Annotated in this window: 77 protein-coding genes, 6 pseudogenes, 1 riboswitch and 2 other annotated features (1 of these 86 cut by a window edge); of the genes and pseudogenes, 19 read left to right on the top strand and 64 right to left on the bottom strand. The window is 33.5% G+C overall.

Going from position 1 to position 82,806, the window contains the following annotated elements; genetic code table 11:
- The 4 genes from BN55_RS05115 to BN55_RS05100 all read right to left on the bottom strand — a co-directional run.
- Positions 1–311 (bottom strand): YitT family protein (locus tag BN55_RS05115; RefSeq protein WP_040469304.1); only part of this gene is annotated, 311 nt, incomplete at its 3' end.
- 73 nt (positions 312–384) lie between these two features.
- Positions 385–1,722, bottom strand: coding sequence for a DUF2325 domain-containing protein (locus tag BN55_RS05110; protein ID WP_008470844.1), 1,338 nt, complete (start codon positions 1,720–1,722; stop codon positions 385–387).
- 277 nt (positions 1,723–1,999) lie between these two features.
- The gene (locus BN55_RS05105) at positions 2,000–2,452 is read right to left on the bottom strand and encodes a hypothetical protein (RefSeq protein WP_008470841.1); all 453 of its coding nucleotides are present in this window, start codon (positions 2,450–2,452) and stop codon (positions 2,000–2,002) included.
- The gene (locus BN55_RS05100; RefSeq protein WP_003547962.1) at positions 2,452–2,631 is read right to left on the bottom strand and encodes a 2-hydroxymuconate tautomerase; all 180 of its coding nucleotides are present in this window, start codon (positions 2,629–2,631) and stop codon (positions 2,452–2,454) included. The genes BN55_RS05105 and BN55_RS05100 overlap by 1 nt, the downstream gene beginning before the upstream one ends.
- A gap of 212 nt (positions 2,632–2,843) precedes the next feature.
- Here BN55_RS05100 and BN55_RS05095 point away from each other — a divergent pair, with 212 nt between their 5' ends.
- Positions 2,844–3,386: a TetR/AcrR family transcriptional regulator gene (locus BN55_RS05095; protein ID WP_008470835.1), complete on the top strand. Its 543-nt coding sequence runs from the start codon at positions 2,844–2,846 to the stop codon at positions 3,384–3,386.
- Here the strand turns inward: BN55_RS05095 and BN55_RS05090 are convergent.
- Entirely contained in the window at positions 3,383–3,925 is a 543-nt protein-coding gene (locus BN55_RS05090) for a metal-dependent hydrolase (RefSeq protein WP_008470834.1), read from the bottom strand. The two genes, BN55_RS05095 and BN55_RS05090, sit on opposite strands and share 4 nt — an antisense overlap.
- Before the next feature lie 517 nt (positions 3,926–4,442).
- Between BN55_RS05090 and BN55_RS05085 the strand changes: the two genes are divergently transcribed.
- Positions 4,443–6,188, top strand: a complete 1,746-nt coding sequence (locus BN55_RS05085) for an oligopeptide ABC transporter substrate-binding protein (RefSeq protein ID WP_008470832.1) — start codon at positions 4,443–4,445, stop codon at positions 6,186–6,188.
- 82 nt (positions 6,189–6,270) lie between these two features.
- Here the strand turns inward: BN55_RS05085 and BN55_RS05080 are convergent, their stop codons facing one another.
- The 12 genes and pseudogenes from BN55_RS05080 to BN55_RS10260 form a co-directional block, all read right to left on the bottom strand.
- Positions 6,271–7,182: an amidohydrolase family protein gene (locus tag BN55_RS05080; RefSeq protein ID WP_008470831.1), complete on the bottom strand. Its 912-nt coding sequence runs from the start codon at positions 7,180–7,182 to the stop codon at positions 6,271–6,273.
- Positions 7,172–8,452: a replication-associated recombination protein A gene (locus tag BN55_RS05075; RefSeq protein WP_008470830.1), complete on the bottom strand. Its 1,281-nt coding sequence runs from the start codon at positions 8,450–8,452 to the stop codon at positions 7,172–7,174. The genes BN55_RS05080 and BN55_RS05075 overlap by 11 nt, the downstream gene beginning before the upstream one ends.
- A 79-nt stretch (positions 8,453–8,531) precedes the next feature.
- Positions 8,532–9,188, bottom strand: a complete 657-nt coding sequence (locus BN55_RS05070; RefSeq protein WP_008470829.1) for a glucose-6-phosphate 1-dehydrogenase family protein — start codon at positions 9,186–9,188, stop codon at positions 8,532–8,534.
- A gap of 1 nt (position 9,189) precedes the next feature.
- Complete coding sequence (locus BN55_RS05065) at positions 9,190–9,681, bottom strand: GNAT family N-acetyltransferase (RefSeq protein ID WP_008470828.1); 492 nt, start codon at positions 9,679–9,681, stop codon at positions 9,190–9,192.
- A 91-nt stretch (positions 9,682–9,772) separates the two neighbouring features.
- A complete protein-coding gene (locus tag BN55_RS05060; RefSeq protein WP_008470827.1) occupies positions 9,773–10,855 on the bottom strand; it encodes an LLM class flavin-dependent oxidoreductase in 1,083 nt (360 codons plus the stop codon).
- 153 nt (positions 10,856–11,008) lie between these two features.
- A pseudogene (locus BN55_RS05055) lies at positions 11,009–11,522 on the bottom strand (methylated-DNA--[protein]-cysteine S-methyltransferase).
- 188 nt (positions 11,523–11,710) lie between these two features.
- A complete protein-coding gene (locus tag BN55_RS05050; protein ID WP_008470823.1) occupies positions 11,711–12,472 on the bottom strand; it encodes an ABC transporter permease in 762 nt (253 codons plus the stop codon).
- On the bottom strand, positions 12,453–13,106 hold the full coding sequence (locus BN55_RS05045) for an ABC transporter ATP-binding protein (RefSeq protein WP_008470821.1): 654 nt from the start codon (positions 13,104–13,106) through the stop codon (positions 12,453–12,455). The genes BN55_RS05050 and BN55_RS05045 overlap by 20 nt, the downstream gene beginning before the upstream one ends.
- Before the next feature lie 109 nt (positions 13,107–13,215).
- Positions 13,216–13,602 (bottom strand): hypothetical protein, encoded by a 387-nt coding sequence (locus BN55_RS05040; RefSeq protein ID WP_003648806.1) that lies wholly within the window; start codon positions 13,600–13,602, stop codon positions 13,216–13,218.
- A 73-nt stretch (positions 13,603–13,675) separates the two neighbouring features.
- Positions 13,676–13,975, bottom strand: coding sequence for a WYL domain-containing protein (locus BN55_RS10265; RefSeq protein WP_008470820.1), 300 nt, complete (start codon positions 13,973–13,975; stop codon positions 13,676–13,678).
- A gap of 6 nt (positions 13,976–13,981) precedes the next feature.
- A complete protein-coding gene (locus BN55_RS05035; RefSeq protein WP_008470819.1) occupies positions 13,982–14,608 on the bottom strand; it encodes a helix-turn-helix transcriptional regulator in 627 nt (208 codons plus the stop codon).
- A gap of 383 nt (positions 14,609–14,991) precedes the next feature.
- Positions 14,992–15,108 (bottom strand): annotated as a pseudogene (locus BN55_RS10260) (ABC transporter permease); the annotation flags it as partial.
- A gap of 56 nt (positions 15,109–15,164) precedes the next feature.
- Positions 15,165–15,278: riboswitch (FMN riboswitch) on the top strand.
- A 111-nt stretch (positions 15,279–15,389) separates the two neighbouring features.
- On the opposite strand from BN55_RS10260, the gene ribD reads away from it, so the two are divergent.
- The 4 genes from ribD to ribH are packed head-to-tail and all read left to right on the top strand — an operon-like array spanning position 15,390 to position 18,687.
- Complete coding sequence (gene ribD, locus BN55_RS05030; protein ID WP_008470817.1) at positions 15,390–16,448, top strand: bifunctional diaminohydroxyphosphoribosylaminopyrimidine deaminase/5-amino-6-(5-phosphoribosylamino)uracil reductase RibD; 1,059 nt, start codon at positions 15,390–15,392, stop codon at positions 16,446–16,448.
- Entirely contained in the window at positions 16,441–17,037 is a 597-nt protein-coding gene (locus tag BN55_RS05025; protein ID WP_008470815.1) for a riboflavin synthase, read from the top strand. The genes ribD and BN55_RS05025 overlap by 8 nt, the downstream gene beginning before the upstream one ends.
- Before the next feature lies 1 nt (position 17,038).
- Complete coding sequence (locus BN55_RS05020) at positions 17,039–18,226, top strand: bifunctional 3,4-dihydroxy-2-butanone-4-phosphate synthase/GTP cyclohydrolase II (protein ID WP_008470814.1); 1,188 nt, start codon at positions 17,039–17,041, stop codon at positions 18,224–18,226.
- On the top strand, positions 18,226–18,687 hold the full coding sequence (ribH, locus tag BN55_RS05015; protein WP_008470812.1) for a 6,7-dimethyl-8-ribityllumazine synthase: 462 nt from the start codon (positions 18,226–18,228) through the stop codon (positions 18,685–18,687). Before BN55_RS05020 ends, ribH begins: the two co-directional genes overlap by 1 nt.
- A 106-nt stretch (positions 18,688–18,793) precedes the next feature.
- Here the strand turns inward: ribH and BN55_RS05010 are convergent, their stop codons facing one another.
- Positions 18,794–20,158: an FAD-dependent oxidoreductase gene (locus BN55_RS05010; protein ID WP_008470810.1), complete on the bottom strand. Its 1,365-nt coding sequence runs from the start codon at positions 20,156–20,158 to the stop codon at positions 18,794–18,796.
- 177 nt (positions 20,159–20,335) lie between these two features.
- On the opposite strand from BN55_RS05010, the gene BN55_RS05005 reads away from it, so the two are divergent.
- The gene (locus tag BN55_RS05005) at positions 20,336–20,713 is read left to right on the top strand and encodes an MFS transporter (RefSeq protein WP_008470809.1); all 378 of its coding nucleotides are present in this window, start codon (positions 20,336–20,338) and stop codon (positions 20,711–20,713) included.
- 118 nt (positions 20,714–20,831) lie between these two features.
- Here the strand turns inward: BN55_RS05005 and BN55_RS05000 are convergent, their stop codons facing one another.
- From BN55_RS05000 to BN55_RS04985, 4 genes are all read right to left on the bottom strand, one after another.
- A complete protein-coding gene (locus BN55_RS05000; protein WP_008470808.1) occupies positions 20,832–21,176 on the bottom strand; it encodes a TSUP family transporter in 345 nt (114 codons plus the stop codon).
- Positions 21,177–21,500: 324 nt separating this feature from the next.
- Positions 21,501–22,733, bottom strand: coding sequence for an MFS transporter (locus tag BN55_RS04995; protein WP_008470807.1), 1,233 nt, complete (start codon positions 22,731–22,733; stop codon positions 21,501–21,503).
- A gap of 227 nt (positions 22,734–22,960) precedes the next feature.
- Positions 22,961–23,608, bottom strand: coding sequence for an NAD(P)-dependent oxidoreductase (locus tag BN55_RS04990; RefSeq protein ID WP_008470806.1), 648 nt, complete (start codon positions 23,606–23,608; stop codon positions 22,961–22,963).
- A 20-nt stretch (positions 23,609–23,628) separates the two neighbouring features.
- Positions 23,629–24,795, bottom strand: coding sequence for an alpha/beta hydrolase family protein (locus BN55_RS04985; protein WP_008470805.1), 1,167 nt, complete (start codon positions 24,793–24,795; stop codon positions 23,629–23,631).
- An 89-nt stretch (positions 24,796–24,884) separates the two neighbouring features.
- Between BN55_RS04985 and BN55_RS04980 the strand changes: the two genes are divergently transcribed.
- Positions 24,885–25,457: a TetR/AcrR family transcriptional regulator gene (locus tag BN55_RS04980; protein ID WP_008470804.1), complete on the top strand. Its 573-nt coding sequence runs from the start codon at positions 24,885–24,887 to the stop codon at positions 25,455–25,457.
- On the opposite strand, the gene BN55_RS04975 is transcribed toward BN55_RS04980, so the two are convergent.
- The 4 genes from BN55_RS04975 to BN55_RS04960 all read right to left on the bottom strand — a co-directional run bounded on the left by BN55_RS04975 (position 25,454) and on the right by BN55_RS04960 (position 31,197).
- Positions 25,454–25,657 (bottom strand): aldo/keto reductase, encoded by a 204-nt coding sequence (locus tag BN55_RS04975; RefSeq protein ID WP_008470803.1) that lies wholly within the window; start codon positions 25,655–25,657, stop codon positions 25,454–25,456. The two genes, BN55_RS04980 and BN55_RS04975, sit on opposite strands and share 4 nt — an antisense overlap.
- Positions 25,658–26,262: 605 nt before the next feature.
- Positions 26,263–28,029 (bottom strand): ABC transporter ATP-binding protein, encoded by a 1,767-nt coding sequence (locus tag BN55_RS04970; protein WP_008470799.1) that lies wholly within the window; start codon positions 28,027–28,029, stop codon positions 26,263–26,265.
- A gap of 94 nt (positions 28,030–28,123) precedes the next feature.
- Positions 28,124–28,558: a MarR family winged helix-turn-helix transcriptional regulator gene (locus tag BN55_RS04965; protein ID WP_040469299.1), complete on the bottom strand. Its 435-nt coding sequence runs from the start codon at positions 28,556–28,558 to the stop codon at positions 28,124–28,126.
- A gap of 137 nt (positions 28,559–28,695) precedes the next feature.
- A complete protein-coding gene (locus BN55_RS04960; protein ID WP_008470797.1) occupies positions 28,696–31,197 on the bottom strand; it encodes an AAA family ATPase in 2,502 nt (833 codons plus the stop codon).
- 341 nt (positions 31,198–31,538) lie between these two features.
- Here BN55_RS04960 and uidA point away from each other — a divergent pair, with 341 nt between their 5' ends.
- Positions 31,539–33,335 (top strand): beta-glucuronidase, encoded by a 1,797-nt coding sequence (gene uidA / locus BN55_RS04955; RefSeq protein ID WP_008470796.1) that lies wholly within the window; start codon positions 31,539–31,541, stop codon positions 33,333–33,335.
- Positions 33,336–33,430: 95 nt separating this feature from the next.
- On the opposite strand, the gene BN55_RS04950 is transcribed toward uidA, so the two are convergent.
- The 7 genes from BN55_RS04950 to BN55_RS10380 all read right to left on the bottom strand — a co-directional run bounded on the left by BN55_RS04950 (position 33,431) and on the right by BN55_RS10380 (position 39,911).
- Positions 33,431–34,483, bottom strand: coding sequence for a Fic family protein (locus BN55_RS04950; protein ID WP_008470795.1), 1,053 nt, complete (start codon positions 34,481–34,483; stop codon positions 33,431–33,433).
- Between the two features lie 88 nt (positions 34,484–34,571).
- Positions 34,572–35,438, bottom strand: coding sequence for an NmrA family NAD(P)-binding protein (locus tag BN55_RS09740; protein WP_008470793.1), 867 nt, complete (start codon positions 35,436–35,438; stop codon positions 34,572–34,574).
- 1 nt (position 35,439) lies between these two features.
- Positions 35,440–35,916 carry a zinc-binding dehydrogenase gene (locus tag BN55_RS04940; protein ID WP_008470792.1) on the bottom strand — a complete coding sequence of 159 codons (477 nt, stop codon included), beginning with the start codon at positions 35,914–35,916 and terminating at the stop codon, positions 35,440–35,442.
- A 147-nt stretch (positions 35,917–36,063) separates the two neighbouring features.
- Entirely contained in the window at positions 36,064–37,041 is a 978-nt protein-coding gene (gene bsh / locus BN55_RS04935) for a choloylglycine hydrolase (RefSeq protein ID WP_008470790.1), read from the bottom strand.
- Between the two features lie 184 nt (positions 37,042–37,225).
- Positions 37,226–38,593 (bottom strand): branched-chain amino acid transport system II carrier protein, encoded by a 1,368-nt coding sequence (brnQ, locus tag BN55_RS04930; protein ID WP_008470789.1) that lies wholly within the window; start codon positions 38,591–38,593, stop codon positions 37,226–37,228.
- A 69-nt stretch (positions 38,594–38,662) separates the two neighbouring features.
- Positions 38,663–38,906 (bottom strand) — a binding site (T-box leader).
- A 324-nt stretch (positions 38,907–39,230) separates the two neighbouring features.
- A complete protein-coding gene (locus tag BN55_RS04925; protein WP_008470788.1) occupies positions 39,231–39,644 on the bottom strand; it encodes a cupin domain-containing protein in 414 nt (137 codons plus the stop codon).
- A gap of 108 nt (positions 39,645–39,752) precedes the next feature.
- Positions 39,753–39,911, bottom strand: coding sequence for a DUF3021 family protein (locus BN55_RS10380; protein ID WP_008470787.1), 159 nt, complete (start codon positions 39,909–39,911; stop codon positions 39,753–39,755).
- Between the two features lie 157 nt (positions 39,912–40,068).
- Here BN55_RS10380 and tpx point away from each other — a divergent pair, with 157 nt between their 5' ends.
- Positions 40,069–40,563 (top strand): thiol peroxidase, encoded by a 495-nt coding sequence (gene tpx / locus BN55_RS04920; RefSeq protein ID WP_008470786.1) that lies wholly within the window; start codon positions 40,069–40,071, stop codon positions 40,561–40,563.
- 25 nt (positions 40,564–40,588) lie between these two features.
- Here tpx and BN55_RS04915 read toward each other — a convergent pair whose 3' ends face one another.
- The 16 genes and pseudogenes from BN55_RS04915 to BN55_RS04855 form a co-directional block, all read right to left on the bottom strand.
- Positions 40,589–41,956, bottom strand: coding sequence for an MFS transporter (locus tag BN55_RS04915; RefSeq protein ID WP_008470785.1), 1,368 nt, complete (start codon positions 41,954–41,956; stop codon positions 40,589–40,591).
- Positions 41,957–42,085: 129 nt separating this feature from the next.
- Positions 42,086–42,297: pseudogene (locus BN55_RS04910) on the bottom strand (ATP-binding cassette domain-containing protein); the annotation flags it as partial.
- Positions 42,298–42,398: 101 nt separating this feature from the next.
- Positions 42,399–42,665 (bottom strand): MBL fold metallo-hydrolase, encoded by a 267-nt coding sequence (locus tag BN55_RS10255; RefSeq protein WP_236699151.1) that lies wholly within the window; start codon positions 42,663–42,665, stop codon positions 42,399–42,401.
- A gap of 78 nt (positions 42,666–42,743) precedes the next feature.
- On the bottom strand, positions 42,744–42,911 hold the full coding sequence (locus BN55_RS10250) for an MBL fold metallo-hydrolase (protein WP_008470779.1): 168 nt from the start codon (positions 42,909–42,911) through the stop codon (positions 42,744–42,746).
- 56 nt (positions 42,912–42,967) lie between these two features.
- A complete protein-coding gene (locus BN55_RS04900) occupies positions 42,968–43,264 on the bottom strand; it encodes a TetR/AcrR family transcriptional regulator (RefSeq protein WP_040469317.1) in 297 nt (98 codons plus the stop codon).
- 144 nt (positions 43,265–43,408) lie between these two features.
- Positions 43,409–44,782 (bottom strand): branched-chain amino acid transport system II carrier protein, encoded by a 1,374-nt coding sequence (gene brnQ / locus BN55_RS04895; protein WP_008470777.1) that lies wholly within the window; start codon positions 44,780–44,782, stop codon positions 43,409–43,411.
- A 57-nt stretch (positions 44,783–44,839) separates the two neighbouring features.
- Positions 44,840–45,087 (bottom strand) — a binding site (T-box leader).
- Positions 45,088–45,145: 58 nt separating this feature from the next.
- Positions 45,146–45,511, bottom strand: a complete 366-nt coding sequence (locus tag BN55_RS04890; RefSeq protein WP_008470776.1) for a Fic family protein — start codon at positions 45,509–45,511, stop codon at positions 45,146–45,148.
- Between the two features lie 130 nt (positions 45,512–45,641).
- Positions 45,642–46,388: a DUF4097 family beta strand repeat-containing protein gene (locus BN55_RS04885; protein WP_008470775.1), complete on the bottom strand. Its 747-nt coding sequence runs from the start codon at positions 46,386–46,388 to the stop codon at positions 45,642–45,644.
- A 161-nt stretch (positions 46,389–46,549) separates the two neighbouring features.
- Positions 46,550–46,684 (bottom strand): annotated as a pseudogene (locus BN55_RS10245) (Zn-dependent alcohol dehydrogenase); the annotation flags it as partial.
- Positions 46,669–47,319 (bottom strand): PepSY domain-containing protein, encoded by a 651-nt coding sequence (locus BN55_RS04880; RefSeq protein ID WP_008470774.1) that lies wholly within the window; start codon positions 47,317–47,319, stop codon positions 46,669–46,671. The gene BN55_RS04880 and the pseudogene BN55_RS10245, both read right to left, overlap by 16 nt.
- 129 nt (positions 47,320–47,448) lie before the next feature.
- On the bottom strand, positions 47,449–48,798 hold the full coding sequence (locus BN55_RS04875; RefSeq protein WP_008470773.1) for a sensor histidine kinase: 1,350 nt from the start codon (positions 48,796–48,798) through the stop codon (positions 47,449–47,451).
- Positions 48,791–49,486 carry a response regulator transcription factor gene (locus tag BN55_RS04870; protein WP_008470772.1) on the bottom strand — a complete coding sequence of 232 codons (696 nt, stop codon included), beginning with the start codon at positions 49,484–49,486 and terminating at the stop codon, positions 48,791–48,793. The genes BN55_RS04875 and BN55_RS04870 overlap by 8 nt, the downstream gene beginning before the upstream one ends.
- Before the next feature lie 13 nt (positions 49,487–49,499).
- Positions 49,500–50,249 (bottom strand): LysR family transcriptional regulator, encoded by a 750-nt coding sequence (locus tag BN55_RS04865; protein WP_008470770.1) that lies wholly within the window; start codon positions 50,247–50,249, stop codon positions 49,500–49,502.
- Positions 50,250–50,257: 8 nt separating this feature from the next.
- Complete coding sequence (locus BN55_RS10240) at positions 50,258–50,398, bottom strand: helix-turn-helix domain-containing protein (RefSeq protein ID WP_008470769.1); 141 nt, start codon at positions 50,396–50,398, stop codon at positions 50,258–50,260.
- Positions 50,399–50,465: 67 nt separating this feature from the next.
- Positions 50,466–51,089 (bottom strand): NUDIX hydrolase N-terminal domain-containing protein, encoded by a 624-nt coding sequence (locus BN55_RS04860; protein ID WP_008470768.1) that lies wholly within the window; start codon positions 51,087–51,089, stop codon positions 50,466–50,468.
- 30 nt (positions 51,090–51,119) lie between these two features.
- Positions 51,120–51,719: an HAD family hydrolase gene (locus BN55_RS04855; RefSeq protein WP_008470767.1), complete on the bottom strand. Its 600-nt coding sequence runs from the start codon at positions 51,717–51,719 to the stop codon at positions 51,120–51,122.
- 217 nt (positions 51,720–51,936) lie between these two features.
- On the opposite strand from BN55_RS04855, the gene BN55_RS04850 reads away from it, so the two are divergent.
- A complete protein-coding gene (locus tag BN55_RS04850; protein ID WP_008470766.1) occupies positions 51,937–52,620 on the top strand; it encodes a TMEM175 family protein in 684 nt (227 codons plus the stop codon).
- A 266-nt stretch (positions 52,621–52,886) separates the two neighbouring features.
- Here the strand turns inward: BN55_RS04850 and BN55_RS04845 are convergent, their stop codons facing one another.
- Together BN55_RS04845 and BN55_RS04840 are read right to left on the bottom strand one after the other, a co-directional pair.
- Positions 52,887–53,282: a WYL domain-containing protein gene (locus BN55_RS04845; protein WP_050999534.1), complete on the bottom strand. Its 396-nt coding sequence runs from the start codon at positions 53,280–53,282 to the stop codon at positions 52,887–52,889.
- A gap of 119 nt (positions 53,283–53,401) precedes the next feature.
- A complete protein-coding gene (locus tag BN55_RS04840) occupies positions 53,402–54,142 on the bottom strand; it encodes a class I SAM-dependent DNA methyltransferase (RefSeq protein WP_008470764.1) in 741 nt (246 codons plus the stop codon).
- 147 nt (positions 54,143–54,289) lie between these two features.
- On the opposite strand from BN55_RS04840, the gene ppc reads away from it, so the two are divergent.
- Positions 54,290–57,028 carry a phosphoenolpyruvate carboxylase gene (ppc, locus tag BN55_RS04835; protein WP_008470762.1) on the top strand — a complete coding sequence of 913 codons (2,739 nt, stop codon included), beginning with the start codon at positions 54,290–54,292 and terminating at the stop codon, positions 57,026–57,028.
- Positions 57,029–57,070: 42 nt separating this feature from the next.
- On the opposite strand, the gene BN55_RS04830 is transcribed toward ppc, so the two are convergent.
- Entirely contained in the window at positions 57,071–63,358 is a 6,288-nt protein-coding gene (locus BN55_RS04830) for a S8 family serine peptidase (RefSeq protein WP_008470760.1), read from the bottom strand.
- 309 nt (positions 63,359–63,667) lie between these two features.
- Between BN55_RS04830 and BN55_RS04825 the strand changes: the two genes are divergently transcribed.
- A complete protein-coding gene (locus BN55_RS04825) occupies positions 63,668–64,582 on the top strand; it encodes a peptidylprolyl isomerase (RefSeq protein ID WP_008470759.1) in 915 nt (304 codons plus the stop codon).
- Between the two features lie 79 nt (positions 64,583–64,661).
- On the opposite strand, the gene BN55_RS04820 is transcribed toward BN55_RS04825, so the two are convergent.
- Both BN55_RS04820 and BN55_RS04815 read right to left on the bottom strand, forming a co-directional pair.
- Positions 64,662–66,077: a DASS family sodium-coupled anion symporter gene (locus BN55_RS04820; RefSeq protein WP_008470758.1), complete on the bottom strand. Its 1,416-nt coding sequence runs from the start codon at positions 66,075–66,077 to the stop codon at positions 64,662–64,664.
- A 25-nt stretch (positions 66,078–66,102) separates the two neighbouring features.
- Positions 66,103–67,914, bottom strand: coding sequence for an FAD-binding protein (locus BN55_RS04815; protein WP_008470757.1), 1,812 nt, complete (start codon positions 67,912–67,914; stop codon positions 66,103–66,105).
- A 313-nt stretch (positions 67,915–68,227) separates the two neighbouring features.
- Between BN55_RS04815 and BN55_RS04810 the strand changes: the two genes are divergently transcribed.
- On the top strand, positions 68,228–69,103 hold the full coding sequence (locus BN55_RS04810; protein ID WP_008470756.1) for a LysR family transcriptional regulator: 876 nt from the start codon (positions 68,228–68,230) through the stop codon (positions 69,101–69,103).
- On the opposite strand, the gene BN55_RS04805 is transcribed toward BN55_RS04810, so the two are convergent.
- Positions 69,104–70,882, bottom strand: a complete 1,779-nt coding sequence (locus BN55_RS04805; protein ID WP_008470755.1) for an FAD-binding protein — start codon at positions 70,880–70,882, stop codon at positions 69,104–69,106.
- A gap of 203 nt (positions 70,883–71,085) precedes the next feature.
- Here BN55_RS04805 and BN55_RS04800 point away from each other — a divergent pair, with 203 nt between their 5' ends.
- Entirely contained in the window at positions 71,086–71,970 is an 885-nt protein-coding gene (locus tag BN55_RS04800) for a LysR family transcriptional regulator (RefSeq protein WP_008470754.1), read from the top strand.
- A gap of 85 nt (positions 71,971–72,055) precedes the next feature.
- Here the strand turns inward: BN55_RS04800 and BN55_RS04795 are convergent, their stop codons facing one another.
- The 4 genes from BN55_RS04795 to BN55_RS04780 all read right to left on the bottom strand — a co-directional run bounded on the left by BN55_RS04795 (position 72,056) and on the right by BN55_RS04780 (position 75,459).
- Positions 72,056–73,384 carry a C1 family peptidase gene (locus BN55_RS04795; protein ID WP_008470753.1) on the bottom strand — a complete coding sequence of 443 codons (1,329 nt, stop codon included), beginning with the start codon at positions 73,382–73,384 and terminating at the stop codon, positions 72,056–72,058.
- 178 nt (positions 73,385–73,562) lie between these two features.
- Entirely contained in the window at positions 73,563–73,787 is a 225-nt protein-coding gene (locus BN55_RS10235; protein WP_008470749.1) for a DUF2255 family protein, read from the bottom strand.
- Positions 73,788–73,868: 81 nt separating this feature from the next.
- Complete coding sequence (locus tag BN55_RS04785) at positions 73,869–74,909, bottom strand: alcohol dehydrogenase catalytic domain-containing protein (protein ID WP_008470748.1); 1,041 nt, start codon at positions 74,907–74,909, stop codon at positions 73,869–73,871.
- 13 nt (positions 74,910–74,922) lie between these two features.
- Complete coding sequence (locus BN55_RS04780; RefSeq protein WP_008470747.1) at positions 74,923–75,459, bottom strand: flavodoxin family protein; 537 nt, start codon at positions 75,457–75,459, stop codon at positions 74,923–74,925.
- Between the two features lie 127 nt (positions 75,460–75,586).
- On the opposite strand from BN55_RS04780, the gene BN55_RS04775 reads away from it, so the two are divergent.
- The 3 genes from BN55_RS04775 to BN55_RS04765 all read left to right on the top strand — a co-directional run bounded on the left by BN55_RS04775 (position 75,587) and on the right by BN55_RS04765 (position 77,460).
- The gene (locus BN55_RS04775) at positions 75,587–76,456 is read left to right on the top strand and encodes a LysR family transcriptional regulator (protein ID WP_008470746.1); all 870 of its coding nucleotides are present in this window, start codon (positions 75,587–75,589) and stop codon (positions 76,454–76,456) included.
- A 151-nt stretch (positions 76,457–76,607) separates the two neighbouring features.
- Positions 76,608–77,045, top strand: a complete 438-nt coding sequence (locus BN55_RS04770; RefSeq protein ID WP_008470745.1) for a LytTR family DNA-binding domain-containing protein — start codon at positions 76,608–76,610, stop codon at positions 77,043–77,045.
- Between the two features lies 1 nt (position 77,046).
- A complete protein-coding gene (locus BN55_RS04765; protein WP_008470744.1) occupies positions 77,047–77,460 on the top strand; it encodes a DUF3021 domain-containing protein in 414 nt (137 codons plus the stop codon).
- Between the two features lie 63 nt (positions 77,461–77,523).
- Here the strand turns inward: BN55_RS04765 and BN55_RS04760 are convergent.
- The 4 genes and pseudogenes from BN55_RS04760 to BN55_RS04745 all read right to left on the bottom strand — a co-directional run.
- Positions 77,524–78,105: pseudogene (locus tag BN55_RS04760) on the bottom strand (SDR family NAD(P)-dependent oxidoreductase); the annotation flags it as partial.
- Positions 78,106–78,242: 137 nt separating this feature from the next.
- Positions 78,243–79,052 (bottom strand): annotated as a pseudogene (locus tag BN55_RS04755) (Cof-type HAD-IIB family hydrolase).
- Positions 79,053–79,191: 139 nt separating this feature from the next.
- Positions 79,192–79,824 carry a phosphatase PAP2 family protein gene (locus tag BN55_RS04750; RefSeq protein ID WP_008470739.1) on the bottom strand — a complete coding sequence of 211 codons (633 nt, stop codon included), beginning with the start codon at positions 79,822–79,824 and terminating at the stop codon, positions 79,192–79,194.
- 68 nt (positions 79,825–79,892) lie between these two features.
- Positions 79,893–80,507 (bottom strand): sugar O-acetyltransferase, encoded by a 615-nt coding sequence (locus tag BN55_RS04745; RefSeq protein ID WP_008470738.1) that lies wholly within the window; start codon positions 80,505–80,507, stop codon positions 79,893–79,895.
- Between the two features lie 175 nt (positions 80,508–80,682).
- Here BN55_RS04745 and BN55_RS04740 point away from each other — a divergent pair, with 175 nt between their 5' ends.
- A complete protein-coding gene (locus BN55_RS04740) occupies positions 80,683–81,078 on the top strand; it encodes a GTP pyrophosphokinase (protein WP_008470737.1) in 396 nt (131 codons plus the stop codon).
- Positions 81,079–81,252: 174 nt separating this feature from the next.
- Here BN55_RS04740 and BN55_RS04735 read toward each other — a convergent pair whose 3' ends face one another.
- A protein-coding gene (locus BN55_RS04735) for an ABC transporter permease (protein ID WP_040469295.1) crosses the window boundary here: on the bottom strand, positions 81,253–82,806 show its 3' portion. It continues 975 nt past the right edge of the window; the window shows 1,554 of its 2,529 coding nt (coding positions 976–2,529); the start codon falls outside the window, past its right edge; the stop codon is at positions 81,253–81,255.

Here is an 82,806-nt window from a genome sequence, read left to right as displayed (position 1 = left end):
TTAGTAGCCTGAAAACTAGGAGTAATCTGCATTAAAACCGGCAAAACTAAACTTCCTAGTGCAATATTTTGTGTGGTTTTTCTTCCTAAAAAGATAGCAGCGAGAATTAACATTAAGACATTGACTACAAAAACAGTGATCGAGCGGTTAATTCCCCACACTGCATCAACTAGAATCGAGATTCCAGTTGAACCACCAGCTGCGATATTAATAGGTCCATAAAATAAGTTGATTGAAAGAGCAATAATTTCTAATCCTAATAAGAAAAAGACCCATTTCATCCAAGAACGTTTTTTTATTGTATTCGTCATTTCAGCGTCCTTTCTAAAAATAAGTGATACTTTTATTTTACATAACTTTGCATACTATACTCAATATAGATGCTTAATTCTTAGAACTAACTTTATAATCTATCGTTTGATTACCTTCGTAAGCTGGCAAGCCTTGGTCTGCGCGATAAAGAGCACGTTCAAAAGATTGATAGCCCTTACTTGAACTTACTGCAAATTTAACATCGTACTTGCTGGCAAACTCACGAATATTCCAAGTACTATCGTGAGCCGCAAAGGCAGTTACTAAGATCACAATATCTAAGTCCTTGATTTGATTTTCAATGACTTTCTTTTTACCTTCAAAAGCATCGACGGGAATTGGAATACCGTTGTAGCGATTGACGATTCCTTCTAAAATTGCCTCATTTTGGTTATCGCCAATAGCAATACCGACTCTTTGATAGTGCAAATCCATATCAAGTTTTGCTAAAGTTTCAACTTCATTAGTTGGTCTTTTATCACTTTTGCGCTTTTTACCAACGCGTGATGGCTGGTCTGTTTCATAAATCCAGCGGACTTGAACAGCTTGTGAAGGATCGCGTTTCAATCTAACATCCCCGCTATACCAAGCTAAGTCAACAATTGAGCCATCTTCTAGATGAACGTCGCCATTTTGATAATAAATTGAATCAACTGGTACGATCACATTCTTATGGTTGATTTTTAAGCGCTGACCAGAAATATTGCGCGAAACAGACAAGTTGCCACTTGATCCTTGAACCACACCATATTTGAAATCTTCAATCTCGTCGTAGTATCTTTTTCTAAGTTTTTTAAATCCGACTACACGCAAAACTTCTGCTTTATCTAAACTATCAGCTGAAGGCAAAGCTTCAACAATATCGCCAGTTTTTAATCCCAAGGGATGAACCTGGCTTTCGGGCACACTAAAAACGTGCTCGCCTTGATCATTAATTAACTGACAGCCAATTAAATCGCGAATCACTGTGTAGCGTCTGCCCTTACGATAGTCTTTCTTAGCTTGCTTTTTAGGTTTTAAAGCCTCTTCAAAAATTTTGCGATTTACTGCATTGCTCGTTTTCTCAGAATTACGAACTGCTTCATCTAATTTACCTAATTGTTTTCCAAAGTTAGTTGCAATTTCTTTATCAAAAGTCAACTTATGAATTATGCTAGATGCAGTTTGTTTTGCTTTAGGATCTCCTGGTTTTTCAATTAAATTCGTTAATCCCGCCAGTAAAGTCTGAATCTGACTAACTGTTTTATCATCTAATGAAGTATTTTGCGATTTTGCACTTTCGCTAGCTGATAAATCTTGACCAGTCATCTGCAAAACTAGCATAATTGCATTCAAACTATTGCGTAGACTTTTATCGTCGCCTTCAGTTTGATTCAAGATTCTCTTTAAATTATTACGATAGTCGAACATTTTTTCACCACTTTTAACTTCAATATTCATTATTATATGACTTACTTTTTAGAAATGAAATTACATTTAGACTTGTCAGCCAAATTTAATGTGCTATATTAAAAGTAAATTATTAAAGTGAGGCAAACAAAATGACTAAATATACTGTTGAATTAACTGAAGAAGACTTACAAATGCTTAAGGATTGTCATACTAAGAATCCTTCAATTATGAAAGCTTTACAAGAAGCTAAAAAAGAAGATTAATAAGTCAAATTAAAAGAACTAGCCGTGTTGAGCTAGTTCTTTTTTAATGATTTATTTTTTTGCGGTTTGGAGCTAAATAAATAAAAACCAATAATTGTACCAACTATTAAGTCAAGCAAGCTCGCAAACGAAAAAATATTTTGTATTATTGTCAAACTTGAATTATTTCCAAAACCTAAGCCAAAAACATCTATTATTGTCCAGACAATTCCTAATAAAAAACCTTGTCCTAAACTTTTAATACTTGGATGCCAAATAGGACGAGTTACCACAAGCCCTGCAAAAATAAAACCTAAAATTGCACTCATAATTACTTCAGTAACAAACAATAAAATTGCCATATACAGCGGCATCTGTTGCAAAGCGTGAATACTATAGCCGTTTTGACTCCAACTTTGAACAAAAATATAAACAATCATAATTAAGGTAAAAATAATCCCTAATTTGACTAATCGCTTTACATCCCAATCGCGTTTTTTATTCATTAAGCACGCCACTCTCCGCCTTGACCGTAAGAATGTTTACCTAATTCATTGATAATGACATGAATATGTTCTTTAGGAGCACCAGTATTTTTATGAACTGCTTCAGTAACGTCCTTCATTAAATTAGTAATTTGTTCGTCGCTTCTACCTTTAATTAATTCAATATGTACAAATGGCATAGTTTGCCCTCCTATTTCTAAAAAATAAATATGCTTTATAGTTTTGATTTTACTCTTTCTGCGCGAAAAAATATATTAGTTTTCTTTTTGATAACAAAGTTATCTTCTATCTATGATAATTTTAGTTTGAAAAATTCCTAAAAACATCAAAAATAGCCTAAACTATGGTATCCTTTTATATTGATAACACTGTTATAACGAGGAAAAACAAAATGGCTAAAAATAATACGACTGAACAAAATCTAATCGAAAAAACTGTGAATGTAATTGATCAAAATGGATATCAAGACTTATCACTGCGTAAATTAACTAAAATGATCGGTTTAACTACTGGAGCTTTTTACAAGCATTTTGAAAGCAAAGATGACTTATTTAAGAAAGTATCCATCGAACTTTCTGACCAATTTATGCAGCATCTTAACTTAAAAGATGATCAATCAGCCTTTGATCAAATCTTAATTATCGCCAATTATTTCGTTCACCAAACTCAAAGTCATCCACAAATCATGGACTTTTTATTTTTCAATAGTAATACTTCTTTGATTAATAAAAACATCAACCTAACTGAAGTTCCAATATTGAAAAAAATAGCAATTCTTTCTCGTCAGGCAAATAATTCTAATCTGTCTGATCAAGATTTCTTCTTACAAACCTGGGCATTTATTCAAGGCTATGCTCAACTAGTTAAAAATGAAATCACCAGCTATGACGCCCATTTAGTTAGAGAAACTTTAACCCGATTAGCAAATAATTAGCCAATTACATGCCAAAACCAATATAAAGACATTAATATGATGCCAAGATATGCTGTAAAACTAATTATTTGTTCAAATATTCCGCCAACTTTATAATGCAGAAATTTACGTTTCTTCTTAGATTTATAAAAAGGCATTAGCCAATCTACTCCCTGGTGGCTAAAGCTATCTTCTATTAAATGCAGAAAATAACCAATAACCAAGCCTAGCCACAGACTGGCCCAATAATTAAGCAGCGCAAAATTGTCTAATTTTATTGGCATTAACTTGTTCATCAAATAATATAAGCTACATGCAAAAACTAGAAAGCCAATCAAAGAATGTGTTATTCCGCGATGGCGCAAGATTAAGCTAAAATTGATTAAAGATTTTCGACTGGCAGAACTATTGTATTCGTCAATATCTGGTAAAGAAGCGCCAACTGCGGTTGCGAATAACAACATGAAGTTAGCAATTGGATTTGTAATAAAATTGTGGCTGACTATTAGACCAAATTCAACTACAGCAACACTTGTTAGTCTATGAGAGCGTGTTAGCACTGTTTTCTCCTTTCAACCAAACATATATTCTGAATCATTGTACCATACAAAAAGAGCTATTTTTTATTAAATAGCTCTTTTTTGCTTGCTTTTTCCCACTTATAACAGTGTTACCCAATTTGCTTTAAAAAATTCATTTTTTATTTTTACCATTTTACTTATTGTTTACTAAACTTTGTGGAGTATGATTATGATCACAAACTAATTAACAAACAGCTTTGACAAGGAAAGTTAGCAAATCATCTTCATACAGAGAAGCTTCAAAAGCTGAGAGAAGCAAGATAGATATTTACTAAAAATCACCTTTGAGCTAGAAATTGTGATTAAAAGCAATTTCAGGGACAGCCCTTTATAGCGACAGCGTATCGTTTATTAATAAACCGCACGCTTTTAAGATACTAATTTTTAGTAAATATAGGTGGTACCGCGCAAAAAGCGCCCTATTTGGACTTAGGTCTAAATGGGCGTTTTTTCTTAGTCAACTGTTACTGGATTTAATGACGAAAGGAGAATTTTTATGAATATGTCAAAATCCAAGTTATTTGCCCTCATGCTAGTCGGAGTTAGCTCGCTTAGTTTGACCGCTTGTGGTAACAAGTCAGCAGATTTAAAAAAAGCAGACTATAATTTTTCAACTGCAACTCCTAAAAAGCCTATTAAAAAAGGTGGCACTTTGACTTATGCCTTAGAAAACGATGCACCTTTTACTGGTATCTTTTTAGCTGAACTAGCTGATAAAGAAAATGATATTGAAGCAGCTGCACCTGGACAAGAAGGTCTTTTTGCTAGCGATGATCACTTCAAAATCACTGATAAAGGAGCTGCCACACTGAAGCTCAATCGCCATGACAATACTGCCCTAATTACCTTGAAAAAGAATGTTCGCTGGTCTGATGGCAAGCCAGTCACGGCTAAAGATTTAGAATTTGCCTACGAGATACTAGCTAACCCTAAGGTTCAGACAACTCAATATACTTCTTCTTTGGAAAATATCATTGGCATGGCAGACTATCATGAAGGAAAAGCTAAGAAAATTACTGGTTTAGATATGCCTGATGGTCCTAACGGAAAAAAGCTCTTGATTCATTTCAAAGAATTAAAACCATCTATGCTAAATGTACAAAATGGCTTTTTCTGGGACCATGCAGCTCCTTACCATTATCTAAAAGATGTACCTTTTGACAAATTAATGTCTGATAAAAAAGTTCGCAATAAACCATTATTTTTCGGGCCTTATAAATTAGATAACACTGTTCACGGCGAGTCTACTGCTTGGTCACGCAATCCATATTACTGGCGTGGCGAGCCTAATTTTGCTCACGTACGCATGTCCAATATCAGTACTGAAAACGTAGCTCAAGCAATTAAAAGTCATAAATTTGATGTAGCAGGCGTTCCTAATACTTCATATCCACAACTTAAAGATACAAAAGGCGTCAATTTTATTGGCAAAAAAACTAGCTTTTACAGCTACATTGCTTTTAAAGTCGGTAAATGGGATGAAAAACTCGGTAAAAACGTCCAAAATCCCCATGCAAAAATGGGTAATCCTGCCTTGAGAAAGGCCATGCTATATGCAATGAATACTGACCAAATCAACGATCGCTACTACCATCATTTGAAATATCGCGTTCGCTCAGTAATTCCAACTCAATTTGGCAAGTACTCTGACAAACAATTGCCTTATTATTCTTATAATTTGAAAAAAGCAAACGAGTTGCTGGATAAAGCTGGCTACAAAAAGAAAGGCACCTATCGTGTTCAACCTAATGGTAAGAAACTTGTTATCAATTTAGCTGTCCAAGCTTCTGGTAAAAATCAAGATGCTATCTGGACTAACTATATTCAACAATTTAAAAAAGTAGGCCTAAACGTTAAATTTTTAGGCGGTCGACCTATGGAATTTAACCATTGGGTTGATGCAGTAAAATCTAGCGATCCAAAAATTGATGTCTTAGAAGGTGCTTGGGAACCAAGCGATCCATCACCAGCTGGCTTCTTTGGAGAAAAAATGCCATATAACTTTGCACGTTTTGTTTCGCCTAAAAACAATAAATTGCTGGAGCAAATCGATTCACAAAAATCTTTTAACACTGATTACCGCGTTAAAAAATTGCATGAATGGCAAAGATGGATGTATGACAATGCCTATCTTGTTCCATTAAGTGGCACTTATAGCATTACCGCATTAAATTCTAAAATCACTGGCTACAGCGATAAACCATCTTCTGATTTTTGGTACGAAGCTGGCTTTAGCAAATAATCTATATATTTTCTTATTCCTCCTAACTAAAAAATAATATCAACTTGTCCAAAAAACTGCCCAAAAGGCAGTTTTTTCTTATTTATTTTTTATCTAAAAAATGATAATAATTTGTTTCAAAGATCTTCTTATCATATAAATCGGAAATATCAAGATTTTCAATTGCATCAGATACTATCTTATCAGCTCCTGCTGGCATAACTGCAAATGGTGCATCAGTTCCAAACAAAACATGATTAATACCAAAATAATCAAGTGCTAATTGTAAAGCAGGAGTATTACCTAAGATAGCTGTATCTACATAGAAATTCTTAAACATATCTGCATGCTCTTGATCTAAAATATGATCAATTCTACCACTAAAGAACGGCACCATTGCACCAGCGTGATGAACGAGAATTTTTAAGTCGGGTGCTTTTTTGAAAATATCACTTTGAACTAGTTGCAACATTGCTTGCGATAATTCATATTCCCAAGAAAAGACTAAATTATTGTCAGGCTTACGATTATCAAATACAGGATGAAGCCATAATGGAAGATTTAGTTTTGCTGCTTTTAATAAAATAGGTTCAAATTCCGAATCAGCAATGCTTTTTCCTAAATGACGTGTGAAAATTTGTGCTCCCACTAAATAAGGACTTTTCTCAATATTCTCTAGAATCTTAAGCGAGGCAGGGATGTTATTCATAGCTAGCATCCCTACTCCGGCTTCAAAATACTTTGGATGATTTGCAACAATACCAGCTAGTTCTTGATTAGCATATTGGGCAATCTTACTTGCCTCGTCTCCGTCAACAAAGTCTTCTGGATTAATATTTGCAAAAGACACAACTTGCTTAGTATTTTTATCAGGCCACTTGGCTATTCTTTCATCTAAATTAGCTAAAGTTTCTATCTTAATAAAGGGATACTTTTGCGGAATTGTCGCATCAATATCAAGCATTGCTTGATAAAATTCCGGCGTTAAAATATGTGCAAACGCATCAATTTTCATAGTTATTACCTTCTTTATCATAATCCTTACCATAAATATATTGATGCAGCTTCAAATACTGCTGTTCAAACTTCTTCTCACTTGCGTTGTCTTTGGCAAAATAATATCTTTTTCCTTCAAGCCCTTTAGGCATGTAATTTTGTTTTGCGATCTGAAAGGGCTGCGCAAATGGATTATCAATTAGTCCGCCACCAGTTATTTCTTCAGAATGTTTATAGTGCATATCACGAAGTCCTCGCGGCATTGGATGATTACTTGGATGATCAGTATCTTCGTCTAATTTTTGCCAAATTTCATCGAAAACACCTGACTTTGGCGATAAACACATCAGCATTGTGGCAAACATCAAAGGATATTTTGCCTTAGGCATCCCAATTTTCTCTGCTTGATTAGCTGCAATCACAATCTGTGTAGCTTGCTCAGGATTAGCTAAGCCAATGTAAGTATATGGAATCTCACGCAGACGCCTGACTACTGAAGGTAAATCACCATTTTTTAATAAAACTGCTAAATAATACAAAGCTGCGTCAGTATCAGAACCGGCCATCGAATCGGAATAGGCAGCTAAGTAATCATAGTGCTTAGTTGCTTTTCGGTCATAGGCAAAATGTTGTCCTTTTACAAATTGCGTTACTTCTTCAACTGAAAGATCTTCATTAACTGCATAAATAGTTTCTAAAAGATTTAATGCTACTCGTAAATCCCCATCGGCAGAAATGGCAATAATCTTAACTGCCTCTCGGTCAATATTTTCATCTTTAAAATGAAAGACTTCTTTTAAAGCATGGACTAAAACTTGTTCAATATCTTCATCACTTAACGTTTTGAATTCAAAAATCTGACACCGTGACCGCACTGCTGGCACAATCGACATAATAGGATTTTCCGTAGTTGCCCCAATTAAAAGAATACGTCCATTTTCTAAGTAAGGAAGAAGAAAATCTTGCAGCGTAGTGGTCATCCGGTGAATCTCATCAATTAACAAAACAAAGGATTGATAAGGATATGTATTAATGATCTGGGTTAACTTAGCCTTATTATCAATTGAAGCGTTAAAAGTTGCCAATGGATAGTCAAATTCACGAGCAATAATTTGAGCTAAACTAGTCTTTCCTGTTCCTGGTGGTCCCCAAAGGAGTAGTGAAATTGGTACATGTTTTTTAATAATTTGATAAAGAGGATGCCCTTCTTCAATTAAATCTTTTTGACCTACAAACTGTGATAAATCTTTAGGCCTAATTAAATCTGCTAATGGCTTTCTTATTGGCATAGAATTCACTCGCTTACTTATAGTAAATTAAATCTCACCCCTAATTATTAGCACAGTTGGTGGTTTTAGACAAATTTATCTAACGTTCTATTTTTTCATATAACGGCAATAACTGCTTAATCCCATCCAAAATAAATTCTTCCATATCTTCGACTTGATCTTGATTTCTAAAAGCAAACTTGCCCAGTAAGAAACTTGTTTTAATGGCTTCTTCATTAAACGTAGTTTGCTTTTGTGTGTCTTTTAAATAATCATTCAAGGACAAATGATCTACAAATTCCATCTCATTTTTGTCCCATAAGTACCAGTTACTAATTTTGCGGTTCTTGGCCCAAGTTGGAATATCAGCTAATAATTTATTATATTGTTCAGGACTGTCACCACGTTTTTCACTCTTATAATGTTGAAACATTAAATAAACTTGCAATTGCTTTTTATCAAGCATTACACCAATGCAAGGGCTTTTATCAGCCAAAGTATTTAAACGATAAGCTGCCCAATAGTGATCGCGTAAGTTCCAACCATTTGTCCAACTTTCGATATGAACTTTAGCAAATTTATCTTGTGGCAATTTTTGATAAACATTTAAGTTTACCTCTTTCCAGGTCTGCCAAACTTCTTTAAAACTTGCTTTTATTTGCGCTAGCTCCACTTCAGAATGTTTCTCTTTCAGCTTTTTAAAAGAAAATTCGTCACGATCAAAAATTGCATACATTTCTTCAGTTAATTTAGTCATTTTATAAAGTCCTCACCATATTCACACTAGTAACACCAGTTGGATCTGGAATATCAGCACTAGTTTTTCCTTCATTATGGAAACCACGTTTTTCATAAAATTTAATCAATTTTGGTAAGCATGTTAAAGAAATGGCTTGGCGCTTTTGCTTTTTAGCAACTTGCACCAATGCTTCAATTAATTTTGTTGCGATTCCCTGCTTACGATATGCAGGCAAAACAGCCAAGCTTAATATCATTTGATACCGATCATCTTTTTGATTGGGATGATTGTTGAAGTATAGTTCATCTTCAATATAGCGTTTATTAAAAGCAGGACCAAAAATATGACCAATTACTTTACCATCTTCTTGTGCTACTAAAAAAGTATCAGGATAATTTTCAAATCTTCCAATCATATCGTTTCTGGTTTGCTCTTTAGTCATCTTAAATGCAGCAGATTCTAGTTCTACTATGTCGTTTAAATCATTCATTGTTACGGTGCGAATAATCATAATAGATCATTCCTCCTTATGTTTATCTCTAAAAGTAAAAAAGGCTTCAAAAGTCATTTAGACTCTTGAGACCTATATTATTACTCTCTATTTAATTCTTCCACTTTAATTTAAAACGATCTTGCTCAGTCTTTTTCCGAAAATACGCCTTCACCTTCGGCACAACTTCTTCTCCATAAATTCTAATTGCATTCATGACATCTTCATGTGGCATTGAGGCAATTGGCAAGTGGAGGTAGAAACGTGTCAAACCAAGTTCTTCTCTAACTTTAATGATTTTATTAGCAACAGTTTCACTATCACCAACAAAAATTGCACCATTTTCTCCGACCGATTCAAGATATTGTTCATACGTCATTCCGTTCCATTGCGGTCTTTCAGTACTAATTTGATCAACTAACAATTTAGTAGGATAGAAATAATCTTTAATGGCTTTTTCTTTATCTTGATTCAGCCAGCCCCAAGAATGAGCAGCAATCGGCATCTTCGTTAAATCATTGCCAACTTTTTCTGCAACTCTTCTGTACAACTTAATTAGTGGTTTAAAGTGCAAAGGATCACCGCCAATTATCGCATAAACGATTGGCAAACCTAACTCTGCAGTGCGAATAGTCGATTCTATGCTTCCACCTGTTGCAACAGAAATAGGAATTGGCTTTTTAGTGCGCGGATAAATTCCTTTATGATCAACTTCAGGCGTGAACTTGCCTTTTGGCCAATCAAGAATTTCTTCTTTGTTCATTTTAAGCAGCATTTCAAGTTTTTCAATAAAAAGTTCATCGTAATTTTCTAAATCATAGCCAAATAAATCAAAGGCTTCAGTGAATGATCCGCGTCCAGCCATAATCTCAACTCTTCCTGGTGCGATTGCATCTATTGTTGCATATTGCTCGTAAACTCTAATTGGACTGATTGTTGGTAAATTAGTAGTCGCACTCGACAAATGAATTTGTTTAGTTTTTGAAGCTGCAGCGGCTAAAACAATTTCTGGTGCTGAGACAGCAAAGTCTTTGCGATGGTGTTCACCGATTGCAAAAGCATCAATATTCAATTTATCTGCCAAAATGATTTCTTCTAATAAGTCTCTGATTCTTTGATCATGACTAATTGCTTTTCCTGTTGTTTCTAATGGTGTAGTTTCACCAAATGATGAGATACCTAATTCAATATTCATTTTTATCAACTCCTAAATTATTAACTTACTTTTTGTAAGCGAATAATAGCAGATAATTTTTTGAAATGCAAGAGATGAAAAAACGTCTATATTTACAAGGTTTTATAAGTAGAAAAATCTTAAACTAGCGCAACTACCGCTTAAACAAAGTCGTCATTTATAGTTAGCCGGTAGTGAAAATTTACTAATATCAATTCCTTCCAACTGCAAAAGTTGGATTTTTTTGTCAATTCCACCACTATAACCAGTAAGATCGCCGTGACTGCTAATTACCCGGTGACAAGGCACAATTAACGCAATATGATTTCTACCTACTGCACCACCAACTGCTCGAATTGGTAAATGATCTGCTTGCCCAGCTACTTCTTCTGCAATTTTTTTATAAGTAGTAACCTCGCCATAGGGAATTTTTAGTAAAGCTTGCCAGACTTGTTTTTGGAAAGTTGTTCCAATTAAATGTAATTTAGGTAAAAAATTAGGCTTCTTCCCTTCAAAATAGAGATCAAGCCATCTGATAGCATCATCTAAATATTTATTTTTACCAAGTTGATGATCTTTAGCTAAATTATCAGTATAAAAGCGATCACTACAAAGCCACAAAGCTTTGTTCATCACTAGCTAGTAGAATTTGACCAACGGGAGAATTATAATAGGCAATTTTTTGCATTTTATCACCTCTTTCCATTAATAGTGATACGTGATTTAGATAATTAAAATATCATTAAAATATCATTTTAATATCAAAAATTATCATAAAAAAGAAAAATGAGCTTTACACCAAAAAGTGAAGCTCATTTTCCTACTTTTCTTCTAAATTTTTAATAGCTCTTACCAACAATTGATCAACTATATTAACTAATTTCTTAATTGCATCTGCTCATTAAAGTATTGTTTATATGCTAGGTAGCCACTAATCACTGCTCCTAACCCAGTCGCTGATAGCAACATAAAGGTAATAATAATCTGATATTTAATAGCATAAATCGGATTCACTCCCGCGAAGATTAAACCAGACATCATACCCGGCAAATTGACTAAACCAACGGTTTTCGCCGAATCAATTGTCGGCTGCATCGCAGTTTTAATACTTCTACGTAAAATTGGCATTGAAGCCATTTTGATATCGCTCCCTAAAGCTAGCTTTTCTAAAACTTGTTGATGTAAATCATGAAAACTTCCGTTAAGAGATTTATAGCAAAGGCCAATTGCCACCATTTCATTACCAGCAATCATCCCAGTAATGGGAATTACTTGCATGGGAATTGGCTTAATTACACCGGAAACGATTAACAAACTTAGGGTCACATAAGTCCCAACAGCTTCCGCAATAATTGAACTCCACAGTTTTTTATGCGAATTAGGATTCCGCTCATTGGCATTCCAAGAAGCGTTAAAAATAATGATTAAGGTCGAAACAGCCGTTAACCAAAGGGTATCTATATGAAAAATAAATTTTAAAACAAAACCGATAATCACTAATTGCACGATTGCCCGAATTACGCTAATTAAAATATCTTTGGTTAATCCCAGCTTTTCTTTTGCGGAAATTGCAATTGATACTAATACTAGCGCAAAAGCTAAAACTAAGGATAAGTTGCTAACCGTTACATTTTTCATTTACTAAGCCCCTACTTTTAATTTCTAAAACATTTTTAGCTACTTGAATTTCACTCTGATCATGAGTCACTTGTACAATAGTTGTCCCTTGTCGATGGACAGATTCAATCAAACGATGAACTATTTCTTTACTTTTTCCATCTAATCCCGTTGTAACTTCATCAAGTAATAGCACTTTGGGTAAGAAGACAATACTTCGAATTAAAGCAACTCTTTGTTTTTCACCGCCTGACAAAGAATTTATTTCTTTATTTAAAAATTCAGCTGGTAAATCTACAATCTTTAATAATGAATCTAGCCTGGCTAAATCTACTTCTTTATTTCTGATTTGATAGGGAAAAGATAAATTATCTTTAACAGTTTTGCCAAAAAGAACCGGCTGCTGAAAGCAGTACATTACTTGTCGACGATACTTAATTGGGTCTAATTTTTGAATATCGCTACCATGATAAAAAATAGTGCCCGAACTCGGACTGATTAAGTTCGCAATTAATTTTAGAATTGTACTTTTTCCCGCTCCCGATGGACCAATTAAAGTTAAAAAGTCACCATTTTTTATCCCAAAAGATAGATTATTTAAAATAGTTCGTTTTCCCACTTGATAATTAACGTTTTTCAATTCAATTATTGTCATTGATTATTCCTTTAAATCTTTTCTTTCAATTATAGTACTTTTGCATAATCAAGATTTAAGTGAAAAAGCGTAAAAAATAAAAGTTTGGAGCTAATCTCCAAACTTTTTACTATATTTTCTGTTCAACATCATGAATTTTAACCACTAATACTGCTCGAATCCAATCAAATTGTGCTTTCATTTGATCAAAATATGCGCCTTCATTAATAAATTGACCACTACCGTGAATATGATACCCGCGACCCATACCAGCGGTTCCTTGATAATTATAAGAACCAATCGTAATCGTTAATTCATGCTTAGGATCTTTCTTGAAATCCTGTTCAATTGAATGCATCCCAGCAGCCGGAATCAAAATAGTATCATCCGCAACTACATTAATATATTGTGACCAAGTATTAACCACACTAGCTGGATTGCCATTGATGGAAATAATCGTTGCTGGTCCTTTATCTTCTAAAACGTCTAAAAAATCTTCGTTCATTATCTTTGTCATAAATTCTACCTCCTAAAACCTTTCAGTTTTATTTTATTCCTTAATCCTGACAACCTATGTCAGAATTAGCAAATTAATATTGCTGAATTATTTCATTTAACTTTTCCAAATAGCTATCCTTTAATTCTTTTGGCTTTAATACTTTTACTTCAGAACCCAGAGATATCAAATAGTCGACTAAATAATGTAGTTCTTCCTTGCTATATTTACCATTCAGATATATTTTTCCATGCTTATGGTCAATTTGCATGATTGGATATGAATTATACTCAACTTTTTGTTCACCGATTTTGGTTAACTGACATTGATAAGGGATGCAATAATGCTCCCGTTCATATTGCCGGAAGCTATCAAGTAATTGTTCTTTATTCATCACCGATTATTTAATATTTAGTAGCTTTACTGTTTCAAATTTATCAAGCCGCAAGACAAACCAACATTTTAAATCCAAATTATAAGCATGACAAAACCAATTCCCTGCTTGATAGAATATACCAAGCAACTGCAATTTTTGTTCTTCTTTAATAAACTGAAAATTTCGCGCTAAAATTACGCTATTATTCAGACAAGCTTTAAGTAGCAAAGTAAAAAAAGGTACTTCATTCAAGCTTGGCTGACTAATATAGTGAACAAATTTTTTTTGAAGACTAATTTGGTTTTGTACTTTTTGAGGTAGATCCTTTAGTAATTTAGTCTGAATCTTTTGATATTCATTACTGTATGGCGTTTCACTAAGATTTTTTATTGCCTGTAAAGCGAAAAAGATAGCGTTTATCTCTTGCGTATTAAAACGGATGGGCAATAGTAACTTACTATTAGTAATGTGATAACCACCACTACGCCCAGTTTCACTATAAAAAGCTAAGCCTAGCTGCTCTAGATCGGTAATATCTCGCAAAGCTGTTCGCTCAGAAATTGCAAATTTTTCTTCTAGTTCTTTTAAATGAAAGATCTTTTTATCGGTTAAGTATAGTAGTTCTTGATTAAGTCGTTCAGATTTTTTCATAGTTGTGCAAGCTTTTCTGTCAAAAATGTCAATCTTCTATTTTATAATAATGCTGATAGGCGTTCAGGACAAGGAAGATCATACTAAAGGTCATACTATGGTAGATATTTTAACTAAACAAACCAGCAATCAAAAATTCTCATTTAAATGAAATTTACGTTGACGATGTTGAGGCAGCAAAAAAAGATTTAGGTGTTTTAGAAATCACGCCTAAAATCGCTGGTTACCTAGACCACCAAACTCACCCAATCTTTATGAGAAAGTTTGAGTTTTAGCAGTTAAATTGATAAGAATAATCAAAATCAATAATTAATTTCAAATTTTATACATAAAGAAACATCACAGACTCCAGTATCAATCCACTGAAATTTGTGATGTTTCGTTTATTCTTTTACCAAATGGATTTCACGATCAAATAATATATGCATCCCTTCATTGAAGTTATGTGCAATAAAAACAATCGTTGCTTTACTTTTCAGTAAATTCTTTAAAAGAGCCATATAAATATCATTTGACAAAAAAGAAAAACAGCTTTATGCTGAATGAGAATTAAATAAATGTTCTTCGAGGCAGGGTGAAATTCCCGACCGGCGGTAAAGTCCGCAACCCGCGCAAACGGTTGAACCCTTAATGGTACCGATAGTTATAGTCTAGATGGAAGAAGGATAATTTTAATCTACGCTTATTTGCGTACTTGAATTATTTTTTAACTTGCATACTATTTCTGAACCTCGAAGTTTAGCTTCGAGGTTCTTTTTTGTTCTGTTAGGAAGTGATTTAAATGGAAAAAGACCAATATTATATGAATTTAGCTTTACAAGAAGCTAAAAAAGGACGCTTCCAAACTTGGAAGAATCCTTTGGTTGGTGCTGTGATTGTCAAAAACGATCAAGTACTAGCTACTGGTCATCATATTCACTATGGTAAAAGCCATGCTGAACGTGATGCCATTTCTAAATTAACCCCAGAACAATTATTTAATTCAACTCTTTATGTCACACTTGAACCTTGCAATCATTATGGCAAACAACCTCCCTGTTCTGACTTGATTGTGCAGAGTAAGATCAATCGCGTTGTTATTGCCCAGGTTGACCCACACAAATTGGTAACTGGTAAAGGAATTGCTAAATTAAAAGCAAACGGAATTGCAGTTACAACTGGTGTTTTAGCTCATGCAGCTGAAGAACTTAATAGGTTTTATACTTATTTTTATCAAAAGAACCAACCTTGGATTACCGTTAAGCAGGCAGTCAGTCTTGATTATCGAGTTAACGATCAGGTAAATACTCGCACAGCAATCACTAATCAATCTGTTTACGATCGGGTGCACCGAGAACGAGCAAATTATCAAGCAATTTTAGTTGGTTCTAATACAGCCATAGTTGATAATCCTAGCTTGTTAACGACTATTTCAACTGATTATCCGCCAATTAGGATAGTTATTGATCGTCGTGGACGGCTACTGCAACACAGAAATCTAAAGCTGTTAACTGATGGACAAGCTCCAACTTGGATATTTACCCGAAATGCTGAACTCCAAAACAGCTTAACCAATGAGCAAGTCAAAGTTTGGTTAATGAAAACAGATCAACTTTCTGAGATTATTCAAACCTTAACTGAAGAAGGTATTCAATCTGTCTATGTTGAAGGTGGTCCGACATTAGCTAATGCTTTTATGAATGGTGAGTTAGCTAATGAACTAATTGAGTACTTAAGTCCTCATTTTTTAGGTAAAGCTGGAACTGCTGGTATTCTGCCAAGCTATAAAATAATGCTCAAAAATGTAAAATTTGAACAGCTATCAGGTAATTTAAGAATTGCAGGTGAAATTGATGTTTAGTGGTTTAGTACGTGGGGATGCAAAAATTGCCCAAATTGATAAAGATAAAGAAACTATTACGTTAATTGTTAGATGTGCTCCCGATTTTATCAAGGATTTAAAAATTGGCGATTCTATTGCAATTAATGGTACTTGCCTAACCGCTGAAAGCTTCACTTCTAATACTTTCACAGTCACCATGATGCCGCAAACTTATCAAAAAACAGCATTTAAAGATTTGAATGTTGGAGCGCAGTTAAATGTTGAAAGATCATTACAAGTTGGTCAGCGATTAGAAGGACATATTGTAACTGGCCATGTTGACGACGTTGCCACGGTAAAAGAAATTAGACAAAACGAAAATGCAATCGAAATTTGGTTTAGCTTCCCTGATCGCTTAGAAAAGCAAATTGTGCCACAAGGTAGCATTGCTATTAACGGCGTATCCTTAACTGTGATGGATACTAAAGACAATACCTTTTCCGTAGGCTTAATTCCCCATACACAGGATGAAACCAATTTAGCTCAATTAAAAGTTGGTTCAGAAATTAATATTGAAACAGATATTTTAGGTAAATATGTTGCCAAGAACTTAGAAAAGAGAAATTAAAATGGATGTCAAAAAAATTCAAAACGCAATCAAATGGATGAAAAACGGTGGTTTAGTAATCGTGGCTGACGATGAAGACCGTGAATCTGAAGGAGACATGATTGGATTAGGCTCAAAAGTTACTCCAGAAAATGTCAACTTTATGACCAAACATGCCCGTGGTTTGCTCTGTACACCTGTAAGTAAGGAAATTGCTCAACGATTAAATTTGCACCAAATGGAACAAGATAATACCGATCCATATGGTACGGCTTTTACCATCAGTGTTGATTATAAGACGACCACTACAGGTATTTCTGCCTATGATCGAGCTGCAACAATTAAAGCAATCGCCGATCCTAACAGTAAACCAGAAGATTTCTTTAGACCTGGTCACTGTTTCCCACTTGTTGCCAAGGATGATCAAATTAAGCATAGAAATGGTCACACTGAAGCCTCAATTGCACTAGCCCACTTAGCTGGTGAACCAGAAGTAGCTTATATTTGTGAAGTAATGAAGAGTGATGGACACATGGCACGCCGTCCTCAATTAAGAGAAATTGCTAAGGAATATCACCTTCCATTCTTAACAATTGCGGAACTACAAGAATACATTAATAGTCAAGCGAGTAGTCGCTCAGACTTTGTAAATCTCCCAACTAAATATGGTCACTTTAAGATTAAAAGTTATGGTCACGGCAATGTAGCTTTGATTAAAGGAAAAATCGATTCTTCCAAACCGGTATTAACGCGTGTACATTCTAAATGTTTAACTGGTGATACCTTTGGTTCTAAACGTTGTGATTGTGGTGCGCAACTTCATACTGCTATGAAAGAAATCGAAAAGAATGGCTCTGGCCTGATCATCTATCTCAATCAGGAAGGTCGTGGCATCGGTTTAACTAACAAGTTGCGTGCTTACGCCTTACAAGACCAAGGCCATGACACCTACGAGGCAAATCAGATGTTAGGCTTTGCACCTGATGAGCGTAATTATGATGTTGCCGCTACAATTTTCAAAGAATTGAAGATCAAAGAAATCAATTTGCTAACTAATAATCCTGATAAAATTGACCAATTAAACGATTACGGTATTAAGATTAATAAACGTATTCCATTAGAAATTGCACCTAATGATGTTGATCGTTTTTACCTACAAACTAAGAAAAAGAGATTTCATCATTTATTAGAACTCAAGGAGGCTGAATAATGACTGAATATACTGGAAACTTCACTAATACTCATGGAAAAATCGCGATTGTCGTAGCTAAATTTAATGAAATTGTTACTAAAAATTTGGTTCGCGGTGCTAAAGAAACACTTCATCAATTCGGAATCCAAGACGATGAAATTGATGTCATCTGGGTACCAGGGGCATTTGAAATAGGCTTCACTGCTCAAAAACTAATTAAATCTGATAAATATGCTGGAATTATGACTCTCGGTGCAGTAATCAAGGGAGAAACTGATCATTATGCCATGATTATTCAAAACGTAACTAATGCGATTATGCAGATGAATTTACAAGCTAAAATTCCAGTCACTTTTGGTATTTTAACTACAGAAAATATTGAACAAGCTTTGCAAAGGGCGGGCTTAAAAGCAGGTAACGAAGGCTCTTCTACTGCCCAAAGTTTACTTGAAATGATCTCCCTCAATGAGCAATTGTAATTACTAACTATTTTATCCAAACACAACTAAATCCAACAAAAAAACTAGCCATGTTGTAAAAACATGACTAGTTTTTCTTGATAACTTATCTTTATTAATGACTAAATTAGAATCTTGCCATACCTAAGGCATGTTGTGCAGCTAAGTTAAGCAAACTCCATTGACGATCAAATCCTGGTTGGAAGAAGAAGTCTTGTTCAGCCAAGTCTTCCAAACGCATCTTATGACTAATTGCTAAAGCTAAAACATTGCCTTGAGCAGTAATATCATACTTGGAAAGTACTGCACCACCTAAGATTTGGTGAGTGTATGGATTAAAGGTTAAGCTGACATATACCTTAGGATTATCTGCTTCTGGAACATAAGCTGGACGCATGTTATCTTCATAGAAACTAGTTTGATAATCAATCTTATTTCTAGCAGCTGAGAATTGGTTTAATCCAGCTGTAGCAAAATGATAGTCAAATACACTTAGTGCTGAGGCACCGATAACACCTTTGAAGGCACGGTCTGGCTTATCCTCGAAGATATGATCAACCACATATTGAGCTTCTCTTCTAGTAGTAGTGGCTAAGGCAATTGGCATTGGCTTACCAGCTGGAATCGAAAGCGGCAGAATTGCATCCCCAATGGCGTAAACATCTTTTACATTAGTTCTCAAATATGGATCAGTCTTAATCCATCCTCTTTGATCTAAATCAACTACGCCCTTTAGCCAGTCAGTGTTAGGCATTACACCTGCTGAAACAACAACTAGATCAGCTGGGACATCACCTTGATCAGTTTTAACACTTTCAACTTTTCCATTACCATTAAAGCCTTCAATTTTGACACCCATCTTCAAGTCCATACTTTTCTTAAAGGTAGGTTCCAAAACATCGAGTAATTCAGAATTAAGATAGGTTCCTAATGGGCGATCAATCATATCCATTAAAGTAACATGCTTGCCAGCTTTAGCAAATACTTCGCTAGCTTCGGTACCGATATAACCAGCACCAACAATAGCAACATTTTTAATTGCTGGATCGTTAACAGCACTCATCAACTTAGAAGCCCAGTCACGTCCACGCATCAAATAGATATTCTTGAGATCATTACCTGGCACAGGTAAAACTTTAGGAGTTACGCCTGAAGAAAGAATCAACCTATCATATTGGACTTCTTCTTCAGAATTATTAGTTAAGTCCTTAACTGTAACAGTCTTATTTTCAGGATGAATAGCAGTTACTTCATGGTTGGCATAAACATGACCGCCCTTCTTTTCAACATCTTCTGGGGCAAAGTTTCTAACGTCATCTTCTGCTGTAACTTTATTTTCTAAGTACAACTGCATCCCACAGGACATAAATGAAATAAAGTCGCCAGCTTCGTAAACAGTTACATCTACATCATTATATTTATCTAACAGCTCAATTGCTGATTCATGACCACCATGTGAAGCACCAACAATTACAATTTTACGTTTATCCATAAAATCCTCCTAACACAATAGTTTCTTCTTTACAGTTTTAATGGTAACACTTATTATTTAATATCCATCATATTTTGCTCAAAACTAATGGACAAAAATCAAATTAATATTGACATCTGTAAACGTAAATATTACCATTCATCTGTAACTTGTAAAAAGTAGGAAAGAGATAATTTCATGAAAAACAAACGAATTGCTGCTTTAATTGCAATTGCGATTTTTACCTTTATGACTTCCTTTAACTTAAATTCACCACTTTGGCTCTTCGTAGTTACTTCCTTATTTTACGGAGTCAGAATGGGACTCTTCCAATCGCCAAACAATTCAGTTATTATGTCTTCCGTTGACCAGCAATTCTTAGGGATTGCTGGTAGTGTTAATTCCTTAGCTCGTAATTTCGGGAAAGTCTATCAACCATTATCCTTTTATAGCTCAATGAGCTTTAAAGCCGGTAAAAATATCACCACTTATCCAGTAGGACAAAATCAATTATTTATGTCCGGTTTACATATTGCCTTCATCTTTGCTCTGATATTCGCTGCAACAGCTGAATAATTACTGTTACGCGTTTTGTAAAGAGCCACAAAAATAGATAGTTAATTGAAGCAGGTTTATTACCTGCTTTTTTATATAAAATGAATTACATTAAATCCAGTAATTGCTGTAATAGCAATCATGAAAACTGTATAAAGACTTTCCAATTTTGCTGATGAAATTTTCTAGTTCCAAACTGTACCAATATAACCGCCAATAATTGAAGAATGATCAACATAGGAATCATTTTCATATCAAACATCTGATATTGTGCACTAGCAACAATCGAAATGATTTTGGTAATTTGTGAGAAAAAGATCGTTGCAATTGAATAAACCGACGATTGCTTCATTGTGAAGTGAAAAATTATTACGAATAGAGATACATTAAGTGGTCCACCACCAATAGCCAGAAAGATTGAAATGGCTCCTAAAAATAAACCTACAAAGAAAGCTAAAACAATATTTTCCTTTATATTATTCATGGTTCATTTGCAGTTAACCGTGCCCATCATTTTGTTAAAGATCAGAAATGGTCTCATGATGTAAAATTATTAAATAAATTTACCGAAGCCGGATATCAAAATTTCAAGAAATAGCTATACCTAAAAGTATCTAAAAAAGTTTCTAGTTTATAAAAGCGAGCAATGATTTTCAATTTTAAAATGCATTGCTCGCTTTTTCTAATTTGATTATTTGGTTACTCCTAATCTCTGAATAAAAGTAAAAAGACAATGAATGTAAGTAAGTTTCCATATCTAGAAGAGAAATAAATTATGTAGTTAGTTAAATTCATATATTCAACTAGCTTAAATACTTCTAAGCTTCCTATCAAATAAAGCAACTAAAAGCATCAAAATAAGTAGTATTCCTGATCCAATAAAAATCTCAGCAGTAGACATAAATTTACTTATCACACTACTTAAACTTAGACCCGCAGGTCCGGCCAATCCGATCATCATTAAATAAAAACTAATTACCTTTCCTAAGTTTTTATGTTCAATCTTATCTTGAAGCAATGTTTGAACATGTGCATCAATCCAAGGAATACATAACCCAGCAATAAAATTAATAATAATAAAGATTATAAAACCATAATGATTGCCGGGAAGTATACCAGAAATAAACAAACTTAATCCGATTCCTAGCACTCCAATACCTGCAGGTGTAAGTCGATGTGATAAATTATTTAAATTTCCCATACACAGACCACTTAATGCCATACCTAATGCAATTGAAACTTCCACTAACGGCGCATCAAATTTTAAAGATCCATGAAAATGTTCACTAGTCATAAGTGGATATAAAGCAGTTGATGGCACAATAATAGCTACGGAAAAAGCCTTGTAAATAATCACCCTATTCAGGCCAGTAACTTGAATAATACTATGAAGACCTTGTTTTAATTCGAACAGAAGGTGAAAGCCTCGTTGATTTGCATTATTAACTTCATTCCTCGGAAAGCATGTAATTATTACGGCACAAATACCTATTACGTTTGCAAGCCCTGATAGTAAAAGAATATAGTCTACTGACAGCAATCCATATAATATTCCACCTAAAATCGGCGGAAAGAATTGATTAAGTGCTTGAAGCGAACTATATTGCCCATTTATTTTTAAAAGCTTATCATCAGGTACAAGTTCAGGTACAGCAGATTGAATAGTCGGATTCTGAATACTAATAGTAGTTGATCTAAGTAAATTTGAAATCAGAATTAGATCAATCGTTAGATTATTGTGGCTATTGATTGCCTGCAAAAATAGTAAAAGAGTAACAATAAGGCTGATTGTATCAGAAAAAATAAGTTTCTTTTTCTTACTAACTCTATCTGCCATTACGCCAGCGAAGGGAGCAAATAATGCGATTGGTAATAAAGAAATTATTTCAGAAATAGATAAAATAGTGGCTGATTTCGAAATTGAGGTAAGATAAAAAAGTAAACTATAATTGACAGTTTCTGAAATAATAGTGGCTAAACCTTGGCCAATAAACAATCGATAAAAATTATTAACCCATGAATAATATGTATTTTTGTGCATAAAAAAACTCCTTACAGTTAAATTTGAGAACATAACTGCTTGGAGTTTTCCAAGGTATACGCGTAGTAAACTTAATCACTATTTTTTTCGCTATGTTATTAAGTATAGTATCATAAAACAAAAAAATATGCGATAAGTTTTTAGCGCAAAGCCTTATTTTCATTTAATCAAAAGTGGATTTTTCGCCCTCTAAAATAAAAAAACATACTAATAGGTATTAAAGAGGGCTATTTATCTTGCTTTGAACACATGATTAACTGTTTACCAAAGGTTTTACGATCCTTGATAATTCTTAACATCACCTGCGCTACATCACTACGATAAGTTCGAGGTGCACCTGGCATCTTATATCCCGAATCAGCATCCCTAACTAAAGGATCTCTAGTCTTTTTTCCGTTAAATAATGGACCAGGATGAATGGTAGTCCAGTTTAAATCAGAATCTTTAAGTTGACTTTCACCTGCTTCATGATCAGTAAAATTACCTTTCAAAAATCCTTTAGCTCCCATGCGGTAAGGATAACTGGTATTGGCTAAAGTTGTACCAACACCTAATGCAGAAAGACTAATTAATCGTTTGATTTTTGCTTGATCCATTGCCTTAATAATATCAGGTATTGCAAAACTAAATAATTTACCACTACTGTTAGAAATTGGATTACCTAATGTTACTAATACAGCGTCACATCCCTTCATTTCAGAAGCCATTTTTGCAACATCATCAAGTTGTCCTTTAATTACTGTTAGCTTAGGATCATTTATATTTAACTTTGACGGATTTCGAACGTAAGCAACAAATTCATCATTACGTGTTAAAGCTTGTTTAACTATTTCAGATCCTGTTCTACCTGTTGCACCAATTAAGAAAAGTTTCATTAGCTTCTCCTTTCCATTAACTAAAAATTATCTTCAATCCAATTCATAATATATTCCGTTCCAGTTGCATAGCCGCCCATTTGCGTATGTTGCTGAGCAGTTGAATTTTCATCAAACAGTAAATAATCCTTAGGACATGTTAAAGCATCATAAAACTTTTTCGCTGCTCCATAGGTAACCTCTGCGGAACCATCTAAAACTAAGGTTTTAGTTTTAATATTTGGTACAATTTTTGTATTATCAAATTTTTGTAATTCATTAATTATAGTCTTATCAGTTGCTCCATGCTTCCATTCATAGTCCTTTAAAACAAAGTCAATCATATTAGGTCGAATCATTGCTGGCATCTTAAGTGCTTTTTCTAAGCGTCCAGCAATCATACCACCCCAATTCATATTACCAGGATCAGAAATTATAAACTTTAACCGATCATCAAAAGCTGCACCACGAGCTACTAAAAAGCCACCAAAGCTCATGCCCATCGCACCAATTTGTTTTGAATCAACTTCTTCTTGTTTTTGGGCAAAATCAATAACTGGTCCTAAAACATTCTCAAAGTCAGGTCTAAACTTTAAGTCTTGCAGTCTTAAGGCCATCCCCTGTCCAGGACCATCAAAAGTTAAGGCATGAATCCCGCGCTTAATTGCAGCATCAGTAACCCAAATCGTATCATCGGCCCAGGTATCACGTCCTGGAATTACGATTAATAATGGTGTCTTTTTATTTTTAGCATATGGTGAGCGATAAAAATGCCCTGGTAAATAAGTATTTTCATAAGGAATTCTTATTGCTTCACCAGGATAACCATTTAACTCTAACGCACGGTCATAACAGTCTTTACTTCTTTGAGAAAATTCTTGCATTCTAGGGTCCTGCCAATCACCAAAATACATTAGGGATACACGCCAATAAGTAGAAGCCCGCAGATAACTACTACCAGCACTAATTAGTTTGCCGGCTTTTTCAAACTTATGCGCACGGTTCTGTAAGTTTGCTGCCATATTACTCCAGGCATTAATCCAGCTTTGTTCATCACTTTCTTTAATATTCATAATGATTTCTAAGACTTCACCTTCATCGCTCATGCGATATGGCATTAAATCCATCACATGCTTGATTAATGCATCTTGTAACATGTTTTTACTATATTTATATTCTGACCAATGTTTTTTAAAGATTTCTGTCATGGGTTATTACCTCTCTTCTTAATTGTTGATTTAATCTTAGAGAAAAAAGGACTATAATTTAACTACAAAATGAGATGGAGTGTTGCATTTTGAATAAATATCATAAGAAAAGCAAAAAAACTGATCAAATAATAGAATCTGCGCTATTAAAATTAATGGATTCACGTGATTTAAATAAAATTACGATGAATGAATTAGCTGACATGGCAAATATTAATCGTGTTACTATTTATCGCCATTTCAACGATAAATGGGCAATTATTGAGCAGATTGAAGCTAGACTTTTTACGGCACTAAAAAAACCACATCAGAAAATGCTCGATCAACTAGCATTAAAATCTGATAATGGTATTGAATATCTAACTAATTTTTTACAGGTCTTCAAAGACAACTTAGCAACAATTCGTATTCTGATTTCCAGTCATGGTGACCTAAGTTTCTCAACCAAGTTAATGGACCATTTATTAGAAATGGAAGGATTGTCACATTCATTGATGCATTTACAAGCAAATAATGATTTACAAGAACTATTTTCTTATTACAGCATTTCTGCATTAATTGGAATTATTCGTTTTTGGACTATCCACCCCAACTATTCAGCCAAAGAAATGGCTACTTTTTTCTTTAAAATGCGAAACGGAGAATTAACAAAATTAAGTTAACTAAAAAAAGGAAAATTACAACTATTCAAATTTTTAGGACTGATGATTACCTTTTGATAATATTGCGCCGTGTCAATTAAGCGATACCCGTCTTCAAAAGCTGATAATACTGCTTGCTTTGTTTGATCTGGACTAATTTCATAAGTTCCAAAGCCAAAAATTGGAATCTTAACGCCATTATTTAATGTTAATTGCTTCATAGTTACCTCGATTTGTTTTTTCAGTTTATTTCTATAATCAATCATATACTAAAAATGATTATTTATTTCTATTAAACATTCGAATATCAAAAGTTTAACTGTAAGTTAAATTATGCCCCATTTATCTCGAAAGTTTAACTATAGTTAAACTTTTACCCAATTTCATCCATTTTTTAACTTATACACAAAAAAGAGCTGCTTTTTCAAGCAACTCCTTAAATTTATTTTTCATTATCACTTGGATCCCATTGAAACAATAAAATTAACGATTGGAAATCCTAGATATAAAATCATTGATAAATATGGACTTACAAAAGATAAAGCAATCAAAATCAAATTGAACACGATCGCAACGCCAGTTCTAAGAATAGTGATCCTGATAGTCGTTTTTGAATCGATTTCAAAAGTATCTCTAAAACCGAGAACTTGTAAAATTGCTAGTAATAGATTTTCTCTAACGTCTTTTTTGCTTATCCATATTTTTATTTCCTTTTTGCAACCACTTTTTCTTTTGGTTTACCAATCAATGAAAGCATTAAAATTGTTAATAAAGCTATAATTCCAATGATTTGATTCATCATAAGATCAGCTTCTTTCTATACATATTATTTTTTAAATTGATTATGAACGTATTCTGCGTAAAGTGGTGTTGACTTAACTAATTCTTCGTGTGTACCAGAACCAGAAACTGTACCATGATCAATGAAGTAAATTCTATCTGCATCAACAATTGTACTTAAACGGTGTGCAATTACTAAAGTCTTTCTATTCTTCATTAAGCTAGTTAAAGCTTTTTGAACCATTGCTTCAGATTCAGAGTCAAGACTAGCAGTTGCTTCATCAAGCATCAAAATCTTAGGATCACGTAAGAACGCGCGAGCAATAGCAATTCTTTGTCTTTGACCACCAGAAAGTTTTACTCCTCGTTCACCGATTTGTGTATCTAAACCGTCTTCTGATTCTTTGACAAACTTATCAGCATAGGCCATCTTTAATACGCGCCATAATTCATCGTCAGTCACTTCATGTTCTAAGCCATAAACTAAGTTTTCACGAATCGTTCCTGGCATTACTGCTGAATTTTGACCGACAAGACCGATTTGTTTACGCCAATTAGTTAAATCGATATCATCAATATTTTCATCACCAATTACTATTTTTCCTGAAGTAGGTTGATAGAAACGCTCGATCAATGAGAAAATTGTTGATTTACCACCGCCTGATGGGCCTGCAAAGGCAATAACTTTATTCGGTTGTGCTTCAATATTCACATCATGCAAAATTGGCTTGTCTTTTTCATAAGAGAAACTTACATGTTCAAGTCTTAATGGCTTATTAGCAACATCGACTTCTCTTTTATCTGCAACGAATTCTTCTTTTTTATCAAGAATCTCTTGAATACGTTCAGTTGAACCACTTGTCTTAGATAATTGATTAAAGAATTGACTGATAATCATTACTGGACTCATAATTTGGAATACGTACATTAAGAATGAAATTAAAGCACCCATTGTTAAAGAACCACTCATTACGCGGATAGCACCGTAACCCAAAATTCCTAGAAACATTAATGTCATTAACATGTTGGTAACTGGTGAAGTTAACGCATTAATTAAAGCTTCTTTTGTGCCCACATTGTAAAGACTATCAATTTGCTTTTTACCATTATTTAATTCAGCGACTTCTCCATTAGACGACTTAACCAAACGAATTTCACTTAAAACGCTAGTTGCGTCACTTGAGAAGTTCGCCAATTCATCTTGTCTTTTTCTACCAATCTTTCTAGATTGCTGCATTATAGGGAGCAATGCCAAAACGATGACTGGAATGGCAATAAACATGATCAAAGTCATTTGCCAGTCCATTGATAGCATAATAAACAAAGCACCAACAAATTGTAAAATTGAAGTCATCGAGTTTGGTAAAGTAGTTGCTAATAATTCCTTAACTTGGGAAGTATCATTAACTAAGCGTGAACTAACTTCTCCTGTTTTTGTATTATCGAAATATGAAACAGGCATATGTAATAATTTCTGCCATAAATTTTTTCGTAATTTAGCAACTACATCTTCTCCAAAGATTCCTAAAATTAATCCTGATAGTGAACTGATGAGTAAGCCACCGATAAATACTACAATTGTTACAACAATTATGGTAGGACTTAGATTCTTAAAGTTGTTAATCAAACGCTGAGCCAACTGTGGAACTATCAGATTAGCGATTGTTCCAATTAACCCTAATAATACACCCAGAATTAATTGCCAATATCTTGGATGTACTCGATTAATCAATTTAAAAAAATCTTTAAAACTAAATTTATTTTGTCCTTTTTCAATACGTGGACCACCAAGTCCTGGTCTTCCTCCACCCATAATGTATACCCCCCCTTAATAGTTAGATACCTAACTCTTAATAACGAATTATATTAAAACATGTAGACATCTAACTGTCAAGTGGCTAATTAAATTATTTCCTAACTTCTTTGTTAAGTTCTTTAAGTAGTGGGAGGAGTTGGTCTATCAGGCCCTCATCCACTCGCTCCGACAGTTTTTTAAGAATTGCGTCAAACTTTTTTTCTATCTCAACTACTTGTTGCTTACCTAAATCTGTAATATAAATTCTTTTAATTCGAGCAGATTTTTCATCCTGTTTACGCTCAATATAACCATCGCGCTCCAGATTTTTTAACATATTAGTTACACTGGCGTTACGCAAATGAAAATTATCTGCCAGTTCACGCTGAATTATTCCCGGATTTGCTTGAATGTACATTAATGTTCGTCCTTGTTGTGGGGTTACATTGCTTAATTTGATTTCATCCCCATAAAATCTCTTAGAAAAAGCAATGTACGAACGAAATTGATCCATTACCTCACTAAATTTTTCTACTTTATCTGCCATCATCTAGCCTCTTTTCAGTTAATTAGGTTTTATACTGTTAGATATCTAATTATAAAATATACCTCAATAAAAGAAAAGACGCATGCCCGAAAACACGCTTCTTCTGAAAAAATATTTCTTGTTAATTAAACTAATTGTTATTCTGATTTCAAATAATCAGCTAAATACTCTACAGTTAAACTCTGCGGATCTTTAATTAATTCTAGTGGTCGTCCTTGCGCTACAATACGACCACCGTTTTCACCACCACGAGGTCCTAAATCTAGCATGTAATCTGCATTGACTATTAAGTTCAAATCGTGCGTAATTGTGATAATTGTAGCACCTTGATTAAGCAATTTTTGCATAACTTCAACCAATACTTTTACATCCAAGGGATGCAGACCAATTGTTGGTTCATCAAAGACAAATAAAGTATCGTCTTGCTTATGACTTAAGTGAGTCACTAATTTTAAACGCTGTGCTTCTCCACCAGATAAAGTTGGCGTACTTTCACCTAAGTGCAGGTAATCTAAACCTACTTCTTTAAGCAACTGTAAATCACGTTCAATTTTTGGCACATGCTTAAACACAGGAATCGCTTCGTTAATATCAAGATTTAAAACATCCACAATTGACATATCATGCCACTTTATTTTTTGAATTTCAGGATTATAGCGGTCGCCATGACAAGTTGGACAAGTCTGCTGCATATCAGGCAAGAATTGAATATCTAAAGTGACAATTCCTGTTCCGCCACAAGTTGGACAAGCGCCCTCTTTATTATTGTAAGAAAAGTAACTTGGCGTATAATGCTTTTCTTTAGCTAAATCTTGGCGAGCAAAAAGTTTACGCAAATTATCCATAATTGAACTATAAGTTGCAACTGTTGAACGGGTACTTTTACCAATTGGAGAAGCATCCACGCTAACCACATTATTGATTGGACAATCAAAATTTTTGATTTGTTTTGGCAACGCTTCTTTTTTACTCTTAGCTTTAATTGCAGGCACTAATGAATCAAGAATTAAACTAGTCTTTCCGGCTCCAGAAAAACCTGTCACACTAGTTAATTGATTTAATGGAATACCCGCTTTGACATCCCTTAGATTGAAGTAATTTTTCACTTCAAAGTTGATTTGCTCTGAGTTAATTTGTTCGCTTACTTTTCGAGCCATTAACTGTGCTTTCCCATTTAAATATGGTGCAATTAATGACTGCTTATCTTTCTTAATTTCTTCAGGACTGCCTTGATCTAAAATTTGACCACCTTGTTCACCTGAACCTGGACCAATTTCGATAATTTCATCAGCTGCCTTAATAATATCAACATTGTGATCAACAACTACTAAAGAATTACCTTGATCAACCAATTTACGTAAAACCTTGATTAAGCCATCAACGTTAGCTGGGTGCAAGCCAATCGATGGTTCATCTAAGACATATAAAACGCCAGTTGTTTCTGTACGTAGTGTTCTAGCTAATTGGATTCTTTGCAATTCACCAGTTGATAAAGTATTACCAGCTCGCTCCATAGTTAAATAATCTAGTCCTAAATCAAGTAACGGTTGTAAATTATTCAAAAATTCATTGATCAAAGAATTAGCCATTTTATGCATATTCTTAGGCAATCTATCAAAAACCTCTTTACTCCACTTAGGTAGGTCACCTAATTGCATTTGCTGAACTTGATAAATATTTTTACCATTAACTAATTGCTTCAAAAGTTCTGGACGAAGACGCGTACCATGACAAACCGGACAAGTTGAATAAGTGAAAAATTCTGCAATTCTCTTTTGTGCCCGTTCACTTTTACTGCTTTTAGCTGAGCGCAAAACTGCCTGGTGGGCATTTTCATACAAGGCATTAAAATCGTGAAATACCCGACCTGTTCCAGACAAAAAGTCCATCTTGTATTTTTTCTCAGGACCATTTAAAACAAAGTCCTTTTCTTTGTCTGTTAAATCCTTATAAGGAATATCAATTCTGACACCCGCATGTTGAGCTATGCTTGGCATAAAGTTTCTGCCCGGCAAGCTCCATGAAGCAACTGCTCCATCTTCAATTGATAAATTAGGATCAGCAATTAGTTTACTATCATCAAGCTGTCGAACTTTACCAGTTCCGCCACATTCTTGACAAGCTCCATCAGAATTAAAAGCAAAATCTTCAGCACTTGGTACATAAAACTTAACACCACATGTTGGACAAGTAATTCGTCCCATTGCTTCTCCTGACTTAGACATTGCTTCTGCAATATCTAAACTTGGAGCTACGCGGTGACCGTTAGGACAAACTGGCGAACCTAATCTTGAAAAAATCAAACGCAAAACATTAAATGTCTCAGTTGTTGTCCCAACAGTTGCTCGTTCATTTGGAATACTTGGCCGCTGGCGCAAAGCCAAAGCAGACGGAATATGCTTTACAGATGTCACGTCAACTTGCGAGCCTTGCTTAATTCTCCGACGCATATATGTAGAAAGTGCATCTAAATATCTTCTTGAGCCCTCTTCATAAAGAATTCCCATTGCTAAAGAAGACTTACCTGATCCAGACAAGCCTGAAATAGCAACAAATTTATGAAGTGGAATATTTACATCAATATTTTTTAAATTATGGACTCTTGCACCTTTAATTTCTATTTGAGTTGGTAATTCCAAATTAAACTCCTCTCTAAAGCTTCAATTTCTTCTTTATTTTAAAATTTTATATGCTAAAATACCATTTTTTGTTAAACTAAGTTTTTCAATATTTAAGCCAATATTGAACTGCCACAAGTCATTGCCAATTTTAAAATTATTTTCTTTGGCATATTTTCTAATTGCTGTTAAACCTTTTTCAATTCCTTCATTCTCTTAATTATTCTTTATAAATAAAATAAACTGTAACGCAAGGTTACAGTCAAGGGATTTACTTTATTAAACCATTTTCAAATCTATTTACTCTCCCTAAGCGTAAAATATAGATGAAAGAAAAAATTTACTAGAAAGGAAAATCATCTATGGAATCTGCACTATATCCAATTCAAAATAAATATCGGTTTAACACTTTAATGAATGGCACTTGGCAATTTGAAACTGATCCTAACTCTGTTGGTCTTGACGAGGGATGGAATAAAGAGTTACCTAATTCTGAAGAAATGCCTGTACCTGGCACATTTGCGGAATTGACTACTAAGCGAGACCGTAAATACTATACTGGAGATTTTTGGTATCAAAAAGACTTCTTTATTCCTTCATTTCTAAAGAAGAAAGAACTTTATATCCGCTTTGGTTCAGTTACTCACCGCGCGAAAGTATTTATTAATGGAAATGAAGTCGGTCAACATGAAGGTGGTTTTTTACCATTTCAAGTAAAAATTTCAAATTATATTAATTACGATCAAACTAATCGTGTAACCGTTTTAGTCAATAACGAATTATCTGAAAAAGCTATTCCTTGCGGCACCGAAGAAATCTTAGATAACGGTCAAAAACTTGCTCAACCTTATTTTGACTTCTTCAATTATTCCGGCATTATGCGCAATGTCTGGCTCTTGGCACTCCCTCAAAGTCAAATCACTAATTTCAAACTAAATTATCAATTAATAAATAATGAGGCAACAATTATCTACAACATTGAAGCAAATAATGATGCCGAGTTTAAAGTAACACTTTTCAATAATCAAAAAGAAGTAGCACGTGTTACTTCTAAAAATACTGGTAATTTAACAATTAAAAATCCGCACCTTTGGAGTCTAGACGATCCTTATTTATATAAAATAAAGATTGAAATGATTCAAGATGATAAAGTCGTTGATGAATATGCTGATAGAATCGGCATCCGTACTATTAAAATTGTCAATGACAAAATCTTGCTAAATAATCAGCCAATTTATTTAAAAGGTTTTGGCAAGCACGAAGACTTTACTGTTTTAGGCAAAGCAGTTAACGAAAGTATTATCAAACGCGACTATGAATGCATGAAATGGATTGGAGCTAATTGTTTTAGAAGCAGTCATTATCCTTACGCCGAAGAATGGTATCAATATGCTGATAAATATGGCTTTTTGATTATTGATGAGGTTCCTGCCGTTGGTCTTAATCGCTCAGTAACTAACTTTCTTAATGTTACTAATTCTAATCAATCGCACTTTTTTGCTTCAAAAACTGTACCTGAATTAAAAAAGGTCCATGAACAAGAAATAAAGGAAATGATTGATCGTGATCAACGTCACCCTTCAGTGATTGCTTGGAGCTTATTCAATGAACCAGAATCAACTACTCAGGAATCCTATGACTATTTCAAAGATATTTTTGCCTTTGCGAGAAAATTAGATCCACAAAATCGTCCTTATACTGGAACTTTAGTTATGGGTAGCGGTCCAAAAGTCGATAAACTTCATCCACTTTGTGATTTTGTCTGCTTAAACCGTTACTATGGTTGGTACGTTGCTGGTGGGCCAGAAATCGTTAATGCTAAAAAGATGCTAGAAGATGAACTAGACGGCTGGCAAAACTTAAAGCTGAATAAACCATTTGTCTTTACTGAGTTTGGCGCTGATACATTATCTTCTTCTCATCGCCTTCCAGATGAAATGTGGAGCCAAGAATATCAAAATGAATATTATCAGATGTATTTTGATATATTTAAGAAATATCCATTTATTTGTGGCGAATTAGTTTGGAACTTTGCTGACTTTAAGACGAGTGAAGGAATCATGCGCGTTGGTGGTAACGATAAAGGAATTTTTACTCGCGATCGTGAACCTAAAGATATTGATTTTACCTTGAAAAAGAGATGGCAACAACTAAATTAATATTTTAGTTTTTACAAATAATCGTGCTCAATTAAAAATAATCGATATCATTTTAGCGAATTTGATATCGATTATTTTAATTATGAGCGCGACTTTTAATAATTCAGAGTATATTTACTAGCCGGTCCTCTCCCAATTAATTTAATCTTTTCTTGCTCTCTTAATTCACTTAATGCTCTTCTAATAGATATATCACTATATTGAGGAATAAGGGCTACTAACTCAGTTCTTGATAAAGGCTTAATCTTTTCTTGCATTACTCGTAAAATTAACTCTGAGGCAGATAGTTTTTGATGAGCAACTATACCTAATCGATCATTCAAAGAATTATATGCTTTAATTACAACTTCCAAGAAATAATTTAAAAATGGCGCATAGCTATTTTTGTTATCTTCCCACTCTATAGAACTTTCCTTTAGGGTACGATAATATTCATCTTTAGTATTTTCGATGATTTTTTCAATACTAATATATTTCCCAACATCAAAGCCAGCCTGATACATTGTAAGCAACATCAGTAATCTAGACATACGTCCATTACCGTCATTAACCGGGTGAATTGATACAAAATCAAAAATAAATGCTCCGCATAATAAAATCGGAGGGATTTTTCCTAATTTAAATGCTTCATTATATTGACCACATAGATCATTGATTAGATCTGGCGTCAATAAAGCAGAAGGCGGATTAAATCGAACTTCTTTATGTCCATCAGCATATTCTGTAATAATTTCATTGTCTGTTGACTTAAATTTTCCACCCCAAGTTGCATTTTTATTATATGAAAACATTTCTTTATGCATTGCTAAAATAGTATTTGGTACTATCGACATATAATGATATTGCTCATGAATTAACTTTAATACATCTCGATATCCAGAAATCTCTTCTTCATTTCTATTTCTAGGCATAGTTTTATGTGCCATAATTTGTTTAAGTCGGGAATTAACCGTATATATTCCCTCAATTCGATTTGATGCATCAGTACTTTGAATTTTTGCTACTTCTACAAGACGATCTAATTCTTCACGATAATCAGTTTTATAACTATTAGTTTGACCCCTTAATTCATAAATCGTATTCATTTTTGTAAGCATAGAAAAGGTAATTTCAAGATTATTTAAAGTATGATAATCAAATTTTTTCATTTTTCTCACCTCTATTTAACTCATAAAAAAATAATCGATATCATTTTAGCACATTTGATATCGATTATTTAATTATGAGCGCGATTTCTTATTGATTTTGATGATAATTTCTAGCTAAGAAATGTTCCATACTTTCTGGTTCATGTTCAGTAATATGAGCAAAATCATCACTTAAGCCATGCAAATATCCCATTGCTCCGCCAGCATACATTGAAGCAAGTTCTTGACCGTCGCCTTCAGCAGCATAGATCTTACCAAATTCTTCTACACTAACTGGATGATAGCCAATTTCATGGTCAGTAACTTTAGTCATAATCCTACCTAATTCAGACATCGTGTAAGAACGAGCTTGAGTTAACAAATATGACTTTCTACTATGTAGAATTTCTGGCTTTAGTGCCATCATTGCCATTGCTTCGGCCGAATCTTCCAAGCTAATAAAGCTCAACTCTTGGTTGCCAATTGGATAGATCAGACCTTTTCTTTCAATTAATTCTGGCAAATACGGTACTAATGGATCAGCATACAAACTATTTTTAGCAATTGCGTAATTCAATTTTGTTCCAGCAAGACGTCTTGGTAAATAACCATAAAATGGCGACATCACAAACGGATTATCTTCTTGATCTGCAATAAAACTCATAGCCACTAAATTAGCAACATGGTTTTCTTTCATTGCCGACAAAACATTTTCTAATTCTCTTACGCGGTCAAAAACAGAATAAGTCTTACTTGCTACATAAATTAAAGTATCAACTTTTTTCAAAGCACTATTTAAAGTTGCAACATTTTGAAAATCAATTTCTCTAATTTCATAACCCGCATCAATTAGATTTTTAGCATGTGCTTTATTATGAACTAAAGCGATAATATCTTCTTTAGCGATTCTTTCACTTAAATTTTTAACGACTAAACTTCCTAAATGTCCAGTTGCACCAGTAACTGCTATTTTCATTTTAATTATCCTCCACTACTACAACTTTGCCAAAACTATGTTTGCTTTCTAAGTAACGATGAGCATCAGCGGTGTGTTTCAAATCAAATACTTTTTCAGGTTTACAATCAACATGATATTTTTCAATATATTCCAGCATTTGGTTAATTTTTAAATTATCGACATTATCTGAATAAAAACTCGTTAAATAACTATTAGGAGCAATATCTATAATTGGATCAAAATCCTCTAAGTACCATTGATTACCTAATTGACCAGTAGAACAAACAATTCCACCTTCTTGAGTATGTTTAAAACTATCCTTTACAGTTTTAGGACCGATTAACTCTAAAATTTTAGTAAATTTTTTATTGGTTTTCAGTTGCCCTTTTTCATCAACTATAACTTCGTCATAACCCACATCTTTCATTTGTTTTTCTTTAGCTAAATTACGCGAAGTACCAGAAACAAAAATATTAGGATAACGTGCTTTTAACAATTTAAGAAAAGCAATCCCAACTCCGCTTGTACCACCACGAACTAAAATTGAATCTTTTTCATTGATCTTTAAATTAAGTAAAGAACCATAGGCTGTATAGTATGTCTCTGGAATTGCAGCTAAAGTTGCTTTTTTTATATTCTTCTTTTAATTTACAAAATTAATATCTTGTTTCTTAAACAAATCATATACAACTAAGTCTGATGAATCCAAATCTTCTTTGTTCATATCAACAGCACTAATTCTACTGTCATCATAGCAATTAAAGTACAAAATTCCTTTTTCCAGATTCATACAGCTAGTATACATCGTATATTCAAAACTATTAGGACCAACTTGATCCATCCCTTTTGCTTGTTCAACAGACTCTAAAATATGGAAGAAATTGGTAACATTTTCTACCTCATTACTATCTTTTGGTGCGTGATTCAAGGCAAAACATACCTTAACAAAACGTGATTCTGAATCCATCCCGCCTGGTAAGTGATGCGTACCTAAACTGCGACTATATAACTTAAGATTAACACCAGGTAAAAAATTATTATCAGGTTCGCCTGGAACAACCGAAGCATAGTTTGCCAAATTAGTTAACTGCTCTGGGAATAAAGGTGCGTTAGTCAGAGCATTGACAGGATTGTCATAAACATGCAGGCCTTTTTCATCTGACTCAACAACAATACTCTTACCAGTTTTATCTCCTACTAGCCAGTGAAGTTCTGAAGCTGGGGTATTTTTAGCAAAACTCACATTAGAAATATTTGCATTAGTTAGGCTTTCTTTTACTTGATCAACAGTTTCATAAGTAGCTAATAAATATGAAATAAATTCAAATGAAGCAATATTCTTTTTATCTGCTGCATTTGGAAAGTACTTCCCTTGTCCAGCAAAGCTTAAACCAGCAACTCCCAATCCTTTTTCATTAATTGCGTCGCAATATAACGGAGTGTTATCTGCTACAGCGGCTACACCAATCATTGCATAATGTGATTTTTCAGCTGGTAAATCGGTAAACTCGAATTCATAATTTCTTGGTGTAATAACCACTTTTTGACCATAAGCAATTTCATAATCAAGATTTCTGCCAAAATAGTGGTCTTTAGGACTGTATAAAATTGATGTACACATATTAGATATCTCCTTTGATCAAAGCAATACTTTCACTTCATATTCTAAGCTTAAATGAAAAGAGATTACACTAAATTGATCTAAACAGATAATCAATACCAAGGTCACCATCTGCAATAGCTCAAATAATTGTATTACCTTTTTTACACAATACTGTAAACTTTGTAGTTGATTATAGGGCACACTATTCGCTAATTAGTCCCAGACGTTTTCTTACTTTTAATACATGACAAATCAATCCAAGGATTAAGCCCGCAATACCAAAAGTTAACCATCCAAAGCCCAAACTAAAAAATGGAAAATATTGTTGAGCAAACCCAAGTAATGTCTGCAATAATTGGCTGTCGTGTAAGTTAGCCGGTAATGCATTCAACATGTCAAAGAATGCAGGAATTAGAGTCAGTGTAGTTGTAATCTGATAAACAAGTCGGTCATGCTTAAATATTGGTGAAAGTAATCCTAAAATAATCAATGTGATTGCTAGTGGATAAAGAAACATTAAAATTGGTGTTGACCATGCAATAATTTGATCAAGACCCAAATTCGCAAATAGGAATGAAAGACCACAATTAATTCGCAAAAATGTTCGATATGAAATTTTAGGAAAACGACGATGGAAATCTTGTGAAAATGCAATTACTAATCCCATTGCTGAAGTCATACAAGTAATGGTTGCTAAAGTTGCTAAAATCGCATCTCCAGCAGTTCCTAAGTAATGGTGTGAAATCTGAGCAAGAGTAATCCCACCATTTGCTGCTAATTTAAATTGATGCAAACTAGTCGCACCCAACCAAATTAAAGCCAAGTATATGATAGCAACTCCTGCAATTCCTAGAAAACCACTTTTGGCTGTTTCAATTGAAACCTGTCTTGTCTTTTTAATACCTAGTTCTTTAATTGCTGTAATAATAGTAATTCCAAATGCTAATGCTGCTAACCCGTCCATTGTATTATAACCTTGTAAAAAGCCATTGGAAAAAGCATGCCTTGCATATGATGCAGTTACAGTAGCAGTATTTCCAGAACCCAATGGATGTATAAATGCTAACAAAAAGATCAGAAACAACAATAACAAAAACAAAGGATTTAAGACTTTACCAATTAAAGTAGTAATCTTACCTTCATGATTTGAAAAAAGATAAACCAAACTAAAGAAAATTGCTGAATAGATTAATAACCCCAAAGTATTAGTTGACCTAGATAAATATGGTGCAATTCCGATTTCATAGGGAACAGTGGCTGTCCGCGGAGTTGCGAATAATGGTCCTAAAGTAGCGTGGACAAGGATTAAAAAGATAAGTGCATAGTAACGACCATTCGGCAATGCAAGATCATAGATTCCATTTGACCTAGTAATACTAATTGCCAATAGTGCCATTAATGGCAGCAAAACTCCAGAAACAAGAAAGCCACTACTCGCTATAAGCCAATTGCTACCTGCTAATTGACCTAAATGAACTGGAAAAATAAGATTTCCCGCTCCAAATAACATTCCGAAAATAAGTGATGCGATAATCATTGACTGTCTAATACTCGCTTTTTTTGTCTTCATTTTAATATTCCTCTCGATAAAAATTATATTAATGCTAGGTACAAAAAACGTCCTTATAAGCATAAAGCTCATAAGGACGTTATCACGCGTGTTACCACCTTATTTTAGAATAATATTACTATTATTCCCTTACCCCGTACATAGTTAACTAGATACGTTGACGCTATAACGGGCGCACCCGCCTAAAGCTACAATTACTTTCACTTCAGGCACTCCTAGGCTACTTTCACTTTACTTTCCTATCCCCACTCACACTAAATTGGGTTCGCTGACTAGATAAAGATAAAGATAATTTCCTATTCTTAGTGGTTATTCATACCGTTTATTTAGTAAGTATATTACATAATAAATTAAATAAAGTCAATATTATTCTAACGTATTTTTAATTTTATTCTTTTTCAATCCAATATAAATTGGCTCCATATGATTAGATTTATATTTGTAAGTAAATTTAAATCACACTTATCAGCACAAACAACTATTGATCTAATAACAGCTGGCAGTAATAATTTTTCATTAGTTAAACAATACTTTCAAAAATAAAAATTCCTCTTAAAGATAGACATGTAAAGTTTCGTCTTCTTTAAGAGGAATTTTTCGGTTTAATTATAATTTACATATTGAATTTTCCGATTAATCAGTCTAATTTATCATATTCTTCATCAGAAACAGGTTCAAGCCATGTATTCTTACTATCGCCTACCATCACAGCAACATGAGCAAACCATGAATCTTTAGTAGCTCCATGCCAATGCTTAGTATTATGATTTACAATTACTACATCGCCTGGAAGCATCTTTTGTGGAGCTTTGCCTTCTTCTTGATACCAGCCTTCACCAGCCACAGCAATTAAGATTTGAGGAACAGTATGTTTATGCCAATTGTTACGACAACCTGGTTCAAAGCTAACATTGTGAACAGCAGTTTTTGCATCTTTGCTTTCTGCTAAAGGTTTGAGGTAACTTGTACCCTTAAAAAACTTAGCAAAAGCTTCGTTAGAATCACCGAATCCAAAAACACTATTTTTTACTTCCTCTTCATTTTTTGCCATGCTATTACCTCATTTCTAACTTTGCTTTTATTTTAAATCAAGATAACTATTATAAAAAATATTTATTGGTAATAGTCAGCTATGCATAAAACGAATGAGGATTATTAACTAGCTATTACGTTTCCTAATTTGGCGATCTTGTGTTAACTTGATTGTTATCCAAATAACAACGTATGAAAGAATAAAAATAAGCAATGTCCAAATATTGATAGACCAATTATTTAACATCATCATTATTGAGAATAAGCTAAAAGTTCCAATTAACATAAAAAGTCTTCCTTTTCGAATTCACTATTTAAATAAGTGGTTAAATTCAAAAGTAAAATTTTAAATTCTAAAAAATTAATATCTGTAAGCTAAATATTTAAGTTACTGAACTGAGTTTGCTATATTTAAGTTAAAAGATAATAAAAGGAGGAATTTCATGAAAGTTACTTTTAAAGGAAAAGAAGTTAAATTAATTGGCATCCCACCTAAGGTTGGTGATAATATGCCAAACTTTACAGTTTTAAATAAAGATAAGCAAGAAGTTACTAAAAATGATCTATTAGGGGAAGTAAGTTTAATCAGTGTTGTACCAGATATCAACACGCCTGTCTGCAGCATTCAAACTAAAACTTTTAATAAGAAAATGGATCAATTTCCAAATGTTAATTTTTTAACTATTTCGACTAACACTATCCAAGATCAACAAAATTGGTGTGCAGCTGAAGATGTTAAAAATATGCAATTGCTGTCTGACAAAAACTTATCTTTTGGAAAAGCGACCGGCTTGTTAATCCCAGCATCAGGAATTCTAGCACGCTCAGTTTGGATTCTTAATCCAAATGGTAAGATTCTATATCGTGAAATTGTTGATGAAATTACCAACGAGCCAAATTATGAAGCTGCGTTAGAAGAACTAAAGAAATTAGTATAAATTAAAAGTTTAATTTATCTGCTACCTACAATTCTGTAGATAGCAGTTTTTTATTTTTTAACTTAAACATAAAAAAGTAACAAATAATCACGCAGGCACTAATTAATCCTAAAATCATGAAATCTATTCGGCTCCCTTGGGCAATAGCTAAATGAGAATTTGATTGATTACTTTGAACAAGCGAAATAATTAAGGATAAAAGAATTGTCCCAATTGATCCAGCATATTGTTGTCCTGTTTGAAGTACTGCGGTTGCATCAGTTCTAAACTCCTTCTTTTGATACCCCATTGCCTCAGCTAAAGTATTATTAAATGCCATTTGTCGGCCTAACATGAAAACAATGAAAAATATAGTACCTAGAGCCATAGTCATACCGTCAGCGAAAACACTAAACAAAATACATGAAATTAATATAAATACGATCCCAGCATACAAAGGTATTTTTGCGTTCCAATCATCATACATCCTTCCAAATATTGGATTTAATAAGGAGGCAATAATTGATCTCGGCAATAAAATCAACGCACTATTCAGAGGACTCAAATGATTAACTAATTGCATATAATTAGGCAATAAAAACTCAATTCCAATTGTCATCATTTGCAACAAAAGATATGAAATAAAAGCTAATGAGAAAGATCTAATTTTAAAAATTCGAAAATCAAATAGTCTATTACGATCTTTTTTATAAATAATTAGAAATATAAAAATAGAAATTAGTAATAATACAGCTAAATTAATTGATAATTGATTTAAGAATAAATTTAGTAAGATCAAAATTGCTGATAAGCTCAAAAATGATAGCCAAGCGAATTTAATTTTTTCTTTAGGATAATACTTCTCTACGGTGTTTATTCCTGTCAGCATAATAAGCAAAGCAAAAATTCCTGTAAACAAGAATATTTCTCGCCAGGAAAAGTATTCAACCATTAATCCTCCGTATGCCGGCCCTAAAGCTGGTGCTAAGGAAAGTACTAAGCCTGATAGTCCCAAATAAAAACCCCACTTGTCCTGAGGCATTAATTCAACAATTAAATTAAACATAAGTGGACTACATAAGCCTGCACCAAATGAAGATAACAATCTTCCTATAAGTAAGATAAAAAAGTTTGGTGCTAAAAGTGAAACTATAGAACCTAAGATAAAAAGTGTTGCAGAGCTGATAAAGATCTCACGAGCCGAAAAAGCTTTGCTAAAGTAGGAAGAACACATCATCAGAATTGCAATAAATAAGAGATAGGCAGTAGTCAACCATTGAATTATATTCAATGGCACTTTAAACTCATTCATTAATCTGGGAAAAGCGACGTTTAAACTAGTCTCTGTCATAATTCCTAAAAATGAAATACATGTAACCGAAATAATAGCAACAATATTTTTTTGATTTTTCATTTAATCCCTTTCTACAAAACAAAAGAGAGCCCCTTGGAAAACCAAAAGACTCTCTTTGATGAAACCACCTAAGTGGTTTAGATTTTTAATTTATTGTATTTTATAAAAAAATGATTTTGAAAACAAGTGCTAATTTTTACTTAAATAAATTTCCCTATCAAACAACTGTCGCATATTCTCATTAAAATTATGAGCAAATTGTTGCTTTCCAGCAACTTTTCCAAGATATTCATTGTTGCTTTTTGATCAATAGCACTAGTTCCTTCGTCAATCAAAATAATATCACTATCATGAATTTTTTCTCTAGCTAAAACGATCTTCTGTCTTTGACCACCTGATAGGCCATCAAAAATAGCACCCCTGATATGTATAAAGGGATGAATTTTAATGATGTGCATAAGGACTTATTTAAATAGAATTTACTAATTAAAATTCAAACAATTCAGGGCTTTTTTTCAATCCCGTGACAAGCTAATGATCTCACACAATTTGGATCTAAACTTTCTTCTCTAATCCACTCGAGTGACTTCTTTTGAGCACTTTTATCCATTGAAATGCCAGATGTTACCATATCTTTCCAAGATTTTTCACCATAGCCATCCCCATAATAAAGGAAATATTTGCCATCACTATTAGTGATCTTAGTAGCAATTAGTCCAGCAGTGTGTCCCGGAATATTAATGAAGTAAAGTCCATACCATCCCACCATTTTTTCTTAAAACGAATATAAGGATGCTTCTGAGCGTACTCATATTCTGACCGCGCTACCATAATATTCTTGGCATCTTTAAATTTGCCGTAACCCATTGGCATGATCGCAGTCAAGGTGTGAAATGATAACGTAGTCAATATCACTTGGCTTAATTCCTAATTTAGCTAGTTGCTCGCTTGCTGTTATTTCAAATAAAAGTTCAGCTTTAATATTAGGATCAGCTAATTTAAAAAGCCGATACAAATTAGCCTTAATTGCAGTCTTCCATTTTTCAACTAAACGATAATCGTAATCTTTAATTAATAAGGCTGACAGCAGATTGCTATTTTTTCAACATAACTTAACACTTCATAAAAATACGTAAAGTTATTTGCAGCCGGATCTGTGATACCCTGATCAAGCGTATTCAGATTCTCTATAAAAGTATCTTCTACTTCTTCTAATAAATTGTCTATATTATCGTAATATGCGTAGAAAGTACTTCGTGCAACGTTTGATGTTTGCGTTAGCTCTTTAATAGAAACTTGATTTATTTTCTTAGTATTTAATAAAGTAATTAGGTCTTGATGCAAGGCTTGTTGTGCAGATGTTGTCATTGGGGTTATTAGCTTTCTTATGATCAATAAAAACAGATCAAGAAAACTTTTACTAATCATTTTTAAGTCCTACTATAGAAGCACTAAATCGTTATTTTTTTACAAAGAAAAAACTCTGCCAAAATCAATTAGCAGAGTTTTCCTTTAATCTTCTAATGCAGAAGCTACTTTCTTATTTTTAACAAAATGAACAACTAATCCAATTGCTAAACCAACTAAAGCTGGTACAAGCCATGAAAGTCCCATGTTAGCCAAAGGTAAATGATTTCTTACAGAAGCTACTGTCAAACCAAATGAACTTTGACTTACAACGCTTGGAAATGCTACTACCATATCTCCTAATGCTGGAACAACTGTAAATAGGATTACAAAGAAGTAAACAACGCCGTCCGTCTTAAACAATGGTGAGCAGACAGATAATAAAATTAACACCATTGATAAAGGATATAGGAACATTAACATTGGAGTTGACCAAGCAATGATTGTATCTAAACCAAAGTTAGCAGCTAAAAATGAGGCCAAGCAGCTAAGAGCTAACCAAGCATGGTAGCTAACTTGTGGGAAATGCTTATGGAAGTCTTGAGCAAAAGCAGCAACTAAACCAACTGCAGTAGTCAAACAAGTAACAGTTAATAAAAATGCTAGTAATGCTTGTCCAAATACTCCGCCATAAACGTTAACGATTTGATTAAATGCAACCCCACCATTATCAGAAACTGCAAAACGTCCGAGTGACATTGCTCCCATTAAGATTAACAATAAGTAGATAAATCCAATGGCTAAAACTGCCAGAAATCCTGATTTAGCAACAACTTTTGATACGCTTTTAGCATCTTTTTGTCCCATTCCACGAACGGCTGTAACTACAGTAACACCAAAGGCTAAACCAGCCAAGGCATCCATTGTGTTATATCCTTCTAAGAATCCGTTAACTAAAGCACCGTGCTTGTAAGCAGCTGTTACTGCAGCGGTTTGAGGATTTCCTAAAGGACGAGCAAATGCTACAACGAATACCAAGAATAATAAAGATAAAAATAATGGATTTAAGACTTTACCAACATTAGATAAAATATTGTTTTGATGGTAAGAAAAGCCAAAAGCTGCTAAAAAGAACAAAGCAGAAAAAATTAATAATGCAGGTCCTTGCATACTCTTAGGAACAAATGGCGCAATTCCTACTGTGAACGAAACAGTTGCTGTTCTTGGTGTACCAAATAAAGGACCAATTGTAGCATGGATTAAAACCATAAATACTACAGCAAAACCTGCACCTAATGGTTTTCCGATGTCATAAACCCCATCTGCATGTGTAATTGCAACAGCTAATACAGAAAGTAATGGAAGCAAAACACCAGTAATCAAAAATCCAAGAGCCGCGGTGCCCCAGTTTGCCCCAGCAAGTTGTCCCAAATGAAGTGGGAAAATTAAGTTACCGGCTCCAAAAAATAGGCCAAATAGCAAGGATGCAACAACTAGGTAATTTTTCCATGTGAGTTTTTTCGATGTATAATCGGTCATATTTTTTCCTCCAAAACTATCTCTGATAACAAAAAAGTCCCTCAACTAAATAAATAGTTGAAGGACGCTTTGAGCGTGGTACCACCCTTTATTTATATTGCTATTACTAGCAATACCTTTCACGTGCAGTCAATTACTTGACGATACGCAGGCACTATAATGGGTGCTCCCACTAACTCTTACTAAAAAATTTAGAATTAGAACTCGAAAGTGATTTTCATTTAATCTTAGAAATTATCTCCTCACACCTAACGAGACTCGCTGCAAATAAAGATTAAGCTACTCTTCTTTCTCTTTGTTTTCAGATTAATTAAATTTGTTAAAAACAATTTTAATATAAATATCACAGATGTCAATATTTTTTTATAAATTTGTTTCTTTTCTTGCTTGTTCGATATTATGCTCGTTTAATTCAAGTATTTTTATACGATTCTTTAACGCTTTTTCCGTATATTCCCCAATTAAATTCTCAAAAATTTCAGGGTCATTCTTTCGTCTACTCTTTGCTAAAACATCCATGTATTTATTTCTAGATTCTTCGTCTGGAAACACGTTCACTACTGGATATCCCGCTTCCGTTAATGCTAAATTCATTAATAATCTAGCCGTCCTACCATTACCATCTCTGAATGGATGAATTGACACAAATTTAAAATGTAAATCCGCAGCATATTTTACTGGATGGATTTTGTCTTTATTATTATTTGCCCAATCAACCAAATCTCCCAATTTAAAAATACACTTTTTTAAAATTTTATCGCTAATATCTTACTTCATAATTAAAAAAACGCCATTTTTTAAATTATGGCATTTTTTCATATTCTACTTTTATAATCAACCTTGTTTCTGTTCAACTAAGTTACTTGACCGTATTATCTCCCGATAAGGTACTTAAAATAATAGTGCCTTCACCATTGGCACTATTTACTTTTTCAGTTGATCCATTTTTCCCAAAGAGTGAATTATCTCCACTTAAAGTACTCAGTCGATACTGAGCAACTTTTACGTCTTTAACTAAATTATCTCCTGAAGTTGTTGAAACTTTAAGTTCATCAAAAACCGTACTATCTTCTATTTTAGAGTCACCGCTTGTTAGTTTCACTTTTCCTTGTCTTACTGCTACTTTTTTAAGATCAATGTCTCCTGAAGTTGTAGTTAATTTTACTTCATCATATTGACCTTTATTCAAATTTATATCGCCATTTGCTACAAAAACAGCTAAAGAATCAACAATCAAATTCTTAATATCTGTATCACCACTTACTGTAGTAGTTTTTACTTCACTTAAATGATGACCATCTGGAACCGTAACAACCAAGTTACCACTGTCATTATGACTAACTAAATTTACTTCAATAAAACCTTTTTTCCAAAATTTACCATGTTTACGATCTACCTTTGGTTCTTTAACCTCAAGACCATCATTCTTAAATTCTACGCTTGGCTTTTCATCCAAAGGACCACGATAATGAATTTCAAAGCTATTACCAGATTCAACCTTAAGATCAATATCAATCAATTCAATATTTAACTTATCAAAACTGTCTTTGCTTAAAACTTCATTAACTAACTTAGCTTTATCTTCTTCATTTTTACTGAAAAACATTTTTATATACCTCTTTTATTATTCGTTCATTAATCTTATTTTAATTTAATTTTACTATCAGAGAGATAATTTTCAATAAAACTTAGCTAAGTGGTTAAAAATTATACCTAACATGCAAAAAAGACAGCCTGCGCTGTCTTTTTTTTGATTCTATTTAAAAATTACTCTTCATTAACAATAATCAATGACTTGATTGCTTCATAAGCTTCTTGAATATGATCTAAGTCAAAACTCTTAGTAAGGACTTTTCCTGGATTAATCTTGCCAGCAAGAACTGCCTTTAATAATACATCTTGTCATCATGATCTTGACTCTTATCTTTTTTGTCAGATTGAGCCTTTTTATTGTCATGTTTCTTATCATGTTTATCATCATCTGTCTTAGTCTTTAGAACTTTTTGGGTTTTAGCATCGATCTTAACTTCAGTGTCTTTATCGCCATCTTTTAATTTAACTTCCCAAACTGGTTGTTTATCATCCATTTCTAAAGACCACTTCACTGCTTGACCTGAGCTTTTACTTTGAGCAATCTTGGTTGCCTCGCTTCTATTTATTAAACCCGTGATATCTAAAGCTTCTTCTTTATCATCAGCATCAAGTTTTTCTGACTTAACCTTTAAAATCTTACCAGTATTTGCATCAATCTTAATTTTATATTCTTTTTCAGAATCAAAGCCTTCTATTTCATAAACATAACTATTTTTCTTATGCTTTAGTTCAATCTCCTTAATTGAGTTTGAGCCAAATTTTTCATTGAATTTATTAATTGCATCATTTTGAGAAAGATTAATAGTGCCAGAAGTGTTGGCTTGTTTAGTAGTTTCTGTTCCAGTCGATGCGTGTGCTTGATTAATCAAAGTAAGACTAGTTCCACCAAATGCTAAACCTAAAACTGCTGCTCCTAAAGATAATTTCTTAATGTTTGTCTTCATGATAAATTCCTCACTTTTTCTTTAAATATTTTTCTTATTGCTTAACTTTGTATATTTAGTTTACGAAAAAATGAGTGTTTAAAGACCAAGACTAGATATAAATTAAATGAAAATTTTTTTATTTTCTATTTAAAGCGGTAGTCTGACTTCAAAAATGGTTTCTTTAGTCATATTAGGAATAACTCTAATTTTTCCATGATATTTTTCAATTATTTCTTTTACAATTGCTAGCCCGATGCCAGTACCTTTAATCTTACTTGAGTGAGCTTGATCCTCTCGATAAAAACGATCAAATATCTTTTCATAATTTTCTTTTTTAATACCAATTCCATAATCTTTCACTAATAAGGTCAAATATTTATGATCTTTTTGTAATTTAACAATTACTTGGCCTTCCATCTGAGAATATTTAGCTGCATTATCTAACAAATTATGAATAACTAATCGAAAATCTTTGATTTCAATTGGATAGAAAACTTTCTTGGGACTTAAAACTGATATCCGACAATTATATTCTTGCTCAACTATTTCACTTTCTTTTTGAACTATCGAAACTAGATCAACTGGTTCAATCGATTGATGTTGTTTCTGGGCGCGCCCTAACTCTAAAAGTTCATTAACCAAAACTTCCATTCGGCTCGATTCGGAATCAATATATTTGAGTGATTTAGCAATAATTTCTGGATGATCCTCTCCTCGCCTTTTAATTAAGTTTATGTGACCACGAATTGCTGCGAGTGGAGTTTTTAGTTCATGAGAGGCATCAGTGACAAATTGCTGCTCGCGCTGAATTGCCTTATTTTGATATTCTAATAGCTCATTAAGTGATTGAGCTACATGACGAATTTCTACTGGCTGTTTAGGAACAAAAACCTTCTTTTCAGCTGTTGTTTGTTGCTCAATTGCTGCAATACCTCGATCTATTTTCTCTAAAGGCTGACTCCACTTTCTTGAAAAACGCTTAATTAGTGGAATTGAACAAATTATAGCGAATAAATTTAACACAATAATTGCCAATAATAAATGGGTAATTAAAGTAAAAAGATCATTAACGTTTAACAGTACTGAGACTTTATAATCGTCTGCATATTCATTCTGTAAGTAATAAACACTATTATTTAGAAAAATAACGTGATTAAAATTTCTTCTATCCTTTACTTTTTCAAATAATTCTTCACCATCTTCAGAATAAACAGTCTTTCCCTTAGGAGTCTTCAAAGCAATAGCGTCATTACTTTGTCTAGCAAGATATGCATTAAGAAATAATTTCCACTCTTTTTTATTTTTATGCTCATCATGATCGCTAATATTATCACTAACTGTATCAATAACTTCTTCTGCCTGCTGATGTGCATTATTATAAATAAAAGTTATCGAAACTCCAGCAAAAGCTAAGTTTACTAATAAAAGTATAACAATAAATAAGCTTAAAAAAAGACGAGTCAATTGCTGCGAAGTGGTTTTAATTTTTTTATTCATTATCAGCCGACTTTCTCAAACAGTAGCCATAGCCACGTATAGTTTTAATTAAGTTACGCTGTTTTCCTAATTTAGTTCGCAAGGCTCTGACATAGACATCAACTGTATTAGTTTGTCCTACAAAATCATAGCCCCAAACAATATCTAGCAACTCATCCCTGCTTTTAACTTTTTCAGGATCATTCATTAATTCACACATCAATGCATATTCTTTTGGAGTTAAATAGATCTCTTTTCCGTCACACCAAAATTTATGAGAAAGTAAGTCAATTTTTAAAGAACTAAATTCTAAATTAGAACTAACTGTTTGCTTTTTCTCACGCTCTAACCTTCTCAGAATTACTCTAATTCGAGCAAAAAGTTCCTCTATTTCAAAAGGCTTAGTCATATAATCATCTAAACCTTGATCTAAGGCATTACTGATATCTGAAGCTTGATTGCGAGCAGTCAGCATTATTATAGGTATATCACTAACTTTTCTAATTCTTCTTAATACGGTGATCCCATCGTAAATCGGCAGCATCCAATCAAGAAGAATTAAAGTGGGCTTTTCCTTTTTAAAAAGTTCCAGTCCCTCTTTACCATTTTGAGCCCAAACTACATCATAGCCTTCTAACTCAAGCTCAGGTTGAATAAAACTAGCTAGACTTTCCTCATCTTCGACTAGCAGAATTTTTACATCTTTCATCTTAATTCCTCAATCACCTAAATTGCTTCTTCAAGATATCAGCAAACTCTTCAATATAAAATCCAGAATTATCTATCTTCCAAAAAGTATAATATTGCTGAATTATTTGCTGCTTGCCATTCATCAAGTCTAATTTTTTTAATTCATCATTAGTAATGCCCTTTCTAGTTCCTTCATTAGTCAAAAAATATCCTTCACCTGCAATTGTCTGCACAAGCGCCTCGTCATAAGTGCCAACCAGCTTAAAGTTACTTTCAATTTCAAACACTGTACGACAATATTCAAGTTCGTTGTCTTTTTCACTATTTCCAACAATTAAAATGCAAGGAAATTCTGCTAATTCGTGACTGGTTATTTTCTTTCTACTACCAATTAAACGTTTATTTATTACAACTTCAAAATTAGACTTAGTTAGATACTCGTTGACATATTTATTTGATGGCGCACGTCTTAAATCGCTGAAACTCAGGTCAATTTTATCATCCCGCAATAATTGAAGAAGCTCTTCATGATTACTAGAGTGAATTCTAACTTTCACTTCGGGATACTTTTTTGAAAAGTCAGCTACAGCCTGTAAAAATTCATTAGTTCCAAAATCTCTTAAGTAGCCTAACCTCAAAACATAATTACTTTGCTCTTTTTCAGCTATTTCTTTTGTTTGAGCAATTAATTCATTATAACTAGTCAGCAAGTCTTGACCATGCTGGTAAAAATATTGACCTGCTGCTGTTACCTGAAAGGTACGCCCTTTTCTATCTAGCAATTTAACACCTAAACTATTCTAACACCTAAACTATTCTCTAGGTCCTTAATCTGTTGAGAAATCGCAGGCTGCGAAATATGGCATTCCTCAGCCGGTTTAGCAAAGTTATTGTTTTTAACAACTGAAATAAAATATATAATTTGATTCATTCAATATAACCTTAAAATTCTACGAAAATAGCCCCAAATCAAAAATATTGGAGCTACTTTACTAATTTTATTCAAATTTAGTATCCCAGTCAGGATCATTATTTGCATCAAAACACATTACAATTTGTTCTTTAGTATTTCGTCCAAGTGAAAGTTTAGGTAAATTATCTAAATTAAAATAATCACATGCATCCGTTTCATCATTTGGCGTAAACTTTCCACTAATTTCCTTACATAAATAAAATATTTTCGTAATATTAGTTGCAATAACAGGCTTATTATGATGATTCCGATCTTGCACTGCAATAATCTTAATCGGTTCTACTATTCTTCCCGCTTCTTCACGAGCTTCTTTAACACAATTTTTAGCAGTGGTTTGATCATAATCATTCCAGCCACCAGGCAATGACCACTCCTGTGTCTTTTTTTCTCTGACCAATAAAATTTTATTATCCTTAAAAATTGCAGCTCGAGTATCAATTTTAGGCGTTTGGTAGCCTTCATCACCTAAAAATAGTGTTTTAATTTGCTCTTTAGGAAGGCCAGTCTTAGCTTCCATCATCTCACCCGCAATTTTGCGAATTTCTTCATAACGTTCGCGATCAAATACATCATGTCCATAATGCAATCCCGCTTGAGCCAAACTTTGTAAGTCCATTGCCCAATTTGCAATTTGATCATTTGTCTTCATTCTTTAATCACCTAAAATTTTATAGCTAAATTAATGACTAGCAATATAGTCTTGTAATTCGTCTAACTTATCGATTTTAAAAGTAAATGTCTGCATTCCTAATTTCTTTGCGGCTTCAGTATTTGCTTTCAAGTCATCAATAAATAAACTTTCTTCAGCTTTTAAAGAATAGCGATTAAGCAGCTTCTCATAGATTCTTGAATCTGGCTTCATTAACCTTTCTTGGGCAGAAAATACGTAACCATCAAAATAATTGCCCATCTCAGAATCTTTTACAAAATTGGCAAATTCCATCCCCGTATTTGATAATCCATAAATCTTATAGTCATCTTTGCGCAAATGCTCAATATAATTAAAAACTGGTTCATAAAAATCTACATTTTCTGGCCAAGTAGCCATAATCTGGTTAACTTTATTTTTTAAATTATCTGGAACCCGACTAACAAAAATTTTTGTAGCTTGTTTTTCATCAATCTTGCCTGCATCAATTTCTGACCATTCTTTTGATTCAAAAATAGCCTTTCTTAATAAGTTATGTTCTTGGCGACTTAACTCATAATGATTCAAAATTTCATCAGGATTATAATTCATAATTACGTTGCCAAAATCAAAGATAATATTTTTTAGCATTCGACTACCCTCAATCATTCATAATCTATAACTAAAATATGCGCCTTTAATAAAAATCTTGCAAGAAAATGTCTAACTTGTCTATAATATTTCATCTTAGTACTTTACTTTTAGTGTAATTATTATCTCATTAGTGATGAGTGGTCTAGTAATAATAGACGCAGATAAAATTTTGCTATAATTATTGAAACAACTATATTTATTAGAGAAGTAACTCATGTCAAGAAATCCTAGAAAACATAATTTCGATCAATTTTCAGATCAAGAAAAAGAAAAATTAAACAAGGTTAAAAGAGAACTAAGAGAAGCTCAAAAAAATGAACCTGAAAGTCTGCGTGAACACTTGCAAGCTTTTAATGACGGTGTAATGGCTATCATCATTACAATTATTGTTTTAGAAATTCAGCCTGCACTTCATGAAGTTCATTACCAACAATTTATCAATAGTATCATTGTATTCTTAATTACATTCTTTATCGTAGCAGACTTTTGGTATGACTTGCATTTGTCTTTTGCATACTATATTTTTAAGCCTTCAAGAGCAATTGCCATCTTAGATTTCTTCTTCTTAGCTGACTTGTCGCTTTTACCAGTTATGACAAAATGGATTATGGCAGAAACTTCTACTTTTGCTGTAGCAAACTTTGGCATTGTATTTTTAATTGCTAAAATTTTAGAATATTTAATTCAATACTTTAGAGCTAGAAAAACAGCTAAATATTCGCAAATAATGAACATTATTATAAGTCGATCTTTCATTAGAAAAATGTTCATAACTTTATTCTTGAATATTATACTAATTGTCTTATCATTGTTTAATGCTAAATTAGCAATGATATTATATCTAGTTATTCCAGTTATTTCATTCCTATTTCCAGTCAAACGTACTAAAATAATGTAGCCAAAAAGGCACTAATAGATTCATTTCTTGCAAAAATCTACTAGTGTCTTTTTCTAGTTCTTATCTTGTTCCTTGCAATGGCTCTTGCACGCGCATTCCTTGTTATTCACCATTTTGCAATGACAAATACCATCTTTTCCAGCGCAAGGACAGCCTTTCTGACATTTCATTCCATTGTGACAATATTCATTTTTCATGTTCATCGCCTCCGCAATATATTATGTTCGCAATATTCTGCTTTAGCAAATTTTCTATACTATGAACAACTAATCATACTGCTGCACTATCTCTTTTAACTGGTTAAGATAGCTTTCTTTTAATTCATCAGGATAAATAATTTTTACATTACTACCCAATGAAATTAAATAATTTACCAAATAATGCAGTTCTCCTCTATTATATTTGCCATCCAAATAAATTTTTCCTTTATCATGAATAATATTCATTCTTGGATAAGAATTATACTGGATTTTTTGTTCGCCTTCTTTTGTCAAAATACAACGATATGAAATTTGATAATATTCTGTTTCATATTGCTTAAAACTAGTTACTAACTCTTTTCTATTAATTAAACTATCTTGATTAATAGATATTTCAACTTTTTGAAATTTATGCAGATAATATCGAAGCTGCAAAAAAGATTTAAAAATACTAGAAATCACGCCACAAAGCGTAGGTTATCTTGATCATCGTACCACTCCTATTTTTATGAGAAAATTTGAATTCTAAAAATATCAAAAATGTCGATAGACCACTATATGAATCTATCGACATTTTTTAATTATTTTTGACACTTAAAAAACCAACGAGTGGCATTTTTGTCTTTCATCTCTAAGCTAAAATCAGACCCCACTTTAATTGAAGTAAAACCCGCTTGCGTTAGTAATGATTTAATAACTGGCAATTCGTAAGCTTTTTCATAATGAATTTCAGACAAACGATTGTACTTTCCATCTTCTATTCTATTAAAGAAAGTCAGGTCGTGAATTACTCCATGCGCAACATCATCATCTGCATAACTTTGCCACATAAAGGCTCTCTCATGGTCATCATCTTGATAGTTATACATAAAACCCGGATACACATCATCAGTCTGATACGGAGTAATTACGTCAAAAAGAAAGATACCGTCCTCCTCTAAATGATTAGCGACTTCTGAAAATACCTGAAGCAAATCATTTTCATTATCTAAATAACAAAGTGAATCTGCATAGCACGTAATCACATCATACTTTTCAAGGCCACTCAAATCTCGCATATCAGTTTCAATTAACTGCATGGAAACATTGTTTTCAACGCTATGTTGATTAGCCAAACTGAGCATTTCATCGGAAAAGTCTGCCACTGTGACATTGATTCCATCTTTTGCTAATAAAACAGCTAGTCGTCCACTACCACCGGCCAAATCAAGCAAATTACAATCTTTCTGTTTAATATTAGCTAAAGTGAATTTTTCCCATTTTTTATACATATCTGAATCAAATAATTGATCATATAATTGTGCGAAAGTTTGATATATCATTTATTAATCCAATCTTTGAGTTTATTCAGCAAGCTATATTTTATTATAACAAAACTAAAAATTCTGCATTTTTTAATATCTTTCTTGTATCCTTTTTTACTTATTTCATGGTATGTTATTCATAACTAATATGAAAGGAAATCTATCATGACTTTTACAAAACTAGAAAATAGCAGCGATAAAGCTGTTGTCGCCGAAGAAGTTAAGATTCTGACTAATTTACTTAATGAGTCAACTTCTCAATTAATTGGTGAAAACGAATTTGATAAAATTCAAAATCTTATCAAGATTTCGGCTAAAAAAGATTATGATCAATTAAAAAAGCAAATTGCTGCTTTAGATAATCAAGAAATGATCGTCGTAGCACGTTATTTTGCAACTTTGCCTCTTTTAATTAACATATCAGAAGATGTTGAATTAGCCAGCAAAGTGAATTTATTCAATAATACTGATAAAGATTATCTCGGAAAATTAGATGATACAATCGATCTTGTAGCTCAAAAAGACAACGCCAAAAAAATTCTAGAACATGTAAATGTAGTGCCTGTTTTAACCGCTCATCCTACCCAGATTCAAAGAAAAACAGTTCTTGAAATCACTAATCGTATCCACCATCTTTTGCGTTCTTATCGTGAAGTTAAAAACGGCACCATTAATCAAAAACAGTGGAGCCAGCAATTGCGCGCTAACATTGAAATTTTGATGCAAACAGATATTATCCGTGGTCATAAATTAAAAGTTGATAACGAAATTACCAACGTTTTAACTTATTATCCTAAAGCATTAATTCCAGCCATCACCAAATTTACTGCTAGATATAAACAATTAGCTAAGCAGCACAACTTAGACTTAACTTTTGCGACTCCAATTACCATGGGAATGTGGATTGGTGGCGATCGAGATGGAAACCCATTTGTAACAGCTGATACTTTGAGATTGAGTGCAACTTTGCAAAGTCAAGTGATTTTTGAATATTATTTCAAACAGTTAAAGACGCTCTATCGAGCAATTTCTTTATCGACTTCTTACATGGAACCTTCTGCTCAAGTCGAAGAACTTTCAAAGTATTCTAATGACAATTCGCCATTTAGAGTTAATGAACCATATCGTCGTGCCTTTTACTTCATTGAAAGTCGCTTGGCTCACACTGAAAAAGAACTTCTAGGCGTAATAGATAAAAATAATTTCTTAAAAGAGCATGACTTAGAAAATATTGAACAAATTCCTGCTTATTCTAGTCCGCAAGATTTTAAGGGAGATCTTGAAACTATCAAAAATTCCTTACAAGAAGACCATAATCAAGCTATTGTCAAAACTTACTTTACTGAAGTGCTTGATGCAATTGATGTCTTTGGCTTTTATTTAGCAACAATTGACTTGCGTCAAGATTCAAGCGTAAACGAAGCTTGTGTAGCTGAATTACTTAAGAGTGCTGGAATCTGCGATAATTATAGCGACTTAAGCGAAAAAGACAAGATTGATCTTTTGTTAAACGAATTAAATAATGATCCACGTAATCTTCATTCTAATAACCAGCCAAAATCAGAATTATTACAAAAAGAATTAAAGATCTACAAAACTGCACGGCAGCTAAAAGATCGCTTGGGCGATAATGTTATCAAGCAACACATTATTTCTCACACAGAAAGTGTCTCTGACATGCTTGAGCAAGCAATCATGTTAAAAGAATATGATCTACTTGATAATCAAAGTGCTAGCGTGCAAGTTGTGCCGCTATTTGAAACTGTAGAAGATCTACAAAATGCACGCAAAATTATGAGTCAGTATTTAAACTTTGATATTGTTAAAACGTGGCTCGCTTCTCAAAACAACTATCAAGAAATCATGCTTGGTTACTCTGACTCTAATAAAGATGGTGGCTATTTGGCATCGAACTGGAATCTTTACAAAGCCCAAAAAGATTTAACAGCTATCGGCGAAAAACTCGGCGTCAAAATCACCTTTATGCATGGACGTGGCGGAACTGTCGGTCGTGGTGGTGGTCCCTCATATCAAGCAATTACCGCTCAACCATTTAAATCAATCAATGATCGGATCCGGATGACTGAGCAAGGCGAAATTATCCAAAATAAATATGGTAATAAAGATACTGCCTACTACAACCTAGAAATGCTTGCTTCAGCTGCAATTGACCGTATGGTGTCAAAACAAGCTGTTAGTGAAGATGACATCTCAGAATTTCGTTCCTCAATGGATGAAATTGTAGCTGACAGCAATAAAGTTTATCGCAAACTTGTTTTTGAAACTCCAGCATTTCTTAACTACTTCTTCCAAGCAACACCAATTAAAGAAATTTCCAATTTAAATATCGGCTCACGTCCTGCTTCAAGAAAGAAATTAACTGACTTTTCAAGTTTAAGAGCCATCCCATGGGTATTTTCTTGGTCACAAAGTAGAATAATGTTCCCTGGCTGGTTTGGTGTAGGCTCAGCCTTTAAACACTTCATTGATGCGGATCCCAAGAACTTAAAAGAGTTACAAAGAATGTATCAAGGCTGGCCATTCTTCCATGCTTTAATGTCAAATGTTGATATGGTTTTATCTAAGTCAAATATGGAAATTGCCAGACAATATGCTGAACTTTGTGAAGATGAGGAATCTAAACAAGTCTTTGAACCTATTTATCAAGAATGGAAATTAACTAAGAAGGTCATCTTGCAAATTGAGAATCATGATGAATTATTAGCTGATTCCCCATCATTAAAACAAAGCCTGGATTATCGGATGCCATACTTCAATATTTTGAATTATATTCAAATAGAAATGATCAAACGAAATCGTCAAGATGAACTTCAAGGAGTATTCGAAAGCATTATTCCAATTACTATTAACGGCGTGGCTTCTGGCTTGCGTAATTCAGGTTAGAACACGAAAAAAAGATGTTGAAAATTTCAACATCTTTTTTTGCTATCTTTTTAGCTTAGCGTATTGAGCTGGTACCCATTGATTATCATTACCAATCCTATACATTAAGCGACCATTGATTTTCTTTTCTTCGAAAACCTTCCAGTAAGAATTAGTTTTAATATAGCCAGTTAATTTGCCTTTTGAATTCCAAAGTGCAACTTTGTAATTCTTATTATGATGAAGAACTGGTACATAAGCTACTGCATTAAGCTTCTTACCCTTCGCATCTTGTGCTAACTGAATGTAATCTGCTGGCACCCATTGCGCTTGGCTACCTAAACGATAGTATAATTTTCCATTAATTTCTTTCTTAGCAAATATCTTCCAACTAGTATTAGTTGCAATGTATTTACCAGTCAGATGACCATTTTGATCTCTTAAGGCAACCTTCCATTTTGGATTATTGTGAAGAACTGGTACATAACCTTTTGCATTCACCAAAGTTTCCTTAGCAGTATTATTTGCTTGAGAAGTATGGCTATTTGAAGACGTTACTGAGGCTGAAGAACTTGTTTTTTTATTTTCAGAATTAGATTCAGGAGTATCAATATGTACTGGTGGTAAGACAGGTTGAACTACCTTTTCACTTAATCCAACTTTGGCCGCTAAAAGCACAGATTTTGCGTTTTCTAAATCAGCTAACTGAGCCTTTTCATTTACCAAAATTTCATCAGCTGCTTTAGCAGCCTTCAAGAATGCCGCTTTGGATTCAGCAGTATACTTACTTAAATCAAGTTTTTGGGCATCTTCTACTGCTGCTTTTAGATCAGCCTTTGCTTTGATTAATTTAGGATCTTGCTGCGGAGTAACTCCGGTACCTGATTTTTCAGTTAATCCTTTCTTAGCTGCATCTAAAGAATCAGTAACTTTTTGAACTGCATCCAAGTTAGTATTATCATTTGCTAAAATTGTCTTAGCTAATTCAAGCACACTCTTAAATACTTTTTGTGAACCTTCAGTATATTTAGTTAAATCAAGTTTTTCAGCTTCTGCAATCTTGTTTTTCAAATTAGTCTTTGCAGCAACTAAGTTAGGATCAACAGTTGCTTTTTCAACCAAAGCTTGTTCAGCTTGGGTTAATTGTTTTTCAGCTGCTTGTACATCAGTTAAACTGGCATTTGCATTATCTAGCACTGCATTTACTGCCTTAATTGCATCACTCAGTTTTTGAGTAGATTCAGGAGTATATTTAGTTAAATCAAGTTCACTTAACTTTTGAGCATGTTTTCTTAGCTCTTGCTTAGCTTGTTCAACTTTTTGTTTATTTTGATCAACTGGTTGAACAGGTTGTTTTTCTTTCAAATCTTGAACTGCTTTAGTCAATTCTTGAAGTGCTTCTTGAAGCTCAGCAAGTTTAGCATCTTTATTACGTAAAACTTGGGCTGCTTTTTGACGAGCTTGAGCTAAATTTTGTGCAGATTCATGGGTATACTTACCAGATGTTCCTAATTGACGTGCTTCGTCTAACTTAGCTCTTAATTCTCTTCTTGCTTGAGCAAGCTCCTTGCTATCAGAAGCGTTTTCCTTGATCTGAGTTACATCATAAGAAACAGGCTTAGATTCATTGCCATATTTATCAACAGCTTTGAAGTAAACATTACCATTTTTAGTAACAGTTAAGCCCTTTTGATCAAGGTCTTGGTAAGTCTTACCATCAAGACTATATACTACATGAGCATCTTCTTGATCAGTTGTTGCATTTAAACTGACAGATCTATTATCTGAACTTGTTGTAGCAGTAACTGCTGGAGCTGGCAATTCTTGAGCTTTCTTGTAGTAAACTACTAAAGTTTGAACACCTGTTGAATTATCATTATCATCGCTACCTTCAACATTAAAAGTATTCTTACCTTCTTTTAACTCCACTTCATGTTCAAAATGTTTCTTGTATGGCTTACTAGAATTGTAGTCAACATCTGCGTATGAAGATGCAATATTGTTTCCATTCACTTTTAAACTATAGTATGCATAATCATCAGTAAATTCACCACTAATAGTATATTTATCTTTTGTAGTGTAAATTGGCTTGTAAGTGCCATCTTCAAGTTTTTCTGCATCTAAGGTTAAAGTAGGACTATTTGCGTCAACATAGAAAGTCAATCTTTCTTGAACAACTTGTGAAACGGTTGTATCGCCAATTATGACTGGGAATACTTTAGAACCATGTTTTCCTAGATCAAGTTTAACAGTAAATGAACCATCTGATTTAACGCGAACGTCTTTACCGCCAATTATTAATGTTGTAGTTGGACGCTTAACCTTACCAGTTAAAGTCAAGACACCTGTTTTAGCATCATAATTTGGTGTTTGGTCATTTACTGACATCGTACCAAACTTTACACCATCATTGAACGTTACATCTGATGATGCCACTTCGGTTTTTCCGCGATTGCTTGATTTAACAACTTGTTTTACTGAAGATTTATTACCATCGCTATCAGCAACAGTTACACTAATATTATTTTCACCAAATGAAACAGGTACATCTACTGAAAATGTATGATCCGCATTTAAAGTAGCCTTATTGGATTTGCCACCTGCTGTAACTGTCACAGAAGCGGTGTCATCGCTAACCTTACCTGAAAGTGTAACCTTATCTTCAGAACTTTGAGCTAATTTTGGTTCTTTTTCGCTATCTGCAGAATAAGTTTGCTCACCGTCAACACTTAAACTTTCAACTTTAGCTGGAAGAACACTCACTCTTGCCTTTTTAGTGGTGATTAATGTTTCATGTTCAGAATCAGTATAGAATTTAACAGTCGTTGTATAATCTGCTTCCTCTACTGGTAATAAAGCTCTAAATGTACCATCTGCTTGATCGTATTCAACTTTTAGCTCATGTTCTTTACCTTGGCTATCAGTGTAAGTGGCATATGGTTGATCTGGATAATTGCCAACAAGCTCATAAACTCCATCAACTGCATCATAATTCTTAGAAAGAGAAGTAATTTTTACTGGGAAACCACCATTTGCAAATACCAAGCTATATTCAGCTGAACCTGGCTTTTGACTATAGGCTGACGTAGTTCCTGCATTTGTAGCATTGTCAAACAGTGCAACTGCAATACTATTTTTACCTGGGGCAAGTTTTGCCACTTGTGCTTGTTTTAATGGAATTTCTAATTTAGAAAAGCCGTCTTTGGTTTCCCCAGTTTTCTTATAGGTTACACTGTTTGCAATAACGTCATTTACAGCTGTATTTGCTGCACCATCTAATCCTGAAAGATCATCTTTAGCTTCAACAGCCATGAAGTATTGACGCTTGCCTTGTTTATCTTTATGAGAAACAAGTCTTGCTTTTCTAACATCTGGTTTAGTGCTATCAACAACCATATTAATATCATAATGCTGAGTTTTCTTAGTTCCATCAACTGTACCTTCAATACGGTAAACGTAATTTCCGTCAGCAACTGTCTCGGTTTTATTAGTTTGTTGATTGAAATAAGTACCATCCCATGATGGAGCATATGAAAATCTATGATATCTTTGGGCACTTGGCGACCAATAAGATTTAGTGACATTATTTAAAGTAGCCAAAGTATTAATTACATGACCATCTTTATCCAAGATTTTTGCTTGAACATTATTTGCATTTCTAAATAAGAAATATTGTGGCTTAAGCCATGTGATTGAAGCCTTGGGATCAGTAGAAAACGCAATTGCTTTTTCATTAACACGTAATTTACCAGAATCATCGCGATATAAACCAGCATATCCTTGAGAACCAGACGCATTACCCGCACTTACGATCGTTCCTAGATTTTTATTTACAGGATCAAAAGTTAAACCATTTAATTTATCAAAAATTTCTGGTTGCGACCAATCACCATAAAATCCCATATATGGAATACGTAATTGTGAATCATCTGATCCTTTGAAAGTTAAGAAGCCTTCAACATATTGATTTAAGGCAAAGTTATCTGGCAAATTCAAAGTGAAACTTACTTGCTTAGTTGAATTTGGCGCAACAACAATCTTACCATTTGCTTCAACAGATGCACCTTCAATTTTCTTTTCATATAAGGTAGCTGATGCATCATTTGCAGAGGTATAAACATCAGCAAACTTACCATCTTCTAATAAAGAATAAGTCAATGCTTTATTAGTTCGATTAGTAAATTTCAAAGTAAATTGATGTTTCTTGTCATTAAAATCTTTTAATTCAACGCCAGGATAATCATTTTCTCCGGAAACAGTAGAAGGATTATGTTGTAATGCTTGAATTGCAGCTTCTACATCTACCAATCCAGCACCTTGACGACGTGGAGATTCAATTACTGAATCATGCGACACATCAGGCACAATAGCTGCTGTATTCATCTCAAGATTCTTAATGAAAGCAGTTCTTTCGGTATTGGACATCTTTTGATAAAGACCATAGAACTTATTAGTCTTATCATTCATTGCTTGAACTAACAACGCTTGAGAACCTGCAATAAATGGCGAAGCCATGGAAGTTCCTGACATATTTACATAGCTATTATTATTTTGAAGTGACCAAATATTTCCTCCAGGAGCTGTAATATCTGGCTTAAATGCTAAGTTTGATGCTGGACCATATGAGGTAAAGTCGGACATTAAATCTTTTTCGCGAGCAACGTTTGTTAATGGTTGAACAACAATACTTACTTGAAGTGCTTGATCTGGATGAGCTTCAATATATTCTACTAATTTATTACCAGCTTCAGTTGACAATCCCGCAGTTGGAAAACCATCAGTATATGCTACTGAAGTTAATGGTGTATTGCCACCAGCATTATTTACAATAATTAAGCCAGCAGCACCTGCTGCTTGAGCATTAGCCTGCTTTTGTGTAAAAGCAATCTCTCCACGAGCGACAACGGCAATTTTTCCCTTAACATCACTACTGTATTGATCTGGGGTACCTACTCCTAACTTACCATCTTTGTCTTTAACCAAATAAAATTCTTTATTATCAAACGCTGATAAATCAGTTCCACCTGAAAGTTGAGTTACTACAGGACCTGCGATCGTTTTTCCTGCTGCAGAAATGGTAATTCCATCTGTAGTGACGTTAGTATTTTCAGCCGACGCAACAGTAGTTGCACTTCTACTTGTACCGGGACTTCCGATAGTTTCCATATCAGGATTCCCATAGTAATCTTTGTTAGTACCATCTTGATCAGAAGTGGAAGTTCCGGAGTTACCAGCAGAAATAACAGCAGATGTTCCACTTTTAACTGCTTTTTCAACAGCAGCTATTTCTGGATCATCTTCAGTTTGTTGACCAGAAACAGAACCTAATGACATGTTTAAAACGTCTGCTCCCAATTTTGCTGAGTCATCGATTGCCCCAATAACACTAGTTGAGTCTGTAGTTGAAGAACTATCTGAATTAGAAAATGCCTTCATTGCAAGCAATTGTGCTTCTGGAGCAACACCAACAACAGAATTAGCAGGATCTTTTCCAGTACCATTAGCAGCAACTATTCCTGCAACGTGCATTCCATGCTGTTCTTTGCCGTCATCAGTAATGATATCGTTGTTATCTGAATAATTATGACCAAATGGAACTTTACTAGTAAAGTAACGACCATAACCACTATTTTCGGTAAATGCATCAATATCTTTTGCTGTTAATTTAACTTTCGATTCATCGCTAAGTCTCAAATCTTTATGGTTAGGATCAATTCCAGTATCGATAATTGAAACAACGGTTCCTTGACCCTTATATTGATAATTCGACCAAACAGTTGAAACATTTGCCATATTATCAGCAGAAGCATCCGTCGCAAAGTAAACTTTAGCTAAAGTAACTGACTTTACTCCTGGTAAGGCTCTAAGTTTCTGAATATCTTTAACTTTAACCTTAGTTGAGAAACCATTTACTACATAACCATAACTTTTTCCAATTGCTTGATTAGTAATAGCTTGAACTTGGTTTTTAATACTATTTTGAGCGGCAATTACCCGATTAGTAGCCTGTTCGATTTCAGCTGTACTAGCAGTTTCAGGATTAATTGAGCCATTTTCTGATGCAGGAGCTGCAGATAATTGGACAATAACTTCTACATAGACATCCTTTTGTTCCTGTGGAGTCAATTTTTCAAACTTAACCCCATTTGCAGCTAATTGCGCTTCAATCGCTTTTGAAGTCAACCCAGTTGTTGTGTGACTAAGCGCATTTTTAGCAGTTGACGCAGAATTTTTCGTTTGGCTATCAATGGTCGCTTTAACCTGCTGTTCTAAACTTGGAAAAACTTGCGCACTTGCTAGAACTGCTACACTTAGCAAGAGACTAGCATATTTTTTACTCTTCTTTTTCATTCATAAACCTCCTTAGTAGAATAAAAAATTGTTGAAAGGAACGTTACTTAATCGATTAATTAAAATTAACATAAAGTTTTTATTAATTTTAATTAAACATTATACTGATATTATTATTTTTTACAATATATTTTTTAAAATGTGTAAAAATATTTTTCAAGAGATAAAAACTGGTATTAAGCTAACAATTAATAAAAAGTTATAATTATATAAATATTAAAATATTTGTATTTTTTATTAATAGCTGGTAAATTATTAAAATAATACATAGTCTAATATTAATTTAATTTTTGCTTTTGGAGGTTTTTAATGAAAAAGAAGTATAAATTAAGTGTCCTAGCGCTAATAAGTATTAGCTTACTAGGCGTTGGGGTAAGTGGATGTTCTAATAATTCCGAAGTTGCTCAATATGGAAATAATAAAAAAATTACTCAACAAGATTTTTATAATGAATTAAAGCAAAATCCAGCTAGTAAGACAGTCCTCGCCAACATGCTAATTTATGATGCTCTAAAAGAAGCTTATGGTAATAAAGTTAATCAAGCTGAAATAAATAAAACTTATGACGCTTATAAAAATCAATACGGAGTTCAATTTAATGCTTTTTTAGAAAATAATAATTATACTCGTAAATCATTTAAGCAATTAATAGAGATAAATTATCTAAGCAAAGCTGCTTTAAAAGCTCAAATGAAGCCTACGCAAGCACAATTAAAAGCAGAATGGAAAAACTACCAACCAAAAATTACTGTCCAGCATATCTTAACCACTAAAGCTGAAACTGCTAACGAAGTGGTTTCTAAATTAGACGCTGGCGCAAGCTTTGATTCATTGGCTAATGAGTATTCTGTTGATAATACCACTAGTACAAAAGGCGGTAAGCTTGCACCTTTTAACATGACTGACAAAAAGTATGATACCGCCTTTAAAAAAGCAGCTTACAAACTTAAAGACGGTGAGTACACTTCTCAACCTGTTCAAGTTACAACTGGATACGAAATCATAAAAATGATTAAACATCCTGCCAAAGGTAGTTTTTCTGCAAACAAAAAAGCTCTTACACAAGAGCTTTATGATAAATGGGCCAATAACTCTACTATCATGCAGAATGTAATTAGCCAAGTTTTAAAAGATCAAAAGGTTGAAATTAAAGATAAAGACCTTAAATCAGCTCTTGATCAATATAAGGGTAAAACAAATTCAGCTAATAAAATCACTAAGTAAATAAACAAAAAAAGCTTGTCAATCAATGCTATTTTTACAAACATTGATTAACAAGCTTTTTCAATTGCTAATCTTCTTTCTACCAATATCCAATAATCTTAGTCCAAAGCAATCCGCCACCAAGCCAGATTACATTTAGAACTACACCAATAACTGCACTTAATATCCACCAATCCTTATTAGATACATAGCCGGTTGTTGATAGTAAAGCAGCAGGCCCAGCAGAATAAGTTGAAGTTGACAAATATAGTGAACCATCAAAGGCCAACATCATAGCAGCCATAATTGGTGGCATCCCTACCCCTAAGGCAATTGACAAGAAACCAGCATATAAAGCTGAAATTTGCGTAGACACGCTCGGAAACAAATAGTGTAAGTAGAAGTAAACTAACCATAAAATTACTAATACCCAGATCCAGTTAACTCCATGAAGCATTGAACCTAAAGTCTTTGAGAACCATGGGAAGAATCCCAAGGTCATTAACTTTTGAGACATTAGCATAATGATAGAGAGCCAAGTTAAGATATTCCAAGCAAAACTTTCTTTTAATAAATCCTTAGTGTTAATTACGCCTGTTAGCAATAAAAGTCCCACTGCAATAAAACTTACTTCTGTTGCATCAATTCCAATATGCGAACCAACTAACCAAAGAACAATAGCTAAAATAAATACAAATGACATAATCTTTTCAGCAGCTGTCATTTTACCCATTTTTTCAAGGTTCTTTTCTGCCCAATCATGAGCATTAGGAGTTTCCTTAACTTGAGGTGGATATATCTTATATAAAATAAAAGGAACCAATAGCAATGAAATAGCACCCGGAACTATAGCCGCTAGAAACCACTGCATCCAAGAGACAGTCACACCTTGCGTTTTGGCTAAGCCTAAGGCAACCATATTTCCTGCAAGCCCTGTCAGAAACATTGTTGATGTTACAATATTAATTTCATATTCATTGAATACTAAGAAAGAGCCCAGTTTTTTTTGAGTGCCTTTCTTAGGATCTGAACCCATTTCTCTGGAAAGGCTATCAATGATTGGATACATAATACCATTTACACGTGCATTATTACTTGGAATTCCGATCGCAAGAATAGTTTCAACCATTGACAAAGCGTAGGCTAAGCCCAAGGTCTTTTTACCAAAAGTTTTTACAACTATATAAGCTATTCTTCTACCTAAACCAGATTTAATAAATCCAGCTGCCATGAACATACACATTGCAACCATCCATGCTGTTGAATTACCAAAGCCAGCACAAACTTCCTTCATCTTAAAAATTCCAGTTAAAGTAGCAACAATAATTGCAATTAACGTTGTAGCCATCATAGGTAAAGGCTTAGTAACACACGCAATAATTGTTGCAATAAAAATTGCAAATAAATGCCATGCTGCAACACTGATGTCTGCTGGCTTTAACGGAGTCAATAGCCAAAGAATAATTCCCAAGGCTAATGGTAGAATCCATTTTTTCCATTCAAATTTATCTAGCATTTTTCTACTCCCTATAAATCGAATTTTATTTTGTTTTCTTAATCGCTTTATTTACCGCTTCTTCAACGGCTCTAGTTGTAGTTGATGCTCCTGAAACTGCATCAATATTTGTGGAATTGGCTTGTACAATTTTTTGTGGTAGTTCTTTAACTGCTACTGCACCAATTCCTTCAGTTTCATGATTCTCTAAAACTTCAACTTTTTTAATAGTTCTATCTTTATAAGTAACTCGAACAACAATTTTGCCACCAATTCCCGCTTCAGTGGATGCGATATATTGATCTGGTCCTACTTCAATATTGTCCATCCTTTCTCCATCAGCTAAATCATTAATCTTTGGAATAGGATTATCAATTTCAACTGGATCAGTAGGATCTTCTTGAGAAACATTTTCTCCAGCGATCTTTCCAAAAATTAAACATTCAGCTAAATTACCACCACCTTGATATCTATTAACACACATTCCTCCGAGTTCGCCAGCACTATATAAATGTGAAATTGGCTTAGATTCCACATTAAGAATGCGAGCTTTTTCGTCATGTTCTGGGCCACCTTGAGTATTCAAAACTGCTGGTGACAATTTAATTGCATATAATTTTCCATGATCTAATGGCATCATTGAGTCTGCTGCACGATCAAATTTAATATCTTTTCCCTTCTTGGCAAATTCATTAAATTCACTAATAGTATTCAGTAAATTGTTTGCAGGTATATGCATCTTTTCTGCAAGTTCTTCGGCATTGTCAGCTGAAATTACTTTCTCAAAGAAATTAACATACTTAAGTTTTCCTTGCTTCTTTTCTTCAACAAATTTTTGATATTGTTTTTGATCAAAAACTAACCATGCGTTATCGAAAGCGTGTGGTAAAAGATAATCTCCATGATCATAAATATGACCGTGACGAAACTTAGCATCTTCTTTCATAAAGCGAGTACCATCATCAGCAACTGCAAAAATAGAACCCGATTTAACATTCTTCCAGCCGCTAATTTGACGTCCACGCTGATTATCCTCTTCAGCAATCACATAGCTGGGCACAATTCCTAATGATTCATAATTGCTCATATGCCACATCTTTGCACCGACTTCTTGAGCCATATTAATACCATCGCCACGATTATAGAGAGTACCTAATGGCGTTAATTTAGTTACATGAAGATAATCTTGTTGCATTTGCGCATTATTTTCAAAACCACCAGTTGCTAAAACAACTCCTCTATCAGCATGAATGTAATATTTCTTATGATTGCGGTCAACAACTGCCCCAATCACTTGTTTTGTATCTTCATTTTGAATCAGTTTTAGAGCTCGAGAATTTAACCAAACGTCAATATTATCTTTTCTGTCTAAAACATTTTTTCTAATCACTTTCCATAATCCTGCATCAAAATCACGATTATGAACTAATGCAAAATCAAATGTGTCTGACCCATTAAACTCAGGATATTCACAAAGATGAGACTTATTTGCTAAATGGTCTCCCGGTTGATAATCCTTGGACCAAATAAATGGTTCTGTATCCAAATATTTTTCAAAATAATCTGGCATATCAACAAAGCCATTTAAATAAGTATTCATTGTTTTGTCTGAGAAATCATATGGTTCAGCAAGTTCACGGTAATATTCTGTAATTTTTTCTTTATCATGCGCCATCGCCACATGCTGAGCAGAATAACGCGTATTACCACCCTCATGTCCATATGGGGCTGCATCTACTAATAACACATTTGCTCCATTATCACTTGCAAAACGCGCGGCAGTTCCGCCTGCTCCACCAAAGCCTAATACTATGACATCATAATTTCCATTCCATTTAAAATTCTTCTCTGCGTTCATTTTTAATCTTCCTCATTAGACTAAATCAATAAATTGTATTTTCTGGAATATAAATATCATCTCAATTCTGATTATGCAAGCCCAAAAATGTAAGCGCTTGTTCACAAGCAATTATCAATTACTTACGCATTAAGGGATTGGGCTTGTGATAGTAGATTTTAAATTCTTCAAAAAACAAATGATCAATTTAATCAATATAAATTAGTAATCTATCAATAAATTGTATTTATGCTTTTTCTTGTTTTTACAATAAATAATAAGTTAGTATTAAATAGAATTATATTTACACACTTATTAAAAACAGGAAAACATTATGGAAATAAAAGATCTTAAATACTTTAAGAAACTAGTTGAAACCAAAAGCTATATTTCAACTGCTAAATACTTTCAAGTAACTCAACCTGCAATTAGTGCTATGATTAAAAGATTAGAGAAAGAAATTGGCACTAAACTGGTTAAACAATCTAACAGTCGCGCGCAATTAGTAATCACTCCTGCTGGTATAGTTACATATCGTCAAAGTAAAAAAATTCTGCAAATTGAAAAATCAATTTTAATTGAAGCAAACCGTGCTAATCAAAACAATTTCAGAGTAGGTTATTCTGAATTAGCAGGAAGATCTTGGCTTCCTTCGGTCATTACTCAATTAAATCAAGGTCATTTATTGGCTTTTATTGAAACACACCAGGATAATTCTCATTCATTAGAACAACATCTTAGAGATGGACGATATGACGCAATTGTATTTTCTCGTCTTGGTGACGAAAAAATGCCTGGTATCAAGATTACCGATTTTGCTAAATATCAATATGAATTAATTGTTCCTAGTAATAGTGAGCTTGCAAAAAAGTCAGAAATTGATCTTTTTCAAATTCAAAATATTCCCTTAATTATGAGGCATCAGCGTTTTTTATCAAGAATAGCTCTTGATAGAATAATGTCTAAAACAGGTTTTAAACCTAAAAAGAAATTAATTGTCGATAGCATAGATGCTACCGCCAAATTAATTAGTAGTGGTATGGGAGTAGGATATTTGATGAATGTTGCCGTCAATAATCTCCCGAATGTAACTGCCGTTCCATTACTTCCTAGTCAGCGGGTTTATTGCTACTCAAGCCTTGGAATCCGTGATGATTTTATTCCCAATAGGATCCAACAAAGATGTCTTGATATTTTATTGAATAAATAATTACTTAATATTAGAAATTGCTTGCGCAACTGCATCTTTAAATGCAGAACTAGTTGTTGTAGCTCCAGATATGGCATCAACATCTGCAGATTGTTTACATAAAACTTCTTTTACTAGCTTAGGAATTGCTTTTCCACCTATAGAAGGTGATTCTTTTTCTTGTAAAACTTCAACGTTGCTTATCTTGTTACCATCTTTAGTAACGCGAACAACTAATGCAGTATCACTAATTCCATTTTCACTCATACCAATTCCTTGATTTTCTTCAGCGGTAAAGTTAGTGATCTCTGTGCGTGCATCTGATTTTAATTCAGGAACTTTAGAAGCACCTGTAACAGCATCAAGTTCTACAGTTTTTGGTTTTGGCAATGCTGCATTTTCTCCTGATATTTTTCCAGAAATTAACAAATCAGCAATACTATTAGCCCCAATATATTTAGTTGCGAAGATATCCCCTAATTCTCCAGCTTCATACAAATGCGGAATTGGATTACCTTCGAGATCAATTACTTCGCATTTTTCATTTCTTTTTGCTCCACCATGAGTATGTAAAATGTTATGTCGAACTGGAATGGCATAATATGGACCTTCACTAAATGATCTCATTGTTTCAATTTTCCGATTCAAGAACATATCTCGTTTTACATCATCAGTTAAGAAGTTAAAATCAGCGACTGCTTCACTCAATTTAGGTGCATTAATTTTTTCAGCAAGTTCAGAAATCGTATCTGCTTTGATAGCATAGGAAATCAACTCCTTAATTTGAGCTGCTTTTGCTGATTGATCATTCTTTAGCTGATTATACTGACGTTGATCCATCACTATATGAGGGTGATTTTGATTAGGAATCATAATCCAATTACCATGGTTATATTTATATCCATGTCTATCTTCTTCGTCTTCACGGAAATAACGTGTACCATCATCACTAGCGATAAAAATACTGCCATTAAACAAGCTCTTCCAGTTAATCATATAAGCAAACTTTTCATGTGGTTGATCTTGTCTTAACGATAATCCATGAGAATCATAATTCGACATATGCCATAGACGAGCACCAACTTCAACTGCAAGATCAATTCCTTTACCTTGGTTATACAAAGTCCCAATTGGAGCTAGAGAGCCTTGACCTAAAAAATTTTGTACCATTTCAGGATTGTTTTCAAAGCCACCACAACTTAAAACAATTCCGTTTCTTGCAGCAACATTTCTAATTTGATTTTTACGTTTTACTTGAACACCTAAAACAGTTTTATTATTTGCATCTTGAACTAGATGAATTGCTGGGGATTCAAACCAAATATTTATTTTATCTAGACGCTCAAATACTTTTTTTCTTAATAACTTCCAAAATCCACCATTGTACATTCCTTGAGTCATGCTTTGTGACTGCATAGCATCCGCATCTTTATATTCAGGATATTCTCCATTTGGTCGACGCCCAGTTGCTTTAGCATCAATACCAAAATATTTTTTTGAATATTCTTTCATTTTAAGAACATTCTCAACAAATGTATCTAAATCTTTAGAATCATAATTGAAAGGATAATATGTCTGTCTGTAATAATTCCGCAATTTTTCAAAATTATTTCCCCAAGCGAAAGCCCCACCAGAATAACGTGTATTTCCTCCTTCGCTACCTTCTGGGGCAGAATCCAAAAGTAAGACATTTGCACCATTGTCAGCAGCAAATCTAGCAGCACTTGCTCCTGCTCCGCCAAATCCAACTACAATCACATCATAAACTGCATCCCATTTTATTGATGAATTGTAAATCATAATTGTCACTCTTTTCTATTTCATATTCCATAAATGAAATATATCGCTTTCATAAATTGAAATCTAATTAATTTTTGCATTCTTGTTTTTAGTATTTACCTAGATAATTCTTTTTATATCAACATCCATCAACATTATTTCAAAAAGAGTTATAATTAAAAAAGATATACTTATAAATTAACTTTATAATTAATGGATTAATAATGAACGAAAAAGATCTTTTATATTTTTGCACTCTTGTAAAAACAGGTAGCTATACCGAGACAGCAAATAAATTTGATGTTACTCAACCCACGATTTCAATGGCAATAAAACGGTTATCAAATGAATTTAATGACCCTTTGATAACTCAAAATAATCGAAAAAGTAATCTAAAGTTAACTGTAGCTGGGGAGTTACTTTATAAGAAAGCTAATTTTCTACTAAAGGAAATTGAAAGCATTTCTTATGACGTAAAGCATGCAAGTGATGATAAAATCAGACTGGCCTTTTCAGGAGAAGCTGGTAGTATCTATATCCCAGATATTATTCAAAAATTTTTTCAAGCAGGAATTTCCTCAATGCTTGAAACTCGACTAGAGAGATCGGCAGATGCTTTCTCCAGTTTAACCAATGGTGATGTTGATGTGGCTATTTATTCTTGGATGGTCCCAATAAATGATCCTGATTACTTTATACGTAATCTTGAAAAAACCGAACTAGTCATTATTACTGGATTCGATGATCCTTGGAACAAAAAGAAGGCTGTTTCTGCTTTTGAACTAAAAAACAGAAGTTTTATTGCAAGAAAAAAGGGTTATTTAACTAGAGAATGCCTAGATCAAGAAGCAAAACTTGGGCAATTTAGTCCTAAAATCATTTACACTGCTGACACAATGAGAATGATGATTGATTTAGTTGAACGAAATGTTGGAATTGCTTTAGCAATGGAGAGTAGTATTCGCAGCACTGATAATGTTCATATTATTCGTTTAGTAAATGGGCAGAAATTATATGCCTACATGCAAATTGCTATGCGTAAAAGTTTTATTCCAAATGTTTATCAAAGAAAAGGAATCAAAATTCTTCGTCATTTTCATGAAAAATAAGAATTATAAATTTTATAAACAAAAAGCTGCTGATATTGAAATCAACAGCTTTTTATTTATTTGATTCTATAAAATTATTTTGCCATTAAAATAAAGTATCCCAAGGCTCAACTTTAATTGGCTTAGTCTTAAGTACATCACGTACTTCTTGAGGCAAGTACTTCTTATTTGCGACAACTTGGAAGCAATACTTTTCAAACCAAGATTGCGTCATTGTCATATAGCCAGCTTGACCTACTTTTTCGCCCCAAGAATTTTCAATTTTCCAGCGATCAGGCTTACCATTGACTAAATTAACGCCAGTAATTGCCATACAATGACTTGCACTACCTTGACGCGTAGCTAAACGCTGGCCTTTATCCATTTCATAATCTAGGCCAATTAATTCTGCCTGGCGATAAAGCTTATCATCAAGCCAGCCACGCGTACGCGCATCGGAATCAGTACCGACATCACAGCCGAACCACACAATATGACCATCTTTTAACTGATCAATAATTGCTTGTTGCAAATATTTAAAATCTACATTCACATATTCAGTTTGATAGCTGCCGGCAACATTATCTTGCATTTCATTCCAGTAAACATGGTTATATTCATGATCAGGATAATCAACTAATTCAACAAATTCATTTAAATCAGTGTCAAAGTAATTATCTAAAAATTCTTTTGGCTTCAAACCTAAAAATTGCTTAACTTCACCCTTATCATCTTTAAATTCAAGGTCAAATTGCTTAGGTGGCTCACCAAAAGCTAACACGCACAAACGATAAATATCGCTCAACATTTCTTGACGACGATTTTCAACTTCAGCTTCAGACTTACCTGCTCTGATCATTTCACGCAATTCCAAAGCATATTTACGTTGTAAACTTGCATTAATTTCATCAAATTCATGAGTGTTTTTCGTATTATAAGTGTCTGGCATTACATAGTTAGGTACAACACCATAGGTTTCAATAATAGCAGCTGCATTGTCCCACTCACCACCATCGTCCATAGCGTAACTAAGATATGCTTGCACGTGTCTATCTTCTAAATCTTCATTAGCCGTGCGCACAATTCTTTGTAAAAACAAATTTGCACGACCCAAACGATCCCAGAAAAAGTTATAATTTTGTGAAAGTTCAAAATCTTTAAAATTATACTTTTGAGCAAATTCTTGACGCAAAACATTTAATGCGGCAAATAACCAACAACGTCCACTTTGTCTTTGATTACCGACTTTCCCAGTTGGAACTTCAATTGAAAAAGTCATATTATTGCGCTTGCTGGCTTCTTGATCTTCACTGCTAGATAAAAAGCCATTTTTAGCAATAGTTCTACCTACAATTTCTGCGGTTTTATCTGCTTTTAAGTCCTTTTCAAATTTTTTTAGTAAGTCAGGCGTAATTTCTTTTCCTTGATTTTTCATCTATTGTCTCCTATTTAATTATTATAAAAATTTTAATTTTATTATTATTTAAAATTATACCTAACTAAAGTCAAAGAAAAAAGACTCGCAATTTGCGAATCTTTATTGCTACTTCCTTACTAAAGCTACTGTTGCTTTTGCAACTGGATTTGACACCATTAAGTCAATTGGATACTGATCATGATATTTTTTTATTAAAAGCTTCGGTAACATCCTCAATTATTTCTACGTTATTAACTGCTTGGTATTCCACTTCAAACTTTTGACCAGCAACTTCAATTTGACCGCCATTTTTAACTCCAGCTTGATACCATTTAGTATCCTTAACGCCTTTTGCGCCGCGAATAAATACCTGATTATCAACAGTTACTTCCCAGACAGGATTGTCTTCTTCAAAAGTCATCTTATCATCATTATAAGGACGATTTTGTAAAGTTTGAGCCTGATCATTTCTTCATTTGTCCAATTATTCATTTTATTCTCCTTAATCTCTAACCTTGATATATGACTTGATCACCTTGCGATCAACCATATCTTGGTATGCTTCATTAATTTGATCTAAATCATATGTCTTAGTAAAAACCTTACCTGGATTAATCTTGCCGTCTAAGACAGCCTTAAGTAAAATTTCTTTATCATAAGTTGTCACAGATGCAGGTCCGCCAGCAACGCTCATGTTTTTATAAAAAATTAAACCTGGGTTCAATTCTGCTCCATGTGGTAAACCAACACGGCCAACAATCGCGCCAGGACGACCTACCTGGATAGCTTCTTTATTTGACAATTTACTACCAACGCATTCTAAGACTGCATCAGCACCGCCACGCGTAATATTAATTAGGTTTTGAATTCCTTCTTCATCACGCTGCGCCACATTATCGGTCGCACCAAATTCACGCGCTATCTTTTCCCGGTCTGGATGCCGACTAGTAGAAACGATTTGTTTAGCTCCGCGTAACTTAGCAGCAATAATTGCAGATAATCCCACAGCACCATCACCTAAAACGATAACACTGTCACCTGGTCTTACATTTGCAACTCTAGCTGCATGATATCCGGTTGCCATTACATCTGCTAAAGCTAAGAATGACTTAAGCATCCCTTCGCTGTAATCCTCAGGTTTTCCAGGAATCTTAACTAATGACCATTGTGCATGCTGAAAGCGAACATACTCTGCTTGATAGCCGACCGAGAAATTTTCGCCTAAACCATGACTCATGCATACACCATCAAATCCGGCCAAACAAGCGCGACAATGCCCACATCCATGAGTAAATGGTGCAATTACGAAATCGCCTTTCTTTACAGTAGTAATATCTTTGCCTACTTCTTCAATCACACCAATAATTTCGTGACCATCATTTTCATGACCTTGTTCTTCTAAACCACGGTATGCCCACAAATCTGAACCACAAACGCAAGTCCGAAGAACTTTAATGATAACATCGTCATCTTCTTCAATTTTGGGCATTGGTTTATCAACAATCTTCATTTCGCCCGCTTTAACAAATTCAGCGTATTTCATTAATCTAATCCTCCTACTTAATACTCCTACCTAATTTATAAGCTTTTTGAGTAAATTTTGCTAATTTTTGATCATTCCACGAATCATCCGCATAAATTTCATCAATCATTTGCCAACGCATATAATTACTCAATTTATGTATATGTAACTTTACTGCATCCATATCTTCCTGAGCCCCATAACCAGCCATCATGAAGACCATCTTTTTATCTTTTAATTCATGATTATAGTCATAGAATCGATCAATAACAGTTTTAAGTTGAGCATTCAAGCCGAAATAATAAAGTGATGATACTAGAACAACAATGTCAGCTTCTAATAATTTAGGGATTACTTCTTTTTCTACTAAATCATTATCTGGAATTCCAACTTCCATCCCTGGTGCGTGTTCAAGTTGTAAAAAATGTGGCTGACTTTCACTTTGCAAACCCGCATCATAGCGATAAACTTCGTTTCCAGCTTCCTTTATTCCTTTTTCAAAATTGTCTGCTAATTTTTGAGAGGCGCCCTCAAAGTGAGGACTTCCTGTTAAAATTACTACTCTAGCCATAAGTCATTCTTCTTTCACTATTTCTAACTTCAATTTTCATAAATGATTATACGAAGAAGAAATACTCTTGAAAATTCATATTTTTTCATGCTAGGATAAATTAGATTTATTGTCACGAGGTAGAAATATGATTGAAAATTACTTACTGGAAGAATTAGTCACATTTGCTAAATATGGCACCGTCGCTAAAACCGCAGAAGTTCTTGGTTTAACCCAGCCTGCTGTGACACATTCTATGAAAAAGCTCGAAGAAGAACTTGGCGTGAAGCTTTTTATTCGTAAACCTAATAAACTTTATTTAAACGAAACTGGAAAATATACGACACGTGAAGCAAAAAAATTAATCAACGACAATTTAGACTTCACTAAAAAAGTTAAGCAATTTGATAAAGATCAGACTACCCTAGTCGTCGGCTTCAATGCCCCAGGACCAGGAATTGTCCTACGATCTTTACATGATAAAAATATTCAGATTAAGAATAATTTAGTTGAAAATAATTTTGAAAAGTTACTAAGTGAACATCAATTAACTTGTGTTTTAATTAACTTTCCAATTGAAGATCGTGATATTACCTCAACTTATCTAGGCACAGAATCAATGTCAGTTAATCTTCCATCTGAATGTAAATTAAACGAAAATAAGGAATTGTCCTTCAAGAAGCTTAAGGGCAAAACTATTTTAAGTCCGTCTCCAATTGGCTTTTGGACCAAGATCTATCATGATGAAATTCCAGATAGTAAGATTATTTTTCAAAATGAATCAACTGAATATAGCGAAATTCTACAATATTCAGTGCTTCCTTTCTTCACCACTAACTTAACTAGCTTAGATTCTCAATGGGGCACCAATTTGCCTAATAATCGAACTGTTCGTCCTTTATCAGATGAAGTAGCCCATCAAAAGTTCTACGCTGTTTATTTAAAGCAAAATAAAAATCGTGTCATGCCTTTAATTGAAAAATTGCAAGACCAATGGAGCAAATACGATCAGAAGTAAGAAAAGATAGTGCATTAACTTAACATGCACTATCTTTTTGTCTAGTCAAAATCAAAACTCCCAACCGATTAATCTTAAAAATTTACCGATAACTACAAAAGCAAGATATCATCATGAACTTTAAATATAATAATCTTGAAAGGAGCTAAAAATGAAATTCAAACTGCTAATTAATCCTCACAAAAACGAAATAGTTGAAGCACAAGTTCATCAAAAAAGTATTTTTACCGATAATTTAGAAAAATTTGTTTTAACTAATGGCAACTCGAATTCAATCATTGGCTATGATGACAAAGACTTAATCATCTTGCAACTAGAAGATATTATTATGATCACGATACTTGATAATAAAATCACTGCAATCTGCATAAATAATAAAAGATACCATCTCCGCAAACGTATTTATCAATTAACTAATGAACTGCCAAATAATTTCTGGCGAATTAATAAATCTTCTATCGTTAATAAAATATACATCGATCGCTTCGAAGAAACAAAAACTGCTGGTGTAAACATTATCATGAAAAACGGCCTCAGCGATTACGTTTCTAGACGCTGCTTTAGTAAGATCCGAAAGGAGCTGAAATAAAATGAAAGAGTTTATTTTTAATTTTACAAAAAGAGGTCTAATTGCTGCTGGTTTTGGACCGCTGATTTTAACCATTTTCTATTATGCTTACTATTTTGCAATTCATTACAATCCAACTTCAGTCCTAGAAATCAATAAAAATATTCTCTCAAGTTTGCTTCTTGCATTCATCGCCGGAGGCATCAGTGCAATCTTTAAAGTAGAGAAGCTATCACTCGGCATTGCAACCCTAATCAACGCAGTAGTAATTTATGTAGATTATATTTTCTTTTATCTATTCAACAATTGGGTTGAGATGAGTTTTACACCATTAATTGTTTTTACAATTTGTTACATAGTTGGTTACGTCATCATTTGGCTATGCATTTACCATCAAGTTAAAGCTCAAATTCAAAAAGTAAATCAGAAATTATAAAAAATATGCGAACTGTTCATCATTAATAGTTCGCATATTTTTGTACATTATTAAATTTCAAAATTAAAAGATTGTTGGCACTAACCCACCATCAAGTCTAAGTGCCTCACCTGAAAATGAAGATGCATATGGACTAGCCACAAAAGTCACAAAACGGCCAATTTCTTCTGGGCGAATAAGTCTTTGAATTTGTGAAAGTGGACGGTGATTCTTCATAAAGTCACTTTCCCATTCTTTTTTTGGAAGATCAAAATCTTTATACATATTATTAATCATTGCTTCAACGCCTTCAGTAAGAGTTGATCCCGGCATGATTGTATTCACAGTCACATGAGTGCCTGCAGTTAATTTAGACAAGCTCTTGGCAATTGATAAGTTCATTGTCTTAGTTAAACTATATTGCGGCATTTCACCAGAGGGCATAATCGCTTCTTCACTAGCAATAAAAATAATTCGACCAAAGTCTTTATCGAGCATCTTTGATAAATAAAACTTAGCTAAGGCATTGCCTGAGTAGACATTTACATCAATAAATTTTTGCCAAGTAGCTTCATCAATATCAAAATAATTCATTGGCTTGAAAATACCCATGTTATTGACCAAAATATCAATATCAGGAAATTTTTTAAATAATTCCTTGCGCTGCTTAGCATCTGAAAGATCATTACGCTTGCTCCTTAATTAATGCCTGTTCTATAGACAATATTAAGTATTTTTACAAGCTATGTTAAATACCCATCATTAATAGTTTGCCATAACTTTTAAGCATAAAGACAACATTATTAACTTAAAACATACTTTTCAAAGGCCTCTTTAATTCCGTCCTCGTCATTAGAAGCTGTAATAAAATCAGCATATTCCTTTGCTTCGTCAGATCCGTTGCCCATCACTACGCTAGTTCCAACGACTTTAAACATCGAAATATCATTTCTTTCATCTCCAATTGCCATCATTTCATTCGGTGAAATACCAATCTTTTGCCCTAATTCAACCAATCCATTTCCTTTATTAACTCTTGGATTTAATACTTCTAAAAAATGATCATCAGCACGAACAATATAAATTTCTTGCTCAAATTGTTTTCTTAATTTAACTTCAACTTCATTTAAAATTTCACTATCGCCCACAAAACACCCTTTAGAAATTTTAAAATTTTCTGGCATTTCACTAGGATCTCTAATTAGCATCCCTGCTGTATTTTCCCAAGCTTGCAATAATTCAAAGTAGTCTACATCTCGATCAGCTGTAATAATTCTAGAGTCTGAATCCACGATATTAAAAGGAACTTTTTGTTGTCTAGCAAATTCAGTTAACTTTTTATAATTTTTATTTGAAATTAAATCTTGCGTTAAAACTTTTCCTTGAGCATTGCGCGTGATTGCTCAACTCAACGTTACTACATATTGCTCAGTGCTAGTGATGCCCAATTCTTTCATATACGGTTCTAATCCCGCAAAAGGACGACCTGAACAAAGAACAATTTTTACTCCTTGCTCTAAAGCCTTTTTAACGACTTGTTTTGTAGAATCTAAAATTTTATTTTGAGAATTGAGCAAAGTTCCATCAGTATCTAAAGCCACTAGTTTAATCATATTAATTGTTTCCTTTCGACAAATTATTTATATTAATAATATCATGTAAGGGCTAACAATCAGTGTCAATTTATTAAATACTTAAGGTCGTTTTAGACAAGAAAAAAGTTCGCATCAGTAATGATACGAACTCTTCTTTTTATAAAATATCTACATTCCATAGCTTATGAGCTAGCTCTTTAAGACAGATCTGGGCAACCCCTACCCAAGTTAAAGCAAGTGCAACTGATGCACAAACATCTGTTGGATAGTGAGCTAAAACATAAACTCTTGAATACATTACAATTACTAGCCAAATAACTAAAACAACATCAATCCAAACGCGGTAAGTACGGTTCTTAACCAATTTAGGAATTAAAACCATCATTAACCAAATAACGATAATGCCCATCCCGAGCGTGTGTCCACTTGGAAAACTAAAACCATCATCAATTGCTAAATGACCTACCGGACGACTTCTTTGAATCAAATGTTTAACAATCCAGCCTACAGCATCAGCTGAAACAAGCGTTAAAACAATACTCGTGGCCAGAGGGCGCATCTTTTTAAACCATAGAATAACTGCAATTAACACCATCCAAATTAAATCAACTTTTGGAGCCGCTAAGAGCGTAATTTTAAGCATCAAATCTTTGAGATTTGGAATACTTCTTACCATATTCTGAAAGAAACTATCAAATGAGTGAATCCATCCTGCATTAAGCATAATAGAAATAGCAAAAATCAGAAAAATTGGTAAACCGACATAGACTGCGTTTTTATATCTTTTCATTTACCTTCTCGATCCCTATTTTGATGCCTTTTATTCTATCATCATCAAAATATTTTTTCCATATAGATTTAGTAAGGATAATTATCCAATCGATCATCTGCAGTTATTTTTCTTACTGCCTTGGCTGGTACTCCTAAAACTAAAGAATCATCTGGCATGTCTTTAGTTACTACTGCACCAGCTCCAATTACGCAGCCTGATCCAATTGTCACTCCTGCACAAACTGTAACATTGCTTGCTAGCCAGCAGTTGTCGCCAATCGTAATTGGTGCGCCATACTCAATATCTGCTATCTTACCATCGTCTTGCATGCGACTATTTCTTTGCTGGTAAGTCAAGGGATGTAGCGGCGTAGCCAAAGTAACATTAGGACCGCACATAACATTGTTACCAATATTTACCGGACAAGTGTCGAGCACGGTAAAATTGAAATTAGCATAAAAATTATCGCCTAAATGCGTAAAACGCCCATAATCAATCTGAATTGGTCCTTGTAAATAAACGCCTTGTCCATGATCCGGAAAAAGCTTATCGATAATCATCTTGCGCTCCAAATGATCATCGTCACAAGTCAAATTATAATCACGACATAAGCGATGAGCCCTACTTGAAAAACCACTTAATTCATCAGTATCTGGACGATAAGGACGACCTGCTAACATATTTTTAGTATTTTCTTCCATAATATGATCTCCTCAAGTTATTTAGAAATTCTACTTACAATTAGCTTAACAGTTATAATGGCAATAGCAACAAAATTAATGAATATAAAATATTACAAAGATCTCTTTTTTCGATTGAATTTAGATTTTTTCTATATAATACTTAAATAAAAGCTAAGTAATGAGGATGATTAATTTGAATATTTATGGAAAATATGAGCCAACCCTGCATCAAATTTTGGATGATTTTACTACTCAACTAGTTAACTTAAATAAGAGTTATCAAGAAAACTATCATGAAAATTTATTTGAACATTTAAATGGGCGCATTAAAACTCAAAAAAGCATGATTGAAAAATGCCAGAGAAAAAATTTGCCAGTTACTCCCTATTCAGCTTTACGCGAAAACCGTGACAGCATCTGTGTCAGAATAGTCTGCAACTTTATTGACGATATTTATACTTGCATTAATTTAATTGAGAAGATGTCTGATATTGAAATTGTGACTAAAAAAGACTACATCACAAATGCTAAACCAAATGACTATCGCTCTTACCACTTCATTATTTTCTTTCCTAACTTTATTTTTTGAAATATTATAAAGCAAGCAATTATCGGTACGCAAGACAAAAAAGATCCACGAACATAATTATCCGTGGATCTTTTTCAATTGATCTATATGAAGAAAATAAATTGTTACACTTCTCAAAGAGGAAGGACTCGATCAGTCAGCTATATAATAGTCTTTTTATCATCAAAAGTTAAATCAATCTACAGCTTGCAGTGCTTTTAACATATCAATATCTTTAATTTTGCGATAAACAAAATATGATAATACTAAAGTAATTACGATTGGAATTAATGCGGAAAGAAGATAATTCGTCCATAACATTCGTGGATCAAACATCATATTTAGCGGTGCTAAATTATCAATAATAAAGCTGTGCAGCCAATTTCCGATTAAAAAGCCAACTAGAATCCCGATAATCGACAAAATAATAGTTTCTCGATAAATATACATCGTCACTTCATTGTTGAAAAAGCCTAACACTTTCACCGTTGAAATTTCTCGCGTTCTTTCCTCTAGATTGGCGCTAGTTAAAGTAAAAATCACAATCACCGCTAATAATGCAGCAAGTGCAATTAATAAGAACATAACTTTATTCATGCTTTGAACCAAATTATCAATGATCTTTTTATTACTGGTATTTAAGTTAACGCTTTGAATAGCCTGCGTTTTTAAGAGCTTTCTTGCAACTTCCTTATTTTGATTTGATGCATTTGTTTTAATCAATTGGCTATTGAATCGTACTTTTTTGTGGAAATATTTATTATAAGTGGCCATATTCATTAAAATATAATGCCCCATATACATCTCGCAGATTTGACCAACTTTTAAAGAAATATTTTTACCATCATTTTGTTTTAAAGTAATGCGACCTCCCGGGTGTGCATTTAACAGTTTAGCTAATTTTTCAGAAATTACTACGGTATTATTTTTTAACTCTATCTTTTTCTGGGACTTTCTATTTTTTAAAACAAAATATTTATCAAATTGAGAACTATCTTGTGGCACAAGCAAGAAAATACTTTGTTCAGTATTGTCCATTCTTTTAGTTAATTGTTGCAGATAAATTGGTGTATGAGATTTAATTTGATTGGAAGATAAAACTTTTTCTAGCTTATCTTTTTCTGAACTCTTTAAGTTACTTTTTTGAATTGCAATAATATCATATTTTGTAATCTCGCCATATTGCTTGTGGCTAATTCCAACTAAAGAATCTTTAATACCAAATCCCATGATTAACAATCCCGTGCATCCCGCAACTCCCAAAATTGTCATCAGCATCTTTACTTTATAACGAAAAATATTTCTAATCGTAACTTTATAATTAAAGTTCAAACGATTCCAAAGTGGCTGAATTTTCTCTAACCAAATATGCGAGCCATTTTTTGGTGCTTTAGGTAAAAGCAACTCGCTAGGCTTTTGTCTTAAAACAAAGACTAACTGGATTAAAGCAGCAATTGTCGTACATAAGATTGCAATTAAAAATGTTAAAAACAGATAGTACCATGAAAAGCCAGCCTTAAAATTAGTTAAGGTTAAATTACTCGTATATGAATTAAAAATTATTTTTGGTAGCCATAAAAAGCCACCAATTGATCCAATTGCCACACCAATTATGCTTGCAATTAAACTATAGACAACAAATTTTAAACAGGCATCGAACTTTGTATAGCCGAGCGCACGTAAAACACCGATATTTTGTCTTTGGTCATCAATAAAACGCGTCATCGCAGTCAAGCTGACTAAAGCAGC

The organism is Lactobacillus hominis DSM 23910 = CRBIP 24.179 (genome assembly GCF_000296835.1).
In the GTDB taxonomy this organism is placed as follows: Bacteria; Bacillota; Bacilli; order Lactobacillales; family Lactobacillaceae; genus Lactobacillus; species Lactobacillus hominis.
This window is presented reverse-complemented; position numbering and strand designations above follow the sequence as displayed.

Excerpts from the sequence above, each read along its gene's own strand:
- BN55_RS05110 (WP_008470844.1), bottom strand. The coding sequence starts at position 1,722 with ATGTTCGACTATCGTAATAATTTAAAGAGAATCTTGAATCAAACTGAA.
- BN55_RS05105 (WP_008470841.1), bottom strand. The coding sequence starts at position 2,452 with ATGAATAAAAAACGCGATTGGGATGTAAAGCGATTAGTCAAATTAGGG.
- BN55_RS05100 (WP_003547962.1), bottom strand. The coding sequence starts at position 2,631 with ATGCCATTTGTACATATTGAATTAATTAAAGGTAGAAGCGACGAACAA.
- BN55_RS05095 (WP_008470835.1), top strand. The coding sequence starts at position 2,844 with ATGGCTAAAAATAATACGACTGAACAAAATCTAATCGAAAAAACTGTG.
- BN55_RS05085 (WP_008470832.1), top strand. The coding sequence starts at position 4,443 with ATGAATATGTCAAAATCCAAGTTATTTGCCCTCATGCTAGTCGGAGTT.
- BN55_RS05080 (WP_008470831.1), bottom strand. The coding sequence starts at position 7,182 with ATGAAAATTGATGCGTTTGCACATATTTTAACGCCGGAATTTTATCAA.
- BN55_RS05075 (WP_008470830.1), bottom strand. The coding sequence starts at position 8,452 with ATGCCAATAAGAAAGCCATTAGCAGATTTAATTAGGCCTAAAGATTTA.
- BN55_RS05070 (WP_008470829.1), bottom strand. The coding sequence starts at position 9,188 with ATGACTAAATTAACTGAAGAAATGTATGCAATTTTTGATCGTGACGAA.
- BN55_RS05065 (WP_008470828.1), bottom strand. The coding sequence starts at position 9,681 with ATGATTATTCGCACCGTAACAATGAATGATTTAAACGACATAGTAGAA.
- BN55_RS05060 (WP_008470827.1), bottom strand. The coding sequence starts at position 10,855 with ATGAATATTGAATTAGGTATCTCATCATTTGGTGAAACTACACCATTA.
- BN55_RS05050 (WP_008470823.1), bottom strand. The coding sequence starts at position 12,472 with ATGAAAAATGTAACGGTTAGCAACTTATCCTTAGTTTTAGCTTTTGCG.
- BN55_RS05045 (WP_008470821.1), bottom strand. The coding sequence starts at position 13,106 with ATGACAATAATTGAATTGAAAAACGTTAATTATCAAGTGGGAAAACGA.
- BN55_RS05040 (WP_003648806.1), bottom strand. The coding sequence starts at position 13,602 with ATGACAAAGATAATGAACGAAGATTTTTTAGACGTTTTAGAAGATAAA.
- BN55_RS10265 (WP_008470820.1), bottom strand. The coding sequence starts at position 13,975 with ATGAATAAAGAACAATTACTTGATAGCTTCCGGCAATATGAACGGGAG.
- BN55_RS05035 (WP_008470819.1), bottom strand. The coding sequence starts at position 14,608 with ATGAAAAAATCTGAACGACTTAATCAAGAACTACTATACTTAACCGAT.
- ribD (WP_008470817.1), top strand. The coding sequence starts at position 15,390 with ATGGAAAAAGACCAATATTATATGAATTTAGCTTTACAAGAAGCTAAA.
- BN55_RS05025 (WP_008470815.1), top strand. The coding sequence starts at position 16,441 with ATGTTTAGTGGTTTAGTACGTGGGGATGCAAAAATTGCCCAAATTGAT.
- BN55_RS05020 (WP_008470814.1), top strand. The coding sequence starts at position 17,039 with ATGGATGTCAAAAAAATTCAAAACGCAATCAAATGGATGAAAAACGGT.
- ribH (WP_008470812.1), top strand. The coding sequence starts at position 18,226 with ATGACTGAATATACTGGAAACTTCACTAATACTCATGGAAAAATCGCG.
- BN55_RS05010 (WP_008470810.1), bottom strand. The coding sequence starts at position 20,158 with ATGGATAAACGTAAAATTGTAATTGTTGGTGCTTCACATGGTGGTCAT.
- BN55_RS05005 (WP_008470809.1), top strand. The coding sequence starts at position 20,336 with ATGAAAAACAAACGAATTGCTGCTTTAATTGCAATTGCGATTTTTACC.
- BN55_RS05000 (WP_008470808.1), bottom strand. The coding sequence starts at position 21,176 with ATGAATAATATAAAGGAAAATATTGTTTTAGCTTTCTTTGTAGGTTTA.
- BN55_RS04995 (WP_008470807.1), bottom strand. The coding sequence starts at position 22,733 with ATGCACAAAAATACATATTATTCATGGGTTAATAATTTTTATCGATTG.
- BN55_RS04990 (WP_008470806.1), bottom strand. The coding sequence starts at position 23,608 with ATGAAACTTTTCTTAATTGGTGCAACAGGTAGAACAGGATCTGAAATA.
- BN55_RS04985 (WP_008470805.1), bottom strand. The coding sequence starts at position 24,795 with ATGACAGAAATCTTTAAAAAACATTGGTCAGAATATAAATATAGTAAA.
- BN55_RS04975 (WP_008470803.1), bottom strand. The coding sequence starts at position 25,657 with ATGAAGCAATTAACATTAAATAATGGCGTTAAGATTCCAATTTTTGGC.
- BN55_RS04970 (WP_008470799.1), bottom strand. The coding sequence starts at position 28,029 with ATGGGTGGAGGAAGACCAGGACTTGGTGGTCCACGTATTGAAAAAGGA.
- BN55_RS04965 (WP_040469299.1), bottom strand. The coding sequence starts at position 28,558 with ATGGCAGATAAAGTAGAAAAATTTAGTGAGGTAATGGATCAATTTCGT.
- uidA (WP_008470796.1), top strand. The coding sequence starts at position 31,539 with ATGGAATCTGCACTATATCCAATTCAAAATAAATATCGGTTTAACACT.
- BN55_RS04950 (WP_008470795.1), bottom strand. The coding sequence starts at position 34,483 with ATGAAAAAATTTGATTATCATACTTTAAATAATCTTGAAATTACCTTT.
- BN55_RS09740 (WP_008470793.1), bottom strand. The coding sequence starts at position 35,438 with ATGAAAATAGCAGTTACTGGTGCAACTGGACATTTAGGAAGTTTAGTC.
- bsh (WP_008470790.1), bottom strand. The coding sequence starts at position 37,041 with ATGTGTACATCAATTTTATACAGTCCTAAAGACCACTATTTTGGCAGA.
- brnQ (WP_008470789.1), bottom strand. The coding sequence starts at position 38,593 with ATGAAGACAAAAAAAGCGAGTATTAGACAGTCAATGATTATCGCATCA.
- BN55_RS04925 (WP_008470788.1), bottom strand. The coding sequence starts at position 39,644 with ATGGCAAAAAATGAAGAGGAAGTAAAAAATAGTGTTTTTGGATTCGGT.
- BN55_RS10380 (WP_008470787.1), bottom strand. The coding sequence starts at position 39,911 with ATGTTAATTGGAACTTTTAGCTTATTCTCAATAATGATGATGTTAAAT.
- tpx (WP_008470786.1), top strand. The coding sequence starts at position 40,069 with ATGAAAGTTACTTTTAAAGGAAAAGAAGTTAAATTAATTGGCATCCCA.
- BN55_RS04915 (WP_008470785.1), bottom strand. The coding sequence starts at position 41,956 with ATGAAAAATCAAAAAAATATTGTTGCTATTATTTCGGTTACATGTATT.
- BN55_RS10255 (WP_236699151.1), bottom strand. The coding sequence starts at position 42,665 with ATGGTGGGATGGTATGGACTTTACTTCATTAATATTCCGGGACACACT.
- BN55_RS04900 (WP_040469317.1), bottom strand. The coding sequence starts at position 43,264 with ATGACAACATCTGCACAACAAGCCTTGCATCAAGACCTAATTACTTTA.
- brnQ (WP_008470777.1), bottom strand. The coding sequence starts at position 44,782 with ATGACCGATTATACATCGAAAAAACTCACATGGAAAAATTACCTAGTT.
- BN55_RS04885 (WP_008470775.1), bottom strand. The coding sequence starts at position 46,388 with ATGTTTTTCAGTAAAAATGAAGAAGATAAAGCTAAGTTAGTTAATGAA.
- BN55_RS04880 (WP_008470774.1), bottom strand. The coding sequence starts at position 47,319 with ATGAAGACAAACATTAAGAAATTATCTTTAGGAGCAGCAGTTTTAGGT.
- BN55_RS04875 (WP_008470773.1), bottom strand. The coding sequence starts at position 48,798 with ATGAATAAAAAAATTAAAACCACTTCGCAGCAATTGACTCGTCTTTTT.
- BN55_RS04870 (WP_008470772.1), bottom strand. The coding sequence starts at position 49,486 with ATGAAAGATGTAAAAATTCTGCTAGTCGAAGATGAGGAAAGTCTAGCT.
- BN55_RS10240 (WP_008470769.1), bottom strand. The coding sequence starts at position 50,398 with ATGAATCAAATTATATATTTTATTTCAGTTGTTAAAAACAATAACTTT.
- BN55_RS04860 (WP_008470768.1), bottom strand. The coding sequence starts at position 51,089 with ATGAAGACAAATGATCAAATTGCAAATTGGGCAATGGACTTACAAAGT.
- BN55_RS04855 (WP_008470767.1), bottom strand. The coding sequence starts at position 51,719 with ATGCTAAAAAATATTATCTTTGATTTTGGCAACGTAATTATGAATTAT.
- BN55_RS04850 (WP_008470766.1), top strand. The coding sequence starts at position 51,937 with ATGTCAAGAAATCCTAGAAAACATAATTTCGATCAATTTTCAGATCAA.
- BN55_RS04840 (WP_008470764.1), bottom strand. The coding sequence starts at position 54,142 with ATGATATATCAAACTTTCGCACAATTATATGATCAATTATTTGATTCA.
- ppc (WP_008470762.1), top strand. The coding sequence starts at position 54,290 with ATGACTTTTACAAAACTAGAAAATAGCAGCGATAAAGCTGTTGTCGCC.
- BN55_RS04830 (WP_008470760.1), bottom strand. The coding sequence starts at position 63,358 with ATGAAAAAGAAGAGTAAAAAATATGCTAGTCTCTTGCTAAGTGTAGCA.
- BN55_RS04825 (WP_008470759.1), top strand. The coding sequence starts at position 63,668 with ATGAAAAAGAAGTATAAATTAAGTGTCCTAGCGCTAATAAGTATTAGC.
- BN55_RS04820 (WP_008470758.1), bottom strand. The coding sequence starts at position 66,077 with ATGCTAGATAAATTTGAATGGAAAAAATGGATTCTACCATTAGCCTTG.
- BN55_RS04815 (WP_008470757.1), bottom strand. The coding sequence starts at position 67,914 with ATGAACGCAGAGAAGAATTTTAAATGGAATGGAAATTATGATGTCATA.
- BN55_RS04810 (WP_008470756.1), top strand. The coding sequence starts at position 68,228 with ATGGAAATAAAAGATCTTAAATACTTTAAGAAACTAGTTGAAACCAAA.
- BN55_RS04805 (WP_008470755.1), bottom strand. The coding sequence starts at position 70,882 with ATGATTTACAATTCATCAATAAAATGGGATGCAGTTTATGATGTGATT.
- BN55_RS04800 (WP_008470754.1), top strand. The coding sequence starts at position 71,086 with ATGAACGAAAAAGATCTTTTATATTTTTGCACTCTTGTAAAAACAGGT.
- BN55_RS04795 (WP_008470753.1), bottom strand. The coding sequence starts at position 73,384 with ATGAAAAATCAAGGAAAAGAAATTACGCCTGACTTACTAAAAAAATTT.
- BN55_RS10235 (WP_008470749.1), bottom strand. The coding sequence starts at position 73,787 with ATGACTTTTGAAGAAGACAATCCTGTCTGGGAAGTAACTGTTGATAAT.
- BN55_RS04785 (WP_008470748.1), bottom strand. The coding sequence starts at position 74,909 with ATGAAATACGCTGAATTTGTTAAAGCGGGCGAAATGAAGATTGTTGAT.
- BN55_RS04780 (WP_008470747.1), bottom strand. The coding sequence starts at position 75,459 with ATGGCTAGAGTAGTAATTTTAACAGGAAGTCCTCACTTTGAGGGCGCC.
- BN55_RS04775 (WP_008470746.1), top strand. The coding sequence starts at position 75,587 with ATGATTGAAAATTACTTACTGGAAGAATTAGTCACATTTGCTAAATAT.
- BN55_RS04770 (WP_008470745.1), top strand. The coding sequence starts at position 76,608 with ATGAAATTCAAACTGCTAATTAATCCTCACAAAAACGAAATAGTTGAA.
- BN55_RS04765 (WP_008470744.1), top strand. The coding sequence starts at position 77,047 with ATGAAAGAGTTTATTTTTAATTTTACAAAAAGAGGTCTAATTGCTGCT.
- BN55_RS04750 (WP_008470739.1), bottom strand. The coding sequence starts at position 79,824 with ATGAAAAGATATAAAAACGCAGTCTATGTCGGTTTACCAATTTTTCTG.
- BN55_RS04745 (WP_008470738.1), bottom strand. The coding sequence starts at position 80,507 with ATGGAAGAAAATACTAAAAATATGTTAGCAGGTCGTCCTTATCGTCCA.